This is a genomic window from Paenibacillus rhizolycopersici, from assembly GCF_014947195.2.
Taxonomy (GTDB): domain Bacteria; phylum Bacillota; class Bacilli; order Paenibacillales; family Paenibacillaceae; genus Fontibacillus; species Fontibacillus rhizolycopersici.
Genome location: NZ_JADCNN020000011.1, coordinates 57,672 through 156,112 on the forward strand (window position 1 = coordinate 57,672; position 98,441 = coordinate 156,112).

Here is a 98,441-nt window from a genome sequence, read left to right on the forward strand (position 1 = left end):
CCTGTGGCATCGGTTGTCCTGGTCTGGCAAATCTTCTTCGACTGGAACGGGACGTTGAACGCCTGGCTAACTCATGTGGGTCATAGCCGTGTCGACTGGCTGCAATCGAACGGATCTATGGTCGTGCTGGTGGTGTTGTATCTATGGAAGAACATCGGCTACAACCTGATCTTGTTTCTGGCGGGCTTGCGGCAAATCCCGCGGGATTACTACGAAACCGCACGAATTGAGGGGGCGGGAAGGTGGCATCAGTTTACACGGATTACGCTGGTCTATTTGACGCCAACGCTGTTCTTCGTTGTGCTGATCTCGATCATCAATTCGTTTAAAGTGTTCCGCGAAACGTATTTGCTGGCAGGGGATTATCCCTATGACCGGATTTACATGCTGCAACACTACATGAATAATATGTTCGCGGCGCTGGAAATTCAGAAGCTAACGGCGGCGGCTACCCTGATGGTTCTCTGTATTTCCGTCCTGGTCATCGTTCTTCTCTCGGTGGAGCGGCGGTTTCGGGATGTTCTGGACTGAAGGGAGGGAAGCACGATGAAAAAGTCGAGGCAGCTCCCGCAGCTAGCGTTAACAGTAATACTTGGCTTCATTGCCTTATTAATGTCCGTTCCACTGCTCCTGACGTTTACGAATTCGTTGATGACGGAGACGGAGATCGGGTTGAATTACGGGCTCATCGGACAGATGACGGATGCTGCGGCGGGAGGCAATACCCACTTTGTCAATCTAAAGCTGCTTCCGGATTGGCTGAGCTTCGGGCAATATCGGGAGGTCTTAATCATGAATTCCAAATTCTTGCGAATGTTCTGGAATTCGGTGGGGATGGTGGTACCGATCATCGCTGGTCAGACCTGGGTTGCTTCTCTGGCAGCCTATGCTTTCGCGAAGCTGCGTTTTCGCGGAAGGGACAAGCTGTTTCTGGTCTATCTCTTAACCATGCTGATGCCGTTTCAAGTGACGCTGGTGCCGAATTATTTGGTGGCTAGTACGTTGGGGCTGATGAACAAGGAAGCGGCCATTATTTTGCCTGGAATCTTCGGCGCGTTTGGGGTGTTTATGCTGCGTCAATTCATGGCGCATATCCCTGGCGCTTACGCGGAAGCTGCCAAAATAGATGGGGCTGGAGAGTGGACGGTGTACCGGCATATCGTTATCCCGTTGGCCAAACCCGGTTTGGCGGCGCTAGCGGTGCTGTTGTTCGTGGACTATTGGAATATGATCGAACAGCCGCTCCTCTTCCTGCAGGATTCATTTAAACAGCCGTTGTCGCTTTATCTGGCACGCATTGCCTCGGAGGAGCGGGGAGTCGGTTTTGCGGCCTCCGTCTTGTACATGACGCCGATGTTGCTGCTGTTCTTCTACGCAGAGTCTTATTTCATCCAAGGGGTACAATTGTCGGGAATTAAAGGTTAGCAGGACGGAGGAATCGCATTGGAAGCGCAATGGAATGAGGAGTCGCGGCTGCGAGTTAGGCAGCGGAAAATCAGATGGCTTGCCGGTTTGTTTATCGGCTTGCTACTGGTTTTTACGCTACTTGGCAACACACTGCAGAACCTGATGCTACCTAGAGTGCTGGTAGCCGCTGCGAGTCCCGGCGAGCTGGCACATTCATATGAAGGTTCAGCTCTATTGAAATACGGAGCCACTCAGGCTTTAATGAACCCGGCCGGCTGGAAAGTCAGTCAGGTGCATGTGAAAGAAGGGGATGTGGTTCGCAAGGGCGACCTTCTGATCGAGTATGACGACCGTGAAGCAACCCAAGAGTTGGCCGACATGAAGGCGAACCTTGAGAAGCTCAAGTTGTTACTTGCCGATGGGCAAGAAGCTTACAAGCAGGCGGCACAGGTGGGAGATGAGTCGGCACAACAAAGCGCTCGTACCGCCATACAAACCGCGAAGATCGATATCGCCACACAAGGTCAGCATCTGGCGGCTTTACACACCAAAATCGAGGACAACCGCCGACTGGTCGCCCCGTTCGACGGCACGATCATCGAGATCTCAGCGGTTGAAGGACAAGCTTCCGCCGGGGGGCCGGATATCCGCTTATCCGACAGTTCCAAAGGGTTTCGCCTTGAACTGCTGATTCCAAACGATGTCGCGGAGCTTGTGCGGGTCGGTGATGAGCTGGATGTCCTGCTGCCAGATCAGGAAAATTCGATCGTTCAGGGGCAGATCTCAAGCTTGGAAGCTAATGCAGGAAGCGATTCGACCGGCAGCGGAACCGATCAGACGGACCTAGCTACAACACCCGGTCAACTCTTGACGGTTTTGCTCCATGGAGACCATTTGCGCAGTGGGATCAAGGCTCGAGTCGTTATGACGAAAACCGGAAGCGCGGGGACGCTTCTAGTGCCTAAAGCGGCGATCCATGAGGATGATGCCGGTACGTTCGTCTATACGGTTGAGCCCAGAGAAAGCCCGCTTGGCAATGCTTACTACGTTGCTCGAGCTAACGTCGAAGTTGCTGGAAGCAACGGGTACAACACCGCCATTACCGGAGGGGTTTTCGAGGGTCAGCAGGTGATTGTGGAGAGTACCGATCCAATTCTGGAGGGCAGTCGCGTTCGTTTTTGAGCGGAGATATAGATGGTGATGGAGAGGGAGAAGAGGAGAAAAGCGGGAGGAGAGCAACATGGGGAGAAGTGGGAAAGTTGCGTATTTCATTGCCTTCTTAGGTATCGTTATCGTTTTGTTATCCTTTGGTGGAGTGATCACCTTCGGTGGTGAGGATAAAGTAGGCTCCGGTCATCGGTTCTTGTCGTCCGCACCGGCGACCGGGGAGGAAGTGCCCGTACCCGACAGATCCGAAGGGAAATACCGGATCGTCATCGACCCCGGTCACGGGGGAAAGGACCCGGGGGCCAGCAGTGTGAGCGGCAGGGAGGAGAAAGAGTTTTCGCTTGCCCTCGCTCGGAAAGTGGTTGATCTCCTTCGGCAGGATCCAAAGTTCGAACCGTACTTAACTCGAACAAATGACGAGTTTATCGAATTGGAGGACCGTTCCAAGGTTGCCAACGAGCTGCATGCCGATGCATTGATATCTCTTCACGGCAACACCTATGAAGGGCCGGAGAACGTTTCCGGAACGGAGACGTATTATTACGCTGAAGGAGATGGCAGTCGTGATCTTGCGGAGGAAATTCATCAGCATTTAATCGAAGCCTTGGATTTCCGTGATCGAGGGGTTCGTCAGGAGGACTGGAAGGTGCTGCGAACAAGCAAGGTGCCGGCAGTCCTGGCGGAAATTGGGTTTCTGACGAATGCTGAGAACGAGTCGGTCCTGTTAAGCGAAGCGGGACAGGACAAGGCAGCGAAGGCGATCGTGGAGGCACTGAAGGATTACTTTGGGAAATAATAACGGAAGAAACGGCATGCTTACATGCCGTTTCTTCCGTCGTCATAACTAAGCTGCCATTCGATGCCGTACTTGTCCTTCAAATTGCCGTAACAAGGACTCCAGAAGGTCTCCTGCAATTCCATTTGAACCGAACCGCCTTCCTTGAGCCGTTCAAATGCGGAGGTGATCTCCTCCCGGTTTGGGCTGACCAGCGCCAAACTGATATGGGTTCCAACGGTATAGGGGGAACCCGGGAACACGTCGGAGAACATCAGGTTGCTGCCGCTAACCTTAAGGTTGGCATGCATGACGCGGTCCTTCGCTTCTTCGGGAAGCGTATAATCCGGCTCGGCGGAATGCGCTTCGCCGTAGGTGAGAATTTGCGGCCGCTCCACGCCGAATGCCTGGGCATAAAATTCAACCGCCTCACGGCAGTTCCCATCAAAATACAAATAAGCGTCAATAGGCATGATCTCTTCCTCCTCGTCATATCTTGTCCTACACGGGTGACTCCTTCACCAGCTTAACCAGAATGGGTCGTACCCAATCCATCGAGTGAATCAGATCTAAAGAAAAGTTTCAATTTCAACAAACAGCCCCAACTGCAAAAGAGCATCCCATGATCTGCCAAATCCCGATTCCGAAAGGATGAACTGTTGCCGCAAAAGTTTATGGGAAAGAACAGAAGATCTGGCCAACCCTGTCCAGGTCTTGCTTGTTATTCGGTGACTTGCAGCGTTAATACCGTTTCAGCCACTTCTACACCATTCACCAACAATACGATGCGGTGTTCTCCGGGGTAATGACGGCGGGTCGACAGGTCTGCCCAACTGTGCTTCCTTGCACCGCCGATCCGCGAACCGCCAGGGATAGTTTTGTCCGATAGCAGGAACAGCTTACGCGAGGTTCGACCGCCGGCTTTGACGAAATCGATGCCGTATTCGATACGCACCTTAGCCGGTTCACCTTCGCGGATCGTCAACTCGTAGCGAAGCTCGCTACTGTCGCCGATATGCAGTACGGTCGGCACGATCTCAAGCGCCGCCGTGGTCGTGAGCGGATGGCCGTCCTCGACGGCCGCGTAGCCGAACAGCTCTAGCGCTTCAGGTCCGCCGCGGCGGATCAAGGTGCGGCAGCCGTGGCGCACAATCCAATCGGTGTGCGGGTGGGTACCCTTCCAACGCCGAGTGAGCTCCAAGACGAATTCAGGATGGTCCTTGGCAATATCGTTCAGGTTGTTGGCTACGCTCTTGCGGACGTACAAGCTGGGATCGGCCTTTAGCCGCTCAAGAATCGGAACGATTGGCGCAGGGTCACGTTTGAACATCGGCAGCGCTTGACCCCAAGGGAGGCGCGGCCTGCAGCCTTCGCTCGCCAATCGGCGAACGTGCTCATTGACGTGTTCCGCCCATGTCGCCATCTGACGCATCATCCGTTCCGGATCGCGTTCGATAAACGAACGAACGGCAAACTCGGCGGACGACCTCGGCGTAAAGCGCTCGAGCGCCTGCATGGCAAGCGGCCAGTCCGCTTCGGCATGGCCAAACACCTCAACGAAGTCAGGGAAGAACAAGTAAGGGAACCCAACGCAGGTTTCGTCAATGGCGTACAGGACGTCCAACGCCTCCGTAAAGCTTGGCGGAAGCCATGCACCCAGTTTCAATGTAATTTGCCGCATCCGAGCTTTGAGTTCCAGCTTGTCCCAGGTTTCGTCCATCACTGCGGCGACAAATGTATCCGCGTCGAACGCCGGGTAGGCGCCCTTCACTTTGCCGCCGAAGCCGCGTAGAAATGCTTCGTTATACATCGATTTTAACGTATCGGCCATGTCTCTTCTCCGTTCCATGCCAAACTGTGATCGAGAGATTTAGGGTTCTATTTTACTATGACGGTTTTATTCAGCGCAAACACCGGAGAAACACGGCGTTAATCCTATTCTACTATAATCTAAACATTCGTAGGGGAGGGGGCAAAAGGATGAACAAATCGAAGATACGTGCCTGGATCCTGTACGATTGGGCGAATTCGGCTTACGCCACCACGGTGTTGGCGGCGGTACTTCCTATCTTTTACGCTGGCGTGGCGGCGCAAGGCTTAAGCAAAAGCACCGCGGCGTCTTATTTAGCCTACACGCATGCCATCGGCATGGCGTTGGTGGCGCTCATCTCGCCATTGTTGGGATCCATCGCGGACTTATCGGGGCGAAAAACGTCGTTCCTATCCTGGTTTGCCCTGCTAGGCATCGCCGGGACAACCGGATTCGCGCTCGTCGGACCGGGAGATTGGCTGCTCGCCTCGGCGTTGCTTGTCATCACGACGGTTGGATTCTCTGGAAGTCTGACGTTTTACGACTCGATGCTCCCTGATCTGGTACCTTCCCGGGATCGGGATGGCGTTTCGGCTAAAGGTTATGCAGCAGGGTATGTCGGCGGAGGGATTCTGCTGGCTATCAACCTCTTGATGATTCAGCAGCCGCGGTGGTTTGGCCTAAGGGATGAACTGGCGGGAACTCGGCTTTCTTTTCTCAGCGTAGGCCTTTGGTGGCTAGTTTTCTCGTTGCCGATCATGCGCAAGGTGCCGAATTTATCCAAGCAAGTGTCCGGGCTAACCACGGGGGGATATGTACGGGCTGCCGGTCAGCGAATCGGCGGTACGTTCCGGGACATCCGGCGCTATCCGCAACTATTTCGAATGATCGCTGCATTCTGGTTCTACAACGACGGGATCAACACGATCATCCTGATGGCTACCATCTATGGAACGACGCTTGGAATCGGTACCAGCGATCTGATCTTGGCTCTGCTCATTACGCAATTCGTCGGGTTCCCCAGCACCATTCTGCTTGGCAAAGCGGCTACGCGCCTTGGTCCTAAGCGGATGCTGATCGCCTCGTTAGGTATCTATGTGCTGATCGTTCTCTTGGGTTTTGGGATGAGTAGCGCCCTGCATTTTTACATCCTGGCCGTAATGGTTGGGTTGGTCCAAGGGGGAAGTCAATCGATTTCCCGTTCGATCCTTAGCGATCTGATGCCGCCGAACCGGACGGGGGAATTTTTTGGTTTCGTCAACATTACGAGTAAATTCTCTTCTATTTTTGGACCGTTTGCATTCGGACTCATCGGACAATGGACTGGCAATCCGCGTCTAGGGATTCTATCGCTGCTGCTGTTCTTCGCTTTAGGCATCGCCGTCGTGGCGAAGCTGAACCTTGTCCAAGGCAGGGCAGACGCCTTGCGGGGAGCCGGCGGTGGTCCCGATGCCGGAGCGCAGCCGCCGGTGACGGCCTAAACCTTAACCGATTGACGGCGACTCCAGATGGGCTCCGCGTATCGATTGACTAAATTGCTGACGCATTCTTTTCCCGTATCATAAGAGCGATCCCCTAACGTTTGCCGGAACTGTTCTCGTTTCCGCACGGCTGCTTCGGGGATTTCTTCATTTAGCCATTCTCCCAGGGCTCCGAGAACTCGTTCGCCGTCCGCGAGCGCCTGTTCCCAAAGCTCCCACACGCTTTCCGTTCTGACTTCGGATAAGACGGCGGAATGCCGCCACCTCGCATGCCGTTCGTTCAGATAATCCGGAGCGGAAGGGATCGAAACAGACGGGGCGGGCGGATAAAATAAGCCACGGATCGGTCTCGGCGTCAACCGCTTCTTCCAGCCCTTCGGATCGTTCAGCAGACGAAATGCGAGTCGCATGTCACGATAGGCCGCTTGCCAGCTGGTGAATGGCAGGTTATCCATCTCGGGGTAATGGGCGAGACAAGTCTCGTGGAGGACCCGGCGAATATGCAGGGGCAACCCGGCTTCGAGATCGATTTCTTTCCAACTGGGATGACGCGAAACGTCAAACTGTTTTAGCTTCCACAGGAATGCAGCGTCCAAGGCAATTTCGAAGCGCTGATGGTCCAGCCCTTTGTAACCGGCACTCCAATTAATGTAAGGGTGTAGATTACGGTCGAGAAGGTGATGGGTGAGAAAACCGAGGAAATACAGCAAGGCATCCGAGCGATCGGGTTCGGGGAGCGTGAGGCTATGTGCGAAAACATCAACTAATACCGATCCGCAGCTTCGACTGTGCATGAGGTTGCCGAGTCGAAATGCTCGACTGGAGTTACTCCTGGACAAAAAGCCATGGAAAAGCAGAACATCCGGCCCCTGGCAGCCAACATGATAGAGCTTGCGTAGAGCCGGAAGCCCGCGTAATAATGGCAAACGTTCTTGAAAATCGGTCGCAAGCCGTTCTCCATACTCCAAATGCATCCATAAGGCCGGCATGGGAATTCCTCCTGCTGTAGTTCGCCCGCCAAGACGGAGAGCGAAGTTCTTAAGACCAGCATAAGGAGCGTTTGTTAGAGGAGCGTGAAAAGAGATCCGGGATCGTGTTAAGATTTATGGCGCGCTTTTACTATACCTAACGCATAAGCAATCAGGGCGAGACCCACGAGAAGGTTCAAACCTGTCGTCATCAGCGGTTTTGCTTGAGGGATTCAAAAATTCGTTGATCGGTCACGTCCATGGGGATCTCTTGTCTCCTGGTTGATATTTTACCTCTCATAGTAGGAAAAGTGTTCAAGAATGTAAATAAGTATTGGAAAATGCGTTAATTAATTATCTAAATTAACCTAAAACATAAATAATTGAAGATAGAAGGACTAGGAAGCCATTTCAGAAAAAACAAATTAAACCGATCCGGGCCTGTCACCCACGCAACGGAAGTGCTAGGATAATTTTCATAAGGGAAACATGGATATCAAAGGAGTGGGATCAATGGCAGAGACCAAAACGAATGCCATGCGGATGCTGGAGAAGTCCAAAACGCCATACAACATCTTCGCGTACGATGCCGAGGACGGGCAAATTCACGGGACCGCTGTGGCGGAGAAGATTGGCAAACCGATGGAGAAGGTGTACAAGACGCTGGTGGCTCATCAAGGCCCAGCGTTATTCGTGTTTATAATTCCGGTAGCCGAAGAGCTTGACTTGAAGAAGGCAGCCAAAGCAGCCGGGGTCAAAAAAATCGAGATGCTCCCGCTCAAGGATTTGCTGCAGCACACCGGATATGTCCGAGGCGGCTGCTCTCCGGTCGGTATGAAGAAATTGTTCCCGACCTGGATCGACAGCCGGGCGGAGGGCTTGGACACCTTCCTCGTCTCTGCCGGGCGGATCGGCTTGCAGATGGAGCTTACGCCGCAGCAGCTTGCGGCACAAGTCAAGGGAAAGTTCGCCTCGCTTGTCCGTGAAGTCGGGGATGAAGGGGAGATGGAGGACGAAGGGATACGTCGGTTTTGACGTCCCCATAACAATCACCGTCTATACTGGGGTAAAAACCATACAGAAAGATGGATGATCTGATGGGCATTCATGCTTATTTTCGCTCCTTAAATGAACTGGAACGCATCTATCGCTGTCCCGGAAGGTTCAAATTCGAAGAACATAGCGTGGCGGCGCACTCCTGGAAAGTCGTGCAGTACGCGAAAACTTTAGCCGATATCGAAGAACAACATGGCGTTGTTATCGACTGGAAGAAGTTGTATGAAATTACGAGCAGTCATGATTACGGCGAGATCTTTATTGGGGATATCAAGACGCCGGTCAAGCACGCATCGATCGAGCTGCGGAACTTGATCCAGCAGGTTGAAGAGGGCATGGTCCACAATTTCATCGATGAGCATATCCCCGAAGAGTTCAAAACGATCTTCCGCAACCAGCTTCGCGAAGGGAAGGACCATACCGTCGAAGGGCTCATTCTCGAGGTCGCCGACAAGATGGATCAGGTCTACGAGGCGTTTGCCGAGCTGCAGCGGGGGAATACAGAGAAGGAATTCGTCAAGATGTACCGCGATGCGTTGGTTAAAATCAAAAATATCCGTCTTCGTTGCGTCGACTACTTCCTACGTGAAATTCTAACGGACATGGTCAACGAGGGGACGAGCTCGCCGATCGACATCAGGCGGATTACGCAGGAAGCGCTGGAACACGGTGAAGGCGCTTGAACTGGGAGATGAAGAAGAAGCCCATTCCAGAGCATTGGAATGGGCTTCTTTGTGCTTCAAGGATAAGCGAATCGTTACAGCTCGGCGACGATTTTGCCGCGGACATGGCGCTGGGATAGGCGAATCAAGGCGTCCGGTACTTGCTCCAGTTGAATCACTTCCTGGACCAAAGAGTCGACTTTGTTCTGCTGCAGCAGAGCCATAAATTCGCCAGCCATGACAGCGAGATCTTCCTCGGCTTTCCGACTCCCTGAGCCATAAGCACCGGCAATCATCAGCTTATGCAGCGTAAACGATTTGCTGGACGGCTGGAAATCGGCCACTGTCTCCGGTGCGCCGGCAATACAGGCCAGTTGCCCGCCGAAGGCCAGGGTGTCTAAGTCCAGATGGGCCGTTGCTCGGTTCAACGAGTTGATGATCAAATCCACGCCAACCCCGTTCGTGATAGCCATGACGCGTTCCTGAACGTTATCCGAGTTATAGTCGATGACCTCATCAGCGCCAAGGCTTCGGACGTAGTCCGCATTCTGCGGCGAAGCCGTTGCGAGGATGGGAGAGGCACCGTAGAGCTTGGCAAGTTGAATGGCATATCCGCCAACCCCACCCGCTCCGGCATGGACAAGGAGGGATTGCCCCGAACGGATATTCATTTTGCGCGTCAAAATCTGGTAAGCCGTTAGCCCGGCGCAAGGAAACGCCGCTGCGTCCGTAAAGGATACGCCGTCCGGGATCGCCGCCACCGTATGAGCGACGGTGACGGTGTATTCGGCGAACCCGCCAGGCCGGGTGAAATCGGCCATGTAGGCAACCCGGTCGCCCGTCTTCCAGGTAGTGACGCCTTCGCCAACAGTATCAACGACACCCGCAACGTCGATCCCAAGCACGAACGGATACACCCAGGCTGGATTCCCGTTTGGCGATACTTTGTAATCGATCGGATTCAAGCCGGCGGCATGAACGCGAACCCGAATTTCGCCAGGGCCAGGCACGGGCATAGGCAACTCGGCGATTTCAAGCGTATCAGGTTTTCCCGGTTTCGGGAGGATAAGTGCTTTCATCTGTATCTCCTTTTCGTTCCTTGGATTTTCGAGTTAGTTGCTTTTTGTATCATAGCATAGACCATTTACATATTCGATGAACCGCTTGGCCGCTGGCGAAACGTAGCGATCTTTTCGCCACTTGAGGCCAAGCTCCCATTCCCAGCCTTCCTCCTGAATGGGAATCCATGCGAGTCCTTCGAGCTCCAGTCCCATCGTCTTCGGTAGGACGGATACGCCTAAACCGGCCTTAATGAAGCCTGCTACTGTGATCAAATCCTCGGCATCATACGTGGATGCTAGCGAAAATCCGGTGCTTTGGAACCGAGCGAGTAGGGTCGCTTTGAGACCGCAGTTGTTTTTCAACCCCACGAACGGCTCTCCGGACAATTCGGTTAAGCTTAACGAAGGGCGATTAGCTAAGGGGTGTTGTGCCGAAACAACGATAAATAGCGGAAGCGTTTGGATCACGATCCATTCATGGAGCTCCATAAACGATTCTCGGGAAGTGATCATGAGATCAGAGAGTCCTTTGTTCAAGTGCTCGTCGATGTCTCCGAGGTTTCCTTGCGTTAATTCGAATCGGACCTGCGGATGGCTTCGTTGATAATCGCGGATCAGTGTTGGCACGAGATCAACGCCTAGGATATTCAGGTACGACAAGGCAACAACTCCGGTCTCCGGATTTGTCCATTCCTGCAATTCCCGAGTGCCGTTGGTCAAATCCTGCATCGCTTGTTCAACCCAGACCATGAACATCTGACCGTACCGGTTAAGCTCCAGGTTTCGGCCGCTTCGCTCGAAGAGCGGAACGCCAAGTTCATGCTCGAGCTTGGAAATGGCGTGGCTTAAGGCCGGCTGGGTTAAATTCAGCGCCTTGGAGGCTTGGGTCATATGCTGCAAGCGGGCAACCGTCAGGAAATACTCGAGTTGCGTGAGTTCCACAGTAGTCACCTCACCTTTATATATTAATTTAATTTATTATTTACATGAATACTATAAATTAGACGATATAAGGGGTCAATCGTAAAATGGATTTGGGCCCGGTTCAACCAAGTAAAGCGGATCGAGGACCAGATGCTAAAGCTAAGGAGTGGAGCAGAAATGACTCGGAATGACATCGAGGTAGGGTTACCTCAAACGATTCGTGATTTTTTTCGGGCAAGTGATAAGCACCAAACGGAGGACTTACTTGCCTGCTTCGGGGATAACGCATTAGTTTTGGACGATGGAGGAAGGTATGAGGGGCTAAGCTCAATCCGTTCCTGGAGCGATCAGAACTATATCGGGGCCCGGGTTCATGCGGATCTTATCGCGGTGGAGCCAAGGGATAAGGAATGGGCGGTTCTGGCCGAAATCACCGGCGATTATCCAGGGGGGCCGTATCGATTTTGGTTTGGATTCACCTTAGATCAAGGACAGATCAGCAAATTGGAAATTACGGAGGGATAAGATGAAATTCGACTTAAATCAGATTCATACGGAGTTTGCCGGTAAAAAAGTGCTTGTGACAGGGGGCACCAAAGGGATGGGACAAGCCATTACAGCGAGGCTAGTCGCTGCGGGGGCCGTTGTCATGACGACGGCCAGATCGATGCCGGAATCGCCAGGCGATCCGCTGCTGTTCGTAGCCGCAGACCTGGCGACCCCTGAAGGGGCGGAGGAGGTGACCCGTACGGTCCTGGAGCGCATGGGCGGCGTAGATATCCTTATTCACTGCGTTGGCGGATCGACCACGCCTCCAGGCGGGGCCTTGGCACTTCGCGAAGAGGAATGGATCTACGCGCTGAACTGGAACTTACTTAGCGCCGTTCGCTTGGACCGGGGACTACTGCCATCGATGCTGGAGATGGGGAAAGGGGCGATCGTGCACATCTCTTCGATCCAACGTAAGCTGCCGCTGTTCGAAACGACTTTGGCCTATGCCGCGGCGAAAGCGGCGTTAACGAACTACAGCAAAGGGTTATCCAAAGAATTTGCACCGCAAGGCATCCGTGTCAACACAGTTTCTCCCGGGTTTATTCAGACGAAAGCGGCCGATGCTTTAATCGACCGAATTGCTGCAGAGACGGGTAGTCGGGAGAGCGCCCTGGAGCAGCTGATGCAGTCGCTTGGCGGTATTCCGCTGGGTCATCCGGGACGACCGGAGGATGTAGCCGAACTCGTGGCGTTCCTTGTCTCTGACCGGGCAGCTTCCATAACAGGCAGCGAATACGTCATCGATGGAGGAACGATCCCAACGCTTTAACCTCTGCTATCGTCAACTTCAAAAGAGCCTTCCCAACAAGGGAGGGCTCTTCGTTTAAAGATGGGGAGCGATGTTCAATCGGAATACTTCGGTCGGAGGGCGGTCTCTTTTGCGCTTATCATCGGTCAGAACGACGACGGTCTCCAGGCTTGGGATCACGTAGATGAATTGTCCTCCGTAGCCGCGGGCATAGAAAAATTCAAAAGACGACTCCCGCTCCCCCGTGTATACGTCCGTCCACCAATGCCAGGCATAGCAGCCGCGATGGGGGGGTTCAACGTCGATCGCGGGATGGACGGACTCCTTCAGGCGTTCCTGGCTGATCAGTTGTCGTCCGTTCCAGGCACCTTGCTGCAAATACAATAAACCGAACTTCATCATATCCGTTGGCCGTAGCCACAATCCGAATCCGCCGGTATGAATTCCCTGCGGGTCTTGCTCCCAGCGGTAGGTTTCGATGCCGAGCGGGCCGAACAGGTTCTCTTCGGCAAAACGGGCTGTCGGCATGCCGGCTGCTTGGACCAAGATTGCCGATAGGAGCTGGGAGCCGCCCGAGTTGTATTCCATCCGGTCGCCGGGGCGATCGGCCATCGGTTGATCCAGGGCGAACCGGACCCAATCGCGGGAGCGGGTCATCCGTGGAAACGAGTTATGCTCGCCGAATTCTGTCCAATTCCACCCTCCCGACATGGTGAGGAGATGCCGCAGGGTGATCTCCCGCTTCCGTTCGTCGGAGTCCGCATTCAATGAGGGGAAGAAGGTGCGGATTTGCGTATCGGGTGGAGGCAGCAGACCGCGGTCGAAGGCGATGCAGAGCAAGGCTGATAGGAAGCTTTTTGTGCAGGAATTGGTTTTGGCGATTTGGTCAGCCACTTGCGTGTTACGATAATGCTCGAGGACAAGCTGGCCTTCCCGGTTGATGAGACAGCTTCGTAATTGAAGCGGCTGAATGGCCGCAGAAATGGCAGAGAGATTCATCGCTTAGATGTCCTTTCTAGTGTCGTGGGGCCCAAAGGATAATCGATACGCCGATCAAACAGATTGCGGCGCCAAGCCAATCGTAGAGGTCGGGCGTCTTCTTGTCTACCCACCAGCCCCATAATATCGCGAGCGCGATGAAGACGCCCCCGTAGGCTGCATATACGCGACCGAAAGAAGGGAACTTTTGCAGGGTCGGAACGATGCCGTAGACGATGAGGATCAACCCGCCAGTGATGCCATACCAGAGCGGCCTGGATTCCCGGAGCCAGAGCCAGATCAAATAGCCGCCGCCGATTTCGGCGAGTCCGGCGACAAGAAACAAGAGAATCGCGAGGAGCATGATGAAGCCAATCCTTTCGCTCTATTTTTACCCATGATTGTACCATGGATCCGTAAAGATGAAACCTTGATGAAGACTATGGCGTCTTCGCGCGAATGCGTTATAATCGATCTAAGGTGAATATTCAAATTTAAACTATCAAATCTACAATTAAAGGAGTGGATCCGGATGGAAAGAGTCCAATCGGAAACGCAATTCGAACAATTGATTCAAAGAGACCAGTATACGGTCATTAAATTCGATACAACCTGGTGCCCGGACTGCAAAAACCTCGATCGGTTTATTGGAGATATCATCGCCGAGCATACGGACAAGGAGTTCTACGCGATGGATGCCGAGGAATTCCAGCCGTTGGCCGAAGCTAACGAGGTGCGGGGCATTCCGAGCCTGCTCGTCTATAAAAACGGGGAGAAGCTTGCCCATCTACACAGCAAATTCGCCAAAACGCCGGGGCAGATCCGCGAATACCTCGAGAGTTTGGCTTAATCCGGTAGGGGGGCGTTCATCGTCCGTCATGGGGAGAGGGGAACATGAAGTTTACGGAAATGACTTTGTGGTCGGGGCAACTGCAGGAGACGGAAGCCTTCTACACGGAAATCCTGGGGTTTGCCTTAATCGAGCAAGGACTGGAGCACTTCACGATTCAAGCCGGAACCACGCTGCTCACGTTTCGTTTGGCCCAAGAGAACGTCTCGCCGTTTTATCATTTTGCGCTGAACATACCGGAGAATAAATTTGTTGAAGCCAAGCAGTGGTTGGCGGCGAGAGTTCCATTGATCCGTGAACAGGGGGAAGATGAGGTGTTCTTTACCTCCTGGAACGCGCATGCGGTTTATTTTGAAGATCCGTCCGGTAACATTGTCGAATGGATTGCCCGGCATCATTTACCCAGCGGGATCAGCCACGATTTTACCGTCGATGACATCATGGGGGTTAGTGAAATCGGTATCGTTACATCCGAAGTCCTCCCCTTGGTTCGTCGTTTGAACGCGGCAGGGATACCGAATTGGAGAGGGGACGATGAGGGACTGACCCCAGTTGGCGATGAATATGGGCTGCTGATCGTCGTCAGGGACAGACGGGAATGGTATTTCTCCAACCGGAAAGCGGCCCATTTCTACCCGGTAGAACTGTCCGCAGTCGGGATCGGGCAATTGAAGTTTCGTGCGCAGGACGAGTTGTTGGTCACATCGTTCGGTTGAATTGAAGCGGATGCTTCATGTACACGTTCATGGATGTTGTCCCTTGTTTTGTGGTATATTGCTTATATAATAAGCAGTTGCATTTTGGACAGGAGACACGCGCATGAACGAGAATGGAAATAAGACGGACGATCGTAACTATACGAAGGGGCTTCCTCACGGAATTGCATTAACCTGGGGATTGATTCCGGAGCCTAAACGGGGGCCCAAACGGGAGCTAAGCATTCCGGAAATTGTCCGTACCGCAGTTGCACTTGCGGATAAGGACGGGCTCGCTGCCGTATCCATGAGCCGGGTCGCCGGAGCGCTGGGTTATACGGCCATGTCGTTGTATCGATACATTCCAAGCAAGGATGATCTGCTGCTTCTGATGCAAGAGGCGATCTGTGACATCCTCCTTCCTGAGGAACAGGATCCGGAGGATTGGCGAGGGATGATGCGTACCTTCGTTTGGAGTACGGTGAAAGTATATAAGGAGCATCCCTGGTTTGCCGATCTCCCGATTTATGGAGCGCCAATCACACCCAACAGTTTACGGTTTGTCGATTGGGCATTAAAGGGAATGCGAGACTTTCCAATCAGCGGGTATGTCAAAATGTCAATTGTACTTCTCCTGAGCAGTTATGCGCGCGCCTGCGGAATCCTGCAACGGGACATGGAGCGGGCCTTCAGTTCGGGAACTAGCCTGGGTGAATTTAGCGGTTATAGCTACAGTGCTGCTTTGAAAGAGCTCGTCACCCCGGAGCGTTTCCCCTATTTACATCCATTGATCATGTCGGGAGAGTACACCGGAGAAGATGAAGCCGAGGGCGGCGTGGGGAATGACATTGAATTCGGTCTGGAGCGGATTCTTGACGGGATAGAGCATTATTTGAGCGCTGCGAAAAAACAAACATAAAAGCAGGGATAACGAAGCGATTCGTTATTCCCTGCTTTTTTTATTGCGCTTTTTGCCGGATGATGGTTGCGTTTATCGTTGTCCTGACCGCCTTTGAAACACGACGCGACACCAGACGAAAGCACCGGCGATGAGGAACAGGCACCACCCGACTGCCCACCAAGCATTGTCACCGAGCGGAACATTGGTGAGCAACCCGCGGATCGTTTCGATCGCCGGGGTGATCGGCTGGTGGGCCGCGAAGCCCTGCAGCCATCGCGGCATCGATTGCGTGGGCACGAAGGCGCTGGATAGATAGGGGAGGAACAGCAGGATGAACCCGTAACCGCTTGCGGCCGAGGCGCTCCCGGCGATGAGGCCGATGGCTGCGAATAACCAGGTGATGGCCAGGATAAACAAGATGATCATGCCCATAGACCCTAGCCATTCCCAGAAACCGGCGGCAGGGCTGAAACCGACTAGCAAAGCAACGCCAATCACGATCACTGTTGCGATAAGATTGCGGAACAAGCTGGCTACGACATGGCCGGTTATTACGCCCAGGCTTTGAATCGGCATGGTGCGAAATCGCTCGATCACACCGTTGGAAAGGTCCTCGGCGACTTTCACCGCAGTCCCTGAAGCACCAAATCCGGCACACAGCAGGATGATCCCGGGAACCACATACTCAACGTAATTGCCGGAGGGGTCAAGGGCACCGCCGAAAACATAGGTGAACAGCAGCATCAGCATCACCGGGAGCACGATCGCCATGACCATGGCATCCACATCTCTCAGACTATGGCGGATGCCGCGGCCGATGAATACCCAATTGGTCATCCAGGACGAAGGCACTTTGGCTGAAAATGGGGCTTCCATTAAACGGCTTCCTCCTTATCGCCGGAAGTCAGAGAAATGAACACCTCATCCATCGTCGGACGCTGAATGCTGACACGTACATCCGAGGGCACCTGGGTTTGAAGATCATTTAAGATCCCCAACAAATCACGGATGGTGCCGTCCGTCGGCACCCGGGATAGCAACTGATCATCGGAGTCCCGGAGTTCGACCCGATCGCTGCGGACTTGAGCTTTCAATTGCTCCGCCGTACCGGTCGCAACGATTCGTCCGTCCTTGAGAACGGCGATCGTATCGGCCAATTGATCCGCTTCCTCCAAATATTGCGTTGTTAGAAAAATCGTATGACCCTGCCGCGCTAATTCCGTGATGCTACCCCAGAGTACGCGGCGGCTCAGCGTGTCAAGACCGGTTGTCGGTTCGTCCAGGAACAGTACCGGGCGGTTGACGATCAGGCTGATCGCAAGATCAAGACGGCGACGCATGCCGCCGGAATAGGTCTTGACCCGTTTTCGGGCCGCATCGGTCAAGTCGAATTGTTCTAATAGCTCTGCAGCGCGCAAACGTGCCATTTTGGAGGTTAGGCCTGAAAGACGGCCCATCATCACTAAATTTTCCTCCCCGCTCAGCACTTCATCGACCGCGGTAAATTGTCCGGTAAGGCTAATTGAACGTTTGACTTCGTTTGTTTGCGCGGTCACCTCGTATTCAGCAACCCGAACCGTTCCCGCATCGGGCGTGGTAAGGGTCGAGAGGATGCGGATTAGGGTTGTTTTACCGGCGCCATTGGGTCCCAGTAAGGCATAGACCGTGCCTTTAGGCACAACAAGATCAACCCCGTTCAGCACAGTTTGGCTGCCGAAGCTTTTGTACAACCCGCTAATTTCGATCGCATGATTCATTCCAAGGACTCCTCTCTCAATTAACTGTATATAATGTAAACAGTATATGGTATAAGCATATGTGAAGTCAATACGAAACATTCATGGCATTGGCTAATTTTTTCGTTGTGCGACTAGAGAAATACTTCCTAAATCATACGTAGTGCTATTTTCCTGTTTTTTGAAACGAAGGGAATGCACTCTACACTAATAAGGTTGATCGGACGATAATCCATGGTGGAGTGGTACTTTTTTCCACAAAGGGACCGCTTTGAAGGACATCTTATCAAAGTGAGGAGACATGCGATGTAGAGAGATTGAACTAGAGAAATGGCGATAGGAGACTGTTGTGGAGCGCTACATAGTTAAACGACAATGAAGGAGAGAAATCATGGAGAGAGCGTTCGTGAGCAAACGCAAAGCCCGGATCTGGGCGCATTTATTGACCGCTATCATTTTATGGATCAGCAGCGTGCAAGTGATACCGGCACCGGAGGCGCGTGCAGCTGAGGGAGATTATTTACTTTCACTATATAGACCGGTCTACAGTTCCTCGTCGCTAGGCGGGAATACGCCGGATATGGCGGTGGATGGCAACGAGAATACCCGATGGGAAAGCGTATGGAAAAAAGATCCGCAATGGATGTACGTCGACTTAGGCGCCAGTGCTACGATCTCGAAGATATCCGTCCATTGGGAGAACGCCTATGCCAGCGCTTTTGCGTTTGAGGTGTCCGACGATGAAGTTCATTGGGAGCCCGTCTATTCCACGACGGAAGGTAAAGGTGGATGGACGGAGGTCGACGTGGACGCCAAAACCCGTTATGTCCGTGTGTTAAGCACGAAACGGGCACAGGAAGCCTACGGCGTATCGATTTACGAATTTAACGTTTATGGCACCGGCGGTGTCAGCTTGCCTCCAAAGCCAGCTGCAGCAAATCTGGCGCTTGGCAAGCCGGTAACGGCCTCTTCGCTGGAAATCGATGAGCCTAGCAAATCGGCGGAAGATAAAGCCAAAATGGAAGAGAAAAACTATTTAGCGATCCATGCGACCGACGGCAGCAACGATACACGCTGGTCTTCAGTTTACAAGGACAACGAATGGATTTACGTCGACTTGGGTGAAACCCGGGAAATCGGCAGCGTATCCTTTAACTGGGAGACGGCTTACGGGCGCGCTTACGATATTCAGGTATCCGAGGATGCCAGCCACTGGACGACCGTATACCGCGAGTTAAACGGATCGGGCGGACGGGAAACCATCCCGGTCTACGCGAATGCCCGTTACGTGAAGATGGCCGGTCTCGGCCGCGGCTCCACAAACGGCTATTCGCTGTTTGAATTCGGCGTCTACGCTTACCGGGAAGGCGACCCGAAATCAACCTATGACATCCCGGAAATTCCGGCCGCTTCCGCCGTTCAGCTTGGCGCGGGCAGTTATGAAATCAACGATGTGACGATGCTGGAACCCAAAAATCCGAAGTATCGCACCTCTAACGTCGAAGCGCCGATTCCTTCGAATGACTGGTGGCAGTCGATTCTGATCACCAATTTAGGCGACGGTAACAGCCTGGTGACACTTCCGCTGAAGAATCGGTACACCAAGCAGGGGCTGAACATTTTGAACCCAGGAGCCGGGTATGCTTCCGCTGACGGAGGTTCGATGGACGCTGACGGCGAACCGGATTTGATCTTGTCGACGAATAACATCAACCCTGCCGAGGTTGTCACAAAGATCTCCGGATATGGCGATTACTCCGCCACGGTCATGATGAGCGACGACGATACGGCGAAAATGAGCACAACATTCGTCAAAGGCTCGCCGTTCCTCTACAACACGTTCGAGAATCCAGATGCGGCGATTTTGCAATCGCAGTACATCACCCGGCTGTATGATGATCACAACCAACCGATCCTGCTCAATGACGGCGATGTCCTGACGGCCGATCATATCGGGATCGAGGTAACCAACCAGGACAAGGCACCGCAGCCGCAAACCTTCGTGCGCCAGTACGGGGTGTTCGCACCAGAAGGCACGGTATTTATGAAGCTGGGCAACACGATCAAGATCAAGTTTGGCCCAGGAGGAAACTACCTCTCCCTGGCGGCGCTGCCGTCTGCGGACGAGCTGAGCGGCTACTATCAGCATGCCTATGCGTTCGTCACGGATTCGCAAGTCGACTATCGTTACGATGAAGCGGCTTCGCTCGTAACGACGGACTTCCACTCGATCACGGAGCTGAAACGCCCGGGTTTCTCTTCAGAGACGTTCATGGCGCTGCTACCGCATCAATGGAAGATCGCCACCACGCCTTTAACCGATCTGAGCTACCCTTCGATTCGCGGGCTGTTGAAGGTGAGCGAAGGGAATTCTTTTACGACCCAAGATCGTTTCTATGGAATCATTCCGCAGTTTGTTGAACCCGATGATCCAACCTATTCCCGGGCACAGATGATGGCGTATCTGGATCAACTGGATGCGGACGTAGCGGGCAACATCATGAGCGAAGACCCTTATTGGCAAGGCAAAAAGCTTCATCCATTGTCATTAGGTGTCTTGATCAGCGATCAGCTTGGCGATACAGAACGGAGAGATCATTATCTGTCCAAGCTGAAAGACATTTTGACGGACTGGTACACCTATTCGCCGGAAGAACGGCTGCACTCGTATTATTTCCATTACTCGGACGAGTGGGGGTCCATCTTCCCGTACGGCAGCGGCTTCGGCGTGAATACCGGCTTGACGGACCACCATTTCACCTATGGCTATTACATCTTTGCTTCCGCCGTGCTGGCGACGTACGATAAGCAGTTCCTCCAGGATTATCGCGAGATGGTGGAAGTGCTGATTCGAGATTATGCGAATCCGTCGAAGACGGACAGCCAGTTCCCTTGGCTCCGCAACTTTGACCCTTACGAAGGTCATTCCTGGGCGGGCGGCTATGCGGACAATCGCAGCGGGAACAACCAGGAAGCGGCCGGGGAGGCTCTGTTCAGCTGGGTTGGCGAATATATGTGGGGCCTGGTAACGGGCAATGACGCATATCGCGATACCGGCATTTGGGGCTTTACGACCGAGGAAAAAGCAGCAGAGCAGTATTGGTTCAACTATGATCACGACAATTGGGTAGAAGGCTACAAGCACGCTACCGTAGGTCATGTCTACGGAAGTGCCTATTTGTACGGCACGTATTTCTCCGGCGATCCGGAGCAGATATACGGCATTCACTGGCTCCCGCCTGCGGAATGGATGACGTATTATGGACGGGATCCGCAAAAAACAAACGAGCTGTATGCCGGATTGATCAAGGACCTTGGCGGCCAGCCGGAACGTTCGTGGCAGCATATCATCTGGCCGTTCCAATCGATTGGCGATCCGGAAGGCGCGCTGGCGAAGTGGGATACCCGACAAATGCAACAGAACGAAGTATTCAACGCATATTGGTTCCTTCACAGCATGGTGTCGACGGGAACCCGTTCCATGGATATTTGGGCGGACGATCCGGCCGTTACCGTATATGAAAAAGACGGCGTCTACACGGCGCAAATCTGGAATCCGTCGGATAACGCCAAGACCGTGCATTTCTTCGGCGCGAATGGGCCATTGGGATCGGCAACGGTATATGCTAAAGCCCAAGTGAAAGTAAACCCGCTAGAAGAGTCCGTGTTGGAAGGACCAGATCCTTCGCAAGGCGTGAAATATCTGGATCGCAGCGGATGGACGATCACGGCTTCGTCCAGCTCGGAAGGCGTCGAGCGCTTGGTGGACGGCGACTTATCGACCCGCTGGTCTTCGGGACGGTTGCAAGCTCCCGGCGACTGGCTGCAAATCGATTTGGGATCGGAGCAAACGTTTGACACCTTATTTATGAACTCCGGCACGAACTGGGGAGATTACGCGCATGGTTATGAGGTTTACGTCTCGGCTGACGGTGAAAGCTGGAACGATCCGGTGGCAACAGACACGGGTACATCGCCAAGCCTAGCCGTATCCTTAAATAAGCAGCAGGCCCGTTATGTGAAAATGGTGCTGACAGCGCCTGCGGACAGCTGGTGGTCGATTTCCGAGCTGAAGCTGGCCGAGTTCGGCGCTGCTGCGCCGCCTGTAACACCGCAACCGGCAGATGGCTCGTTGGATGATCGCTCCGGCTGGGTCGTAACCGCATCCTCCACCCAGGGGAAGGATGTAACGGTAAACATGCTGGACGGTAACCGCGACACGCTCTGGACGAACGGAAGAGAACAAGCAAGCGGCCAATGGGTGAAGGTGGATTTAGGCGCGGTACATCGCTTCGATTCCATCTTGCTTGATCCGGGCAATGCGGGGGAAGATTACCCGCGCTCGTATCGACTATATGTTTCAAACGATGGCGAGAACTGGGGGGATCCGGTCATCGGAGGCCCAGGACAGGCGGGCCGCTTGTCGGTCACTTTCCCGACGCAAACCGCCCGTTACCTGAAGCTGGTGCAAACCGGCGAGGCGAACCGGTGGTGGTCGATCGCCGAGCTCTATGTCAATGATTACGGCATCGGCAAGCAGAAAGAAGTGACGCCCGACAACTGGATCGTTACCTCCTCCTCCGGAAATAGTGCGGGGGCGATCGTTGACGGCGTCGAAAGTTCCCGTTGGACGAGCGGCCGTGAACAAACCGGCGGTGAATGGTTCCAACTTGATTTGGGTATGGCGCAGCCGGTAGACCAAATGGTGATGGACAGCGCACACAGCCATGAGGATTACGCACATGGCTATGAAGTGTACGTATCGCTGGACGGTGAATCTTGGGGAAGTCCCGTCGCATCGGGGACGGGCAAAGGTCCGATTGTGACTGCTGCCTTCCCGTTGCAGACGGCTCGGTTCCTCAAAGTCGTACAGACGGGAACCGATCCCCACTGGTGGTCGATTCATGAAGTGAAGGTATACACAGCAGATTCGACCCCATGGATTACGGAACCGCAGGATGGGGAGGAAGTACTCTTGAATACGTTGGACCGCTCGGGCTGGACGGTTACGGCATCGACCTACGCCGATCTCTCGGCGCTGTTCGATGATAACTTAGGCAGCCGCTGGACCTCCGGCGCGGGGCAATCCCCGGACCAATGGATACAGATCGATCTAGGCGGCGAGCGGCATTTCAGCCGATTAAGCATGGATTCGGGAGGCAGCGATAACGATTATGCCCGCAGCTTCCAGGTACTCCTCTCAGAGGACGGCGAGAGCTGGACAACGGTCTCGGAGGACGTCGGAACTAGCAAGCAAATCGTGACGACATTCCCACAGCAATCCGCCCGGTACGTAAAGATCCTGCAAACTTCCACGACACCGGAGTGGTGGTGGTCGATTGCCGAAATAAATCTATATCGTTAAGAAGCGGCAAGATCAGATAGTTGAATTCAGCTCCCGGACGGAATTTTCCGTTGCAGGGAGCTGCTTTTTTATTAAATAATTGGAGAACGGAAATTCTAAAATAATTCTTTACCGAACGTTCTCAATATGATAAACTCAAGATGAAAGGAGGGACCGCCCATTGGCCAGAGCCAAACAATTTGACGAGGATACGGTGTTGCTGAAAGCGATGAAGCTATTTTGGGAACAAGGCTATGAGAGAACGTCGATGCAGGATTTGGTCGAGCAAATGGGCGTTCATAAGCGTAGCATGTATGACACATTCGGCGATAAGCATTCTCTGTATGTCCGAGCGCTGAACCGGTATCAGGAAGTGATTGCGAAACGGATGGTGGAGGCGATGAACGGAGCCCGTTCCACAAAGGAAGCGATCCGCGCCTTATTCGAAATGGTGATCTATCCGGAAAAGGGATTCCCGGCGGGCTGCCTGATGGTGAACACGGCGGTTGAGCTCGCAACGATCGACGCGGATGCCAGGGCTTTCGTGACCGAGGGTTGGGCGCATTCCGAGATCGTGATCCGTGGGCTGATCGAAGCCGGACAACGATCAGATGAGTTAGATCCGTCGTTGAACGCGGAGGAGCTCGCGTCCTATTTCAATAATGCCTTGGCTGGCCTTAGGGTAATGGTGAAGACAGTTGAAGATAAAGAGAAGCTCGTCCGGATCGTCGATACGACGTTGTCTTTGTTGAAGTAGTCTTTTTTTTGCACAAAAGAGAATGATCATTCTCAATAAACATCTATCTAAAGGAGCGAGTACGATGGGAAAACTAGCAGGTAAAGTAGCGTTGATTACTGGAGGGAGCAGCGGGATTGGATTCTCCACGGCCCAATTGTTTGTAGCCGAAGGGGCGAAAGTTGTCATAACGGGAAGGAACCCGGACAATTTGAAGAAAGCGGTGGATACGCTGGGCACATCCAATAGCATTGGCGTGGTATCGGACGCGGCTGATCCGGAGAGCGCCGAGAAGGCCGTCGCGGCAGCAGTGGAAGCTTTTGGCGGATTAGACATCGTGTTTGCCAATGCCGGGATCAGCGGAAGTACGCCACTCGGCAGTACGGACCCGTCCCTGTTTAAGCGCATTCTCGATATCAACGTCGCCGGTGTATTCTTCACGGTTCAAGCGGCTTCGCCCCATTTGAGAGAGGGGGGCTCGGTGATCCTGAACGGTTCCGTTCTGGCCAAAGCCGGCAGTCCGGGGTATGCCGCTTATGCTGCAAGCAAAGGGGCGGTTACAAGCATGGCGCGGGTTCTGGTTTCGGAACTGGCACCGCGCGGGATCCGCGTCAATACCGTCGTGCCGGGCGCCACGAAAACGCCGATTTGGGGAGATACTGCTGCGTCGACTTTTAATCAGCTGGAAGATTATTTGAAACGCAGCATCCCGCTGAACCGAATGGGCGAACCTATAGAACTGGCAAATACCATGTTATTTCTGGCTTCAGACGATGCATCCTTCGTCAACGGGGCGGAAATCAGCGTAGATGGGGGCTCAGGCTCTTCACCGATGGGAACACCGCTCCATACCCAACGTTAACAACTCCTCCCGTCAGGGGGTTCATATACATCAGAGCCGGTCGGTTTCCGATCGGCTTGTTTACTCGAACAGGAGGAAGGTGGAAAAATGATGAACAAGCTGTGACTTGTTATGTGAAAAAAAGCACATTAAAAGTGAAATAAATCACATTATATGATTCCACTTTTTTTTATAATTCAAACTGAAGATAAAAACAGGAGGGAAATCAAATGAAAATGGTCAAAGGTTTGGTAGTAGCAGGTATTGCAGCGGCGTTGCTGGCAGGTTGCGGTTCGAATAACGGGAATACGGCGGAAAACACAAATAAACCCGCTGAACAAACCGACGTAACGACGACGGCATCGATCGTAAACCAAGCGGATGCGTTCACGAATGCAGTCAGCGAAAAAGGGACTTGGATCGTCGCGATTCTGGACGACTTGACAGTCGATAAGGATGTTGTAGTTGCTGGTGAATTCCATGACAAAAACGATGCTGCAAAAGACATCTATCGTAAAATCGCGCTGTACACCCAAGACGAAGATCACAACATCACCGCTTCGTTTACATTGACGGTTCCTAAACTGACGGTACAAAGTGAAAACCTGAGAATTCAAGGCGGTACCGTGAAAGGTGACGTCTATGTAGAAGCAAACGGGTTCAACTTGGATAAAACCGCTACGATCGACGGCAACCTGTACTTCGCTAACGCGGACGTGCAAGCTAGCGCGAAAATCGACGGTAAAGTAACGGGCGCAACAGAAGTGAAGTAAGTTTAGTCCTAATCATAACGAAGGCCAACCAATCAGGTTGGCCTTGTTTTTATACCAAAAATGATTTTACGAATACATAGATCCGTTTATCCTCCCACATTCAGATCATAGTTCTACGTCTTCAGAGGGCGGGAGGTTGCGGTTTGCCCGGCCGTATGTTCTAATCGCAGTAGCTGCGTTCCGCAGCGGAAGACCCGGTGGAGGCGATCGGTTATGAACTTGAATAATCTCTATTTTCATATCCATTACTGCAATAGTAAGCAACCAAACGATGGCAAGAAGATCAGGACCCAAATTAGCAGAACGCTTCAGCATCATGAACTGCTGCTTGTAACCGGAGGTAAGGGCAGCTTAACGCTGGGCGGCAAGAAGCATCTCCTTCAGGAGGGGTTGATCTTTTACCTGCGAGCGGGGTTACCGCATACGATTGAAATGGATGAAGAGGAGCCGATTTGCTTCTATTCGGTCCACTTCAGCTATACGAGCATCGGATATGACGAAGGCGCTTGGTCTATCGGAAAGGTACATGAACGGCTGCCGTTGCCGCCGATGCGCATACTGCAAAATGGATACTTGGTCGTGGACGCCTTTCAAAGGCTGACGGCCGCCTGGTCCGCCAAACTGCCGGGTTATGAGCTGTTGGCAAGAGCCAGATTGCAGCAGCTGCTATATGAAATCTTCTTACAGGTAAAGAGACAAAATCAGAATCACGCGGTTGCGCTTAAAGTCGAAAAGGTGATCCAGCATATGCGTGAGCATCTTACTGAGCGGCTCACTTTGGCGGAGTTGTCTGATTTGGTGCAACTGTCAACGTATTATCTGACGCGAGTGTTCAAGCAGGCTACCGGCTATACGGTCATCGAGTACTTCAACAAACTTAAAATGGATAAAGCCAAAGAACTCATCTTGGACGGTGACAAAAAAATCAAGGACGTTGCATTAGAGCTCGGTTTCGCCGACGAATTTTACTTCAGCCGAATTTTCAAGCGTACGGAAGGGATCAGTCCATCTGAATTTTACAGCAATATCGTCCATGGAGTTTAGGATAATGCATGGTACATAGCTGTTTTTCGCGTTAAGATCATTCTGCAAGAATGTTCAATTGTCACGCAATGGACAGCGAGCTCTTACAGAAGGAAGAAGGCTTTGGGTTATGCCGATTTGGAAAAGAAATTTGATCGTCTGCTGGTTTGGCATGTTCGTGACAGGGGTAGGCATGAGCCAGATCGCTCCGATTTTGCCGCTCTACATCAAGCAGCTGGGGGTTGATCAGGCCGATGCGGTAGCCCGTTATTCCGGACTCGCATTTGGCATTACGTTTATCGTCTCGGCGATTTTCTCCCCGATTTGGGGGCTCGCGGCCGATAAATATGGGCGGAAACCGATGCTCCTCCGGGCTAGCCTCGGAATGGCGATCATTATCGGATGTATGGGGTTCGCTACCCATGTGTATGTGTTGATCGTCCTTCGTCTGTTGCAAGGCATCATTACCGGCTACGGCACAGCATGCACAACGCTGATCGCGACGCAAACGGACAAGGCTCATGCGGGTTGGGCGTTAGGCCTGTTATCCACGTCCAATATCGCGGGATCGCTGTTAGGGCCAACGATCGGCGGGTTCATTGCCGAAAACGCCGGGATTCCAAACACCTTTTTCCTGACCGGTGTGTTGATGCTGATCGCTTTCATAACGACCTGGTTATTCGTTAAGGAAACGTTCGTGCGGACGGATGAGAAAGTGGCGGGAATGAAAGAGGTATGGGCGGCAGTTCCTGAAAAAAGCTTAACCTTGACGCTGTTCGCCACCTTTTTTATGCTGAGTGTCGCCATGTATTCGGTGGAACCGGTGCTAACGGTGTATGTAAATGATATTTCTCGGAACAGCGGCCATGTGGCGCTATTGGCCGGGGTCATTTTCTCGGCATCGGGTTTGGCTAATATTTTGGCCGCGCCAAGGCTCGGGAAGTTGTCCGACCGGATTGGCGCTCATAAGGTGATGCTGGCTGCGCTGCTGGTGGCCGGGATCTTGCTTATCCCGCAGGCACTCGCACGGAATCCTTGGGAGCTGATGGGGTTGCGTTTTTTGCTGGGATTGGCAGCGGGCGGACTCAGTCCCTCGGTCAACACACTCATCAAGAAGATTACTCCGGATCATCTGACAGGGCGGGTGTATGGATTTAGCATGGCAGCCGGGTATCTGGGGGTATTTGCCGGTTCCGTGCTGGGCGGCCAAGTCGCGGCTTGGCTCGGCGTTCCATACGTATTCTTGACGACCGGCGTTTTGCTGCTAATCAATGCGGTCTGGGTTTATACGAAGGTGTATAAGAAGTTGAAGGAACCTGGTCGATTGGCGCTTATCCAAAGATAACCAGAATGGAGTGAAGGAGAGATGATGATGGAAATGGATCCATCTGACATGAAGACGAGGATCATAGCGGAAAAGACAGCGCTGGTTGTGATCGATTTGCAGCAAGGAATTGCGCATCCCTCCCGCAAAGGGGCTCCACACGAGAGCTCCGTAGTAGTAGGAAACGCAAGCCGGCTGGCACAGGCATTTGCCGAAGAAGGCGGGTTCGTGGTGCTTGTCCGGGTATCCTCCTTTGATGGAAAGGACATGTTGAAGCCAGAAACGGATATGCATCCGAGCCCAACGGCGTACCCTGCAGGTTGGGATGAAATCGTGCCTGAATTGGCGGAGGTTAAAGGGGCACACATGGTGACGAAACGCCAGTGGGGAGCTTTCTTCGGCACGGACCTCGATCTGCAACTGCGGCGGCGCGGCATCGATACGATCGTGCTCTGCGGCATCTCCACCTCCATCGGGGTTGACATGACTGCGCGTGAAGCGTTCCAGCATGGGTACCAACAGATATTCGTCGAGGATGCCATGTCTGCTTCGACGACGGAGGAGCACGAGTACGTATGCCGATTCATCTTCCCGCGCATCGGCAAGATACGATCGACGGAAGAGGTTTTGGCGGCGCTGCGGTAAATGGTCGTTTTGATGTGAAAGAGCCTTGGACCTTTGGGTTCAAGGCTCTTTGGGTATGCGCCCAGCATGGGGACATCGATAGGGTGAAAATTCCGAGCGGGGGTTGTGAGCGCCTGCCGACAGGCCATGGAACAGGAAACGGCTTGGCCGAGTAATCCGGGGTATCCGCTTCTACCCGATTGATCGTGTACTAAAACTGCAGCACAACCATCTGATGGCAGGACCAAGAGGGAAGAGTGTACGTGATGCTCCCTTTCTCTTGGCGGAATGGAATCGCTGTCCGCTGAGGCGCCAGATAAACTTCCCGAACCGGTGCCGGTACAGCGATCGTGGATTCGATGCCGCTAAGGATCGGGAGGTCTTCGATGACCTCAACGTTTTGGCCCCGGCGTACCGGAGAGGCATACAGCAGATGGTGAATCCAGCGGTTGCTGGTTTGTTGTGCCTGAAGCGTTGTTACCCCTTGAGCGGGCAGATTCGTGCTCACCGTCTTGCGCTGCAACAAGAGGTCCAAGGCGTAGTGCAGGATTTCCTTGACGGGCAAGCTGCCCTTCAAGGCGTAGTCCTCGAACAGATTCCAGGCTGCGTAGATACCGGAAGGGCCCTCCACCATGCCGGGGCCGGCGTCCTGCAAATTGGACGGTGTGTGCTGATGCGAGCAAAAGGTGAACAGATCGCGGTTGAAATAGGAATTTTCCCGGCTGCCCAGCTTGTGACCGTTTGTATCCAGCTCGATGTCCTGACCAACGGCGTAAATGACGAAGGAAGCGTTGCTTAAGGAAGGCAGTTCAAAGTCCGGCCGAAAATAAGACGGCTTGAACGCGGAGGCCTTAAGCGGTTTCGCACCGAAATCAAGTTCGAACCGCGTACTGTCCGACGACAGGCCGGAGCGTCCGGTGGCCAGGATTTTGCCGCCTTTGGCGACAAATGCTTCAAGCTTCGTCTTGAGCGGTTCGTCGAGGGTAATGACGTCCGGCAGAATGACGACTTGATAAGAAGTTAGGTCGGTTTCCGTGTCCACGACATCAAACAGGTAATTCCCTTCCAGCAGGATCCGTACGGCCCCCGAATCGGCGTCTTGCACCGAAGCGCCCGGAACCCCCGATGCCTCGGCAGACAGCAGCGCTACGTCTGCGACGGAGGTTACGTCCCGGCACCATTCCTCCTTCGCTTCAACTTCCCTATAAGCTTCGCCGATTAGCGCATAAGTTGCTGGGTCCATCAATCCGGTCGGATGCAGTTGGTCGCCGATTGAGATCCGTGCCCCGTTCGCCAAGCTAAGCACCGTCTCGTACTTCAGCGCGTTTGGATGCTTGTAACCGCCAAATTCGCCCCACGAGGTGTGAAATTTTCCCGTCATCCCCAGGAAGTTCATTCCCAGCCCTTGAGCGTACCGCGCGGAAAGCGGAAAGTGGTCATACCCCCAACCGCCCGTCGGCAGGGACTCCAGCTCCAGATGGGTGTTCAGCTTTGCGAGGTCACGCCGACCGCGCTTAACATGTCCCCCATTGTGGAAGATCGGCAGGCCAGGCTTCACGGCATGCACGGCATCATCCATCACTTTGGCGTAGCGGAGATAGGTCTCTTCCCAAAAGCGTCTCATCTCTTCCAGGTTGCGTGGATCCGAGCCGCGTTTACGGATTTCAGCAACGCAAGATTGGCAATAACATTCGCGGACCCCAACGATATCGAGGAAGATTCCGTCCGCATCATAATGGGTTACGACCTCACGGACTTGAGCAGCCAGGATGTCCAGGTAAGGGGTGTTCATGCAAAACTGATGATATCCCGGCGTCATAAAATCGGGCGACCAGCTAAGCTTCTCGTGCGGATCGCGGATCAGCCATTCCGGATGTTGGCGAGCGAGCTTCTCATCCAGACCAGCGGAGAGATAAACCGGCGTTTTGACGCCGATTTCGTGAGCCGCTTCGATTTGTGCGCCGAGCAAGTCGAACGATAGATGCGGGTGCATTTCGTTGGCGGTTGTCGGATGGTAAGCCCAGCCATGATGGCATTTGGAGAACACCGTAATCGAATCGACATGGCCCAGTTGGAGCATCTCCTGGAATTGCTGCTTGGAGAATCGGCTGCCGATGCCTTCGATTGCTTCGGAAGTATGGAAATCGAGATGAACCTGTCGGAATCTCATGGGTATTCCTCCCGTAATGGATTGTTATCATCGTACGATACCTACCATTCTAAAGAGATTAATCGCTTGATACAGCTGCTAATTGCGACTAAATATAGTACAATTTCTACATAACATGGGGGGGCGATAACATGTTCATGCTGGAGTTTGAGGCACCGCCTTTGCCGTTGCTGGCAACGGTAGGCTACGCGTTATGGAAACCGGGAGTGACGCATGCCGAACGGGTCTTCGAGGCGTACGATCTGATTATTTGCGCGAAAGGGTCTTTATATATGGAAGAGGAGGGGACCGCTTACGAGATAGGGCCCGGGAAGCTTCTGGTGCTGGAACCGGGATTAAGGCATCGCGGTTACCGTCCGACCGAGGAAGAAACCGAGGTGTACTGGATCCATTTACGACACCCTGCCGCGTCCCCGCTCAAGCTGGCGGAGAAGCAAGGGTGGCAGCAGCAGCCGCTCGCACGAACCGATCAGGACACGGAGCCGCGACCGGCGATGATTGACGTCCCGAAATTTGCCGACGTGGATCTCCGAACGATACGGCCTTTGCTGGACGAGATGATCGCGCTGCATCGGTCGCTTACGCCCTATCGTTCCTTCGAGCTGCAGCTTCGGTTCAGTCAGTTGCTTTTGCAGCTGCAGCACGGGATGAGACAAGGAGGTCCGCAGTCGCGGTCGTACGAGCTCAGCGAGCGAGTTGCTTCTTATCTGGAAGATCGATTGGACACCGCTTTTGATGCGGGGCAAATGGAACGTGATTTGCATTATCATTTCGATTATTTGGCGCGGTGCTTGAAGCAGCATACGGGAATGAGCCCGCTGCAATACCGCCATCATCAACAAATCGAGAGGGCCAAGCGGTTGCTCGCGCATACCGACGAGCCGTTGAAACAGATTGGGGAGCAATGCGGGTTCCCGGATCCGAATTATTTCGCCCGGTTGTTCAAACGGGAGACCACATTCACACCGGGGGCTTACCGGAGAAGATACCGCGTCATCCGGATGGACTAAGGGAACATTTGGGCTCTGAAAATTTCTTCAAACCGGTTTACGTTCTGGCGCGAATCTGGTAATATTATCGCAACATGAAATGCGATGACGAGATGAGTAGGTAAATGGAACCTTTCCCAGAGAGCTCCGGTAAGCTGCAAAGGAGCAAAGCGTTTCTTTATCGAATAAAGCCTCTGAGCAGCGCATCGGAACGCAAAGTCGGCGGGATGGTGTGACAGGAGCTCCTGTTATAGAGCTAGGGTATACGCTTGGCTGGGTCAGGCTGTACTTGAAGAGGTTAATATGGCGACATATTAACGAATCTGGGGTGGTACCGCGGGCATACCAATCTCGCCCCCAAGACGGAAGACTCGTCTTGGAGGTGGGATTTTTTATTTTGGCGATGGTTAGAACACTTATATGGAAAGGACAGGATCAAACAAATGGGTGAGAGATTGAAAGTAGGCATCGTCGGTGGGACGGGAATGGTGGGCCAGCGCTTCGTACAGCTGCTGGATCAGCACCCTTGGTTCGAGGTCACAGGCATAGCGGCCAGCGCGAAATCGGCAGGCAAAACGTATGAGGAGTCCGTGCAGGGACGTTGGAAAATGGCCACGCCGATCCCGGAAGCCGTTAAATCTATCGTAGTTCAGGACGCGGCCAAGGTTGAAGAAGTGACGGCAGATGTGGACTTCGTATTCTGTGCGGTTGATATGAAAAAGGCTGAAATTCAAGCGTTGGAGGAAGCGTACGCGAAAACCGGTACCCCGGTCATCTCCAACAACTCGGCTCACCGCTGGACGCCGGATGTTCCGATGGTGATCCCGGAAGTCAACCCGCAGCATATCGAAGTGATTGCCGCACAGCGCAAACGCCTCGGAACGAGCACAGGGTTCATTGCCGTGAAGCCGAACTGCTCGATTCAAAGTTACGTACCCGCATTAAATGCGCTGCTGGATTTTGAACCTAATACGGTGGTTGCTTCGACGTATCAGGCGATTTCCGGTGCCGGGAAGAACTTTACCGATTGGCCGGATATGCTGGATAACGTGATCCCGTATATCGGCGGCGAGGAAGAGAAGAGTGAGCAGGAACCGCTGCGGATATGGGGCCATGTGGATGGCGGGCAGATCGTCAAAGCAAGCTCCCCTTTAATTACGACGCAGTGCATCCGCGTTCCCGTGACGGACGGTCACTTGGCAACCGTGTTCGTGTCGTTTAAGAACAAACCGTCGAAGGATGAAATCATTGGGCGCTGGCGCGGGTTCCAGGGCAGACCGCAAGAGTTGGGATTGCCAAGCGCACCAAAGCAGTTTATCACTTATTTTCAGGAAGAAAACCGTCCACAGACGAAACTTGACCGTGATATTGAACATGGGATGGGGGTTTCGGTGGGTCGGTTGCGCGAGGATTCGCTGTACGACTATAAATTCGTTGGACTTTCGCATAATACATTGCGCGGAGCTGCAGGCGGAGCGGTACTCATTGCCGAACTGCTGAAGGCGGAAGGATATATCCAAGCGAAGTAAATGAGGTTATGAAGGGATAGGGAGGGAGCCGGTTGTTAACGATCAAATTGGATGATTTGAGCGGACCTGAGATTGCAGCTTTAATTGGTGAACATTTGGCGAATATGGCCGAGAACTCCCCGCCTGAGAGTATTCATGCGCTGAATCTGGACGGTTTGAAAAGGCCGGACGTTACGTTCTGGAGTGCCTGGATCGACGACGAGCTCGCAGGATGCGGTGCCCTAAAGGAGTTGGATGACCAGCATGGCGAGGTGAAATCGATGCGCACCGCCATTCCTTATCGGGGAAAGGGCGTCGCGAAGCAAGTGCTGGTGCATCTCCTCGAGGAGGCGGCACGGCGAGGGTACCGGCAAGTCAGCCTAGAGACAGGTTCTATGGAGGCTTTCGCCCCGGCTCGTCGGTTGTATGAAGGCTTCGGGTTTACGTATTGCGGGCCCTTTGCGGATTATGTAGAGGACCCCAACAGTGTGTTTATGACCAAGAGGATCTAATGGGGATGAATCATCCCGAAGAGCCCAAAAAAACCCGCGAATCCGCGGGTTTTTGGTTTTTCTTTAGGGTGAAACTAGTGATTAAACGATGACGGCCGTTCCGCTGACCGAAACCATCAGCATCCCTTCGCGAATCACCTCATAATCGATGTCGACGCCGATGATGGCGTTCGCCCCGAGACGCGAAGCTTTCTCGTGCATTTCTGCGAACGCAGTGTCCCGGGCCTCTTGGAGCTTGTTCTCATAAGCGCCCGAACGTCCGCCAACGATATCGGTAATCGATGCCAAAAAATCGCGCACAACGTTGGCGCCCATGATGACTTCGCCCGTGACGATGCCGATGTATTGTCTTACCGGTGAGCCTTCAATGGTTGTGGTTGTTGTCATAATCATTCGAGAGTCCTCCTCATTTTTTGAAGCGTTACTGGATGTTACGCAGGTTTGCCTTGCGGGTTTCAACTTAAACGATTTGGTTTGAAAAGGGGGCGTCTCATTTGCAAAATTTTATAGTGATCGGCTCCGGAATTCTTGGCGCATCGACGGCTTATCATTTAGCCAAGCTTGGGGCGAACGTGACGGTCGTCGATCACGGCGTTCCGGGACAAGCTACCGATGCGGCGGCGGGAATCATCTGCCCGTGGATCTCGCAACGGCGTAACCAAGCCTGGTATCGGCTGGCTATAGCCGGGGCACGGTACTACGGCCCGTTGATCGAGGAACTGGAAAGGGAAGGAGAGCGCGATACCGGCTATGCCCGAGTAGGAGCGATTCGTCTTCACCGGGAACGCGAGAAGCTCGTCGCTTTGGAGAAGCTAGCCCTTGAGCGAAAACGAGAAGCTCCGGAAATGGGGGAACTCGCTTTGCTCGAACCGGACGAAGTTAAACGACGGTTTCCTCCGCTTGATGAGGGGTACTATGCGCTCTATGTGAGCGGTGCCGCCCGCGTTGACGGGCGCGCGCTCCGCGAGTCTCTCCTAAGGGCGGCGGTCCGGCACGGCGCGACCTTGGTGCGCGGCGAAGCTGTGCTCCTGCACGACGACTCGACTGTGACCGGGGTGAACGTTGGTGGGGAAAAAGTGAGCGCCGATGCCGTTGTCCTTTGCGCAGGTGCCTGGGCCCGCCAGTTGCTCGCCCCGTTGGGAATGGAATTTAGGGTGACCTTCCAGAAAGCGCAGATTGTTCATTTGGCGCTGCCGGGCGTATCGACAGAACACTGGCCTGTCGTCATGCCGCCGGGGGATCAGTACATCCTGGCGTTTGACGATCGTCGCATCGTGATCGGCGCAACTCACGAGAACGACCCTTCCGGATATGATGCCCGTGTGACGGCAGGCGGTCTGCAAGAAGTGACCTACAAGGCACTGGCCGTTGCACCGGGTTTGGCAGACGCCAGTTTCCTGGAAGCGAGAGTCGGCTTTCGTCCTTTTACTCCGGGCTTTCTTCCGGTTATCGGGGCTATACCCGGATGGAGTGGGATTTTTGCAGCTAATGGATTAGGGGCTTCGGGATTGACGATGGGACCGTTTATCGGAGCGCAGTTGGCCAAACTGATGTTAGGGCAGGAAACAGATATAAGGTTGGAGGATTATAAGCTTGAGAAGGCGCTAGTTCCAATGTAATGAGAATAGATGTGAACAGTAATGCACAAATGTTTCCACCAGGAGGACAGGTGTCCATGAAGCGTGATATACTATCGCTATGCTTCTAAGCGACATCATAAGAAAACGGGGGAGAAACATGAAGGCAATCCTACTCAAATGGAATCGTATTAGCCTTGTAAAACGCATCTTAGCAGGATTGGTGGTTGGCATCCTCTTGGCGTTAATCGTGCCGAAAGCCAGTGGGATCGCGTTGCTCGGCACGTTGTTCGTATCGGCACTAAAGGCAGTTGCACCGCTCCTGGTGCTGCTGTTGGTGATGGCTGCGATCGCGAATCATCAAAAAGGGCGCCAAACCAATATGAAATCGATTCTGATTCTATATGGGATCAGTACGTTCCTGGCTGGGGCAACCGCCGTGGCATTCAGTTATCTGTTCCCCGTCCGCTTATCCTTGGCTGGGGCAACCGAAGGTTTGACTCCGCCTGGAGGGATCGTCGAAGTTCTCAAAGGGCTACTGCTTAATATCGTGGACAATCCGGTTAGTGCATTGATGAATGCCAATTATATCGGCATTTTGGCCTGGGCGCTCCTGCTTGGGTTTGCCTTGAAAGGGGCAGGCGATCACACGAAGAGCCTACTCACTCAAGCGTCCGACGCCGTATCGCAAATCGTCAAGTGGGTCATTCAACTAGCGCCGTTTGGGATCCTTGGACTGGTGTATGAATCGATTACGGCCAGCGGCTTAGCCTCTTTGCTGAGTTACGGAAAGTTACTGCTCGTATTGGTTGGGTGCATGTTGTTTATCGGTTTGGTTGTGAACCCGTTGATCGTTTACATGAACCTTCGACGTAATCCTTATCCGCTGGTGTTTACTTGCTTGCGAGAGAGCGGGATTACGGCGTTCTTCACGCGAAGCTCGGCGGCGAATATCCCCGTGAATATGCGTTTGTGCGAAAAATTAGAGTTGAACAAGGATACTTATTCGGTCTCCATTCCATTAGGTGCGACGATCAATATGGCGGGGGCGGCTGTGACGATTTCGGTCCTCACGCTGGCAGCCGTGAATACACTAGGGATTCAAGTGGACTTCGGTACGGCGCTGATGCTGAGCGTGCTGTCGGCGATTTCCGCGGCAGGCGCTTCCGGGGTGGCCGGCGGCTCGCTCTTGCTCATCCCTTTGGCTTGCAGCTTGTTCGGAATTTCTAATGATATCGCCATGCAGGTCGTCGGAGTAGGGTTTATTATCGGGGTTGTGCAGGATTCATGCGAAACAGCGCTGAACTCCTCCTCCGATGTGCTGTTTACAGCCACGGCGGATTACGCCAAGCAACGCAGGGGAGAAAAGCTCCCTCTCTTGAACACAGCAAGTTTGGATTAAAAATGAAAGGCTGGCGATTATTCGCCAGCCTTTTTTAAGCGTAGCTTACTGTTCAGTTCATCCCAATGAGGGGTATTGACCTTGGCTTGCGCCGACCATTCGTGGAACTTCTCGGCCAAAGCTTCGATTTCGGCAAAGTTGCCATCGATCATCCGGCTGACCGGAAGCAGGTGATAGATTTTCAGGAATCCTTGAACAAGACGTCTGTGCTTGCGAATGACCGAAGCTTGAACGGCAGGGGTCAGAGGATAACCAAGCGTCTCCAGCACGTGGAAGCCTTCACCCATGGCAGTTACCGCATGGTGTATGAGCTTGCCGTCACGGGCAACCTTATTCATTTGGCCGTCGTGGATTTGCGGTAGATAATTAAGCATCAGAATCGGTACGATATGACTTTTTAACCAGGCGTCCATGTTCTCGTGGGTGGTAATTTTGTATTTGGTTTTGGCGAAGGCTTGCCTAAGCTCAGCTTGAAAAGAAATCGGTCCGTCCAACCCGCCAAGCACCATCTGGCCCCGACTGCGGATAATTACGGTTCTGCTCGGTTCCCGGCGACCGCCGGATAATTGGAAACCGAAAGCGATGTTTTTCTCCGTCTCACTTTGCTCGATCAGCTCCGTTTGCATTTCCCTTGCTTCTGCATTATTGCCGACCAGCACGAGGTTACGGCTGAGGTTGCCGGCTAGGATCGGCAGCACCGCTCGGAAATCCGTATATTTCATTACGACAAAGATCAGGTCATAGAGTTCGTCCTTCTCCAGCGTCCGAATGACGCGAACCGGATCTACCGTTGTTTTTCGTTGAAAATAATGGCGCAGAACGATTCCATCCCGCTCAAATTCATCCGCTCGAGCACCTCGGGCCATTACAGAAACGTCATTGCCTCCTCGAATCAAAACATGAGCCAGGTAGCTGCCTAATACTCCCGCTCCATAAACTAATACCTTCACGTTGTGATTTCACCCTCTCTTGTTAATCAACAATTGTTGAATAATCAACGATGATTTAATAGAATTACCTTAGCATTGTAGTTAGTTAGGCATCAATCGTTAATTTGCTTCGGTTTTGTTGATAAATCAACAGATGGGCGAGGTTTTGTTCATTTGGGGAATTAGGAGGAAAGAGAATCACATGGATCGTAGAATTATGAAATCGCGGCAGGCGATTATGGAAGCATTCGTCGCATTGCTCGGCGAGAAGGGTTTTGACAAAGTGACGATTAACGATATCGCCGAACGTGCGAATGTGAATCGGGGTACGGTGTATCTGCATTTTACGGATAAGTTCGACCTGCAGGAACAATGCATCGAGACCTATTTACAGCAACTGGTTGAGAGCTGTCAGTCGGAAGGGGAGATGACTCCGGGATCAGCCAGAGAACTGCTGCTTCAAACGTTCGAATTTTTGGGGGCCCATGCGCCGATTTATTCCATTTTAATCACCGGCAAAGGGAACCCTGTGTTCCGCGAACGGATGATGGTTTTCATGCGGCAAGGAATCACGGATTATCTGAGCACCAATGGCATCCCTTCTGGTATAAGCAGAGAGGTCGAGGTACAGTTTCTAGCCTCCGGCGCTGTAAGTCTGATGGAATGGTGGGTCGAGGAGGGGATGCCGTATTCTCCGGCTGAGATGGTAGATCAGCTCTTCGCGTTGCTCCTTCGTCATTTTCAGATGCCGGAGGGGGAGAAGGAGAAAGGATCGAAGGTGAAGGTCAGTGAGGAATTCGCCCGAGGGTAAGATGGAACCCAAACGGAGGGTCCTTGGGCAAGCCAAGTTCGGTCCGTAATTGCTCCATTTCGCGAGAGCAGACCGGAAGCCAGTAATGCTCGGCATTATGGCCCATTTCGTTGGAGTAAGCAAAGGTGAGGGGCTGATGGGCGTATTTGCCCCAGAGCCTTATTTTTCGTTCGGGATCCACGTCTTCACCGCGAATAATCGAAATGTGGCTGCCAAACTTAGGCTTGTTCAACTTCATATGATGGGTCCGATACACCCAATGCCCATAATAATTCATAATGTCCTTCGGGCATTCGGCGATGGCCCAAGTCTCAAAGTAGGTAATGGTTCCCGTCGTTTCAAACCATGTCATGGTGCTCGATCTCCCGTTTACCGCCATCCGGCGTAGTCGTCGTGGTTATAGCTTATGCAAATCGCGTGAATCGCAAACGGGAGGGGATTTCGGTGGAGAACTATCGACTTGGGCTATCCTATTAAGCGAATAAGTCTTGGATCGATACTTGTAAACCCGGGTATAGCTGGGAGGTTACATAGGCATCCACGGTGTTTGAAAATACGGTCATGTCCGTAATATTGCTGTCCTCCAGTGAGTAGACGAATACGTGTGCTTTCATCGGATCCACAATCCAATATTCCTTCACGCCACATACGCTGTACAAGTCGAGTTTCTTGACCAGGTCTTTGCTCCGCGTGGAGGGGGACAATACTTCAACGACCAATTGTGGAGTTCCCATGTATTTGCCTTTGTCGTCGATTCGATCCTTGTCGCAAATGACTACGAGATCGGGTTGTACGACGCAAGTGTTGTTTTCCTCCTTCTCTAGTGTGATATCGAATGGGGAAGTTAGCGGCGTACAGGGCTTTCCTTTAAACCAAGTATAAAACGTACCATGGAGTTCATTTACGGCAAGTTGGTGGTTGAAGGAAGGAGAAGCGAGATTATACACGACACCATCGATCAACTCGTAACGTTGTTCCGACGTCTCCGTCAACTCGAGGAAATCTTGGTACGATACCCATTCGCTCCCGGCATGATAACTCGCTGCTCTCTCTCTTAGCACGGATTCACTGGCTGCAGCGAGTGCGTTGAGCTTAGCAACGTCCTTCCCATTTCGCGTAACGATGATTTCCTCCCCAGCTTCTGCAAACTTTAAATATTTCCCGAAGTTATTTTGCATATCCGTCGAAGATACTTGCATGATCTCCACCTCCAATTAGCTAATTATATTTTTATATTAGCTAAATATTTCGTTGGAATCAATATGGAATTAGCTAATTTGTATCGTCGTTGATGCGGGGATCGCTTCCGTAAATTGCCTCATGAATCAAGTGAGAGGATATCGATGATCATGGTCCAGGAAGTACCGGAAATGCCGTAATAAGAAAATCCTAAATGTTGATATAGCTTCACGGCGGAAGTATTCTCGGGATCGACGCTCAGGGAAAGGGATCGGTATCCGTCGCTCGCTGCCTGCTTGATGATTTCATTCATTAAGGTTCTTCCGATTCCTATCCCTCGAAAATCCGGATGGATGGCAATGCCTAACTCCGGCGTCTCGCTGTTGACATAACCATAACCAGGATTCGTCTCGTCGAACAATCTGTACCATGCCGCCCCCGCAAGTTGATCCTCCTTCAGGGCCACAAACGCTCGATCTCCTTTTCGCCCCCAATCCTCGTGATACTTCTTAAGATGCGGAACATTCAAAAGCTCATGTTTAGGTGGCTTTCCCTGCGGGATGTGAATGGACTCGTAGTGCATATCTGTGAAAAAGTCGAACTCATGGGGTTCGAGCGGTCTGATTGTAATCATTTCAACACCTCGAGTTTAGTAAAATACTATTTGTTTGACCAATTAATACAACATACTAAAAAAATAAAATATTGACAACATATAACTTTATATGGGATATTCAGGTAGAAAGTGGTAAAAACAATAAAAATATGGAGGTAATTTCAAATGAAAACTCAGAAAAGATTCGTAGCTCTACTAGTTATTCTATCATTAGTCTTAGCTTTCCCACTTGTTTCGAATGCACAGGATGTTGAAAATGAGGATGCTCACTTTAAAGTTCAAGCAAATCTTAATCAAATTAACGAAACTATTAGATCTCTTGATGAGAAAATTGAAGCAGCCAAATATGAAGACAAGAAGCAGGTGCTAAAAGAAATGAAACAATCTCTTGTGAGAACAAGAGAACACTTAGTGATTGCGCCTAATGATACTATAGGAACTTTCGATGTTAACAAGTCGGTCTGGTTTGCGCATGAAGGTGACGAAATCTTTCATATGAACGAGAGTTCTCACGAGACAGGTCATATTGCAAATTTGACTGTTGAACTTGCAAATGTCACATTCGGGAGCGGTTTTGATTGGAGTGGGGAGTCGGGATCTTATTGGACAGCAAGCACCCCATATTCGGTTAATAATCTTAAAAATAGTTTAACCTTTACCGCAACAGGGATAGCAATCAGTGGGAATCTAAAAGGGGCATCTTTTTCAGGTGCTGCTAGTGGCTCTGCTTCCATTAGTACTGAGGATAGTGACACTTGGATTACAACACAAACCTGGGATGCTAATTCAAGTGGAAGTACCATCAGAGCCGCTTTTTCATCTTCTAGCACGATGAAAAAATACAGCTACTCCTCACCTGATACCACTCTTGCGACTATTACTTTCTATGATCCTTCATTCTGAATAGGGAAATGCTAATTAAGTAAATATAAAAGGTGCAAGTCAAGTGGAACACGGTAAACAGTCCACTAAACTTGCACCCTTTTTATGACCTGGGAGATAGATCGGAGGAGTGAATGGTTTTGATCAAATGCAAACTAACGGTAATTATTATGCTTATCCTAGTGTTAGTAGGTTGTAGTACTGTAAAAACAGCTAGAATTAATGACAATGAATGGAAACAAAAGACTTTAGATCTAGTCAACATGGGACATCGAGATGGCGAAGTTTATGTGGATTTTTCAGATACATATTTTAGCACTGCTGATATTTACGAAACAACCTATTTGTTAGAAATCTCAAAAATGTACAACTTAAAAATAGAGAACAGAAATACAGAAAAATTTATTCGGAGCGAAATAGAAAAAACCAGTGATATATGGGGATTAATAAACCTATTCAAGGCAGCAAAAGTAGTTAATGCTAATACAGAAAGTATATCGGATAAAATACAGAAAGAACTTGATATGTTAGATTTAAGTATCGAGAGTATGGTTTCAACAACAGAAGAAAAATATGAAGATGGATTATTTCTTTACAAAGAATTATCTAAAATCGAAACAATAAATATTGAACCTACACTGAGAAATTATATTGGATCTAATATAGAGCAAAGATTTAAGGCGATAAGGATCGATAGGATTCATGTTAGCAATCCTATTCTCTACTTGAATAACTATAATTATCAAGTCTCTGTCGAATTTCTAGAAATAATACGAAAGAAAATTATTAGTATTTTAAATGAAAAAGGTGATTTATGGGAAATGTATCAACTGCTAGAAATATTTTGTGAGTATAGTAAGGATAGCAATGTGAATAAAGCTCTGGCTGTGTTATTAGGTAATACAGATAATCTATCTAATATGCAATTATATTATTTACTCAAAGCTAACTTTCTAGTAGGTAATGATATTGAACCTTATCGAGAGACAGTTATAAAAAGGCTCAAAAATTGTGAAACAGTATCGGGAGGGTACTCAGCTTACCGAATTTATTCCGAAATCCCTAGTGTTTTTTCGTACTTTTCCATATATATCATGAACTATTTCGGTGAAGAAGTTACAGATGAGACTTTTAAAGAGTTATACACTAAGATTACTAATAACTTAAAGAGCAATACCCTTAATGAAGTTGATTGGAGGGAGGTTTATAGTTTTTTGATGTTAAATACAACAAAAAGCTATAATGATTCAATTATAAATAACTTAGAAAAGAATCTTAGCAAAAATGAAATTGTAGAATTATCACTGAACCAGGGATATTATTTCTATAAGGTATTTAAGCTCAAGGATAGGGTGCCCGATCAATGGCTTGAACAGTATACGGCCATGCTTGGAAATAAGTTAGTCACAACTGATTTGGAACAATCACATTTGTTGTATATTTATTACAGTGAATTAGTTCGGAATCAGGATATGCCGACAAATAATAGATTAAATGAGAAAATAAAAAAAACGATAATAGAATCAAATAGTAAGAGAGGCAACGGTTTATTTTATGAAAAAGATGGAGTTACAAATACCTTGTCAACGTTATCGTATCGAATTATCAATGACAATTTGAATCTAAATCTTATAAATTGGAATACTGAGGATTTTCTTTCTGAATTAAATAAATATAAATATAGAAATGGTGGATATTCTTTAGTTATTGGTGAAAAACCTGATTTATTAAATACTTTAGTAGGTATAATGTTGGAAGAAGCAATAGAAGGAACCCAATCACCGATCATTTTTTAATTAGATAATGAATTTCTTACTATGAGCAGACGGAGGCTTTTATGGAAATCATAATTATAGTAATAGTTGTTTTTATTGTTGCCCTACTAATAAGTATCGATCGAAGCATGCATAGGCAAAATCTTTATAGCAAAGAAATAATTAAAAAGTTGGAATTGATATTAAAGAAAGATAAGAATCAGTAATATTTTTCAGCACGTAGCTTTCCTTAAGGCGTCAGGTTTCCAACCTCTTTACCATATTCAAGTTGAGAGGCTGGTTGCTTTGTTTGTTTAGTATGCTCCTGACACCAAGTTAAAGCGCATGATTCAGGAGCTTTCGGGAGAAAAGCGGGAAGATTGTGGGATCTGATTTAGCTATAATTATCTCGAGAAAGGAGGAGATTCAATGAAACCCCAAATTGCCTTGCAACTATGGAGTATTCAGGATGCATGCAAAGACAACTTCTATGAGGCGTTAAAAGAAGTGAAACGGAGCGGCTATGATGGCGTTGAATTTGCCGGCTATCACGGAAGAAGCGCTGCGGAAGTGAAGAGTTATCTGGAGGAACTGGGACTTCGGGTTGCAGCTTCTCATCTTTCTTTTGAAGCCCTGCAGAATGATCTTGAGACAACGCTGGCTTTCGAAAAGGAGATCGGAAATTCTCGTATTGTTATCCCTTATGCCACTTTCGAAACTTTGGAAGCTTGGCAAGCTTTCATTGCCGAGATGGAGGAGATTGCGAAGAAGGCGGCGGCGGATGGTTTCGAGTTTTACTATCATAATCATGCCAATGAGTTTACGGAGATCCCTGGTTTTGACATCCTGCATGATATGGTGCAACGTACGAAACATATCAATCTGGAAGTGGATCTTTATTGGCTGGCTGATTCCGGTGTGGATGCATTTCCTTGGTTAGAGGCGCATAAGGATCGGATTGGTCTTTTTCACATGAAAGATATGCAGGATTCTCCTCGAGAAAGCACGGAGATTGGCTCCGGCGTTCTGCCGATGAAAGAGTATGTCCAGGTGGCTAAACGATTGGATATCCCATGGTTAATTGTGGAACAAGAGGAGTTTCAGAACTATCCACCACTGGAAGCAACAGCGATCGATTGCCAAGAGCTTCGAGCGATGGTTGACGAGATTTATTCGTAGTCATGAATCAGGAGAAAGTAAAAACCCACCCCAAGGTTAGAGCCGAAGGTGGGTTTTTCCGTATTATAGACTTAGAAGTGATCCCATCCAAGCCAATTGTCGAGGCCAAGTGTTAGCCGTACTTGGTCTTGTTACATAAATAATACCATACAAGGAACTGATCGACAAGAATATGGTAAATCGTCATTATACACCGAGTGAAAAATGATATGGTAGATGCTGGAACGATAGGCTACGATCAGGAGAAGCAAGATGAGCGATCGATGAGTCAGTCCCAAAGCACTTGCTCAAGCAGAGGAGGGCTTATTCTGAAAATCAGTTCACAGGTTTATGTTAAAGGCAGCTTGGATGCGGTCGATCGATATTGTCGGGCGTTTGGATTAGAGAAAGTACTTGAAATCAAGAATGAAGCGGGAAATGAGTACATGCACTGCGAATTGATGCGAGACGGTCAGCTGTTCATGGCCGTCAGCGAAGCGCCGAAGGATTGCGATACCGGCCCCAAAACGACTTGGCAGACTATGGCTTTCAATGTCTACGACATGGGGAGCGAGGAAGCGGTCCAGCAGGCGTATGACATTCTACAAGAAGGCGGTACGGTCATCGACCCACCGGGGCCGTGCGATTGGAACACCTATTGCTCGAATGTGATCGATCGATTTGGCGTATTTTGGTGGATTGCAATATGAGCATCTATTTAAGTTAAGGAGGGCGAACGATGCCATTTCGAATCATTTCGATCCCACCGTTTAAGGCGGTATCTTCCGGGGTGGATAAGAACGCTGATTTTTCGGAAAATGGAGTCCTCGGCAAATTCAATGCCTACTTCTCCAAACTGAAACCCGGGCCGCGGGATGGTTTCATGCCAAGAGACTTCTTGTATTATGACGCGGAGAAGGAAGGCCTCGTGTGGATGTACGCTTTGACCGATGAGATGGACGCCGAAGGTTTTGAGGTGATGGACTTTGAAGGCGGTTCCTACCTCACCTATCATTACAAAGACGGTGACCACGAAGCAAATGACCGGTTGTATCATGAGGCTTTGGCCTGGATTGAGCAATCCGAAAATTTCGTTCTGGACCAAAGGACGAATCACTATGCGATGGGACATATCATTACGCCTCCGGAAGTGATTAAGGCGACGGGGACGGCTCAAATGGAAGCCTTCATTCCGGTCAGGCTCAAGACCAACTAAGAACAAGCCGATTCCTCTGAGATCAGAGCGAGTCGGCCTTTTTGCTTTAGCGATAGTGGATGGATCGTCACAATCCGTACATACACCTTGGCGCTAACGCGGGTGAGCGATGCTATTTTGGCAAAATTCGTTCTCCCGAATATCTAACGACGCTGAAACACGCTATTTGCGCAAAAACCGAGTGAAATGGCAGCAAAGTAGGGGGATAAGCCTTGTAGTAAGCGTTAGAATCGTAAAACGGTAGTTTTAGGCGACATAAGAACTGTGGCAAGCGTTAGCCGCTTGGTGGAAGCAAATGACTATAGTCTCCGTGAAGAACCAGGCGTATCCGCAATTCCAGGTCTTCTTGCCTGTTGACGCCGCAGCACGTCAGATATTTAAGGAACTAGGTTGTCCCGTGGAGGGCTCTCCCTTATAATCAATCTGAATATGTAAAATACAACGCATAGGGAGTCAACGGGTGTATGAGCGACTATTTGGAAATCCCGGAATTCGAGGATTCCATTCCTTTTCGAACGTTTTTGAATGACGGAATGACGATTGTCTATCCGCATTGGCATAAAGAAATCGAAATCATTTATTCGCGCAAAGGCAAGGTGAACATCGGCGTTGATGAAGATATCGTTCAGTTAGAGGAAGGGGAGATCTTCTTCTTTCCCAGCGGAAAAGCCCACTATTTCCTGGCTTCGCCGGATAGTGAACGATATGTTTATCAGTTTAACCTGATGTTGTTCGATGAGAGAATCTTGCGGGTTTCCGAAGATTCCTTGTTGAGTCTCTTTGAATCGGGAGAGCCGCTGAGCCGCAACTGGCCGCAGTCGCTTGCTCAGAAAGCTACGGAGCTGCTCGTTCACCTGTATGAGGTCGAAGAGAGTAAACCCGTCGGGATGAATTATTTGACACTCGGGTATCTGTATCAATTGATAGGGGAATTCTATTTGCATCTGCCAAGGCGGTCGACCCCTGCAGTGCCTACGAAACGATCCGCCATTCAACACAAAGAAACGTTGGATATGCTAAATCAGGTTTTTGAATATGTGGAGAATCGTTATCGGGAAATCATTACGCTGGAAGACGTTGCGAAATTCGTGGGCTTCAGCCCGTATTATTTCACGCGTTTCTTCAAGACCAATACGGGACAAACGTTCATGCAGTTCCTGACGGAGTATCGGGTAAATCAAGCGAAGTTCATTTTGGCCAATGAAAATATTCCGATGATCGAGGTCGCCGAGAAAGCCGGGTTTGCCAGCGTAAAAACCTTCCATCATGTGTTTAAGGATGAGGTTGGGCAATCGCCGCTGCAGTATCGTAAAAATCTGAATAAGCCTTGAAAATAAAGGGTTTGAACGAGTGGATCTCGTTTAAACCCTTTGTTTTTTGGGCGAAGGCAGCGCAATATTCAGGAGTTTTTTGCGAGAAAAGCGGGAAGAAAGCCGCTTCAGATTTGGCTATAATGAATTCAACAATAGAAACGCTTTCAGGAGGTAAATGATGAAATTAAAAGTTGGAATTATCGGATGTGGCGGGATCGCAGGCGGCAAGCATATGCCAGCTCTTTCTAAGGTTGAAGAAGTGGAAATGGTGGCTTTCTGCGATATCATCGTTGAACGCGCCGAAGAAGCAAAAGCGAAATTCGGAACCCCGGATGCCAAGGTTTTTGAGGATTACAAGACCATGTTAGCCAATACGGATTTGGATGTCGTACACGTATGTACGCCAAACTCCTCGCATGCCGTCCTTTCGATTGCAGCGATGGAAGCAGGCTGTCACGTCATGTGCGAAAAGCCGATGGCGAAGACCTCTGAAGAAGCCAGAAGCATGATTGAAGCGTCCAAGCGTACCGGCAAGAAACTAACGATCGGTTATCAGAACCGTTTCCGGACCGATTCGAGATATCTGCATCAATTTTGCGAAGAAGGCGGTTTGGGAGAGATTTATTTTGGAAAAGCCCATGCGATTCGCCGCCGTGCCGTTCCAACCTGGGGCGTGTTCCTGGATGAGGAAGCTCAAGGCGGGGGGCCATTGATCGATATCGGCACGCACGCGTTGGACCTGACGCTCTGGATGATGAACAACTACAAGCCGAAATACGTGGTTGGGAAAACGTATCATGCTTTATCCCAAACGCCTAATGCTGCGAATGCTTGGGGACCTTGGGATCCTGAGAAATTCACCGTGGAAGACTCCGCGTTTGGATTTGTGGTGATGGAGAACGGGGCAACGATCTTCCTGGAGTCCAGCTGGGCCCTGAACAGCCTGGATGTGAAAGAAGCCAAAACGACGCTCTGCGGAACTAAAGCGGGCGCCGATATGAACAACGGCTTGACCATCAACGGCGAAGATCACAGCTTGTTGTATGAGAAGAAGATTGAACTGCAAACCGGGGGCGTTGCCTTCTACGATGGTGCAGGGGAGAGACCGGAAGTTCTTGAAGCCCATTCTTGGATTCAAGCCATCCTAAATGATACCGAACCTGTCGTGAAGCCGGAGGAAGCCTTAGTGGTTACGGAAATCCTAGAAGCGATTTATAAATCCTCGAAGACCGGTGAACCCGTGTACCTATAAGATCAAGGAGAGATATCCATGATTCAAGTAACCGTATGGAACGAATTTCGGCATGAGAAAACCGACAAAGCCGTTCAAGACATGTATCCGGAGGGCATTCACGGGCAACTGGCGAAGTTCTTGAGCGAAGACCAGTTCAAGGTGAAGACAGCGACTTTGGACGAACCGGAGCATGGTTTGACGGAAGAAGTATTGGAGGACACCGATGTCCTGATCTGGTGGGGACATATGGCGCATGATGAAGTGCAGGATGAAATCGTGGATCGCGTGCATAAACGGGTTCTTGAAGGCATGGGGCTTGTTGTGCTGCACTCGGGACATTTCTCGAAAATTTTCAAGAAACTCATGGGCACTTCCTGTGACCTCAAATGGCGGGAAGACGGGAAACACTGCCGCATTTGGAACGTAAACCCGAGCCACCCGATCGCAGAGGGAATTGGCGATTTCATCGAATTGGACAAAGAAGAGATGTACGGCGAGCATTTCGATATACCGGCACCGGATGAATTGGTCTTTATCAGTTGGTTCCCTGGGGGCGAAGTCTTCCGCAGCGGTTGTACTTACCGCCGTGGAAACGGGAAGATCTTCTATTTCCAACCTGGACATGAAACCTATCCAAGTTATTATCACGAGAAAGTGCAGAAGGTCATCAAGAACGGGATTCGTTGGTGCGCTCCAACCCAAAATGGGTATCCTGTCTATGGTCACTATGAAGCACGCGAAAAATAAGGAGTGATTGTCGATGAAACTGGGTGTATTTACGCCATTGTTTAACGCATTAAGCTTTGATGAGATGATCGAGGAGGTTGCCAAGAAGGGATTGCAGACGGTGGAAATTGGCACCGGCGGCTATCCGGGCAACGCGCACTTGGATATCGATAAGTTATTGACAAGCAGTGAAGCAAGAACAGAATATCTCGCCAAATTAGCCGATAAGGGCTTGGAGATCTCCGCACTCAGCTGCCATAACAACCCGATCTCTCCGGTTAAAGAAGTGGCTGCAGAAGCGGACGAATTACTGCGTAAGACAATCAAGCTGGCAAGCCTAATGAACGTTCCGGTTGTCAATGGATTCTCCGGCGTATCGGGTGGGAACGCGGCGGATACCCAAGTCAACTGGCCGGTATTGCCTTGGCCAACCGAATATGATGACAGCTACACGTACCAATGGGAACATAAATTGATTCCGTATTGGAAAGAGATCAACACGGAGGCCGAAGCGGCGGGCGTGAAGATCGGGATTGAGCTCCATGGCGGCTTCCTGGCGCATACGCCTTACACCATGTTGAAGCTGCGGGAATCGACCGGCAAAGCCATCGGCTGCAATTTGGATCCAAGCCATTTGTGGTGGCAGGGGATTGATCCGGTCGCTGCCGTCAAGATTCTTGGGGAGGCCGGTGCGATCCACCATTTCCACGCGAAGGATACTTATTTGGATCAGGATAACATCAATATGTACGGCTTAACCGACATGCAGCCCTACGGGAATGTGAAGACTCGGGCCTGGACCTTCCGTTCGGTAGGTTGCGGCCATGACTTGAAGGTATGGTCGGATATCATCTCCGCCTTGCGCGTATATGGTTACGATTATGTGTTAAGCATTGAGCATGAGGATCCAATTATGTCGGTTGACGAAGGTTTAACCCGTGCCATTACCAACTTGAAATCGATCATGATTCATGAACAACCCTCAGCCATGTGGTGGGCGTAAAGGAGCTAACGCGATGTCAATCATCAATTTCGCCGTAATCGGCTATGGCGGTATGGGTTCTTACCATGCCCACAACTTGATCCCTGCGGAGAGCACTCGTTTCCATGTGGTGGGGACCTATGATATCTCCGGAGAAAGACAGCAAATCTCCAAAGGGAAAGGCCTTCATATTTATGAAAGCCTGGATGAAGTCTTAAAGGATAGCAACATCGAAGCGATTCTGATTGCGACACCTAATGATTCGCATAAAGAAATCGCGATCCGAGCTCTGCGGGCGGGTAAGCATGTGGTCTGCGAAAAGCCTGTAGCGATGAATACCGATGAGCTCGACGAGATTCTGGCGGTTGCCAAAGAGACCGGAAACGTCTTTATGGTTCACCAGAATCGTCGGTGGGACCCGGATTTCCTGATCATTCGTCAGTTGTATCAGAACAAGACGATCGGGGACATCTTCCAAATTGAAACCCGTGTTCAAGGAGCCAATGGCATCCCAGGCGATTGGCGCCATTTGGAGAAACACGGCGGCGGCATGCTGCTCGATTGGGGAGTCCATTTGCTGGATCAACTGCTTTGGCTGGTCGATAGTCCCGTTCAAAGCGTGCACTCGGATTTGAGTTATATCTTGGGCGATGAAGTGGATGACGGATTCATGAGCTACATCACCTTCGAAAATGGCGTGAGAGCACTAGTCGAGGTAGGGACCACCAACTATACCAAGCTCCCTCGTTGGTATGTGAAGGGTCTTGAAGGAACCGCGAAGATTAACGATTGGGATTTGTCCGGCGAGATCATCGCGGCTACCGGTCGCAAGGATGTAGCGGCTCCAACACCAATTCAAGCGGGTGTGGGACTCACCAAAACGATGGCGCCTCCTTCGGAAGAAGCCACCGAGAAATTGGCCTTCCCGGAAGCCAAAGCGGATTTCGTCCCGTTCTATCAAAACTTCTATGAGGTCGTTCGCGAAGGGGCAGAGCCGATCGTGAAGAATGAGGAAGTTCGCAAGGTCTTGAAGCTGATTGATGATATTTTTGAATCTTGCCACAAGGGTTGAACATAGAAAGCACCCCACAAGAAGGCTAACCAAACGGTTAGCTTTTTTGTGTTGTATTGCTCTTCGAAGTTGAAAAACCACTTGACATAGACAACCTAGTTGACTATATTGGAAACAAACAAGACAACTTGGTTGTCTAAATGAGGAGGAAGAATGATGAACAGTACAACATCAAACACATTGATTCCTGGGATTACGCATCACACCGCGCACGTTAACGGTGCCACGATTCATTACGTGTCCGCTGGGACTACCGGATCCCCGATCCTTTTGATCCACGGGTTCCCGGAGACCTGGTGGACGTTTCACAAACTCATTCCTTTACTTGCCTTAAACCATCGGGTATTCGCGGTCGATTTACGCGGTTTCGGTGATTCAAGCCATGACGAGGGGGATTATGACAGCACGACTTCTGCTGAGGATTTGCATCAACTCATCGGGCAGCTCGGCATAGGTCCGGTGCACCTCACGGGGCAAGATATTAGCGGAGCAACGGTCTTCCGACTCGCTGCCATGCATCCGGAAGATGTTCGCAGTTTCACCGCCATCGAGATGGGGCTTGCCGGATTCGGCCTTGAAAGCTTGGGCGACATCACGCATGGCGGCTCATGGCATATTGGCGTTTTGGCAGCACCCGGTATCGCCGAAATGCTCCTTGTCAACCACGAAAGGGAGTTCCTGGGGGAATGGGCCTTTCCTTCCATGATCGCAGTTCAGGGAGCGATCACGGATGCGGACATTGACGAGTTCGTCCGTACTTACTCTCGTCCGGGCGGCTGGCGTGGAGCGATCGGTCTCTACCAGTCCATGCTCACGGAAGGCGACAGCATTAAGGCAATCGCCCAAACACATCCATTGACCATGCCGGTCCTGGCTGTAGGTGCTGGCGGTGGAACGTTTACCGAGAGTACCGTAAGGCAGATCACGACCGGGATGATCCAATCTGTGCAACTTGAGGGCGTTGGTCATTACGTTGCTATGGAGGCGCCGACGGCTCTATCGACGACGATCCTCGACTTCCTTGAGAGTGTCGACAGAGCTTAAGCTTAGGTTGATAAACAAGCAAAAAATACTGGAAAAGGAGGGTGCGATGGGGTAAAGTAAATAGAAACACGCTTACAAAGGAAGGATCCCTTATGTCTCGATCTGGAGCTGATCTTGCCCTCCTCCTCCTGGGAGGCTACCGTACGCTTGTTGATGCTGCTATGGTTGAACTGGCCGCTCGCGGGTATGACGATTTTCGTCCTGTTCATGACTTCGCGATGCGAGCGATTGGAGCAGGTGCCGATAGCGCCTCGGATTTGGGTCGTCGGATGTCGGTCTCGAAGCAGGCGGCATCGAAGACCATCGCCGTTCTTCTCGACCGAGGTTACATCTCGCGTGAATCGGACCCGCAAGATGCACGTCGCAAACGGCTGCAAGTGACCCCTCTCGGCTTTGAAGTGATGCGGCAGGGGGAAGCGATCTTCGATGACCTGCGTAAGAATTGGGAAGAGCAAATCGGCGTCGCTGAACTCGCAACGCTAGAGGCAAGGTTAAAGACGCTCATTGGAGAAGGGGCCATCCGCGTAGATGAGCCCGGATGGGCCGCGCAAGACCTCGGGTGAACCCAAATGTTCGGAATAAGACCGGTTGCTGGAGTGCAAAAAGGGTTAAACATAGGAAGTTCCACACCAAAGAGGCTAACCAAGCGGTTAGCCTCTTTGAATTTGGATTATCCATGGAATTGGGCAGGGCGTATTGTTCGGAACGTCCTGAAGAACGCTCGGATATCCTCAGCCATCAGCTCCGGTTCTTCCATGGCGGTAAAGTGACCGCCTCGGGGCATGGAAGTCCAACGGGTTACATTCAAATGGCGCGTAGCCCATTCTCTGGGCGGGGGTAAGATATCCGCCTTGAACAAAGCAAGCGCGGTCGGAACTGTGATATAACCTAGGGGCGGCAGCGTATGAGCATTTTCATAATACATCTCGGCAGCCGATCCAACCGTGTTCGTGACCCAATAAATCATGATATGTGTGAGTAGTTCGTCCTCCGTGAATCGCTGCCGGAGATCTCCGTTGCAATCGCTCCAGGCACGGAGCTTCTCAAGGATCCAGCTGGCTAATCCGACGGGGGAGTCGGACAGGCCATAAGCTAACGTCTGAGGGCGTGTCGATTGGATGGACATATAGCCGCCCTCTTGCGCTACCCATGCCGTAGCCGCTTGTTGATATCGCCGTTCTTCTTCGGAAAGTCCTGACTCATCCGCTGCATTCATGAGTGCTCGTATAATCCCGATGTCCGTGAGATGGATGCCGTACAACAGCTCGGGATGGTTTGCGGCCAGATATCGGGTCACTCCGGAGCCAATATCCCCGCCGGCAGCTGCAAACTTCTCGTAACCTAACTCCTCGGTCATGAGCTTCACCCATATGTCTGAGACACGGGAGTTGTTGATACCTGGACGAGCAGGGCGGCTGGAGAACCCGAATCCGGGCACGGAGGGGACGATGACATCAAAAGCGTCCTCCGCGCGGCCGCCGTAACTGACCGGATCGGTAAGCAGCGGGATGATTTTCTCATAACGAAGGTAACTGTCGGGCCACCCGTGGGTGAGAATCAGGGGCAGGGGGTTTGGTCCTTTCCCGCGCTCATACACGAAGTGGATGTCGATCTCATCGATGCGAGTGCGGAACTGGGAGAAACGGTTTAGCTTGGCTTCTTGGGCTCGCCAGTCATATTGATCCTTCCAGTAGGACACCAAGGATTGCAAATACGATCGTTCCGTGCCCCGGTCCCATCCGGTGTTATGGGGTTGATCGGGCCAACGTACGCGATGGAGCCGGTTCTTCAAATCGTCCAAGATTTCTTCGGAAACGTGAATGTGAAAGGGCTCTAGTGCCATAGGGTTTTCCTCCTTCTCTTGCTACATCGTTCATTATATCCCCCCAAAAGATGTGATACACTGGCATATATGAAGGATCTGACTATACGATTTGATAGGTGAGGCCATGCCGTTATTAGACCGATACAAGAACCGAACCGTTAACATTGAGTTTGTCCCGAAAGAGGATTTAAGGCGACTTCCTTGTCCAGAGCGGCGGGCACTGGTCTTGATTACTTCCGGAAGCATGCACGGGACCTTAAACGAACATCCCATCTCTCTAGTTGCTCCAGCTGTCCTATGCTTGGCTGAACACGATGAGCTGAACGTGACAGACATGCACCAGGTGGCTGCTCAAGCCTTTCATTTTCATCCTGATTTCCTGAACAGCGTTAGGTTATCCGAAACGGAGATGTATTTTCCGTCGGCCCCCAGCATCCAAACCGGGCTTTCGCTGTTTCGAAGAGAGGATCCTTATCCAGGCATCCCCCGACTCACCGCAAGCGCCTATCCGCATATCTTTGAATGGTTTTTTGTGCTTGGCATGGAAGTAATGGCGCAAAGCGATGAGCGGTGGGCGTGTCGCATTAAGAAATATCTCATTCAGATACTAGGCTTGCTGGAGGAGTTGAATCAATATCGCGAACCCTCCCCAGTGGACCAAGTGTTAGAGTATATCCACACGAATTATTCCAGGAAGATAACGCTGGAGGACTTGACGGAGACCGCCCATTTGAATCGCGTAACGTTAAATAAGCTGTTTCAGGAGAGATGCGGTTCGACCGCGATGGTCTACTTGCTTTCTTATCGATTGAAGGTGGCATGTGAGCTCTTAACCCACACCGATATGAACCTCAACGATATTGCGCGCGCGACCGGGTTTGAATATGACACCTATTTCATCAAACAGTTCACGTCCAAGAAGGGGATATCCCCGACGACGTATCGGAACAACTCTCGCAAGTTTTCTAACGTTCAATAAGAGTTCAGGTCTTTTTCAGGGAGGATAGAATGAGGCGCTTAAGCAAAGTAAGCGGTTGTCTAACTGCGATGGGATAACCCAGCAGCAAGAAATCTTTAAGGTGACTTCCGAGTGAATCGTTAGTCGAATCCGCTAGTCCTCCAGCAACCGCCCATGATCATGCCATTGCCCATACATTTGATTAGCTCTTGTATGGCTTATGAATTTATCCAGTCTGCTTTGAAATAATTCGGGCTGGTGGATGACGCTTTGGATCGTGTCGATGCGAATGCGCTGATAAAGCTCCGGGAAAGCCAGGAAGTTCTCGTATCCTTGCGGATCTTCTTGCAACCGTTGTTCGATCACGCTGTCGATCTGAAAGGAATCGGGATCCATCTCAGGAAGAACCCTTCGTCCTTCATCCGTCAAGAGCCCCAGCTTCTCCAGGCGACGAACCCGCGCTTTATTTAATTCCGTCCATGAACTCTTTAACCTACGAGGAGACAGCCGTTGGGCTGTCTCTGTTGGGTTGATTTTCTTCTTGGTACTGTCGATCCAGCCGAAGCACAACGCTTCTTCGACCGCATCCAAATATAACAAGGTATCCGGAGCCCGCTTCATACTCACTACGACCCAACATGAATTCGCAGTCCGGCTATTCTCCTGCAGCCATACCCTCAGTTCTTCTCTTGATTTCACCGGAAGCAAATGATGGATGTCCATCGTTTTAACCCCGAGTTGCCGCTGGTTCCTGATACCAATACAGCGCATAGTCGTTCATGGTGGAAGCGTGGCCGAGCTGACGCAGCATGGTCGATAGGTTCCCCCTGTGATACGATCCGTGATTGACGAGATGCAGCACCATTTCCGACAGGCGAGTTTGGCGAGGACCGGCGAACGGATTATTTAACAGCACGCTTTGCTCCATATCGGGTTGGCCTTGGAACCAGGTGCTGAACTGTTCGGCTAACTCGTTATAAGCATGGGCGTAATCATCCAGGGATTCCAGGACACGTTCGTTTAACGGACGAGTAGCTTGAAAGGCCTCCGGCATCTCCATCCCGGTTAGCACCAGATACCACATTTGATCCACGGCATAGATATGGCTCAGGGCATGGGCCAAAGTGGGGAACGAGGTGTTGACTTCTTGGCTTAATACGGAAGGAGGGAGCTCCCGGATTCTTCCCAGGATCGTTTGGTTTGCCCAAGTGTGATATTTGTACATCTCTTCTGGAATCGTTGTCATTTTCGAATCTCTCCTTTAGTTGTTGATGTCCTGATTATAAAAAAAGAAGTATGACAACAGACTGTCATACTTCTTCATAAAGTTGAAGCGCCTTTTGAAGTTGTTCTTTGACGATGTCGCGAAGCCCCAAGGGTTCAAGGACCTCGGCGCCGCTGCCGAAGCTAAGCAGAATGGACCAAAGCCAGCGCGCGTTAAGGGGCTGATGCACGGATATGCGTACCGTCATACTCCCATCGTCGTGAAATTGCTTCTCCGCCAACTGAAAATGATCCATCACATCCGCCAACGCCTCGGGACGGACCCGGATCACGACGTCTTCCATCTGATCCTTATCCTCCCAAGTCTTCTGACCGATATCGTTCTGTTCCAAGGCTTCAAGATGCGGCCCAAACGTATCCTGCGTCAGCATCACATTCAACATTCTCGATAAGCGGAATTCCCGATAATCCTGACGTGAACGGCAATATCCGTAGACGTACCAATTGCCGAATTTGAAATGAAGGCGCAGCGGCTCCAGTTCGCGAGTCCGGCGTTCATTTTGAGCATTGATGTACTCGAAGCGAACGAGGTTTCGCTGGGTAATGGCCGAGCGCAGAAGAGGGAGCACGCCGAAAGCCGTCCGACGAGTCTCCAAATCCACGGACAGGCTTGGCATCCGATATTCCGGTTCAATGGTTTGCAAACGCTCGATGGTTCCTTGCGCGCGTTCGTCTTCAAATACGGAGGAGAGACTGTTCAACACGGTAATGAGGGAGGCCACATCATAGGTACCGAGCAAGCTTTTGTCCATCTTATAACCGTCCATAATGCCGTATCCGCCTTTGGTTCCCTGGTACGCAACAACCGGGAAGCCTGCCGCGCAGAGCACATCGATATCCCGATAGATCGTTCTTTGGGAAACCTGAAACTCTTCGGCTAGCAAGGCTGCAGACAAAACGTCATGATTTAGCAGTTTGTAGACAATGGAGATCAATCGCTCCAATTTCATAAATTGCTCCTTCCCCAATCGCATAACTGTTCCATCACGGGGATAAGGGTTTCTGCTTTCGGGGTTAGCCGGTACTCAACCTTAGGAGGGACTTGCGGATATTCCTTCCGATCCACCAGACCATCCGCTTCCAGTTCTTTAAGTTGGGAGCTGAGCATCTTATAAGTAATTGGGCCGATCCGTCTTTTTAGCTCATTGAAGCGAACCGGCTGGTTTTCCGCCAGGAGGTATATAATCAACATTTTCCACTTCCCGCCGATGACTGACAGGGTATACCCAAACGGTGTTTCGTGAATGTTACCTTCGCCTTGGTAATCCGCCGTTCCCATCTTTACACTATCCTTTCGGGTAGTACCTATCTAAATAGTGCGTACTACTTATTATTTTGTGCCCAGTTTATACTATCCTTACTTTGATGTAAAGGAGAGAAAACAATGGCACATATCCAAACGTACAATCATGATTTGTGGGATCACGGTATTTCCCAGGGCTACGCGGTGAACGGGACACTCTACATTTCAGGACAATTCTCCCACGATGCGCAAGGCGCATTTGTTGGTGCGGGGGATATCGAGGCCCAAACCCGACAGACGCTCGACAATCTGGATCGCGTGCTCGAGAGCTTTGGAGCCAAGAGAGCGAACCTTGCTTATCTGGAGATTTATTTGACCCACCCACAGGAGCATTTTGAAGCTGTCCTTGGGTTGTTTAAGGACTATGTAGGAGAACATCGGCCGGCCGGCAGCTTGCTTGGCGTGACTTACCTGGCGTCGCCGGAGCAACTGATCGAAATCAGCGCCGTTGCTCATCTAGATTAACCCCGATCTGGTCCCACATATGCTCACTGAACCTAAGCGTTCGGTGGGCATTTTTTACATATCATCAACCCCATTAGATCAATGATCAATTGACCCCGAACGAAATCAACATTCCATTGGAGGTTTTGCCCATAGGCTCGCCCTGATCACCACCCTTATGCTGGGGATGGGTTAATGACTATCACTCATTATGGAGGGGGAAGGTTCATGAACACAAGATCGATCACCCGATGGGTATCAACCGGTCTGGCCATCGGCTTGCTTGGAACCACGCTGCTGGCTTGCTCAAATGGAGGGCAGGCGAATCGTGGAACTCAGAACGAAGAAGGAGTCAATTCAGGAGGGAATACGTCGGTGACGGAGGCGACGACCTATCCCATTCAAACCGATAAGTCGCTAACGTATTGGGGGGATCTGACAGGAAACCTGATCGGAGTGGTGAACTCGCTTAACGACGTGCCTTTCTTTCAGAAGTGGCAGGAGAAAACCGGGGTTCAACTCGAATTTACGTCACCGCCAGCCGGTCAAGCTAAAGAGGCGCTAAATGTCATGCTGGCATCGGGTGATTTGCCGGATATGATCGAATACAATTTCATGAGTTTTCCCGGCGGACCCGAGAAAGCGATCAGTGATGGATACATTCTCCGCCTGAACGATCTCATCGACAAGCACGCGCCAAATCTGAAGAAGTATCTGGAGGAGAATCCGGATATCGATAAAATGGTAAAAACCGATAGCGGCAGCTACTACGTGTTCCCGTTTATCCGGGGGGATGAGTACCTGCGGGTATTCCAGGGACCCATCATCCGTAAGGACTGGCTGGATGACTTAGGACTACCGGTGCCGGAAACCATCGATGAGTGGACCGCAACGCTAAGAGCGTTCAAAGAGAAGAAGGGAGCCGCTGCTCCGCTTTCGATGGTCAGCAAGCCACGATTCTTTAATGAATCTTACAACGGGGCGTTCCTTGGCGCTTATGGAGTGACGCTTGGCTTCTACCAAGAAGACGGCGCGATAAAGTTCGGACCTGCGGAATCCGGTTTCAAAGAATACTTAAGATTGTTCCAGGGCTGGTACAAGGAAGGGTTACTTGATAAAAATATCGCCACGGTCGACTCCAAAGCGATGGACAGTAACCTTGCTGCCGGCGCCACGGGTGCCACGATCGGCAACGCCGGCGGCGGGATCGGAAAGTGGCAGCCGCTAGTGGAAGCGAACGATCCGAAGGCGGTGCTGGTGGCTGCCCCTTATCCGGTGCTGAACAAAGGCGACAAGCCGAAATTCGGACAGCGGAATCAGGCGTACTCGTCCGAAGGAACGGTCGCGATAACGACGGCGTCCAAGGATCCGGAGCTCGCGGTACGACTGCTGGATTACGGTTACAGCGAGGAAGGGCATATGTTCTTCAACTTCGGGGAAGAAGGCGTAAGCTACGAGATGGTGGACGGGTATCCGAAATACACGGACTTGCTCCTGAAGAACTCCGACAAACTCGCACCGGCGCAAGCGATCTCGTTACACGCCCGCGGGAGCTATAACGGACCGTTCGTGCAAGACAAACGTTACGCGGAGCAGTTCTTCGCTCTACAAACGCAGCGGGATGCCATCGAAATCTGGAAGAATACCGATGCCGCGAAATACCAGTTGCCTCCGATCACGCCAACGCCTGAAGAAAGCTCGGAATATGCGGCGATTATGAACGATATCAACACGCTGGTGGATGAGATGACGATCAAGATCATTTTGGGTGAAGAGTCTGTCGACCAATTCGAAAGCTATGTGGAGAAGATGAAGTCTCTTCGCCTAGACCGGGCAATCGAGATCCAGACTGCGGCACTGGAGCGTTACAACAGCCGGTAATCGCAATGCGGGAGGGCGCGTACGCCCTCCCGAATAGAAATGAGGTGTATCCGAACACGCATGAGCAAACCAACCTCCTTCAAACGACGTTTCGTCCGCGACTTCCGGATGAACAAATACCTGTATCTGATGATGATCCCCGTCATCGCCTATTATGTTATTTTCCATTACGGCCCGATGTACGGCGCGATCATCGCATTTAAGGACTTCACCCCGATCAAGGGGATTCTCGGGAGCGACTGGGTTGGACTGAAGCATTTCGAGGACTTCTTCGGAAGCTACTATTTCCTGCGGGTGCTCAAAAACACGATACTCATCAGTTTATATACGTTGGCGTTTGAGTTTCCGGCACCGATTCTCTTGGCCTTGCTGATCAACGAGGTGCGCCGCCGCTACTTTAAACGGGTCGTACAAACGATTACGTACATGCCGTATTTTATCTCCCTGGTGGTGATCTGCGGCATCATTACGGATTTTACCAATGCAGACGGCTTGATAAACCGCTTGTTCATGCTGCTGGGGTACGATGGGCAAGCGATGCTGCAGAAGCCGGAGCTGTTCCGGCCGATTTATGTGTTGTCTGAGATCTGGCAGCGCATCGGATGGGAATCGATCATTTATATCGCGGCTTTGATGAGCATCGATCTGGAGCAATACGAGGCGGCGCGAATGGACGGAGCCAGTCGGCTTAAGCAGATGATCTATATCACGCTACCGGGGCTGCTGCCTGTCATCACCATCATGTTCATCCTGCGGATGGGGAATCTGCTTAATGTTGGTTTCGAAAAAATCATTCTGCTCTACAACCCGGTCACGTACGAGACGGCGGATGTCATTTCGTCGTTCGTGTACCGCAAGGGTCTGCTGGAATTCGGCTGGAGCTACAGCTCCGCCGTTGGGTTATTTAATTCGGTGATCAATCTCGCGCTGCTCGTCTCCGCGAACTACATCAGCCGCAAAGTGAATGAAAACAGCTTATGGTGAGGTGAAAGCGATGAAGACGGAAAGCAGTTGGTTGGATCGGTTATTTAATCTCGTGAATTATACGCTGTTACTGTTACTCGTCATAGCTACCTTATATCCGCTGTTGTATGTCTTGTTTGCCTCCTTCAGTGATCCGGCGCGTCTGTTGGCCTACAAAGGGCTGTTATGGAGGCCGGTTGGCTTCAGTCTGGAAGCTTATCGGAGCGTGCTGGCTAACCCGGGGATCGGGGTCGGGTTTCGCAATACGTTGTTTATCGTCGTTTTTGGGGTGACCGTCAACATTTTTATGACCGCCTTAGGGGCTTATGTATTATCCCGCAATAACGTGATGTGGAACAAGGTCTTCATGTTCCTCATTGTGTTCACGATGTTCTTCGGCGGCGGTCTGATCCCCATGTACTTGGTCGTCAAGGGCGTTGGCCTCCTGGACTCGTTATGGTCCACGATTATCCCGTTTGCGATTGGCACTTTTAATTTAATCATCATGCGAACCTCGTTTATGGGAATTCCGGACAGTTTGGAGGAATCGGCGAAGATCGATGGGGCGAATCATTTTACGATTCTGTTTCGGATCATTTTGCCGCTCTCGATGCCCGTGATCGCCGTGATGATTTTGTATTATGCCGTGGATAAATGGAATGGTTGGTTTTATGCCTCGGTGTTCATCAAAAGTCGGGAGCTGTTCCCGCTGCAGCTCGTGCTTCGCGAGATCCTGATCTCCAACTCGACGGATAGCATGTCCATCGGCGCCTCGGCCGGCGATCGGTTCCAGATCGGGGAGACGATCAAGTACGCGACGATTATTGTGGCTACCTTCCCGATCATGTGCGTGTATCCCTTTTTACAGCGTTATTTTGTGAAAGGCGTTATGGTGGGATCGTTGAAGGGGTAAGGTTAAATGGATGGGAAGACAAATCGACTAGAAATCGTGTAGGAGGAGAAGCATGACAACGACCATGGAAACGATCAGTGAAGAGGTTTGGTCGCGGCTGGAAGCGAAGGTACCCCGCATGCTGGCATCTCTGGGGAATAAGTGCCCCCATGTTGCGGGATCGGACGGAATTTATGACGATACAAGGATGGATTGGTGGACCTCGGGGTTCTGGCCGGGCATCCTGTGGCTGATGCATGACATGACGGGGGAACAATCCCTAAAGGACGCCGCCTGGTCTTGGGATGAACGCTTGTTTAAGTTGTTCCAGGAGGAGAACGCTTTTGATCATGACGTAGGTTTCCACTACTTGCCAACGGCGGTCTTCAAATATAAGCTGACAGGCGACAAAGACGCTCTTCGCCGGGGGTTATTTGCGGCGAATTACCTGGCCGGGCGCTTCAACCCGCGGGGCGGTTATATTCGGGCATGGAACGGCGGCGATAAGGCCGGCTGGTCAATTATCGATACGATGATGAACGTATCGCTGTTATTCTGGGCTTCCGAGGAAAGCGGGGATCCGCGGTTTGCCCATATCGCCAGAGCTCATGCGGATAGGGTCATGAGAGAGTTCGTGCGAGCGGACGGTTCTACCCATCATATCGTTGCTTTCGATCCGGAAACGGGTGAACGCATAGAGGCGCTTGGCGGGCAAGGCGCGGGTCCCGACTCCGCCTGGAGCCGGGGAAACGCTTGGGCGCTTTACGGACTGGCGAATACGTACCGCTACACCGGCGACTCTGCGTACTTAAGCGCGGCCCAGCACGTGGCGAACTTTTTTATCGCCGGGTTGCCGGAAGACAGCGTTCCGCCGTGGGATTTCCGCGCATCGCAAGTAGAGGAGGGAGAAGAAGTTCCACGCGACACCTCGGCTGGAGCGATCGCCGCATCCGGCTTGCTGGAGCTGGCGGGCTTGCTGGATGAGCCGATTGGCCGACCTTACCGGGCAGCGGCCGAGCGCATCCTCGGCTCACTGGCAGCAAAATACGCCACCTGGGATGATCCGCAGCATGAGGCGATCCTGCTGCAGGGAACCGGCCACAAGCCGGCCAACCAGAACGTGAACGTTTCGTTGATCTACGGAGATTATTTCTTTGTCGAGGCATTCGCTAAGCTTAGAGGCTGGAGCCGGCGTATTTTCTAAAGTTCAGCCCAATAGAATCGGCCCGAAGGACCGCAAGGTTTCTTCGGGTTATTGGCGTTGGTAAGGGTGAAGTCCCGCTCGCGTGCCGTAATTGTCAATCGAATTGAACTTTTTATCTATAGGCTTTTGCCTGGGGACCACGTTATAATTAGGACTTGATCCGATGCACCGACAAACCGGAAAGATACGGGGGAGAAACGGATGCTGAACATTCAATCCTTGTGGCGGAAGCGGGAAAGCGTGATTGTGACCTGGCTCGTTTCGTATAGTGCAGTGTTGTTCGTGCCGATTCTGATCAGCCTCGTCATTTATGCTCAAGCCAATGCGGCTCTCAAGAGCGAAATTCACCGGGCGAACGATTCGCTGCTGAAGCAAATGCGCTATACGATCGATACGCAGATCGATCTAATGAAGCGGCTGAATATGGAGATGACCTGGAGTCCGAATCTGCAGACGCTCATGTACTCGACCCAGTCCGAGGCTGAAGCTCCTTATACCGCTTATCAGTTGGTCAAAGAATTTCGTTTGTTCAAGACGTCGTATGCAACGATTGATGAATTTTACGTGGTTTGGAAGAAAGGCGATGCGATCCTTCGGGCGGGCAATATCCGGGATTTGCCAACCGCTTTTCATACGATCCACCAGACGGGTGCGATGAGTATGGAGGCCTGGGAACGCCTCGTTTTGGAAGCGGATACAAACCGATTTGTGGTGCTTCCTCATCTGAATGCGGGGCCGGCGGAATCCTCCATCGCTTATGTTACGCAGTTGCCGCCGAATCTGAATGGTCAAGAGACGGGGGCCGTTGTGGTCATGACGGATACAAGCCGGTTCCAGCAAGCGATCGAGGGGATCTCGGGCTTCAGTGAGGGTCTGCTGCTGATTCTAAATCAGAATAACGAAGTCTTGATGACGAATCGAAATAATGCCGATGTACTGCTCCCGTTTATGGACGGGAACCGCGTCAGGCTGGATCAAGCACAAACAGGCGAATCCGAATTGTTCTACATGGATTCCGCGATATCAGATCTTAAATATGCCTTGATTATCCCAAGCGGATTGTATTGGGAAAAGGCCGTCAACGTCCGTAACTTCACGTATGTCAGTATCCTGGTTAGCTTGGTTGGCGCCGGCGTGCTGACGTGGTTCTTCATGCGGCGCAACTACTCGCCGATTCAACAGCTCGTGGAATCGCTGACGGATAAGACTACGCAAACCTTACCGGGGGAGACCAACGAATTGCGCTTCATCCAGAACATGATCCTGCGTACGCGGTCGGAGAAGAACGAGATTGCGCAGCAGCTCCAGAAGCATCAGCAGGTGTTACGGTCCAACCTGATTTACCGGCTGCTCAAAGGTAAAACCGATCCCCTGGTTCCTTATGAAGAGTCGTTTCGTTCGTTTCAGATGTCGCTGCATTCCCTGGATTTTGCTGTCATCTTGTTTGTCATCGAAAATGAGGATCATCTCTACGACAAGCTGCCGGGCGTGGGCCTGAACGAAAGGAGCAAGCTGATTCAGCTTATCATCTCCAACGTAGTGGAGGAGCTGGTCGAAAGTCGCGGGCACGCCGGATACGTCGCGGAGGCGGATGAGATGATGGTATGCCTGGTGAATCTGCGGACGGATTCCTCCCGTTGGAGTCAGGAACTGAGCGAGATCGCGGTGGAAGCGCAGCGGTTCTTGGAACGGTATGACATGGAGTTGACCATCTCGATCAGCGGACGTCATTCATCCTGGATCGGCATTCACGAAGCGTATCAAGAAGCGGTGGACGCGATGGAGTACAAGATGGTTTTGGGCAAGAAAGGCATCATCGCTTACGGGGATATCCGTCAGGAGTCAGCAGACGGCCCATACGGGTACGATTATCCGCTGCAAGCCGAGCAGCAGCTCATCAACTTGATGAAGGCCGGCGATGCCGAGCAGGCCGGCAGTTATATGAACGAGATTATGAAGCGGAATTTGGAACAGCCGGTGATGTCGCTCAACGTTGCGAAATGCCTCATGTTCAATCTGGTTAGCACCATGATCAAGGTCATTCATGAAATAGGCGGCCACGATGACGATGAGAGGCTGGCCGGCTATCCGCTCTGGATCGACGATGTTCTGGCCTGCGATACCGTTCAGGAAATGCAAAGCGCATTACATGGCTTGTTGGAAGAAGTTTGTACGTTTGCCGCTGCGAAACGCGTAAGTCATCTCTCGAGGGAGCGAGAGGACTCGCTTCGCAGCCTGTCGGAGCAAGTGACTGCTTATATAGCGGCTCGTTACAGCGACGTGAATTTGAATGTAAATGCGATCGGTGACCATTTTGGCATGAAGGGCAGTTATCTGTCCAAGCTTTACAAGAATCAGACGGGTGAAGGGTTGCTGGACAGCATCCATCGAAGCCGAATCGAGAAGGCGAAGGAGCTGATGCGGTTCCAAACCGATTCGATCAGCGAGCTCTCCAAGGTCGTGGGGTATAACGATGCGGCCACATTTATTCGGGTGTTCAAAAAATATGAAGGGATCACGCCTGGCAGATATAAAGAGATCAGCGGAATGAACGGGAAGGAGGCTACGGGATGAATCGAACGGGTAAGCGGAAGGGGCGGCTTCCGATGATAGATCGGGGATGGGCAGTGACGCTGATGCTGGCGCTGCTGGTCGTTTTGCTGGGAGCATGCGATCCTTCTGAAGGGTTACCTCGCGTGAACTCGGCGGCCTCAGCGGGAAAGTCGCAGATGTTGGGGTCAGGTGAGGACAATGCCCTCGACACACCGCTAACGTTAACTTACTGGGCAGAACTGAACGGAAATGCGGCCAGCATTAAATCCAACTTTAATGAGGTCCCCTTCTTCCAGGAATGGCAACGGAGAACCGGGGTCGATTTGAATTTCATCCAGCCCCCCGCCAATCAAGGGAAGGAGGCGCTTAGCGTTCTGTTGGCTTCCGGCGAGCTGCCGGATTTAATCGAATATGAATGGATCCATTATCCGGGCGGTCCTGAGAAAGCGATCAACGATGGATATATCCTGAGACTAAATGAGATCATTGATCAATACGCTCCTCATCTGAAAGAGTACCTCAGCGAGCATCCCGACATCGATCTGCAGGTTCGCACGGCCAACGGGAGTTATTACGCTTTCCCCTTCATTCAGGGCGACAAGCGACTCCGCACGTACCAGGGGCCTATCATTCGCAAGGATTGGCTTGATGAACTTGGGCTCGAGGTGCCGGAGACGATCGCAGAATGGCATGATGTGCTAATAGCATTCAAGGAACACAAGGGGGCTAAAGCGCCGCTGACGTTTCTTGGCGTACCGAATCCGCTGTTCGGCATAGAAGGTGGCGGGTTCGTTGGCGCTTTTGGAATCAAGAAAGACTTCTATCAGGAGCAGGGAAAGGTGAAGTTCGGCGCGATCGAACCGGAGTATAAAGCGTTTCTTGCCTTGTTCCGCGACTGGTTCAAGGAAGGGCTGATCGATCCCAATCTTGCGGCCGTGGATTCGGAAACCCAGGACACCAGCATGATTCTTGGACGCAGCGGCGCAAGCATTTGGAATGCCGGGGCGGGGATCGGGACCTGGCTGCCTCTAATGCAGGCGAAGGACCCCTCCGTAGAACTGGCGCCGGCACCATATCCGGTGTTGAACAAAGGCGATCGTCCGAAATTCGGCCAGTTCGCCCCAGCCGTTGGCGCCAGCGGCGGCGTTGCGATCTCGACAAGCAATCCGCATGTGGAGGAAGCGGCCCGAATGCTAGATTACGGGTATAGCCCGGAAGGTCATTTGTTGTTCAACTTCGGGATGGAGGGAGTCAGCTACGAAATGAAGGACGGGGATCCCACCTATACGGACCTCATCTTGAAAAATCCGAACCAATGGGCTCCGTCGCAAGCCCTGGCGATGTACACCCGAGCCAGCTATTTCGGTCCGTTTGTGCAGGATGTGCGTTATATGGAACAGTATTACACGCTGCGGGAACAGCAAGAGGCAACCCGGCTCTGGTCCGATACGGATGCCGCGCTCCACACTTTGCCATCCCTGCCTAAAACCGAGGAGGAGAGCACGGAATTCTCCATGATTATGCAAGACGTCAACCGGATCGTGGATGAGATGTCGCTTAAAATCATCTACGGAATCGAACCGCTCGATGCGTTTGAAGGCTATGTGGAGCAAATTCATACCATGGGGATTGACCGTGCGCTCCAAATCCAGCAGCGGTCCTTGGACCGGTTCAATCAAGGGCTGTCGGCTAAGTGAATGGCAGAATAGCCCAATAATCAGGCCCCGACGCCCTGCACTTTGGGTCAAATTGATCATTCGTTGACCATCCTTTTTGTGTTAATCTCATTCTGAATCGAATAACCCTGTGATAGGGGAAGTGAACCCCCTTATCCAGAGCGAGGAGAAATACGAGAAGGATTGGAGCGTAGAGAAACGAGATGAACCGAGTGAAGAATAAGGCGATACTTCTGTTATTGGCGATTTGTTTGATTTTAGCATGCGGAGTTACCTCTCCGGCCCAAGCGAAGGAGCCGCAAACCAAGGCGATTTGGGCGTGGGATTTTTATGAAGCCGCTTCGAACTCGAACAAAATCACGGCGATATTGAAGTTTTTGAAAGAACAGGACATCAACCTGTTGTTTATCGGAACGAGCAAGACTTTACCAGATCAACCCGCTACTTACGAAGAGTTGATCCTTAGAGCACATGAGGAGGGGATTCGTGTCTTTGCGCTGGTTGGAAGAGCGGAATGGGCCTTGGAGGGCCGCCATCGCGAGGCGTTAGCTGAACTGCAACAGGTGCTTTCGTTTAATGGATCTCACCCGGCCAGTGTCTTTGACGGGATTCAATATGATATCGAACCGCACACTTTAGCGGAATACAAAACCAAGCGGGGTTCCGTCAACTATCAGTACATCCAAGTATTGAAGAAAATCGCTGGAGAAATCAAAGCAAGCGGCGACTCACTAGAGTTCAACGCAGCGATTCCCTGTTGGTATGCCTCGGGGGAGAATCCTGTGATGGTCGATACGGGTGGACAACGTAAGCCCTTAAGTTACTTTGTATTGGATATTGTGGATACCGCATCCCTGATGGCGTATCGTGACACGGCCGAACGGCAAATTCGTGCGTCTCTGGTGGAAGCGAATTACGCGGCCAAACTGGGCAAAAAGGTGTACATTGGCGCAGAGACCAGTGCGCCGAATGGTTCTACGATTCCAAATGAAATCACGTACTACAACAAAGGTTCGGTCTACTTGGACAAACAGATTAAGGCGATCAACGCGTATTATGCGCAGCACGAAGGATTCGGCGGCGTTGCGATTCATCAGTATTCCGCTTACAAAAAAATGATGCAAGGGCGCTAAGGATTCCGATATCTTCAGCACCCCAGGCAATGTAAAAATAGTTGATCAGGAGCGTAGAATCCTAATCGACTATTTTTTATTTTAGGAGGCTACTATCCTTGTCCTTTACAGAAGATTAACATGCGGATGATACCGCCTTGATGTTTGCCCAGTACCATGAGAGATATATGGGACCGTTCCCAGTCGGGAACAAGTCCCTAAGCAGTAATTCAAGAAGAGGACGGTGAATCATTTTGCACTTGCCGGTTCTGGATAGGAAAGGACGCTTTACACCGGAAAATTCCAAAACGCATGTCCGCATTCCGTTTCAAATAGATCAAGACTGCAAACTGCTGCAACTACGCTTTGAGTATGCTCCGAAAGTGCTGGAAGATCGTGACCGATCGTTGATGCTGCTCATGCAAAGTTTCGATTCTTACCTACTGCCGGAACAAAGAGAACCGGCGTTAACCCAAGCGGACAGTTACCTTCCGTTGAAAAATCTGATCACACTCTCGTTAGATGATCCGATCGGTTATCGAGGAGCCTGTCATCGCCATGACCCGACGTTAGAACTAGAACTCGCCGTGGACCACGCTTCACCGGGGCTGATGCCAGGCCGGCTGCTTGCCGGTGATTGGCAAGTCACGTTGAGCATTCATTGTATCGTGACGGATTCGTGCGAATATCGATTACAAATTTGGGCGGAAAGGAGTTGAAGTGGAGGTGAGATGGATAGCTTGCGAGCTGCATACGCATACGCAGCACAGCGATGGCGTCCAAACGCTGGAAGAGCTGGCGGCGGGGGCTGTTGAACTGGGCTTCGACGCGATCGCCCTAACGGACCACAACACGATGTCAGGGCTCGCGGGGAAGGATTCCATCGCTAGCCAATACGGGCTACTAATCCTGCCCGGCATGGAGTGGACAACGTTTTATGGGCATATGGTCACGCTAGGGTTAAGCGAATACGCGGATTGGCGAAGTGCGGACCCAAGCCAGATCGCAGACGGCATTCAGGCAGTGCATCGCCTTGGCGGCATTGCGGGGTTGGCCCATCCGTTCCGGATCGGGAGTCCGGCATGTACGGGATGTTATTGGGAATATGAGCTGAAGGATTGGTCCGTCGTCGATTATATCGAAGTCTGGTCCGGCACGTTCGCTTCCATCCGCACCAATAACCGACGAGCTTTTGCCCTTTGGACCGACAAGCTGAATGAGGGATTTCGGATCTCCGCGACTTCGGGTCGAGATTGGCATGCGCAGATGAAAACAGAAGAACCTCTATCAGTCACATATCTCGGTATCCCAGACGGCGAGCAGCCGACGGAGGAACTGCTGGTTGACTCCCTGCGGGAGGGGAGAGCTACCGTTACGGTCGGGCCTCTGCTGAACCTTGCGATATTTGCCGATGGCCATAAGTTCGAGTTAGGCTCCGTGGTCTCCTCACCGTTGCAAGCGGAGGATCAGCGGGAGTTGCAAGCTAGTGTAACCATCGATTTTACAGTGAGATCGGGATTATGGTTCTTATCCGATCAAACCATCAAGCTAATTCTCTGCTCCGACCAGGGGCAGGAATTGGATATAGAGGTCACGTGGAGCAAAAACAACGCGAATGAGCCGGTTTGTCTATCCGGTTTGCTGCTTTCACCCGGGCCTCGAAAATGGCTGCGGGCTGAGCTTTGGGGCATCGTGCAAGGGGCTCATGCAATCATCGCTTTTACCAACCCGGTTTATTTCGATTAAGGAGGTACTTCATGGCATGAAGCAATTTCCGTTAGTAACGGCCCATACCGGCTGCATGGGACATCCTGATCACTCCCTCGCCTCATTCCGGGCAGCACTGGCAATCGGGGCAGACGTTTATGAGGATGACATTCGAGTTACTCGCGACGGAGGACTTGTCCTGGCACATGATGACGAAGTGGCATTGGCGGAGGGGCGCACCGGAAGGTTATCGGACATGACGTTGGCGGAGTTGGATGAACAATCGGTTGAAGATCGGCTTCCGCTAGCCTCGGTTCTTCGGTGGATTAAGGAAACCGGCAAAACAATGAATCTTGACATCAAATCCGCTGCTTGTCTAGAACCTTTAGCAGAGATGCTGACCAGAATGGAGATGGCCGACCAAGCTTTCTTTAGCGGATGCGAGTACCCCGTCGCACTAGAGGCCGATCGCAGAGCTCGGCAATTCCGAAAGCTGCTGAACGTGAACATCGACAGTTTCCTGACAAGCCCTTATGCCGAAGCCGTTGATCGAGCTTGTGATGAGGGACGTGCGGCCAGATGTTTCGGTTTAAATGTCCCGTATCAATTGATTCGGCCTGAGTTCATGGATGCAGCGAAACGAGCAGGTCTAGCCGTATTTGTTTGGACCGTTTCGGATCCATCAGAAATGCGGCGAATGGCCGGCATGGGTGTGGATTCGATCACGACCCGTGACGTTGCTGCGCTTCTAGCGGTGAAAGCTGAAACGTTAAACAAAGAAGGGAGATCGTACGTTGACGAATAAGACGAACCATGGCCTTCGGGAGTTAGCTCAGTTGGCCGGGGTGTCCAAATCCACGGCTTCCCGAGTCATTTCCGGCAATGGGTATGCCAGCCCTGAGGTGAAGGAACGCGTCCTGCAAGCAGCGGAAACACTCCGCTACAAGCCGAATGCCGTTGCGCGAGCCATGGTAACCAAACGAACGAACAACCTTGGCGTAATCGTGTTTCGAGAGCAGCCGCCCATTGTCTCCCATCCGCTTTACGGCAAGATAATTGATGAAATCCTTGTGGCATCCGAAGCTCGGGGGTATTCTGTCTTCTTGAAAACGGATCGGGAAATGAGCTTACGTTCTACGGATTTTTTGCTGGAACAGCGGGTAGACGGATTGATTCTGGTTAGCCGACTTCAGAAGAACGTGATTGATTATGTCAAAAAATTCAATCTTCCTTATCTAATGGTCAACGGCTCGACCGATGACCCCGAAGTCATCCATTTGGTCAGCAATGATGAAACCGGGGGAGGCCGAGCGGCCGATTATTTGCACGGGCAGGGCCATCGAAAATTTTTCGTTATTGCCGGTCCGATCGAGCATCGCAGCCATTCGCTGCGCTTGGCGGGGTTCACCCGCCGCCTGGAACAACTCGGTATCTCCACGCAATCGAGTGCCGTGAAGATTGTTCCATCTCCGGAGTCCAACTTTGCTTACGGAATCAAGCTAATGGAAGAGCACTATCAGGTTTTCATAGATCAAGGTTATTCCGCCTTGTTTACGACTAACGACATGCTGGCGCTGGGGGCGATGAAGCTGTTGCTGGATCGCGGGGTCCGCATTCCGCAGGAGGTGGCGGTGATGGGTTATGACGACATTGAGCTCGGCAGTATGTATTCGCCGTCCCTGTCCACGGTCAGCGTAGATGCAACAGGCATCGGAAGGGACGCGGTGGAGCTGCTCGACAAGCTGATCCGAGGTGTAACGGATTTGCCGAAACTGGTGGAATACAACAGCCATGTCGTCATCCGCCAATCAACAGAAGGAAAGGAGTGAGTTAAATGCTTTGGTACTGGAAAAAAGTCGGGGCAAAGAGAATCATCGAATTTGTGCTGCTAACGGTTTTTGCGATATTTTTTGCCGGGCCGCTTTTGAATTTGCTGGTGCTCGCGTTCAGTGAGAAATGGAACTACCCGGACGTGCTGCCGGAAGCCTGGGGCTTCAAGTGGTGGAACTTCGTCCTGGCTAAGGATGATATCGTCTCATCGATCTCGTTGTCGTTCTTCATCGCGGCCATCGTGACGGCCTTATCGATCGTCATCTGCATACCCGCAGCTTACGCATTTGCAAGAATTCAGTTTCCGCTAAAGCGAATGTTCCTGTTCTCGTTCCTGCTGACGCATGCGTTCCCGAAGATGGGACTGTATGTCTCGATTGCGGTATTGTTCTACCGGATCGGTTTAATGAACACCTTGCTGGGGGTTGTCTTGATTCACATGATCAACGTGCTGATGTTTATGACCTGGATCCCGACGGCATCCTTCCGCAATGTGCATCGGGCCCAGGAGGAATCGGCACGGGATGTCGGAGCCAGTCCGTTCCGGGTGTTCCGCAGCATCACGCTGCCGATGGCGATGCCCGGGATTATGGTCGCTTCGGTCTTTACGTTTCTGAATTCGTTGGATGAAGCACAAGGGACGTTTCTCGTCGGTATTCCCGATTTCAAGACGATGCCCATCGTCATGTATTCCATTATCTCGGACTTTCCGAGCAGCGCGGGTGCGGTATTCTCCATCATCCTGACCTTGCCAACGATCCTCTTGCTGCTTGCCGCGCAGCGGTTGGTCAGCGCCGATGTGCTGGCAAGCGGATTCCAAACGAAATAAGCCGACCATGGGAGAAAGGGGCAGTAACTAACATGATATTAGCGGTACGTAATTTGACGAAACGCTACAAGACAGGAGACGGGGTCAGCGATATCAATTTAACGGTGGAACAAGGCGAGTTGGTGACGTTGTTAGGTCCCTCGGGATGCGGCAAAACGACGGTGCTGCGCAGCATTGGCGGTTTTCTCGAGCCGGATTCGGGCGACATTCGGATTGAAGGTCAAAGTGTCATCGGGCTGCCGCCCGAAAAACGTCCGACCTCGATGGTTTTCCAAAGCTACAACTTATGGTCGCATATGTCCGTTTACGATAACCTAGCTTTCGGCCTGAAGATTCGCAAAGTACCCAAAGCGGAAATTCGCGCAGCGGTCGCCGATGCGCTCAAGCTGGTCCGTCTCTCGGGGTACGAGAAGAAGTATCCGGCCGAATTATCGGGCGGCCAGCAACAACGCGTCGCCTTGGCCCGGTCCCTGCTGCTCAAGCCGGCCGTGCTGTTGCTGGACGAGCCTTTCTCGGCGCTGGACGCGAAGCTGCGTCATGAAATGCGCGAGGAGCTTCGCGAAATCCAGATGCAAACCGGACTCACGATGGTATTCGTTACGCATGATCAGGAAGAGGCTTTGTCGCTCTCTGACCGGATCGTTGTTATGAATCACGGGCGCATTGAACAGATTGCCGGTCCACAACAGATTTATGATGCGCCCGAGTCTTTATATGTAGCCGGTTTTATCGGCAAAATGAACTTTTTGGAGGGGGTGGCGGATGAAGGGAGCATCCGGATCGGCGCGCTTCGCTTTCCGAACGAGAAGCGACTCAGCGGTAAAATCACCGCGGCATTCCGACCGGAGGACGTAGTCTTAAGTGAATTGACGGAGAAGGGCGAGTTGTTGGAAGGGAAGATCAAGCAGGTGATGGTCCTCGGGCATTACGCTGAGGTCACCGTTGAACTGGCTGGATGGGGGATTCTGCGGACGTTTCAGTCCAAGGAAGCCACGCAGCATCTGTTTATCGGGAAAGAAGTTGGCGTACAGATCGTTAAATTGATTGGGTTTCCGACAGGCGAACCTAACTAAGGGAGGATAAACGAAAATGCGATCCAAAAGACCATGGTTAACCCTATTATCTACTGCGTTATTATCAATGACGCTACTCTCCGCATGTGGCGGTGGCGGTGCAAATGGAGCGGCGTCGAATGCATCATCGCCAAGTGAATCAACTACGGCTCCGGCTGCGGCCAGCGCGCCCGTCAAGTTTAACTTCTATTTTACGGGTTCGCAGAACGTCAAAGATCTATGGGATACGCTCGTTCCGATGTTTGAGGAGCAAAACGATCAGGTTGATGTGAACCTGGTTTACATTCCGTCCGGAACTGGCGCAGAACCAACTTACGACCGCATTCTGGCCGCGAAGCAAGCCGGCAAAGGCTCGGGCGATATCGATTTATACGAGGATGGAATCGGCGTCGTGGCCCAGGGCACGAAAGATGGGGTATGGAAGCAATTAGAGACGAATGCGATCCCTAACTTGGCCAATGTCAATGCGGACACGATGAAGGACGTGGACAATTACGCAATTCCTTATCGCTCTTCCGCCGTTGTCTTAGCTTATGACAGTACGAAAGTTACGAATCCGCCGAAAACATTGGACGAATTGCTGGCCTGGATCAAAGCCAACCCGGGGCAATTCGCTTATAATGACCCGTCCACCGGCGGTTCGGGGAGTTCGTTCGTGCAGACGGTGATCTACAAGGATCTTCCCGAAGAGGATATTCACAATTCCGATCCATCGGTAATGGATAAATGGGATCCTGGGTTCCAAACGCTGAAGGAACTTGGCCAATATGTTTACGGCGACGGCATTTACCCCAAGAAAAACCAGGGCACGCTGGATCTGCTGATGAACGGCGAGGTTTCACTGATTCCGGCATGGTCGGATATGGTACTGCAACAGCTGAATGAAGGGCTGCTTCCCGATACGGTCAAAATGCAACAAATCACACCTGGCTTTAACGGCGGTCCAACTTATCTGATGGTGAACGGGGAATCGGATAAGCAAGAGGCGATTTATCAGTTCCTGAACTTCGTCCTATCGCCGGAAGCCCAAGCGGTCATCGTTGAGAAAATGAACGGGTTCCCGGGCATCGAACTGGCCAATATGCCGCAAGAAACCCAAGAGAAATTCAAGGGCGTTGCCGAAGGCTTCCGCACCTTTAACATCGGGGATTTAGGTACAGAAATCAACAAACGCTGGCAGAGCGACGTTGCTGCGCAATGAGTAAGGAGTGGAAACAAGCGTTGGCGGGGTTGGCGATGGTCCTCCCCTCCTTCGCGATTTTATTGGTCGTCGTCATTATTCCGATCCTTCAATCCCTGATGTTAAGCCTCACCAACGAGACGGGTGGATATGACCTGAGCCGATACCACGTTTTGTTTACCGATAAGGGGATGCGGGCGAACATCCTATTTACGCTTCGGATAACCGTAATCACCTGCGCGTTGGTGCTGCTGATCAGCTATAGCTTGGCGGTATACATGCGCTTCAATCAAGGACCGATCGTCGAGTTGATCCGGAAAACCTATATGATCCCTTTATTCATCCCGGGGGTCATCGCCACCTACGGATTAATCAATCTTCTCGGCAACCACGGGTGGCTGGCACGCCTGTTAGAGCATATCGGAGTCACGCTGCCGCGTATCATTTTCGATGAGAAAGGGATCATAATCGCGAATCTCTGGTTCAACATTCCGTTTACAACGATGCTGCTCAGCTCCGCGTTGGCCGGGATTCCTTCGTCGGTCATCGAAAGCGCCAAGGATGTTGGGGCAGGGAGGTTCAGGCTGTTTGCGAGATTTATTTTCCCTCTTTCGTATAAAACGTTCCTGGTTGCCCTCACCTTTGTATTCATGGGAGTGATCGGCTCGTTTACGGCTCCGTTCCTGCTGGGCGCCAACTCCCCGCAAATGCTGGGGGTCTCGATGCAGCAGGTGTTCAGCGTCTTCCAGGAACGCGAGCAAGCGGCGGCGATGGCTTTTTTCACTTTCCTGCTTTGTTCGGTACTTGGGGCATTTTACATTCGCTCCATGGCCAAGGAAGAAAACGTCAAAATGTAATGATCTTCTGCGTAACCCCGGCTAACGGGGTTATTTTTTTATAGTCAACATTTCCATTGTTTGGGGAATCGGGTTCGATTAAAGTATAATAATACCTAAATACATGAAGTTGGAAGGGGATGGCCGTGAATAACGCAGACAGGTCAAATCAATCCGTACCAAAGGAATCGTGGAGAAGGAATATTGTTCTCTTCTTGAGCAGTCAAACCATTTCGTTGTTTGGTTCTTCGCTCGTGCAATATGCAATCATGTGGTACATCACGTTAAATACCAAATCAGGGATCATGATGACCCTATACATTCTATGCGGTTTCATCCCGACGTTTCTATTATCTCCTGTGGCGGGCGTCTGGGCAGATCGCTACAACCGGAAGGTGTTGATCATGCTGGCGGATGGCATGATTGCAATGTCCACGCTGGTGATGGCAATCCTGTTCTTGATGGGCTACAAAGAGGCATGGTTGTTGTTCGCGATCGCTGCAATCCGGGCGCTTGGTTCGGGCGTGCAGACACCGGCAGTTGGGGCGATTTTGCCGCAGATCGTACCTACTGACCGGTTGACCAAGGTGAACGGGATCAACGGAAGCATCCAGGCGGTAATTATGTTTGTGTCCCCGATCGTTAGTGCCGCGCTCCTTACCGTAGCGACAATCGAAGCGATCTTCTTCATCGATGTGGTTACGGCGGCGATTGCGATACTGACGTTGCTTCTTTATTTTCGAATACCGTCTCATCCCAAAGCCTCCGATCAACCGCCGACCAGTTACTTCAACGATCTTAAAGAGGGACTGGCTTACATAGGTCGACAAGCTTATCTGAAATCCTTCTTTAAGTTTATGGCAATCTTTTTTATTCTGATGGCCCCAGCCGCCTTTTTAACCCCGCTTCAGGTTACTCGGAGCTTTGGCGATGAGGTTTGGCGGCTCACGGCGATCGAAATCGCCTTCTCCGTGGGGATGATGGCTGGAGGGGGGCTGATCGCGGCATGGGGAGGCTTTCGGAACAAAGTCCACACCATGACCTTAGCTACCGTTCTCATGGGCTTGTGCACCTTCTTGCTAGGCATCGTTCCTGTCTTCTGGGTCTACTTGGCGTTTATGGCTTTGTTCGGCGTGGCGATGCCGGCTTTTAATACCCCAACGATGACAATGATTCAGGAGAAAGTCGATGAAAACTATATGGGCAGAATCTTTGGCGTATTCAGCATGATCTCCACTTCCATGATGCCGATAGGGATGTTGATCTTCGGCCCAATCGCCGATGCGGTCGCGATCGAATGGCTGTTAATCGGTACAGGACTTCTAATCCTGTTCCTATCGATCTTTCTCGGACGTAACCAACCGCTGCTAGAGGCTGGCAAACCGGCAGCCCAGGAACCTACCGCTTCCTCATGATAAAAGCAGGCCCGTAAGGGGCCTGCTTTTTTGATTTAGAGTTTGCAATAAGCAAATAGGATCTTGGTGATGAAGTCGAAATATGGGGAATAAACCGGATTTTCGGCGGGCAACATGTAACCACAAAGGCGTTCAGGACCTAGGAAAGCAGGGGAATAAGTGAAGCTGAACCTTCTATTGAATCCATTATTCATCAAAGAGGTGCAGGGGAAGGTTGAACTGGACATCAGCGGAATCGAAATCGATTCGCGGCGGGTGATGCAAGGGTGTTTGTTCGTATGCTTGCCAGGTACCGTCTACGATGGACACCAATTTGCGGTTCAGGCGGTTAATGCCGGCGCAATCGCCCTGATCACTGAGAGGAAGCTGTCAGAGATCCCTTCCCACATTACGACCGTGCAGGTTCCGGATGCGCGGCGGGCATTGGCCATTCTGGCGGATGTATTCTATGGTCGGCCGACAAGCCGGTTGAAGTTAATCGGGATTACAGGCACAAACGGAAAAACGACGACAACCCATTTAGTCGAGCATATATTTAATGAAAATGATAAACGAACCGGACTGATTGGTACGTTATATATGCGAATCGGGAATTACAGGGAACAGACCGTAAACACCACACCTGAATCCCATGTGCTGCAGCGGAATTTCCACACGATGTTGGAACAGGGCGCGGAGTATGCGGTGGTTGAGGTATCTTCCCACGCACTTGATATGGGCAGGGTCAGGGGGTGCCAATTCCGCACAGCGGTTTTGACCAATGTCACACATGACCATTTGGATTATCACGAATCGATGGAACGGTACAGCGATACGAAATCACTGCTGTTCTCGCAGCTGGGCAGCGCCTACGGAGATGAGCCGAAGATCGCGATTTTGAATGCGGATGATCCGGTTTCTCCCCTATATGCCCGTAAAACAGCCGCTCAGGTCATTACGTATGGCGTCAAGAACAGAGCGGACATTCGTGCGAGCGAAATCCAGATGAAGCCGGATGGAACGTCACTCCAGGTGGATACCTTCCAAGGGAGGACCCAACTGAATTTGAAGCTGCTAGGAATATTTAACGTGTATAACGCTCTGGCGGCCATCGCGGTAAGCTTGTCGGAGGGGATTCCGCTTCAGCAGGTAAAACGGAGCCTGGAAGCGTTTGAAGGGGTGATGGGACGATTCGAACCGATCTACGCCGGACAAGATTTTACCATCATCCTGGATTACGCCCATAATCCGGATGGATTGGAGAATGTACTGCAAACCGCCAAAACGCTGACGCATGGCAAATTATACTGTGTATGCGGGTGCGAAGGGGACAAGGACCGGATGAAACGCCCGATCATGGCCCGGGTAGCAGCATCTTACGCGGATTTCGCGATTTTTACGTCGGATAATACCCGATCGGAAGACCCCGACTCGATCCTTCGCGACATGTTGGAGGGGCTGGAGGGGGGACCCATCCCGAGTAGCGGTTATACGGCGGTTCTGGACCGGCGGGAAGCCATTTCGCAGGCCCTTGAACTTGCCCATCCCGGAGACTGCGTTGTTGTTGCGGGTAGAGGTCATGAGACTCACTTGATCGCAAAGGGACAAAGGATTCCGTTTGACGATCGCGAGGTGATTTTGGATTTGTTGGGATCCAAGACAACGCTAACGATGCCGCCGGAGTCGTGGATGGAAGGAAATGTCGTTGTCCACGTACCGGAAGCCTCCTTGTGAGATATCCGCATAGAGATTTTGAGAAGGGCGTGAAAATGAAGGGCATTTATGATAAAATAAAGGGGATTTATGGAAAGGTTGGTGTAAACCATGATTTACCTCCAAAATGGAAAACTCGTTAGGGAACTTCGCTCCGTACACATGTTCAGGATGAAGCATTGTGCGGAGCTTAATCGGGAAGCTTAGCTTCCTGCATTCATCGGTCTAAAGCTAGGCACGGAACGCATAGGGGGGAAGAACCTACGCTTATTCGGATGCGGCTTTAAACCGATAAATGCATGATTTAAGGACCAAGGACAATGTTTTGTCCTTGGTCCTTTGTGTTTTTTTACGGGGTTCCCCCAGAGCAGAGGACTGGCGCCGTTAGGCGCTTGTTTCTCTGCTTTTTTTATTTCAACAGAAGAGAGGTCATTCACATGAGTTTATTAGAAATGAGCGGCATTACCCATCGTTTCGCGGACAAGGAACTTTATCGCGCGGCTTCGTTGGAATTACATGCGGGAGAGCATATGGGACTCGTCGGGCAAAACGGCGCGGGAAAAAGCACGCTGATCCGCATGTTAACCGGCGAGGTGATTCCCGATCAAGGCATCATTAAATGGCAGCCGCGTCTACGGTTGGGTCATTTGGATCAATATGCCCGGATACCGGGAGATGTGACGATCCGCAACTATATGAAAACCGCTTTTGACGAGCTTTATAAGTTGGAACGCAAAATGACCGAGATCTATCAGGAGGTTGCGATCACGGGGGATGAGAGCAAGTTGAGACAGGCGGCGTTATGCCAGGAAAAGCTGGATACCGGTGATTTTTACGGGATCGACAGCCGAATTGAACAAACGGCCATGGGCCTGGGAATTCATGCGATGGGTATGGAGAGGCCGCTGTCGGAGTTAAGCGGCGGCCAAAGGGCTCGGGTTATCTTGGCTAAGTTGCTGCTCAGTGAGCCGGATGTATTGCTGCTCGATGAGCCGACCAATTTCCTGGACCGGGAGCATGTAGAATGGCTGTCCGGCGCGTTGGTTGCATTCCGTGGCGCTTATGTCATCGTTTCTCATGATGCCGCGTTCCTCCAGAAGGTCACGAACTGCATCTGTGATATTGAGTTTGGGTCAATCCGGAAATACCCGGGAAGCTACAATGACTATGTACGACAGAAGGAACATCTGCGACTCGATTACGAACGACGTTATGAAGCACAGCAGAAGAAAATTGAAACAACGGAAAGCTATATCCGCAAGAACATTGCTGGCGTTAACAGTAAAATCGCCCAAGGACGGCGCAAGCAACTGGAGAGGATGGAACGTCTGGGACCGCCGGTTCAGACCCATCCACCTGCGTTTCGGTTTCAAGAGCTGGCGCCACCCGGCCTTATCGCGCTGGAGACACGCCGGCTCGTGGTCGGTTATGGCCAACCGTTGTTGCCGCCGCTTTCTTTTAAAGTACCCGGCGGTCAAAAACTGGTGGTAACAGGCTTCAACGGCATCGGCAAGTCGACGTTGCTAAACACGTTGGTTCGGAGGCTGTCTCCCGTATCCGGTGATGCTCGTTTTGCGGATCGGGTGCATATTGGCTATTTTGAGCAGGACCTTGCTTGGGAGAATCCGACTCTATCGCCGATCCAATATATCTCCGACTATCGTCCCGATTTAGACGGCAAGGAGATTCGTAAACAATTGGCTCGTTGCGGGATAAATCAGACGCTGGCCTCACGAGAGATCGGAACGCTGAGTGGCGGGGAACAGTCGAAAGTGAAATTATGCCGGTTGCTGCTCACCCCTTGCAACTTTTTGATCCTCGACGAACCCACCAATCACCTGGATCAGGTTGCCAAGGAAGCGTTGCGTCAAGCATTAATTGAATTCCGCGGCAGCGTGCTGCTGGTCTCCCACGAACGCTCCTTCTACCAGGATTGGGCGGATCGCGTGATGCGCATTGGGAAGTAAGGCGTTAGTAGGAGATATGATCACAAAGGGCGTCCCATTCTTAGTTGGGGCGCCCCTTTAGTATAATATTGTTCGCTTTGCCGAAATCGAGCGCCACCTTACCCGTAAGGGCTGCAATCTGTTCGGAAAGAACAACTGCACTAACCCCGCAGGAGATCAAAGCGACGTCAAAGCTATCCTTATGTGCAGTAATCCATTTCAGCGTACTCCGGTACTCTTGCCACTGATTAAAGGCCAAGGCGTGCACGATATTTTGCTTGTACGGCTTCTTTTCGAGACGTTCCTTGATCTTATGAGCTTCCCGCGTGAGAATCAAAACCCTTCGACCGGACAGAAGCGACCAGAACTCCTCCATACGGGCCAGTTCCCGATTCACACCGGCATGGCAGATCACGGCGGGTTCGATTCGGTAATAAGAGAGGATTTGATCGGTTAACGGTCTTTTTAAATAATCCGGTGCGTTGATCGTATTGTCATCAGCGGGCAGAATCCCTACAACAGTGGCCTTCCGGACGGAAGAAACGACGGCGTTACGCAATGGCAGATTCGGCAAATGGATGCCTTTTTCCCCGCGGTTGGCTTTAATCGCCCATCTTTCCTGAAGCACTTTTGATAAAGACCAGACGTTTTGCTGAGCCATCACCAAGTTCTCCCCATCGCCGATCCGCACCAAGGAAAACGGCCTCCGGTTCACGACCGCTTCTTCTATTCTCTTAAGCAAGTCTCGAGTTTCTAAATAAATTTGAGGCATCGGACATTTCATTCCTTTCAATGGCTTGATGATCCCAGTTTATGATTGCGAGATCTATTTGCATTGTGTGCTTGTACCTCTTAGCAAATTTAGGCAGTTCGCTTGACTATTTTCTCAGAGATTTATGGAATACGTCCTGTCCTTCTCTTGTTGCCTAGCGTATAGTGTAAGATCGATAGCTTTGCTATACGACGATAACGAGGATCGCACTCTCGGAAGGTATCACGAAAGGGAGGTATAAGAAGTGTCCAAAAAAGTGGTGATTGATAGCAACTTCAATACGTATGGCTTTAATCCCCAGCGGCTCACGCGCCAATGGTTGGAGAAGCGGATCGAAATCTTCCGCAGCTTCACATTGAAATCGCTGCAAGCCCAAACCAATTCGGATTTTCTGGCCATCTTCAAAATCGTACCCGAAACGGAAAGGATCGTGACCGAAATTCTAGCCAAGTATCCGCCGCTTCCTCGTAACGTTTGGTTTGGGACGATTAGCGACAGTGCAGACCGAATTAAAGCCTTTGCGGAGAAAAGCGAATACTTGTATCTTGCTCGAATGGATTCCGACGATTTGTTTCACAGAACATACGTCCAGCAGCTTTACGATTTTCGACCCAAAGCGGGAACCGTAGCCTTAATCAATCAGAACGGATACGCTTTAGATGTCTTAAAGGGAGAAATGGTTCCGATGTTTCGCAAATCCCCGCCTTATTATGTATTTTTGTACAAGACTAAGGAGTATTTATCCGGATACCGCGTCAAGATTCCGGGCCGCGGCACGCATGGGAGTGTTATTGAATTGCCGCATGAGCTGCTAACCCCTCGCAACTTCGTTGAAGTCAATCACGGGCATAACACACAAATGAGACAAATCCCAGAGAAGGGTCGCCTGAATTCCGCGGAACAAAAGAAAGTGCTGAAAGAGTTTATGCAGTAGTGGCAGGTTTTCGGAAAACTACGTTAACAATGGAGGTGAAACAAGATGACGATTTACGATCGGGTAAACGAACGTTATTACGGTCTGATTAATTCGTCGGTATCCCACGAATCGACGCGAGCTCGTATTCATTGGATATGCCGTGCGGTTACCGGAAGAAAAATACTTGACGTAGGCTGCAGCCAGGGGATTACTTCGATTTTGCTGGCACGCGAAGGACTAAGCGTAACCGGCGTCGATCTGGAGGTTGAAAGCATTCGTTATGCCCGGAGAGAACTGGCCAAAGAGTCGGCTCCGGTACGAGATAACGTACATTTCTTACTTACAGATGTGACCGAATGGAAAGCAACTAATCTTTTCGATACGGTGATTTTGGGAGAGATCCTGGAACATTTCGCCAACCCCGCTATTTTACTGCGTCAAGCCTTCCGGCTTCTGAAGGAGAAAGGCACCTTGGTCATAACGGTACCTTACGGTTATCATCCGTTCTACGATCATAAGCAGACGTTTTACGCAGGGAATCTCGGGGTTAGCCTGGATCCTTGGTTTGAAGTGAATCAGATGGAACTTCAGCATAAATATTTATGCTGTACCGCCACTAAACGACAGAAAGTTAACGCAGATGGGTCGCCAGACACAGCGAAGCTGATGGCATGGGTTGAATTTGACAGCAAGCAGTTTAAGTCTCTGGAGGTAAAACACCTAGAAGCGATGAGTCAACGTAAAGCTACTTACGAACAGGCCATGCAGCAGTTAAGAAAACAGAGCAAATAAACTTTCTAGCCTGGGGGAAGGAGCAATTTGGCGAGTAAGAACCGTCCGACGGTTTTGACGGACGGTTTTTCGTGGTGCGTTTCAATTATTTCTTGCGGTTCCGATAAATGTGAGTTTCGGATCCTTCTCTCGGATAGTTATACCAGTAAGCTACGATTCCCGTGTATTTGCAGGCGGGTTTTTTATCGATTAATAACTTGTGGAAATTCACATCGCCAGGAACCGGGCCTTGGGTACCAAATCGGCTGTCTCCGATAAAGCTTCTGCGGATAATTTTGAATTGCCCGGACTTGCGATAAGGATCGTCTGTGGATTTTTTCTCGAGAATTTTTCCGAGCCTCGTGACCATGTTGTAATAATAAATGTCATACCTGCCATCCACTTGTGCCAGAACTTCGCGAATAGCGGGCAAATAATAATCGTCGCTGTCAATAATGGCCACATAATCGCCAGTCGCTTCGTCCAGACAACGGTTATAGGCGTGCCCGGCCCCTGCATTTTTTCGGTTTTCCAGGATTCGAAGCTTAGGGCAGTGTTTTTGGTAGTTTTTGAGAAGAGCTAATGTCTTGTCCGTCGAACCGTCGTCACATATTACGATTTCATGCGCATCTTCTTTGGGGATACTGTCGAGCATCCGTACGATCCACGCTTCGCTATTAAAAGTCGGAGACAGAAAGCTGACTTTCTTCTTCACACGTACACCTCCCAATGGTTTAGATTTGTGCAAGCCTTAGCTTGTCGATGCCCCAGAACCAATGTATGCGAGCGGTTTGGACATGGAGTGTGTTTGTGTTCCAATCGTTTAAATTCAGTTTAACTAACTCAGGTAAGCTCCTAATTGTAGATCACATTGGGTGAAGGATAGGAGGAGGTAACCGATGAATACGAAAATGTCCACCAACATGGGGGGCTTATCTAAACCAGCAATCGAAGCCGATGGACTTGTCAAAATATTCGGAACAAGCCGTGCCGTGGACGGAGTAGACCTGCGGGTGGAAAGCGGCATGATTTACGGAGTGCTGGGACCTAACGGGGCCGGGAAAACGACAACGATCCGCATGTTAGCCACCTTGCTTCGTCCGGATGGGGGATCCGCCCGCATATTCGGACATGATGTCGTCAAGGAGCCGCATATCGTCCGCCAGTTGATCGGCGTGACCGGACAGTACGCCTCCGTGGATGAAACGCTGAGCGCTACGGAGAACCTCGTCATTTTCTCCAGACTCCTAGGGTTAGGGCGCAGTGAAGCTCGCCGAAAAGCGGAGGAGCTGTTGGAGGAATTCGGCTTGTCTGAAGCGGCCAAACGCCCGCTGAAGCATTTCTCCGGCGGGATGCGGCGACGGCTGGATTTGGCCGCGAGCTTGATCGCCCAGCCGCCGCTGATCTTCTTGGATGAACCGACCACGGGGTTGGATCCGCGTACGCGGACGCAGATGTGGGATACGATCCGCCGCTTGGTCGCTTCCGGTTCAACCGTGTTGTTAACGACGCAATACTTGGACGAAGCCGATCAATTGGCGGATCGAATCGCCGTGATCGATCGCGGGCAGGTCATTGCAGAAGGAACCGTCGACGGGTTGAAGTCCTCGGTTGGTGCCTCGTCGCTGCAGCTAAGAATCAGCAATCCGCTTGATCTGACGGAGTCCCGCCGGATTGTAGAACAGGTGCTGGGAGTAACGACGAATATTTCGGCGGAAGCCGGAAAGATCACCGCCCCGCTGGCGGAAGGGGATAAAGTTACCGACCTATTAATCGCCTTACGCGAATCGGGTATTGCTTTGATGGAGCTAAGCGTCCAGAAGCCGACGTTGGATGAAGTGTTTTTGACCCTGACTGGGCATGGCGTTGAAGAAGATGCCGCCGCAGGCACGGACAGTTCCGTACTGAAGCAGAAGGAGGTAATCGCGTGAATAGCACGACAGTCAACCCCGAAGCCGCACGGCCTCTGAAGAACCACACGAGCTTCCGTCAATCGCTCCGCCATTCGTTGACCATGGCGTATCGGGGCTTACTTAAAATCAAGCGAACACCGGAACAACTGTTTGACGTAACGATTCAGCCGATCATTTTTACGTTGATGTTCACTTATATTTTTGGCGGGGCGATCTCGGGGGATGTTATAAGTTATTTGCCGGTCATTATCCCGGGGATTTTGGTGCAGACCGTGATCTCGACGTCGATCGTCACCGGGGTGCAACTACGCGAGGATATGGAGAAGGGCGTCTTCGACCGTTTCAAGTCGTTGCCGATCGCTCGGATTGCGCCGCTGGCCGGCGCCTTGTTGGCCGACACGGTCCGCTATACGATCGCCACGGTCTTAACGTTCGCAATGGGATACCTCATGGGATATCGGCCGGATGGAGGCCTTGGGTATGTCGCCCTTGCTGCGCTGCTCGTCATCGTTTGCTCCTGGTCGATCAGTTGGATATTCGCTTTTTTTGGGGTTATCGCACGGACGGCATCCAGCGTACAAGGCATTTCAATGATCGTGTTGTTTCCGTTGACGTTCTTATCCAATGCGTTCGTTCCGGTCGAAACGATGCCGAAATGGCTAGGGTGGTTTGCGAACGTGAATCCGATCTCGCATCTGGTAACCGCGGTTCGGGAGTTAGTCAATACGGGGACTGTGGGCGGGGATCTGGTGACATCCTTGCTTGGGGCCGCCGTCATTGTGGCTGTATTCGCACCGATAACCGTTCGAGCATATATGCGTCGCACCTAAATCAACAAAGCCGGAAGACAAGAGTCTTCCGGCTTTGTTGCGTTCGGGTAGGGTTATTCACATCGCCTTTTAAGCGTTTCGAGCGGCAGCCGCTGTACAAAAACGCTCCAGCGCCTCCTGAAGCAATGAACGCGGACAAGCAAGATTGATTCGCAGGAACCCTTCGCCGTTCTGGCCGTAAACGGAGCCTTCGGTGAAGGCGATTTTGGCTTCCTTATACATCATTTGCTTAATTTGAGCTTTGTCCCAACCCAAAGCCCGGCAATCTACCCATAGCAAGTAGGTGCCTTCCGAGAGGATTGGGGCCGCGGCTTGCAGGTGCGCCGCAAGATAAGCGATCGCGAAGTCACGGTTTGCGCGGATATAGTCCAAGACGGCATCCAGCCAATCCTCGCTTTGCGTGTACGCGGCGATGGTGGCAGAAGGGCCGAAATAGTTCAGCGATCCAATAGCCAGCGTTTTGATGCGCTCCGCAAAAGATTTGCGGATGGCTACATTTGAAATTAGGGTATAAGCCGTAGACAGACCGGGAATGTTGAACGTTTTGGAAGGGGCCGCGCAGGTGATCGTGATGCCGGCGTGAGCTTCGGAGAGCGAAGCAAACGGCACATGGCGGTGATCCGCGAAGACAAGGTCGCCATGTATTTCGTCGGAGACGACCTTCACGCCATATTTCAAGCATAACTCGCCGAGCCGTTCCAATTCCTCCCGGGTCCAGACCCGGCCACCGGGATTATGGGGGCTGCATAGCAGCATCAGCTTGGCACCGCTCTGCATTAGCGACTCCAACTGAACGTAATCCATCCGATAATGCCCATTTTCAAGAATCAGCGGATTCTCGGCGATCTCGCGTCCGTTATTGCGAATCACATCATAGAACGGATTATACACCGGGGATTGCAGGATCACCTGATCTCCCGGTTCGGTTAACACTTGAACGGCTACGCCAAGCGCAGGTACGACGCCCGGAGTGTCGGTCAACCAGGACGCGTCGACCTTCCATCCATGCCGGCGTTCCATCCAGCCTGTGATGGCATCGAGGTATTCCTTAGGCCGGCTTGTGTAGCCGTAGATGCCATGCTTGGCCCGTTCGGTGACTGCTTCGACAATGGCCGGGGCGCATCGAAAGTCCATGTCGGCCACCCACAAAGGCAGTACATCGGGATCGCCGAACAGCTCTCGTCCAAGATCCCATTTCTCGGAGTAGGTTCCTCGCCGCGGCAATCGTTCATCGAAATGATACGTCATCTTGTTGCTTCATCCTTTCCCAATGCAGGCGCTACACGCTGTTCTTGTTATTTTACTTCGGATGCGGCTGGTATCCGTCAATCACGAGTTCCAATTCGCCCGTCGTGGAATTAATCAACATCCCGTGAACAGGGATATCGGCAGGGAGCAAGGGATGTTTCTTGACGATATTTACCGTCTGGATGACACCTTCCTTCTCGTTATCGAAACCGCGCAACCATTTATTCAGCTTGATGCCGGAGTTCTCCAACGTGTTCAGCGTGTCGTCGCTGATTCCCCGCTCCCGCATGGATCCGATCATCCGGTCCGAATTCAGCGCGGCCATCCCGCAGCCGGTGTGACCGACGATGAACACCTCTTGCGCATGAAGCTCGTAGATCGCGACGAGCAGACTGCGCATGACGCTGCCGAAAGGCTGGGAAATCACCGCGCCGGCGTTCTTGATCAGCTTCACGTCGCCGTTACGCAAATTCATCGCTTTAGGGAGAAGCTCTGTAAGCCGAGTATCCATACAGGTAACAATAGCCATCTTCTTCTCGGGAAATTTATCCGTCACATATTTCTCGTATTCCTTATCTTCCACGAACTTGCGGTTGAAATCCAAAATAGATTGCAGCTGATTCATTTGACCTGCCTCCTTAGGTTTGGGTTGTGGACACCGGCGAATTACCGGCGGTCAATCAAAGGGATGTTCGATTTGTAAAATTGCGAGGGTCCGTCTAATCGGAACGTACCGGTGTTTTCTTCCCCCTTCAGGGTAAGCTCTTCTTCGAAAAATATCGCCTGCATCTTATCGATCCAGAACGGGTAAACCTCATTCTCCATCGGAATGTCGTAAGCGCCGGGCTCGGACACGATGTGGAGCACCGGAACCCCGCTCATTCCGCAGCCGCAGTTTTCCGTATCATACACGAGGCGGAGTAGGCCGGACTTCGTGCCGAGCTTGTCGGCAATGAGTTTATCAGCCGTCGGGTTTAATGATATTTTCATAAGATGAAGACAGCTCCTTTACATGAAAATGAAATATTTCAAAATAAGGTGATTTCGCCCGCTTAAAATTTGATTATAAGGTTTGTTAAAAGTATCATCAAGAGTAGCAGTAAATTTCACCAGTAAAGGCGGGAGTTGTCATGAAGCAGGAAACGGTTGAGAAATGGGAGCTCTTTCGAGAGCTTCTGCAAAAGATTCACGGGTACGGGGAAGCCGTTGCGCTGATGAATTGGGATTTGCGCACCGGCGCACCGCGGAAAGGCGCAGAGACCCGGGCCGCGACCATCGGTCTATTGTCCACGGAAGCTTTTAAACTGCAAACCTCAGCAGAAATGGGCGAATATTTGGCTTATTTGAATCAACCTTCCGTTCTGGATGAATTGGACGATGTCAAACGTCGGATGGTGCTTGACGTGCAGGAGGAGTACGATCGAAGCGTTAAGATTCCTCCGCAGAAATTCCGGGAATATACCGAATTGACCGCCCATGCCGAAACGATGTGGGAGGATTTCAAGGAAAATAGTGATTTCGCCGGCTTTGAACCTTACTTAACGCAAATTGTGGAGAAAACGCAGGAATTTATCGACTACTGGGGTCCGAAGGCCACTCGTTATGATACATTGCTACATATGTATGAACCGGATCTAACGGTAGAGAAGCTCGACCAGGTATTCGGACAGCTGCGCGACCGCCTGGTACCGCTGGTTGAAGCGGTGGCAGCGGCGAAGAACAAGCCGGAGGCGCCTTTCCTGGATCAGCTGTTCGATGCGGGACAACAGGCGAAGTTCAGCCGTTTCCTCCTGGAACAAATCGGCTACGACTTCGAAGCCGGGCGGATCGACGAGACCGTGCACCCGTTCCAAACGACGTTGAATCATGGCGATGTGCGGATCACAACCAATTACAAGCAGGATGATGTCGCCAGCGCCATCTTTAGCTCCTTACACGAAGGAGGACACGCATTATATGAGCAAAACGTTTCTCCAGAGCTAGCCGATTCACCGCTTGGTCAAGGCACGTCGATGGGGATCCACGAGTCGCAGTCCCGCTTCTGGGAGAACTTTGTCGGGCGCAGCCTGCAGTTCTGGGAGCGATATTTCGGAGAACTACAGCAGCATTTCCCTGAACAGCTCAAAGACGTTACACCGGAGGCGTTCTTTCTCGGGATCAATCGCGTGGAGAACTCGTTCATCCGGATCGAAGCGGATGAACTGACTTATAATTTGCATATCATCATCCGTTATGAGATCGAGAAGATGCTGTTTAATGAAGCTTTGCCGGTCAGCGAGCTGCCTAAGGTATGGAACGAGAAGTATCGCGATTATCTCGGCTTGACGCCGCCGAATGACGGGCTCGGGGTGCTGCAGGACGTTCACTGGTCGGGCGGGCTATTTGGTTACTTCCCTTCCTATGCGTTAGGCAACATGTATGCGGCTCAGATCGCAAACACGCTTCGTAAGGAAATGCCGCAGTTCGAAGGATTCATTGCGGATGGCAACTTCCAGCCGATCAAGGAATGGCTGACCGACAAAATCTACAAATACGGGAAGAGCCGGAAACCATCGGAAATCATCTTGGCAATCACCGGGGAAGAGCTGAACCCGGATTATCTCGCGGAATATCTGGAGCATAAATTCAAAAGCATTTACGGCATCTAGCCGTCATCCTTTTCGAGGCTGTCCTTAAGGCGGAATCATCCGCCCGGGACAGCCTTTTTTGTGCTCTTAACCTTTTGCTGGGCCATCGCATACTATTTAGTATGTTCTGGTCAACCGCTAGAAATCGGTTGGCTATGAAACTCCATGAAGAAGGAGAGGTGAACGGCATGAACAACGCTCGTAAGGTGTTATGGCTCGCGCTCATCGTTCTCCTGACAGCAGCCCTAAGCGGTTGCGGAGGAAGCGGCCAAACCCAAAAGGTGAAAATCGGGGAAGTCACCCGTTCCGTATTTTACGCCCCTCAATATGTCGCATTGGAAAAGGGCTTTTTCAAAGAGGAAGGACTTGACTTAGAGCTGCAGACGACAGCGGGTGGCGACAAAACGATGACGGCGTTGCTGTCGGGAGCGATCGACGTGGCGCTGGTTGGAGCGGAAACTTCGATCTACGTGTATCAGCAAGGCTCGGAGGATCCGGTGATTAATTTTGCTCAATTGACGCAAACCGACGGGACCTTCCTGGTTGCCCGAGACTCCGGAGCATTCGATTGGGAGAAGCTGAAGGGCAGCGTCTTCCTTGGTCAGCGGAAAGGCGGCATGCCGCAAATGGCAGGAGAGTTCACCCTGCGCAAACACGGGATTGATCCGCACCAGGATCTAGAGCTGATTCAGAATGTGGATTTCGCCAACATCACAGCGGCATTCGTCTCGGGAACGGGACAGTTCGTCCAGTTGTTCGAACCGCAAGCATCTATTGTTGAGAAGGAAGGGAAAGGCCACGTCGTCGCTTCCTTTGGTACGGAGAGCGGAAGGCTGCCTTACACGGTATTCATGACCAAACAGAGCTATATGAACGATCGCCCGGAAGTCGTTCAGAAGTTTACGAACGCGGTCCATAAAGCCCAGCTTTGGGTCCAGTCTCACACGCCGGAGGAAATCGCAGAAACCGTCGCTCCTTATTTTAAAGATACGGATATGGATATCTTGATTAGTTCGATCAAGCGTTATCAGGAGCAAGGAAGTTATGCCGAAACGCCGGCGTTGGCAGAGGATTCGTGGAATAACCTGCTTGACGTGATGGAAAGCGCTGGAGAGCTGAATGAACGGGTTGATGTAGGTGAGTTGGTCAATAACAGCTTCGCCGATAAAGCCGTGAACTCAGTTAAGTAAGTGACTATAACGGAAAAGGAGCGTGAGCGCTTTTGCCTTCTGTCGTGGAACTGAAACACCTGGATCTAGTCTATGTGACGGACCGGGAGGCCGTCCTCGCTTTGCAAGGGATGAATTTAACGGTGGAGCCGGGTGAATTCATCAGTCTGGTTGGTCCCAGCGGTTGCGGAAAGACCACGCTTCTCTCCGTCATGGCAGGTCTACTCTCTCCCACCCGGGGGGAGGTGCTGCTGCACGGCAAATCGGTGACGGGGCCTACCCCTCAGGTCGGTTATATGCTGCAGCAAGATTATTTGTTCCCGTGGCGGACCATTCTGAGTAATAGCGTGCTGGGGCTTGAGCTGACGGGACGGTTAACGCCGGAAAGCACCGAAAAAGCCCGGAACTTGCTGGCTGAAATGGGCCTTGGCGATACGGCGAACCTATATCCTCACCAGCTGTCGGGCGGAATGCGTCAACGGGTCGCCCTCGTGCGAACGCTAGCGACCGATCCCGAGCTCTTGCTGCTGGATGAACCATTTTCGGCGCTTGATTATCAGACGAAACTGCAACTGGAGGATTTAGTGTGGGGGACCCTGAAGCAACGCAAGAAAACGGGCGTCCTGGTGACTCACGATTTGTCCGAAGCGATCGCGGTCAGCGACCGGGTTATCGTTCTGGCTCCGAGACCCGGCCGGATCCGCAGCATGTACGAAATTCCGGAGCAGATCCGGAACGCGCAGCCGTTTTATGCCCGGGAAGCCGAAGGCTTCAACGAACTGTTCCATGAAATCTGGCGGGATCTCGAAACGTCGGAAAGGGAGGAGGGATAGCCCTTGGCACAGCCCGTAACCAAACCGGACGCCAATCAGCAGGCCAATCAGGAGGCCTGGCTACAGGAGAAATGGCATCTGTACCGCAAACGCAAACGACGAATAAGTAACTATGTGGTGAGTGTTCAGGCGCTGATCCTCGTGTTATTCATCGGATGTTGGGAGCTTGCAGGCCGGATGCGATGGATTGATGTGCTCATCTTTAGTTACCCGTCCAAGGTTGGCCGGCAAATTGTCAAAGATGCGGTCAGCGGCGAGTTGTGGCCACATTTAGCAATGACGGTGGGCGAAACGGCGGTAGGTTTCCTGCTGGGGACGCTGATCGGTACCTTGCTGGCGGTCCTTATCTGGTGGTCCCCGTTTCTATCCCGCGTACTGGACCCTTTCATGGTCGTGTTCAACAGTATGCCAAAGGTGGCGCTTGGCCCGATCTTTATCGTATTGTTTGGCGCCGGCTTCACGGCTATTGTCGTAACGACGTTGTCAATTACAGTCATCGTAACGACGCTGGTCGTGTTTAACAGCTTCAATGAAGTGGACGCCAACCTGATCAAGGTGATCCGCACGTTTGGTGGATCGCGGCGTGACGTGTTTCTAAAGGCTATCCTGCCCGCATCGTTCCCGACCATCGTATCCACGCTGAAGGTGAACGTGGGCATGGCCTGGGTTGGTGTCATCGTTGGGGAATTCCTTGTGGCCAAAATCGGGCTTGGATACTTGATCGTTTACGGGTTTCAGGTGTTTAACTTTACCTTGGTGCTGTCAAGCCTGGTCATCATTGCAGTCGTGGCGACGGGGATGTACCAGCTGGTTGTCTATATCGAACGAAAGTTAGTGCGGGAGCGGTAACGCTCCCTTTTTTTGCGTGGGCCTGGAGGTTGGTAGTTCAGCCGCTTTACGTCATGATCCCGCCTAATCAGATCATCGAGTTAAAGAAAGATCAAGCCAAGCCCTAGGTCAGATCGCAAAGTGCTGAATATCAAAATGGCATTGTATGGAAGCGTGAAATCAAGTAGGATATTTTCATAGAGCGGTTTCGACAAAAAGGATGGGTTTTCATGGGATTTCGAGTGATCAAAACAGCGATAGCCACACTTATGGCGATCTTCATCGCGGATTTCGCCGGCGTGGCAGGCGCCAATTCCGCGGGACTGTTAGCTATTCTAGGAGTGGACGTCACGCGCAAGCGCAGCCTGGCTTCGATATCGGCGCGGTTTTTTGCTTCCATTCTCGGTTTGTTGCTGGCTTTTGGGGTCTTCTACTTCTTCGGCTTTCATATTTGGGTACTCGCCATTTATATACTAATCGCTTTTCCGTTGATCGCCCGTGCGGGCTTCAAAGAAGGGATCGTTACTAGCTCCGTCGTCGTGTTCCGCGTGTTCGGCGGTGCGGAGATTTCCTGGCACGTGCTCTTAACCCAGGTGGAGCTGCTAATCATCGGACTTGGTTCGGCGATGGTCGTCAATTTTCTGTACATGCCGAAGACGGAAGACAAGCTCCTGGGTACGCGGCGTGAGGTTGACGCTTTGTTTTCGCGTATCTTTCAGGAAATCGGCGCAACGCTACGTGATCCTTATCGCTTATGGGATGGCAAAGAGTTGACGGAAGCCGCCCGACTTGTCGAGGAGGGGCATGCAATTGCCAAGCGGGCGGCGGAGAATCAGATGATCTCGCCTAATGAGGCCTGGATTGCGTATTTCTTCATGCGGAAAGAGCAATTAAGCCGGATCGAAGGTATGCTGGAGTTGATAGCACAGGTGTATCAGCGCATGCCGCAAGGGGAATTTGCCGCAGTGCTGTTCGATCGGCTTAGCGTGGACGTCAATCAGGAGGAATATACCGGGGTGACTGAGCAAATGCTGGCTGAGCTGGAGGAGGAGTTTAAAAAAATGGAGCTGCCCTCCACTCGCGAGGAATTCGAAATCCGTTCGGCCATCCTGCAGCTCTGCCGGGAACTTTCCTTATACCTGGCCGTTTCTAAAAAAAATAAAGCCCCCATTCCTCGAATGGCGGCGAACCAGGCACGGAAACGAAATCAGGCAACGATAAAATAGTTGTCACCCTAGACGAATGTCCTGCATACACTTTTATTGAATGATGTATGGAGGAGGTTCTAACATGTCATTGAAATATCAAAGTAGAGAGATCATCACGAAAGCGATCTGCGGAAAAGGTCGTAAGTTCTCTACCGTAACACATACCGTGACTCCCCCTCATAAACCGTCGAGCATCCTGGGGGCCTGGATCATCAACCACCAGTACGAAGCGGTCGCTGCGGGAGACGGAATTGAAGTTATTGGTACTTACGATATTAACATCTGGTATTCGTACGACAAGAACTCGCAGACCGAGGTCGCCAAAGAAACGGTATCTTACGTTGAGAATGTCCCGCTGAGCTACTTGGATTCCAGACACCGTTCGTCGACGGTAGAAGTATCCGCAGAAGCCACACAGGAACCTAGTACCGTCGAAGCCACCGTCTCGGGTGACGGGCGCGTATCCATTCGGGTGGAACGCGAATTCGCGGTAGAATTGGTTGCCGAAACGAAGTTGAATGTCCTTGTGGTGCCAAACAGCGGCATCGAAGATAAGGATTACGATTTTGGCTCCGAGCTCGGCGATTATGAAGATTTGGATCCGGATCTCCTCGACGACGAACTGTGATTCGTGTTGGAAGCAAGAAGGCAGATGGGTAAGCACCAAAGGTTTCAGGCTACACTGTAGCATATGCGGCAGGGGCGTCGTCGAAGAGGGCGGCTGCCCTCTTTTTGTTTTTATTTTTCGAATCACTTCCATATCAGACGGGGGATGAATCGGTGGTGAAGGATGAGCATCTTGTGCTAAAAATCCGGCTGGGTTCCGGTACGTTCAAAGGGCGCTTGTTACAGGCGTTAGGGCGCTTAGGCGGCCCCTATCGGGTGTTGAAAGGACCGGCATCGAAACCCATCGTTAACGGTTCGGAGTGGATCTATTACGGACCAGAGGAAGCTTATTGGGGCGAACGGGTACAAGAGATCGTGCTGGGGCGGCCAAAAGTCACGCTAGGAGACTGGCGGCGGCGTCTCGAAACGGCCGGACTGAAGACGACGGAACCGGAACGTCTCGTTCCTGAAGTCAGAAGCAAGAGGGCATCCTACACACGACGTTTTGCCGTTACCGGTTTCCACTTGCGGGTATGGGAAATTCGACCGCTCGGAAAATCTGGGCAGGCGCTGCCGCTGCTGGGTGAACTGCCGGCTCAGGACTCACCGTTGCATAAACGCTTGGCAAGCACGGCTATCCGCGCGTTATATGCTGTTGGGCTCGATTTTGGCGAAGTGGTGATTTCGGCCGGGGAGGAAGGTCGGTTTACGGTGGATTCGATCATTCCCTCCGCTGAAGCTGGAAGTACCGCTGCCGCCGGAATCGCCCGTGCTATGCGAGATACTTTGGAAGAACAGGAAGGGCTCCGGGAAGCGGCGGCGGAGCGGCTGATCGGGATGGACCCGGAGTTTTTGTTGTTCGATCCGACTCACGGAAAAGTCGTCCCGGCTTCCCGTTATTTGCAATTTCACGGAGAAGCGGGATGCGATGTGCTGCGTTACCGCGGACAACGCTTGTTTCCACTTGCCGAGTTGCGGCCTCGTCCAGGCAAGGAGCCGCGCGAAGTCGTCGTTCATTTGCTGCACGCCTTTCGCGAAGCCCGCGAGGCCATCGAAGACCGGGGGCTGATTTGGCAGGCCGGAGCTATGCCGCAGCGCGGTTTTCCGCTGGGCGGACATTTGCATTTCAGCGGAGTGGGGTTGACGCCGGAACTATTGCGGGCGCTCGACAACTACCTGGCACTGCCGCTAGCCGTGCTGGAAGACGCCCGAAGTAAACCTCGTCGCCCGAAATACGGTTTTCTCGGCGATTTCCGCCTTAAGGAATACGGCGGTTTTGAATATCGTACGTTGCCTAGTTTCCTGGTTTCTCCGCTCGTGACCAAAGGCGTAGTGGCATTAGCTAGTCTGATCATAGACAACGCGGAACGCCTCACCGCTAGACCGCTGGAGAAGGAGGAGATCTGGACCGCGTTTTATGCCGCCAGAAAAAAATCGCTTCGTGCAGCGCTACCCCGCTTGTTGACGGATATCCAAAGCGTTCCTGATTATGCTCGCTACGAAGGTTATGTCGCCCCGCTGCTTAAAGTCATTCAGTCCGGCCGTGCTTGGGATGAAACTGCAGATATCCGCACCGCTTGGAAATTGCAAAATCCTACATAACCCCACTGCCCTTTTCTGGTATAATAAGATTCTATGAAAGACTGACAGCGCAGGGTAAATGGAGGGGAATCATGGCTACCTATACGCCGATGATTGAGCAGTATTTACGAATCAAGGCGGAAGCGCAGGACGCGTTTCTGTTTTTCCGGCTGGGCGATTTCTATGAAATGTTCTTCGAGGATGCAATCCTGGCCGCCAAAGAGCTTGAGATTACGCTGACCGGACGGGACGGAGGCGCTGAGGAGAAGATTCCGATGTGCGGCGTTCCCTACCACTCGGCAGACAACTATATTCACCGTCTGATTGAAAAAGGGTATAAAGTGGCGATCTGCGAGCAGATGGAAGACCCTTCCCAGACCAAAGGCATGGTCAAACGCGAAATCGTCCGAGTGATTACGCCCGGGACCATTATGGAAGGGAAGACGATCGGTGAACGGACGAACAACTACATCGTATCCGTCACCGAACGGCAGGGGTTGATGGCCCTGGCTGCCTGCGACTTGTCCACCGGGGAGCTGTACGCGACTTCGGCGCCGTCGAACAAGGAGTGGCTGCGCGACGAAATCGGCTTGTATGACCCGGCGGAGGTTATTGGGGATCCGGAGTTATTGGATTGGATTGCCGGACAAGCCGCTCCGCTTGGTAAGCCGGTGGTGTATACGCCATGGGCTAAAGCGAAGGAGGAGACGGCGCGCACGCAGTTCGGCGAAGCGGAATGGATCCGTCTGGAGTCGGAACGGCGCGACAATATCTCGGTGCTTGTCGGCTATTTAAGCGAAACGCAAAAACGTTCGCTCGGTCAGCTGACAAAAATATCAGCCTACGAGCCCGAGCATTTTATGATTTTGGACCCGTTTACGCGGCGTAACCTGGAATTGGTTGAAACGGTCCGCGAGCGTTCGAAGAAAGGTTCGCTCCTGTGGCTGCTTGACCGTACAGAGACCTCGATGGGGTCCAGATTGCTGCGTCGCTGGATTGACAAGCCCTTATTGCAAAAGACTCGGATCGAGGAACGTTTGGAAGCGGTAGAGCACCTGCATAGCGCCTTTATACTGCGTGAGGATCTACGCGGGGCGCTCCAGGATATTTACGATTTGGAGCGGCTGGTGGGCCGCGTCGCTTTTGGCAATGCCAATGGACGTGATCTGGTTGCGCTGAAGACCTCGCTGCGCCAGGTGCCGGCGATCAAAGATCTTTGCGGTGGATCGGCATCATTTACTTTGCGGCGGATCGCCTCTGTGATGGACGAGTGCGCGGATCTAGCCGGGATGATCGATACGGCGATTGCCGACGAACCTCCGGTTTCGGTGCGGGATGGAGGGATCATCAAGACCGGATTTCATGAACGACTGGACGAGCTGCGCGAGGCCGGGGTGAACGGCAAGCGATGGATTGCCGAGCTGGAAGCGGCCGAACGTCAGGCGACCGGGATTAAATCGCTGAAGATCGGCTACAACAAGGTATTCGGATACTATATCGAGGTTACGCGATCGAATTTGGCCTCTTTGCCGGAAGGAAGGTATGAGCGGAAGCAAACGCTGGCGAATGCCGAACGTTTCGTCACGCCGGAGTTGAAGGAGAAGGAAACGCTCATTCTTGAAGCCGAAGAGAAGATGGTTGATCTGGAGTACGCGTTGTTTAATGAACTACGCGAACGGATCGCTGCGGACATCCCTCGCTTGCAGAAGCTAGCCGAACAAATCGCCGAAATCGACGTGCTGCGCTCGATGGCGGCCGTGGCGTCAGACAATGGCTTTGTGAAGCCGAAGTTGACCGACGGCTACGACCTCGTCGTGGAGCAAGGTCGGCATCCGGTGGTGGAGTCCGTGATGAAAGATACGGCATTTATCGCCAACGGCACAGCGCTTCGCAAGGATGAGGCCAGCATTTTGCTGATTACGGGGCCTAACATGGCAGGGAAGAGCACGTACATGCGGCAGGTCGCCCTCATTTCGATCCTGGCGCAAATCGGCTGTTTCGTGCCGGCGGCCAAGGCGGAAATCCCGTTGGTCGACCGCATATTTACGCGGATTGGCGCGGCGGACGATCTGATTGGCGGACAAAGCACCTTTATGGTGGAGATGGCTGACATTCAGATCATGACGGAGAAAGCCACTCCCCGCAGCTTGATCATTATCGATGAGCTGGGCCGAGGCACATCCACCAGCGAAGGGATGGCGATCGCGCAAGCGGTGATCGAATATGTCCACGACCGAATCGGGTGTAAGGCGCTGGTATCCACGCATTTCCATGAGCTCGCTCATTTGGAGCACAGTTTGACTGGGCTTAGCAATTACAGCATGGCGGTGCAGGAGAGCGGGGACAAGGTTCATTTCTTGCGCAAGCTGATCCCGGGCGCGGCGGACACCAGCTATGGCATTTATTGCGCGCGGCTGGCCGGCTTGCCTGAGGAGATCATCGGCCGGGCCTATGGGCTGCTGAAGGGACTCGAGGAGAAAGCCCCGCAGTTGGCTGGCACGGGTACAGCGGTGGCTATCGCACGACTGGCGGCTGAGCCGCAGGCGAAAGAAGACGCTGCTCGGGCTGTGCGAGAAACGGCTGTAGCTGCGGCGATGACGGAGGCTATGGCTTCTACGGAAGCTGCCGCGGTTGCGGAAGCTCTGACGGAGCCGCTTGACCGCGAAGGCGGGCCGGTGGTGCAGCTTTCGATTTTTGGCGATGAGGAACCATCGCTTCAAGCGAAGCCGGCCGCTCCGGTGACCGAGGATCCGGGTATGAGGACGCTCGTCAACCTGATCAAAAACGCCGATTTGATGAACATGACGCCGCTGCAAGCGATGCAGTTGGTGAATGATCTGAAGATGAAGGCGAAGGATTTGTAGGGCAGACGGGGAGGCTGGCGGGATACCCGAGGCCAGGCCCAGGCAAGGACAAGGCAAGGACAAGGACAAGGCAAGGACAAGGACAAGGACAAGGCTAAATGACAAGCCTTTCCTCAAACGCTAACGCCGAGGGCACGAACAAACCCTTCCTCGAGCGCTAAC

General features: G+C 51.7%; 94 protein-coding genes and 1 other annotated feature (1 of these 95 only partly in view). Of the genes, 69 read left to right on the forward strand and 25 right to left on the reverse strand.

Translation table 11 applies throughout. The features are described 5' to 3' along the window. The 4 genes in view from IM700_RS13450 to IM700_RS13465 are tightly spaced (at most 58 nt apart) and all read left to right on the forward strand, a layout consistent with a single transcriptional unit that may run on beyond the window. Positions 1-531 carry the 3' portion of a carbohydrate ABC transporter permease gene (locus tag IM700_RS13450; protein ID WP_193416085.1) on the forward strand. Its footprint begins 351 nt before the window's first position, so only the last 531 of its 882 coding nucleotides appear in the window; the start codon falls outside the window, past its left edge; it ends in the stop codon at positions 529-531. Between the two features lie 15 nt (positions 532-546). Beyond that, on the forward strand, positions 547-1,425 hold the full coding sequence (locus IM700_RS13455) for a carbohydrate ABC transporter permease (protein WP_193416086.1): 879 nt from the start codon (positions 547-549) through the stop codon (positions 1,423-1,425). A gap of 18 nt (positions 1,426-1,443) precedes the next feature. After that, positions 1,444-2,589, forward strand: a complete 1,146-nt coding sequence (locus IM700_RS13460) for an efflux RND transporter periplasmic adaptor subunit (RefSeq protein WP_193416087.1) — start codon at positions 1,444-1,446, stop codon at positions 2,587-2,589. Positions 2,590-2,647: 58 nt separating this feature from the next. Beyond that, entirely contained in the window at positions 2,648-3,370 is a 723-nt protein-coding gene (locus IM700_RS13465; protein ID WP_193416088.1) for an N-acetylmuramoyl-L-alanine amidase family protein, read from the forward strand. Between the two features lie 20 nt (positions 3,371-3,390). On the opposite strand, the gene IM700_RS13470 is transcribed toward IM700_RS13465, so the two are convergent. Next, positions 3,391-3,822, reverse strand: a complete 432-nt coding sequence (locus IM700_RS13470) for a VOC family protein (RefSeq protein WP_193416089.1) — start codon at positions 3,820-3,822, stop codon at positions 3,391-3,393. Between the two features lie 248 nt (positions 3,823-4,070). Next, positions 4,071-5,180 (reverse strand): DNA alkylation repair protein, encoded by a 1,110-nt coding sequence (locus IM700_RS13475; RefSeq protein ID WP_193416090.1) that lies wholly within the window; start codon positions 5,178-5,180, stop codon positions 4,071-4,073. 149 nt (positions 5,181-5,329) lie between these two features. Between IM700_RS13475 and IM700_RS13480 the strand changes: the two genes are divergently transcribed. Next, positions 5,330-6,640, forward strand: coding sequence for an MFS transporter (locus tag IM700_RS13480; protein WP_193416091.1), 1,311 nt, complete (start codon positions 5,330-5,332; stop codon positions 6,638-6,640). Here IM700_RS13480 and IM700_RS13485 read toward each other — a convergent pair. Next, positions 6,637-7,629, reverse strand: coding sequence for a zinc dependent phospholipase C family protein (locus IM700_RS13485; protein ID WP_193416092.1), 993 nt, complete (start codon positions 7,627-7,629; stop codon positions 6,637-6,639). The genes IM700_RS13480 and IM700_RS13485 overlap by 4 nt on opposite strands. 492 nt (positions 7,630-8,121) lie before the next feature. Between IM700_RS13485 and ybaK the strand changes: the two genes are divergently transcribed. Further along, on the forward strand, positions 8,122-8,643 hold the full coding sequence (ybaK, locus tag IM700_RS13490; RefSeq protein ID WP_193416093.1) for a Cys-tRNA(Pro) deacylase: 522 nt from the start codon (positions 8,122-8,124) through the stop codon (positions 8,641-8,643). A gap of 62 nt (positions 8,644-8,705) precedes the next feature. Further along, positions 8,706-9,347, forward strand: coding sequence for a YfbR-like 5'-deoxynucleotidase (locus IM700_RS13495; protein ID WP_193416094.1), 642 nt, complete (start codon positions 8,706-8,708; stop codon positions 9,345-9,347). Between the two features lie 74 nt (positions 9,348-9,421). Here IM700_RS13495 and IM700_RS13500 read toward each other — a convergent pair whose 3' ends face one another. Both IM700_RS13500 and IM700_RS13505 read right to left on the reverse strand, forming a co-directional pair. Continuing rightward, on the reverse strand, positions 9,422-10,405 hold the full coding sequence (locus tag IM700_RS13500; RefSeq protein WP_193416095.1) for a zinc-binding dehydrogenase: 984 nt from the start codon (positions 10,403-10,405) through the stop codon (positions 9,422-9,424). A gap of 33 nt (positions 10,406-10,438) precedes the next feature. Next, positions 10,439-11,329: a LysR substrate-binding domain-containing protein gene (locus IM700_RS13505; RefSeq protein ID WP_193416096.1), complete on the reverse strand. Its 891-nt coding sequence runs from the start codon at positions 11,327-11,329 to the stop codon at positions 10,439-10,441. 159 nt (positions 11,330-11,488) lie between these two features. Between IM700_RS13505 and IM700_RS13510 the strand changes: the two genes are divergently transcribed. Together IM700_RS13510 and IM700_RS13515 are read left to right on the forward strand one after the other, a co-directional pair. After that, the gene (locus IM700_RS13510; protein WP_193416097.1) at positions 11,489-11,836 is read left to right on the forward strand and encodes a nuclear transport factor 2 family protein; all 348 of its coding nucleotides are present in this window, start codon (positions 11,489-11,491) and stop codon (positions 11,834-11,836) included. Position 11,837: 1 nt separating this feature from the next. Next, complete coding sequence (locus IM700_RS13515; protein ID WP_193416098.1) at positions 11,838-12,632, forward strand: SDR family oxidoreductase; 795 nt, start codon at positions 11,838-11,840, stop codon at positions 12,630-12,632. 54 nt (positions 12,633-12,686) lie between these two features. Here the strand turns inward: IM700_RS13515 and IM700_RS13520 are convergent, their stop codons facing one another. Then, positions 12,687-13,610 (reverse strand): serine hydrolase domain-containing protein, encoded by a 924-nt coding sequence (locus IM700_RS13520; protein WP_193416099.1) that lies wholly within the window; start codon positions 13,608-13,610, stop codon positions 12,687-12,689. A gap of 16 nt (positions 13,611-13,626) precedes the next feature. Continuing rightward, positions 13,627-13,953: a YnfA family protein gene (locus tag IM700_RS13525; protein WP_155607886.1), complete on the reverse strand. Its 327-nt coding sequence runs from the start codon at positions 13,951-13,953 to the stop codon at positions 13,627-13,629. Positions 13,954-14,121: 168 nt separating this feature from the next. On the opposite strand from IM700_RS13525, the gene IM700_RS13530 reads away from it, so the two are divergent. The 3 genes from IM700_RS13530 to IM700_RS13540 all read left to right on the forward strand — a co-directional run bounded on the left by IM700_RS13530 (position 14,122) and on the right by IM700_RS13540 (position 16,053). Beyond that, positions 14,122-14,439: a thioredoxin family protein gene (locus tag IM700_RS13530; protein ID WP_155607887.1), complete on the forward strand. Its 318-nt coding sequence runs from the start codon at positions 14,122-14,124 to the stop codon at positions 14,437-14,439. Between the two features lie 44 nt (positions 14,440-14,483). Continuing rightward, entirely contained in the window at positions 14,484-15,155 is a 672-nt protein-coding gene (locus IM700_RS13535; protein WP_155607888.1) for a VOC family protein, read from the forward strand. Positions 15,156-15,258: 103 nt separating this feature from the next. Continuing rightward, on the forward strand, positions 15,259-16,053 hold the full coding sequence (locus IM700_RS13540) for a TetR/AcrR family transcriptional regulator (RefSeq protein WP_193416100.1): 795 nt from the start codon (positions 15,259-15,261) through the stop codon (positions 16,051-16,053). 72 nt (positions 16,054-16,125) lie between these two features. On the opposite strand, the gene IM700_RS13545 is transcribed toward IM700_RS13540, so the two are convergent. Both IM700_RS13545 and IM700_RS13550 read right to left on the reverse strand, forming a co-directional pair. Then, positions 16,126-16,911: an ABC transporter permease gene (locus IM700_RS13545; protein ID WP_193416101.1), complete on the reverse strand. Its 786-nt coding sequence runs from the start codon at positions 16,909-16,911 to the stop codon at positions 16,126-16,128. Next, positions 16,911-17,792: an ATP-binding cassette domain-containing protein gene (locus IM700_RS13550; protein WP_193416102.1), complete on the reverse strand. Its 882-nt coding sequence runs from the start codon at positions 17,790-17,792 to the stop codon at positions 16,911-16,913. Before IM700_RS13550 ends, IM700_RS13545 begins: the two co-directional genes overlap by 1 nt. A 370-nt stretch (positions 17,793-18,162) precedes the next feature. On the opposite strand from IM700_RS13550, the gene IM700_RS13555 reads away from it, so the two are divergent. The 7 genes from IM700_RS13555 (at position 18,163) to IM700_RS13585 (ending at position 28,457) form a co-directional block, all read left to right on the forward strand. After that, a complete protein-coding gene (locus tag IM700_RS13555) occupies positions 18,163-23,136 on the forward strand; it encodes a discoidin domain-containing protein (protein WP_193416103.1) in 4,974 nt (1,657 codons plus the stop codon). A 160-nt stretch (positions 23,137-23,296) separates the two neighbouring features. Then, positions 23,297-23,872 (forward strand): TetR/AcrR family transcriptional regulator, encoded by a 576-nt coding sequence (locus IM700_RS13560; protein ID WP_193416104.1) that lies wholly within the window; start codon positions 23,297-23,299, stop codon positions 23,870-23,872. Between the two features lie 64 nt (positions 23,873-23,936). After that, positions 23,937-24,713: an SDR family NAD(P)-dependent oxidoreductase gene (locus tag IM700_RS13565; RefSeq protein WP_193416105.1), complete on the forward strand. Its 777-nt coding sequence runs from the start codon at positions 23,937-23,939 to the stop codon at positions 24,711-24,713. Between the two features lie 209 nt (positions 24,714-24,922). Beyond that, a complete protein-coding gene (locus tag IM700_RS13570) occupies positions 24,923-25,465 on the forward strand; it encodes a polymer-forming cytoskeletal protein (protein ID WP_155607895.1) in 543 nt (180 codons plus the stop codon). A 213-nt stretch (positions 25,466-25,678) separates the two neighbouring features. Then, positions 25,679-26,509 carry a helix-turn-helix transcriptional regulator gene (locus IM700_RS13575; protein WP_193416106.1) on the forward strand — a complete coding sequence of 277 codons (831 nt, stop codon included), beginning with the start codon at positions 25,679-25,681 and terminating at the stop codon, positions 26,507-26,509. A 109-nt stretch (positions 26,510-26,618) separates the two neighbouring features. After that, positions 26,619-27,833, forward strand: coding sequence for a multidrug efflux MFS transporter (locus tag IM700_RS13580; RefSeq protein ID WP_193416107.1), 1,215 nt, complete (start codon positions 26,619-26,621; stop codon positions 27,831-27,833). A 27-nt stretch (positions 27,834-27,860) separates the two neighbouring features. Beyond that, positions 27,861-28,457 (forward strand): hydrolase, encoded by a 597-nt coding sequence (locus IM700_RS13585; RefSeq protein ID WP_418888783.1) that lies wholly within the window; start codon positions 27,861-27,863, stop codon positions 28,455-28,457. A gap of 190 nt (positions 28,458-28,647) precedes the next feature. Here the strand turns inward: IM700_RS13585 and IM700_RS13590 are convergent, their stop codons facing one another. Then, the gene (locus IM700_RS13590) at positions 28,648-30,606 is read right to left on the reverse strand and encodes an alpha-amylase family protein (RefSeq protein ID WP_193416108.1); all 1,959 of its coding nucleotides are present in this window, start codon (positions 30,604-30,606) and stop codon (positions 28,648-28,650) included. Positions 30,607-30,737: 131 nt separating this feature from the next. Here IM700_RS13590 and IM700_RS13595 point away from each other — a divergent pair, with 131 nt between their 5' ends. The 3 genes from IM700_RS13595 to IM700_RS13605 all read left to right on the forward strand — a co-directional run bounded on the left by IM700_RS13595 (position 30,738) and on the right by IM700_RS13605 (position 33,615). Beyond that, positions 30,738-31,616, forward strand: a complete 879-nt coding sequence (locus IM700_RS13595) for an AraC family transcriptional regulator (protein ID WP_193416109.1) — start codon at positions 30,738-30,740, stop codon at positions 31,614-31,616. Positions 31,617-31,691: 75 nt separating this feature from the next. Then, positions 31,692-31,957 (forward strand) — a binding site (T-box leader). An 81-nt stretch (positions 31,958-32,038) separates the two neighbouring features. Continuing rightward, the gene (asd, locus tag IM700_RS13600; RefSeq protein WP_193416110.1) at positions 32,039-33,124 is read left to right on the forward strand and encodes an aspartate-semialdehyde dehydrogenase; all 1,086 of its coding nucleotides are present in this window, start codon (positions 32,039-32,041) and stop codon (positions 33,122-33,124) included. Positions 33,125-33,156: 32 nt separating this feature from the next. Beyond that, positions 33,157-33,615, forward strand: coding sequence for a GNAT family N-acetyltransferase (locus IM700_RS13605; RefSeq protein WP_193416111.1), 459 nt, complete (start codon positions 33,157-33,159; stop codon positions 33,613-33,615). Between the two features lie 81 nt (positions 33,616-33,696). On the opposite strand, the gene IM700_RS13610 is transcribed toward IM700_RS13605, so the two are convergent. Continuing rightward, positions 33,697-34,008: a YbjQ family protein gene (locus IM700_RS13610; protein ID WP_155607902.1), complete on the reverse strand. Its 312-nt coding sequence runs from the start codon at positions 34,006-34,008 to the stop codon at positions 33,697-33,699. A 101-nt stretch (positions 34,009-34,109) separates the two neighbouring features. Between IM700_RS13610 and IM700_RS13615 the strand changes: the two genes are divergently transcribed. Both IM700_RS13615 and sstT read left to right on the forward strand, forming a co-directional pair. Then, positions 34,110-35,234 carry an NAD(P)/FAD-dependent oxidoreductase gene (locus IM700_RS13615; protein WP_193416112.1) on the forward strand — a complete coding sequence of 375 codons (1,125 nt, stop codon included), beginning with the start codon at positions 34,110-34,112 and terminating at the stop codon, positions 35,232-35,234. 118 nt (positions 35,235-35,352) lie between these two features. Next, positions 35,353-36,594 (forward strand): serine/threonine transporter SstT, encoded by a 1,242-nt coding sequence (gene sstT, locus IM700_RS13620; RefSeq protein ID WP_193416113.1) that lies wholly within the window; start codon positions 35,353-35,355, stop codon positions 36,592-36,594. A 17-nt stretch (positions 36,595-36,611) separates the two neighbouring features. Here sstT and IM700_RS13625 read toward each other — a convergent pair whose 3' ends face one another. Beyond that, positions 36,612-37,544: a ketopantoate reductase family protein gene (locus IM700_RS13625; RefSeq protein WP_193416114.1), complete on the reverse strand. Its 933-nt coding sequence runs from the start codon at positions 37,542-37,544 to the stop codon at positions 36,612-36,614. A gap of 181 nt (positions 37,545-37,725) precedes the next feature. Between IM700_RS13625 and IM700_RS13630 the strand changes: the two genes are divergently transcribed. After that, positions 37,726-38,334 carry a TetR/AcrR family transcriptional regulator gene (locus tag IM700_RS13630; RefSeq protein ID WP_193416115.1) on the forward strand — a complete coding sequence of 203 codons (609 nt, stop codon included), beginning with the start codon at positions 37,726-37,728 and terminating at the stop codon, positions 38,332-38,334. Here the strand turns inward: IM700_RS13630 and IM700_RS13635 are convergent. From IM700_RS13635 to IM700_RS13645, 3 genes are all read right to left on the reverse strand, one after another. Next, complete coding sequence (locus IM700_RS13635) at positions 38,309-38,686, reverse strand: hypothetical protein (RefSeq protein ID WP_193416116.1); 378 nt, start codon at positions 38,684-38,686, stop codon at positions 38,309-38,311. The two genes, IM700_RS13630 and IM700_RS13635, sit on opposite strands and share 26 nt — an antisense overlap. Positions 38,687-38,807: 121 nt before the next feature. Continuing rightward, complete coding sequence (locus IM700_RS13640; RefSeq protein ID WP_193416117.1) at positions 38,808-39,533, reverse strand: type II toxin-antitoxin system prevent-host-death family antitoxin; 726 nt, start codon at positions 39,531-39,533, stop codon at positions 38,808-38,810. Between the two features lie 119 nt (positions 39,534-39,652). Continuing rightward, on the reverse strand, positions 39,653-40,147 hold the full coding sequence (locus tag IM700_RS13645; RefSeq protein WP_193416118.1) for a GNAT family N-acetyltransferase: 495 nt from the start codon (positions 40,145-40,147) through the stop codon (positions 39,653-39,655). 147 nt (positions 40,148-40,294) lie between these two features. On the opposite strand from IM700_RS13645, the gene IM700_RS13650 reads away from it, so the two are divergent. From IM700_RS13650 to IM700_RS13705, 12 genes are all read left to right on the forward strand, one after another. After that, positions 40,295-41,032: a hypothetical protein gene (locus tag IM700_RS13650; protein ID WP_193416119.1), complete on the forward strand. Its 738-nt coding sequence runs from the start codon at positions 40,295-40,297 to the stop codon at positions 41,030-41,032. 119 nt (positions 41,033-41,151) lie between these two features. Beyond that, positions 41,152-42,807 (forward strand): hypothetical protein, encoded by a 1,656-nt coding sequence (locus tag IM700_RS13655; protein ID WP_193416120.1) that lies wholly within the window; start codon positions 41,152-41,154, stop codon positions 42,805-42,807. 387 nt (positions 42,808-43,194) lie between these two features. Beyond that, entirely contained in the window at positions 43,195-43,944 is a 750-nt protein-coding gene (locus IM700_RS13660) for a sugar phosphate isomerase/epimerase family protein (protein ID WP_193416121.1), read from the forward strand. Positions 43,945-44,153: 209 nt separating this feature from the next. Further along, positions 44,154-44,633: a VOC family protein gene (locus IM700_RS13665; protein ID WP_204801155.1), complete on the forward strand. Its 480-nt coding sequence runs from the start codon at positions 44,154-44,156 to the stop codon at positions 44,631-44,633. 29 nt (positions 44,634-44,662) lie between these two features. Beyond that, a complete protein-coding gene (locus tag IM700_RS13670; RefSeq protein ID WP_193416122.1) occupies positions 44,663-45,139 on the forward strand; it encodes a GyrI-like domain-containing protein in 477 nt (158 codons plus the stop codon). Positions 45,140-45,603: 464 nt separating this feature from the next. Next, positions 45,604-46,470 (forward strand): AraC family transcriptional regulator, encoded by an 867-nt coding sequence (locus IM700_RS13675; protein WP_155607917.1) that lies wholly within the window; start codon positions 45,604-45,606, stop codon positions 46,468-46,470. A 160-nt stretch (positions 46,471-46,630) separates the two neighbouring features. Further along, a complete protein-coding gene (locus tag IM700_RS13680; protein ID WP_155607918.1) occupies positions 46,631-47,704 on the forward strand; it encodes a Gfo/Idh/MocA family protein in 1,074 nt (357 codons plus the stop codon). Between the two features lie 18 nt (positions 47,705-47,722). Continuing rightward, positions 47,723-48,433 (forward strand): ThuA domain-containing protein, encoded by a 711-nt coding sequence (locus IM700_RS13685; RefSeq protein WP_193416123.1) that lies wholly within the window; start codon positions 47,723-47,725, stop codon positions 48,431-48,433. Positions 48,434-48,446: 13 nt separating this feature from the next. Then, the gene (locus tag IM700_RS13690) at positions 48,447-49,415 is read left to right on the forward strand and encodes a sugar phosphate isomerase/epimerase family protein (RefSeq protein ID WP_193416124.1); all 969 of its coding nucleotides are present in this window, start codon (positions 48,447-48,449) and stop codon (positions 49,413-49,415) included. A gap of 13 nt (positions 49,416-49,428) precedes the next feature. Further along, on the forward strand, positions 49,429-50,466 hold the full coding sequence (locus tag IM700_RS13695; protein ID WP_193416125.1) for a Gfo/Idh/MocA family protein: 1,038 nt from the start codon (positions 49,429-49,431) through the stop codon (positions 50,464-50,466). Positions 50,467-50,622: 156 nt separating this feature from the next. Beyond that, positions 50,623-51,510 carry an alpha/beta fold hydrolase gene (locus IM700_RS13700; RefSeq protein WP_193416126.1) on the forward strand — a complete coding sequence of 296 codons (888 nt, stop codon included), beginning with the start codon at positions 50,623-50,625 and terminating at the stop codon, positions 51,508-51,510. Between the two features lie 92 nt (positions 51,511-51,602). Further along, on the forward strand, positions 51,603-52,073 hold the full coding sequence (locus IM700_RS13705; RefSeq protein ID WP_193416127.1) for a MarR family winged helix-turn-helix transcriptional regulator: 471 nt from the start codon (positions 51,603-51,605) through the stop codon (positions 52,071-52,073). Between the two features lie 107 nt (positions 52,074-52,180). On the opposite strand, the gene IM700_RS13710 is transcribed toward IM700_RS13705, so the two are convergent. Then, a complete protein-coding gene (locus IM700_RS13710; RefSeq protein WP_193416128.1) occupies positions 52,181-53,353 on the reverse strand; it encodes an epoxide hydrolase family protein in 1,173 nt (390 codons plus the stop codon). A 106-nt stretch (positions 53,354-53,459) separates the two neighbouring features. Here IM700_RS13710 and IM700_RS13715 point away from each other — a divergent pair, with 106 nt between their 5' ends. After that, on the forward strand, positions 53,460-54,314 hold the full coding sequence (locus IM700_RS13715; protein WP_155607925.1) for a helix-turn-helix domain-containing protein: 855 nt from the start codon (positions 53,460-53,462) through the stop codon (positions 54,312-54,314). 132 nt (positions 54,315-54,446) lie between these two features. Here the strand turns inward: IM700_RS13715 and IM700_RS13720 are convergent, their stop codons facing one another. The 4 genes from IM700_RS13720 to IM700_RS13735 form a co-directional block, all read right to left on the reverse strand. After that, positions 54,447-55,016, reverse strand: coding sequence for a YdeI/OmpD-associated family protein (locus IM700_RS13720; protein WP_193416129.1), 570 nt, complete (start codon positions 55,014-55,016; stop codon positions 54,447-54,449). A gap of 4 nt (positions 55,017-55,020) precedes the next feature. After that, the gene (locus IM700_RS13725; RefSeq protein ID WP_193416130.1) at positions 55,021-55,539 is read right to left on the reverse strand and encodes a DinB family protein; all 519 of its coding nucleotides are present in this window, start codon (positions 55,537-55,539) and stop codon (positions 55,021-55,023) included. Positions 55,540-55,603: 64 nt separating this feature from the next. Further along, positions 55,604-56,527 (reverse strand): helix-turn-helix transcriptional regulator, encoded by a 924-nt coding sequence (locus IM700_RS13730; protein WP_193416131.1) that lies wholly within the window; start codon positions 56,525-56,527, stop codon positions 55,604-55,606. Next, positions 56,524-56,856 carry a winged helix-turn-helix transcriptional regulator gene (locus IM700_RS13735; RefSeq protein ID WP_155607929.1) on the reverse strand — a complete coding sequence of 111 codons (333 nt, stop codon included), beginning with the start codon at positions 56,854-56,856 and terminating at the stop codon, positions 56,524-56,526. Before IM700_RS13735 ends, IM700_RS13730 begins: the two co-directional genes overlap by 4 nt. 105 nt (positions 56,857-56,961) lie before the next feature. Between IM700_RS13735 and IM700_RS13740 the strand changes: the two genes are divergently transcribed. The 19 genes from IM700_RS13740 to IM700_RS13830 all read left to right on the forward strand — a co-directional run bounded on the left by IM700_RS13740 (position 56,962) and on the right by IM700_RS13830 (position 80,134). Beyond that, positions 56,962-57,345, forward strand: a complete 384-nt coding sequence (locus IM700_RS13740; RefSeq protein WP_155607930.1) for a RidA family protein — start codon at positions 56,962-56,964, stop codon at positions 57,343-57,345. Positions 57,346-57,552: 207 nt separating this feature from the next. Then, the gene (locus IM700_RS13745) at positions 57,553-59,205 is read left to right on the forward strand and encodes an extracellular solute-binding protein (RefSeq protein WP_193416132.1); all 1,653 of its coding nucleotides are present in this window, start codon (positions 57,553-57,555) and stop codon (positions 59,203-59,205) included. A 60-nt stretch (positions 59,206-59,265) separates the two neighbouring features. After that, positions 59,266-60,189, forward strand: a complete 924-nt coding sequence (locus IM700_RS13750; protein WP_193416133.1) for an ABC transporter permease — start codon at positions 59,266-59,268, stop codon at positions 60,187-60,189. A gap of 10 nt (positions 60,190-60,199) precedes the next feature. Continuing rightward, positions 60,200-61,081 (forward strand): carbohydrate ABC transporter permease, encoded by an 882-nt coding sequence (locus IM700_RS13755; RefSeq protein ID WP_193416134.1) that lies wholly within the window; start codon positions 60,200-60,202, stop codon positions 61,079-61,081. A 52-nt stretch (positions 61,082-61,133) separates the two neighbouring features. Beyond that, entirely contained in the window at positions 61,134-62,264 is a 1,131-nt protein-coding gene (locus IM700_RS13760; protein WP_193416135.1) for a glycoside hydrolase family 88 protein, read from the forward strand. Between the two features lie 201 nt (positions 62,265-62,465). Then, positions 62,466-64,838 (forward strand): helix-turn-helix domain-containing protein, encoded by a 2,373-nt coding sequence (locus IM700_RS13765; RefSeq protein ID WP_193416136.1) that lies wholly within the window; start codon positions 62,466-62,468, stop codon positions 64,836-64,838. After that, positions 64,835-66,514 carry an extracellular solute-binding protein gene (locus IM700_RS13770; RefSeq protein WP_239483888.1) on the forward strand — a complete coding sequence of 560 codons (1,680 nt, stop codon included), beginning with the start codon at positions 64,835-64,837 and terminating at the stop codon, positions 66,512-66,514. The genes IM700_RS13765 and IM700_RS13770 overlap by 4 nt, the downstream gene beginning before the upstream one ends. Before the next feature lie 182 nt (positions 66,515-66,696). Next, positions 66,697-67,626 (forward strand): hypothetical protein, encoded by a 930-nt coding sequence (locus IM700_RS13775; protein ID WP_193416137.1) that lies wholly within the window; start codon positions 66,697-66,699, stop codon positions 67,624-67,626. Positions 67,627-67,859: 233 nt separating this feature from the next. Beyond that, positions 67,860-68,324 (forward strand): hypothetical protein, encoded by a 465-nt coding sequence (locus tag IM700_RS13780; RefSeq protein WP_239483889.1) that lies wholly within the window; start codon positions 67,860-67,862, stop codon positions 68,322-68,324. Between the two features lie 7 nt (positions 68,325-68,331). Continuing rightward, entirely contained in the window at positions 68,332-69,351 is a 1,020-nt protein-coding gene (locus IM700_RS13785) for a CehA/McbA family metallohydrolase (protein WP_193416138.1), read from the forward strand. 16 nt (positions 69,352-69,367) lie between these two features. After that, positions 69,368-70,117 (forward strand): glycerophosphodiester phosphodiesterase, encoded by a 750-nt coding sequence (locus IM700_RS13790; protein WP_193416139.1) that lies wholly within the window; start codon positions 69,368-69,370, stop codon positions 70,115-70,117. Continuing rightward, positions 70,107-71,141 (forward strand): LacI family DNA-binding transcriptional regulator, encoded by a 1,035-nt coding sequence (locus tag IM700_RS13795; protein ID WP_193416140.1) that lies wholly within the window; start codon positions 70,107-70,109, stop codon positions 71,139-71,141. The genes IM700_RS13790 and IM700_RS13795 overlap by 11 nt, the downstream gene beginning before the upstream one ends. A gap of 5 nt (positions 71,142-71,146) precedes the next feature. Further along, on the forward strand, positions 71,147-71,971 hold the full coding sequence (locus tag IM700_RS13800) for an ABC transporter permease (RefSeq protein WP_155607939.1): 825 nt from the start codon (positions 71,147-71,149) through the stop codon (positions 71,969-71,971). Between the two features lie 32 nt (positions 71,972-72,003). After that, a complete protein-coding gene (locus IM700_RS13805) occupies positions 72,004-73,044 on the forward strand; it encodes an ABC transporter ATP-binding protein (RefSeq protein WP_193416141.1) in 1,041 nt (346 codons plus the stop codon). A gap of 16 nt (positions 73,045-73,060) precedes the next feature. Then, entirely contained in the window at positions 73,061-74,245 is a 1,185-nt protein-coding gene (locus IM700_RS13810) for an extracellular solute-binding protein (protein ID WP_193416142.1), read from the forward strand. Beyond that, positions 74,242-75,081 carry an ABC transporter permease gene (locus IM700_RS13815; RefSeq protein WP_193416143.1) on the forward strand — a complete coding sequence of 280 codons (840 nt, stop codon included), beginning with the start codon at positions 74,242-74,244 and terminating at the stop codon, positions 75,079-75,081. Before IM700_RS13810 ends, IM700_RS13815 begins: the two co-directional genes overlap by 4 nt. A 119-nt stretch (positions 75,082-75,200) precedes the next feature. Further along, positions 75,201-76,475 carry an MFS transporter gene (locus IM700_RS13820; RefSeq protein ID WP_193416144.1) on the forward strand — a complete coding sequence of 425 codons (1,275 nt, stop codon included), beginning with the start codon at positions 75,201-75,203 and terminating at the stop codon, positions 76,473-76,475. Between the two features lie 159 nt (positions 76,476-76,634). Continuing rightward, positions 76,635-78,188, forward strand: a complete 1,554-nt coding sequence (locus tag IM700_RS13825; protein WP_193416145.1) for a UDP-N-acetylmuramoyl-L-alanyl-D-glutamate--2,6-diaminopimelate ligase — start codon at positions 76,635-76,637, stop codon at positions 78,186-78,188. A gap of 416 nt (positions 78,189-78,604) precedes the next feature. Then, positions 78,605-80,134 (forward strand): ABC-F family ATP-binding cassette domain-containing protein, encoded by a 1,530-nt coding sequence (locus tag IM700_RS13830; RefSeq protein ID WP_193416146.1) that lies wholly within the window; start codon positions 78,605-78,607, stop codon positions 80,132-80,134. Positions 80,135-80,174: 40 nt separating this feature from the next. Here the strand turns inward: IM700_RS13830 and IM700_RS13835 are convergent, their stop codons facing one another. Further along, entirely contained in the window at positions 80,175-80,897 is a 723-nt protein-coding gene (locus tag IM700_RS13835) for a GT-D fold domain-containing glycosyltransferase (RefSeq protein WP_418888784.1), read from the reverse strand. A 232-nt stretch (positions 80,898-81,129) separates the two neighbouring features. Here IM700_RS13835 and IM700_RS13840 point away from each other — a divergent pair, with 232 nt between their 5' ends. Continuing rightward, on the forward strand, positions 81,130-81,819 hold the full coding sequence (locus IM700_RS13840) for a glycosyltransferase (RefSeq protein ID WP_193416148.1): 690 nt from the start codon (positions 81,130-81,132) through the stop codon (positions 81,817-81,819). Positions 81,820-81,864: 45 nt separating this feature from the next. Beyond that, positions 81,865-82,593, forward strand: a complete 729-nt coding sequence (locus IM700_RS13845) for a class I SAM-dependent methyltransferase (RefSeq protein WP_193416149.1) — start codon at positions 81,865-81,867, stop codon at positions 82,591-82,593. A gap of 85 nt (positions 82,594-82,678) precedes the next feature. Here the strand turns inward: IM700_RS13845 and IM700_RS13850 are convergent, their stop codons facing one another. Further along, the gene (locus tag IM700_RS13850; RefSeq protein WP_193416150.1) at positions 82,679-83,287 is read right to left on the reverse strand and encodes a glycosyltransferase; all 609 of its coding nucleotides are present in this window, start codon (positions 83,285-83,287) and stop codon (positions 82,679-82,681) included. A 184-nt stretch (positions 83,288-83,471) separates the two neighbouring features. Between IM700_RS13850 and IM700_RS13855 the strand changes: the two genes are divergently transcribed. Beyond that, positions 83,472-84,503: an ATP-binding cassette domain-containing protein gene (locus IM700_RS13855; RefSeq protein WP_239483890.1), complete on the forward strand. Its 1,032-nt coding sequence runs from the start codon at positions 83,472-83,474 to the stop codon at positions 84,501-84,503. Continuing rightward, positions 84,500-85,315 (forward strand): ABC transporter permease, encoded by an 816-nt coding sequence (locus IM700_RS13860; RefSeq protein WP_193416151.1) that lies wholly within the window; start codon positions 84,500-84,502, stop codon positions 85,313-85,315. Before IM700_RS13855 ends, IM700_RS13860 begins: the two co-directional genes overlap by 4 nt. A gap of 69 nt (positions 85,316-85,384) precedes the next feature. Here IM700_RS13860 and IM700_RS13865 read toward each other — a convergent pair whose 3' ends face one another. From IM700_RS13865 to IM700_RS13875, 3 genes are read right to left on the reverse strand one after another with little or no spacing between them, the layout of a single operon-like run. Then, positions 85,385-86,563, reverse strand: a complete 1,179-nt coding sequence (locus IM700_RS13865; protein ID WP_193416152.1) for a MalY/PatB family protein — start codon at positions 86,561-86,563, stop codon at positions 85,385-85,387. 52 nt (positions 86,564-86,615) lie between these two features. Next, positions 86,616-87,188, reverse strand: coding sequence for a beta-class carbonic anhydrase (locus IM700_RS13870; RefSeq protein ID WP_155607948.1), 573 nt, complete (start codon positions 87,186-87,188; stop codon positions 86,616-86,618). A 41-nt stretch (positions 87,189-87,229) separates the two neighbouring features. Next, positions 87,230-87,553 carry an iron-sulfur cluster biosynthesis family protein gene (locus IM700_RS13875; RefSeq protein WP_193416153.1) on the reverse strand — a complete coding sequence of 108 codons (324 nt, stop codon included), beginning with the start codon at positions 87,551-87,553 and terminating at the stop codon, positions 87,230-87,232. A 140-nt stretch (positions 87,554-87,693) separates the two neighbouring features. Between IM700_RS13875 and IM700_RS13880 the strand changes: the two genes are divergently transcribed. The 8 genes from IM700_RS13880 to mutS all read left to right on the forward strand — a co-directional run bounded on the left by IM700_RS13880 (position 87,694) and on the right by mutS (position 98,279). Continuing rightward, positions 87,694-89,211 (forward strand): carboxypeptidase M32, encoded by a 1,518-nt coding sequence (locus tag IM700_RS13880; RefSeq protein ID WP_193416154.1) that lies wholly within the window; start codon positions 87,694-87,696, stop codon positions 89,209-89,211. 167 nt (positions 89,212-89,378) lie between these two features. After that, positions 89,379-90,380, forward strand: a complete 1,002-nt coding sequence (locus IM700_RS13885; protein WP_193416155.1) for an ABC transporter substrate-binding protein — start codon at positions 89,379-89,381, stop codon at positions 90,378-90,380. A gap of 32 nt (positions 90,381-90,412) precedes the next feature. Continuing rightward, the gene (locus tag IM700_RS13890; RefSeq protein ID WP_193416156.1) at positions 90,413-91,192 is read left to right on the forward strand and encodes an ABC transporter ATP-binding protein; all 780 of its coding nucleotides are present in this window, start codon (positions 90,413-90,415) and stop codon (positions 91,190-91,192) included. Positions 91,193-91,270: 78 nt separating this feature from the next. Continuing rightward, positions 91,271-92,041, forward strand: coding sequence for an ABC transporter permease (locus IM700_RS13895; RefSeq protein WP_244868464.1), 771 nt, complete (start codon positions 91,271-91,273; stop codon positions 92,039-92,041). 209 nt (positions 92,042-92,250) lie between these two features. Beyond that, a complete protein-coding gene (locus IM700_RS13900; protein ID WP_155607954.1) occupies positions 92,251-93,246 on the forward strand; it encodes an aromatic acid exporter family protein in 996 nt (331 codons plus the stop codon). 64 nt (positions 93,247-93,310) lie between these two features. After that, positions 93,311-93,856, forward strand: a complete 546-nt coding sequence (gene cotE, locus IM700_RS13905; RefSeq protein WP_155607955.1) for an outer spore coat protein CotE — start codon at positions 93,311-93,313, stop codon at positions 93,854-93,856. A 155-nt stretch (positions 93,857-94,011) separates the two neighbouring features. After that, positions 94,012-95,436 carry a putative amidoligase domain-containing protein gene (locus IM700_RS13910; protein ID WP_336244904.1) on the forward strand — a complete coding sequence of 475 codons (1,425 nt, stop codon included), beginning with the start codon at positions 94,012-94,014 and terminating at the stop codon, positions 95,434-95,436. 71 nt (positions 95,437-95,507) lie between these two features. Then, a complete protein-coding gene (mutS, locus tag IM700_RS13915; RefSeq protein WP_193416158.1) occupies positions 95,508-98,279 on the forward strand; it encodes a DNA mismatch repair protein MutS in 2,772 nt (923 codons plus the stop codon). Positions 98,280-98,441: the final 162 nt, after the last annotated feature.

What these genes read in the sequence shown, in the direction of transcription:
- IM700_RS13455 (WP_193416086.1), top strand. Translation starts at nt 547, where the DNA reads ATGAAAAAGTCGAGGCAGCTCCCGCAGCTAGCGTTAACAGTAATACTT.
- IM700_RS13465 (WP_193416088.1), top strand. Translation starts at nt 2,648, where the DNA reads ATGGGGAGAAGTGGGAAAGTTGCGTATTTCATTGCCTTCTTAGGTATC.
- IM700_RS13470 (WP_193416089.1), bottom strand. Translation starts at nt 3,822, where the DNA reads ATGCCTATTGACGCTTATTTGTATTTTGATGGGAACTGCCGTGAGGCG.
- IM700_RS13475 (WP_193416090.1), bottom strand. Translation starts at nt 5,180, where the DNA reads ATGGCCGATACGTTAAAATCGATGTATAACGAAGCATTTCTACGCGGC.
- IM700_RS13480 (WP_193416091.1), top strand. Translation starts at nt 5,330, where the DNA reads ATGAACAAATCGAAGATACGTGCCTGGATCCTGTACGATTGGGCGAAT.
- IM700_RS13485 (WP_193416092.1), bottom strand. Translation starts at nt 7,629, where the DNA reads ATGCCGGCCTTATGGATGCATTTGGAGTATGGAGAACGGCTTGCGACC.
- ybaK (WP_193416093.1), top strand. Translation starts at nt 8,122, where the DNA reads ATGGCAGAGACCAAAACGAATGCCATGCGGATGCTGGAGAAGTCCAAA.
- IM700_RS13495 (WP_193416094.1), top strand. Translation starts at nt 8,706, where the DNA reads ATGGGCATTCATGCTTATTTTCGCTCCTTAAATGAACTGGAACGCATC.
- IM700_RS13500 (WP_193416095.1), bottom strand. Translation starts at nt 10,405, where the DNA reads ATGAAAGCACTTATCCTCCCGAAACCGGGAAAACCTGATACGCTTGAA.
- IM700_RS13510 (WP_193416097.1), top strand. Translation starts at nt 11,489, where the DNA reads ATGACTCGGAATGACATCGAGGTAGGGTTACCTCAAACGATTCGTGAT.
- IM700_RS13515 (WP_193416098.1), top strand. Translation starts at nt 11,838, where the DNA reads ATGAAATTCGACTTAAATCAGATTCATACGGAGTTTGCCGGTAAAAAA.
- IM700_RS13520 (WP_193416099.1), bottom strand. Translation starts at nt 13,610, where the DNA reads ATGAATCTCTCTGCCATTTCTGCGGCCATTCAGCCGCTTCAATTACGA.
- IM700_RS13525 (WP_155607886.1), bottom strand. Translation starts at nt 13,953, where the DNA reads ATGCTCCTCGCGATTCTCTTGTTTCTTGTCGCCGGACTCGCCGAAATC.
- IM700_RS13530 (WP_155607887.1), top strand. Translation starts at nt 14,122, where the DNA reads ATGGAAAGAGTCCAATCGGAAACGCAATTCGAACAATTGATTCAAAGA.
- IM700_RS13535 (WP_155607888.1), top strand. Translation starts at nt 14,484, where the DNA reads ATGAAGTTTACGGAAATGACTTTGTGGTCGGGGCAACTGCAGGAGACG.
- IM700_RS13540 (WP_193416100.1), top strand. Translation starts at nt 15,259, where the DNA reads ATGAACGAGAATGGAAATAAGACGGACGATCGTAACTATACGAAGGGG.
- IM700_RS13545 (WP_193416101.1), bottom strand. Translation starts at nt 16,911, where the DNA reads ATGGAAGCCCCATTTTCAGCCAAAGTGCCTTCGTCCTGGATGACCAAT.
- IM700_RS13550 (WP_193416102.1), bottom strand. Translation starts at nt 17,792, where the DNA reads ATGAATCATGCGATCGAAATTAGCGGGTTGTACAAAAGCTTCGGCAGC.
- IM700_RS13555 (WP_193416103.1), top strand. Translation starts at nt 18,163, where the DNA reads ATGGAGAGAGCGTTCGTGAGCAAACGCAAAGCCCGGATCTGGGCGCAT.
- IM700_RS13565 (WP_193416105.1), top strand. Translation starts at nt 23,937, where the DNA reads ATGGGAAAACTAGCAGGTAAAGTAGCGTTGATTACTGGAGGGAGCAGC.
- IM700_RS13570 (WP_155607895.1), top strand. Translation starts at nt 24,923, where the DNA reads ATGAAAATGGTCAAAGGTTTGGTAGTAGCAGGTATTGCAGCGGCGTTG.
- IM700_RS13575 (WP_193416106.1), top strand. Translation starts at nt 25,679, where the DNA reads ATGAACTTGAATAATCTCTATTTTCATATCCATTACTGCAATAGTAAG.
- IM700_RS13580 (WP_193416107.1), top strand. Translation starts at nt 26,619, where the DNA reads ATGCCGATTTGGAAAAGAAATTTGATCGTCTGCTGGTTTGGCATGTTC.
- IM700_RS13585 (WP_418888783.1), top strand. Translation starts at nt 27,861, where the DNA reads ATGGAAATGGATCCATCTGACATGAAGACGAGGATCATAGCGGAAAAG.
- IM700_RS13590 (WP_193416108.1), bottom strand. Translation starts at nt 30,606, where the DNA reads ATGAGATTCCGACAGGTTCATCTCGATTTCCATACTTCCGAAGCAATC.
- IM700_RS13595 (WP_193416109.1), top strand. Translation starts at nt 30,738, where the DNA reads ATGTTCATGCTGGAGTTTGAGGCACCGCCTTTGCCGTTGCTGGCAACG.
- asd (WP_193416110.1), top strand. Translation starts at nt 32,039, where the DNA reads ATGGGTGAGAGATTGAAAGTAGGCATCGTCGGTGGGACGGGAATGGTG.
- IM700_RS13610 (WP_155607902.1), bottom strand. Translation starts at nt 34,008, where the DNA reads ATGATTATGACAACAACCACAACCATTGAAGGCTCACCGGTAAGACAA.
- sstT (WP_193416113.1), top strand. Translation starts at nt 35,353, where the DNA reads ATGAAGGCAATCCTACTCAAATGGAATCGTATTAGCCTTGTAAAACGC.
- IM700_RS13630 (WP_193416115.1), top strand. Translation starts at nt 37,726, where the DNA reads ATGGATCGTAGAATTATGAAATCGCGGCAGGCGATTATGGAAGCATTC.
- IM700_RS13635 (WP_193416116.1), bottom strand. Translation starts at nt 38,686, where the DNA reads ATGACATGGTTTGAAACGACGGGAACCATTACCTACTTTGAGACTTGG.
- IM700_RS13640 (WP_193416117.1), bottom strand. Translation starts at nt 39,533, where the DNA reads ATGCAAGTATCTTCGACGGATATGCAAAATAACTTCGGGAAATATTTA.
- IM700_RS13645 (WP_193416118.1), bottom strand. Translation starts at nt 40,147, where the DNA reads ATGATTACAATCAGACCGCTCGAACCCCATGAGTTCGACTTTTTCACA.
- IM700_RS13650 (WP_193416119.1), top strand. Translation starts at nt 40,295, where the DNA reads ATGAAAACTCAGAAAAGATTCGTAGCTCTACTAGTTATTCTATCATTA.
- IM700_RS13660 (WP_193416121.1), top strand. Translation starts at nt 43,195, where the DNA reads ATGAAACCCCAAATTGCCTTGCAACTATGGAGTATTCAGGATGCATGC.
- IM700_RS13665 (WP_204801155.1), top strand. Translation starts at nt 44,154, where the DNA reads ATGGTAGATGCTGGAACGATAGGCTACGATCAGGAGAAGCAAGATGAG.
- IM700_RS13670 (WP_193416122.1), top strand. Translation starts at nt 44,663, where the DNA reads ATGCCATTTCGAATCATTTCGATCCCACCGTTTAAGGCGGTATCTTCC.
- IM700_RS13675 (WP_155607917.1), top strand. Translation starts at nt 45,604, where the DNA reads ATGAGCGACTATTTGGAAATCCCGGAATTCGAGGATTCCATTCCTTTT.
- IM700_RS13680 (WP_155607918.1), top strand. Translation starts at nt 46,631, where the DNA reads ATGAAATTAAAAGTTGGAATTATCGGATGTGGCGGGATCGCAGGCGGC.
- IM700_RS13685 (WP_193416123.1), top strand. Translation starts at nt 47,723, where the DNA reads ATGATTCAAGTAACCGTATGGAACGAATTTCGGCATGAGAAAACCGAC.
- IM700_RS13690 (WP_193416124.1), top strand. Translation starts at nt 48,447, where the DNA reads ATGAAACTGGGTGTATTTACGCCATTGTTTAACGCATTAAGCTTTGAT.
- IM700_RS13695 (WP_193416125.1), top strand. Translation starts at nt 49,429, where the DNA reads ATGTCAATCATCAATTTCGCCGTAATCGGCTATGGCGGTATGGGTTCT.
- IM700_RS13700 (WP_193416126.1), top strand. Translation starts at nt 50,623, where the DNA reads ATGAACAGTACAACATCAAACACATTGATTCCTGGGATTACGCATCAC.
- IM700_RS13705 (WP_193416127.1), top strand. Translation starts at nt 51,603, where the DNA reads ATGTCTCGATCTGGAGCTGATCTTGCCCTCCTCCTCCTGGGAGGCTAC.
- IM700_RS13710 (WP_193416128.1), bottom strand. Translation starts at nt 53,353, where the DNA reads ATGGCACTAGAGCCCTTTCACATTCACGTTTCCGAAGAAATCTTGGAC.
- IM700_RS13715 (WP_155607925.1), top strand. Translation starts at nt 53,460, where the DNA reads ATGCCGTTATTAGACCGATACAAGAACCGAACCGTTAACATTGAGTTT.
- IM700_RS13720 (WP_193416129.1), bottom strand. Translation starts at nt 55,016, where the DNA reads ATGGACATCCATCATTTGCTTCCGGTGAAATCAAGAGAAGAACTGAGG.
- IM700_RS13725 (WP_193416130.1), bottom strand. Translation starts at nt 55,539, where the DNA reads ATGACAACGATTCCAGAAGAGATGTACAAATATCACACTTGGGCAAAC.
- IM700_RS13730 (WP_193416131.1), bottom strand. Translation starts at nt 56,527, where the DNA reads ATGAAATTGGAGCGATTGATCTCCATTGTCTACAAACTGCTAAATCAT.
- IM700_RS13735 (WP_155607929.1), bottom strand. Translation starts at nt 56,856, where the DNA reads ATGGGAACGGCGGATTACCAAGGCGAAGGTAACATTCACGAAACACCG.
- IM700_RS13740 (WP_155607930.1), top strand. Translation starts at nt 56,962, where the DNA reads ATGGCACATATCCAAACGTACAATCATGATTTGTGGGATCACGGTATT.
- IM700_RS13745 (WP_193416132.1), top strand. Translation starts at nt 57,553, where the DNA reads ATGAACACAAGATCGATCACCCGATGGGTATCAACCGGTCTGGCCATC.
- IM700_RS13750 (WP_193416133.1), top strand. Translation starts at nt 59,266, where the DNA reads ATGAGCAAACCAACCTCCTTCAAACGACGTTTCGTCCGCGACTTCCGG.
- IM700_RS13755 (WP_193416134.1), top strand. Translation starts at nt 60,200, where the DNA reads ATGAAGACGGAAAGCAGTTGGTTGGATCGGTTATTTAATCTCGTGAAT.
- IM700_RS13760 (WP_193416135.1), top strand. Translation starts at nt 61,134, where the DNA reads ATGACAACGACCATGGAAACGATCAGTGAAGAGGTTTGGTCGCGGCTG.
- IM700_RS13765 (WP_193416136.1), top strand. Translation starts at nt 62,466, where the DNA reads ATGCTGAACATTCAATCCTTGTGGCGGAAGCGGGAAAGCGTGATTGTG.
- IM700_RS13770 (WP_239483888.1), top strand. Translation starts at nt 64,835, where the DNA reads ATGAATCGAACGGGTAAGCGGAAGGGGCGGCTTCCGATGATAGATCGG.
- IM700_RS13775 (WP_193416137.1), top strand. Translation starts at nt 66,697, where the DNA reads ATGAACCGAGTGAAGAATAAGGCGATACTTCTGTTATTGGCGATTTGT.
- IM700_RS13790 (WP_193416139.1), top strand. Translation starts at nt 69,368, where the DNA reads ATGAAGCAATTTCCGTTAGTAACGGCCCATACCGGCTGCATGGGACAT.
- IM700_RS13800 (WP_155607939.1), top strand. Translation starts at nt 71,147, where the DNA reads ATGCTTTGGTACTGGAAAAAAGTCGGGGCAAAGAGAATCATCGAATTT.
- IM700_RS13805 (WP_193416141.1), top strand. Translation starts at nt 72,004, where the DNA reads ATGATATTAGCGGTACGTAATTTGACGAAACGCTACAAGACAGGAGAC.
- IM700_RS13810 (WP_193416142.1), top strand. Translation starts at nt 73,061, where the DNA reads ATGCGATCCAAAAGACCATGGTTAACCCTATTATCTACTGCGTTATTA.
- IM700_RS13815 (WP_193416143.1), top strand. Translation starts at nt 74,242, where the DNA reads ATGAGTAAGGAGTGGAAACAAGCGTTGGCGGGGTTGGCGATGGTCCTC.
- IM700_RS13820 (WP_193416144.1), top strand. Translation starts at nt 75,201, where the DNA reads ATGGCCGTGAATAACGCAGACAGGTCAAATCAATCCGTACCAAAGGAA.
- IM700_RS13830 (WP_193416146.1), top strand. Translation starts at nt 78,605, where the DNA reads ATGAGTTTATTAGAAATGAGCGGCATTACCCATCGTTTCGCGGACAAG.
- IM700_RS13835 (WP_418888784.1), bottom strand. Translation starts at nt 80,897, where the DNA reads ATGAAATGTCCGATGCCTCAAATTTATTTAGAAACTCGAGACTTGCTT.
- IM700_RS13845 (WP_193416149.1), top strand. Translation starts at nt 81,865, where the DNA reads ATGACGATTTACGATCGGGTAAACGAACGTTATTACGGTCTGATTAAT.
- IM700_RS13855 (WP_239483890.1), top strand. Translation starts at nt 83,472, where the DNA reads ATGAATACGAAAATGTCCACCAACATGGGGGGCTTATCTAAACCAGCA.
- IM700_RS13865 (WP_193416152.1), bottom strand. Translation starts at nt 86,563, where the DNA reads ATGACGTATCATTTCGATGAACGATTGCCGCGGCGAGGAACCTACTCC.
- IM700_RS13870 (WP_155607948.1), bottom strand. Translation starts at nt 87,188, where the DNA reads ATGAATCAGCTGCAATCTATTTTGGATTTCAACCGCAAGTTCGTGGAA.
- IM700_RS13875 (WP_193416153.1), bottom strand. Translation starts at nt 87,553, where the DNA reads ATGAAAATATCATTAAACCCGACGGCTGATAAACTCATTGCCGACAAG.
- IM700_RS13880 (WP_193416154.1), top strand. Translation starts at nt 87,694, where the DNA reads ATGAAGCAGGAAACGGTTGAGAAATGGGAGCTCTTTCGAGAGCTTCTG.
- IM700_RS13885 (WP_193416155.1), top strand. Translation starts at nt 89,379, where the DNA reads ATGAACAACGCTCGTAAGGTGTTATGGCTCGCGCTCATCGTTCTCCTG.
- IM700_RS13900 (WP_155607954.1), top strand. Translation starts at nt 92,251, where the DNA reads ATGGGATTTCGAGTGATCAAAACAGCGATAGCCACACTTATGGCGATC.
- cotE (WP_155607955.1), top strand. Translation starts at nt 93,311, where the DNA reads ATGTCATTGAAATATCAAAGTAGAGAGATCATCACGAAAGCGATCTGC.
- mutS (WP_193416158.1), top strand. Translation starts at nt 95,508, where the DNA reads ATGGCTACCTATACGCCGATGATTGAGCAGTATTTACGAATCAAGGCG.